Here is an 87,291-nt window from a genome sequence, read left to right as displayed (position 1 = left end):
TGCCGGGGGGTCGGCCCAGCGCCCCCCCCCCCCCGGTTCCCGCGGCCCCCCCGCCGCCCCCGGGGGCCCCGCGGGGCGCGCGGCGCTGACCCGAGCGGGGGACACGGCATGCCGCCGGGTGCCCGCGGGACCGCCGGGATGCGTCCGCCGACGGGATGTGCTGCGCTGGGAAAGGGCGTGGACGCGGCGCGCGGCGCGGCGTTCCGCGGACCCACCCGCCGCGCCGGGGGACGGGACTCCCGCCCGGGACCGAGGCCGGTACGGCGACGACGTTCCCGACCGCGTCCGGACGGCGGAGATGGTGCCGATGAGCAGGCAGGCGACGACACCGCGCGGGGGCCGCGGCCCACGGCCGCACCCGTCGCCGGCCCCGTCCCCGCTCGGCGTCCCCCCGTGCTGAGGGTCGGGACCTTCCTGCCGCCCGCCCTCTGCCACGGCGGGGTCCCGCCCGGTGCGTCTCCGCAGGCCGGCAGGATCCCCGCCGCCGATCACGCGCTGCTGATGGACCTCCTGTCGGGTCTGCCGGACGTCGAGTTCCTGCACGGTCTGGACATCCGCCGCTCCCGCATCCGCGACGGCAGGGTCCACTGCGGCGAGGTCTGCCTGCACGACCTCGACCTCTACCTATGGCACGCCCAGATCGCCCGGGACCCCGGCGGCTACACCCACGAGGCCCTGCGCACCCTCGGTCTGGACGTCCCCGTCGAGCCCGACCCGGAGCGCTTCGCCACGGGCCTCGACAAGTACCGGGCGCACCTGGCACTGTCCCGGGCCGGCCTCCCGGTGCCCGACACGGTCCTGGTCGGCCACCACAACACCGAGGCCGCCGCCCCGGTCCTCGCGGAGTGGGGGCGCGCCCTGCTGAAGCCCCGGCGTGGTTCGTACGGCCAGGGGGTCCTGCTGGTGGAGGACTTCGCGACGCTGCGTGACCTCGTGGGCTTCCTGGACCAGACGGTCGCGGCCCGTACGGACGGCACCCTGCTGCTGGAGCGGATCTGCCCCAGCGGCGGCCCGGCGGACTGGCTCGGCACCACCCTGCTCGACGGCTCGCTGATGTACGGCTACCGCAAGCGCGGCCATCGCTTCACCCGCCTGTCCGCCGACGTCTGGAAGGTCTACGACCCGCGGGGGGCGGGGGGCGACGTCGACGGGTGCGAGGTCCCCGCGGCGCAGGCCCGGCTCGTCCGGCTGGCGCAGCGGGTCCTGGGGCTGCCCCTGGTCGGCTTCGACCTGATCGTGAGCGAGGGCCGGCCGGTCATCGTGGACGAGAACACCTTCCCGGGTCTCTATCCCGACCTGTTCGCCGCCGCGGGACGCTCGCTCGCCCGTGAGCTCTTCGCCTGGGTCGAGGGCCTGGTCGGCGAGGTCCGCGGGAGCCGCCCGGGGCGTCCGCGGACGCGGCGCGACCCGGGGGTGCCGGCGCTCGCCCCCGCCGCGGGCCGGGCCGTCCGGGCGGGCTCCGGCCGCCGCTGCACGCCGTAGGCCGCTACACGCCGTAGTAGGAGATCGAGATGGTCGTGCCGGACCCCGTCGGGCTGACCTGGATCGTCAGGCCGTCGCCGCCCTTGCGGGCCAGCAGGTGCACGCTGGTCTCGCCCTCGTACTTGGACTGGATGTCCCAGTCCTCTTCCTCCAGCAGGCCGACGTAGAAGTCGCCGGCCTCCTCCACCGAGTCGTCGGTCCGCAGCATGGTGAACCCCTTGGACTCGGTGACGACCTCGGCGTCCGGATACCTGCGGACCGGCCCCGTGCTCTCGTCCTCGCCGGGGCTGCTCGTCGTCGCGCCCGGGCTCGTGGGCCGCTCCCCGGGAGCCGTGGTCGTGGCGGTGACCGTCCGGGCCGGCTCCGGCTCCCCGTCGGAGTCGCCACAGCCCGTGGCGAGCAGGGGCAGGACCACCAGACCGGCCGCGGCGGCGAGGACGGACCGTCCGTGCGTAGCTGTCATCCGGTCAGTCTGTGAGGGGGGTGCGGCCCCGGCAAGCCGAACGTGCACGCACGGTGACCGGCGCCCGCGCGCCGGGGAGACGAAGGCCACACGGCGCGGCCGGCGAAGGGCTCCCGCCGTACGGCGCCGAGCCGCGGCGGACGGGCCTGCGTACGAGGTCACAGCGGTGGGGCCGGAAAAATTTGGCGGTAACACCGCACCCCGGGGAAGCAATATCTGTCACGGCGGCAGGAGAAATCGGAGCAGCGCGCTGCGAATATTCCTGCCACCCCAGAGGCGACGCAATTAACTTACCGCACACGGCCGAAGCCGACGTGCTACTGTCTTCTTCAGTTGTTGCAGGTGTGGTTGCCAGAAGATTTTTCCGACGGCTGATCATCGCGGCGACAAGGAATACGCACAGGGCGTATTCCTGATTCCGCCTCCGAAGGAGAAACAAAATGGCTACCGGTACCGTCAAGTGGTTCAACGCGGAAAAGGGCTTCGGCTTCATCGAGCAGGACGGCGGCGGCGCCGACGTCTTCGCCCACTACTCGAACATCGCCTCCCAGGGCTTCCGCGAGCTGCTCGAAGGCCAGAAGGTGTCGTTCGACATCGCGCAGGGCCAGAAGGGCCTGACGGCCGAGAACATCGTTCCCGCCTGACGCGCCAGCACTGACGCACACTTCGCAGCTGGGGCCCGCACTCTGGGGTGCGGGCCCCAGCTCGCTTTTTTCTCAGGGCAATCCGACCCTGTCATTTCCGGCTCGTTCTCGCGATTCCCTGCGCCGCTCATTCTGCTGCGGAAATTCCTTGATACGTGCCCGCATCGAGGAAGGTTCCGAATGAACCGCACACGTTCCACCCGCGCACGCAGCAATCGCCCGTACGACCGCTCCGGAGGCACCGCCGCCGGCCGCTCCAACGGCGCGCGCCGGTCCGGCGGATACGGCGGAAACCGCCGGCCCGCCGCCGTCGGCGGCGAGTTCGCCCTCCCGGAGACCGTCACGCCCGCGCTGCCCGCGGCCGACGCGTTCGCCGACCTGGAGATGCCGGCCCCGCTGCTGGCCACCCTCGGCCGCGAAGGCGTGACCGTGCCGTTCCCGATCCAGGCGGCGACCCTGCCGAACTCCCTGGCCGGGCGCGACGTCCTCGGCCGCGGCCGCACCGGCTCGGGCAAGACCCTCGCCTTCGGCCTCGCGGTCCTGGCCCGTACGGCGGGCGTGCGCGCCGAGCCGCGCCGCCCCCTGGCCCTGATCCTCGTCCCGACCCGCGAGCTGGCCCAGCAGGTCACCGACGCGCTCGCCCCCTACGCCCGCTCCGTCAGGCTGCGGCTCGCCACGGTCGTCGGCGGCACGTCGCTCGGCAGGCAGGCCCACGCGCTGCGGGCCGGCGCGGAGGTGGTCGTCGCGACGCCCGGGCGGCTGAAGGACCTCATCGACCGGGGCGACTGCCGCCTCGACGACGTCGGCATCACGGTGCTCGACGAGGCCGACCAGATGGCCGACATGGGCTTCATGCCGCAGGTCACCGCCCTGCTCGACCAGGTGCGCCCCGCGGGCCAGCGGCTGCTGTTCTCGGCCACCCTGGACCGCAACGTCGACCTGCTGGTCCGCCGCTACCTCAGCGACCCGGTGGTCCACTCCGTCGACCCGTCGGCCGGTGCCGTCGACACCATGGAGCACCACGTGCTCCACGTGCACGACGCCGACAAGCACCGCACGACCACCGAGATCGCGGCCCGGGACGGCCGGGTCATCATGTTCCTGGACACCAAGCACGCGGTGGACCGGCTGACCAAGCACCTGCTGAGCAGCGGCGTCCGCGCCGCCGCCCTGCACGGCGGCCGCTCGCAGCCGCAGCGCACCCGGACCCTGGCGCAGTTCAAGGACGGTCACGTCACCGTCCTGGTGGCCACCAACGTCGCGGCCCGCGGCATCCACGTCGACAGCCTCGACCTGGTCGTCAACGTGGATCCGCCCAGCGACCACAAGGACTACCTGCACCGCGGCGGCCGTACGGCCCGCGCCGGGGAGTCCGGCAGCGTGGTCACCCTGGTGACCCCCGCCCAGCGCCGCGGCATGACCCGGCTGATGGCCGCGGCCGGCATCACGCCGTCCGTCACCCCGGTCCGCTCGGGCGAGGCGGAGCTGAGCCGCATCACGGGCGCCCAGGCGCCCTCCGGCGTCCCGGTGGTCCTCACCGAGCCCGCCGCGGAGCGGCCCCGCCGCTCCTCGTCGCCGTCCCGGGGAAGCCGGGGCCGCTCGGGCCACGGCCGGCCCGCCGGCTCGGGCGCGCGCCGCACGGGACAGCGGCGGCCCGGGACCGACTCCGCCGCCTGAGCGGCCGCCCAGCCCGATCATCCCCTCGCGAAGGAGACACCCTTGACGCCAGCGCGGACGCAGTACCGCACGCCGGGCCCGGCACCCGTGCCCGTGGCCGACGACCACGGGCCCCGGGTGGGCGACGACATGACCGTCGAGGTGGCCCTGGCCGTCATGGCGAGCGCCCGGGTCGAGCACCTGACCGTGTGCGACGAGGACGACCAGCGCACGGGTCTGGTGACCCTGGTGCGGCTGAACGGTCTGCGTGACAGCTCGGCGTACACGGACCGGATCCGGCTGCGGGACGTCCTCGACGGCTCGCTGTGTGCCGGCGCCCGCCCCGGCGGGGCGAGGGCGTCACACGCCGTGGACCGGTCGCTGACCGTGTCCTTGTGAGATCGGGCGGGCAACCGCCCTGACAAGCCCGATGGGGGCCCTGCCGACGCGCGTCGGCAGGGCCCCCATCGTCGTGCTCACCGGTCCGAGTAACTGATGTCGCCCACGGTCCACGCGCTGACGTCCTTGATCGCGACGCGGTACATGCCGCCCGTCTCCGGGATGCCGAGGCTTCCCTGCAGGATGCGGGCGAGGTGGAAGTGCAGATGTGTGGGCGCCTCACCGCGACCGGACCGGTCCCTGCCCGGGCCGCGGGCGAAGACGTCCGCGAAGGGGCCGAGCCGGTCCGAGTCCTTGAGGACCTCAGCCACCCGCTCCCTCCACACGGCCTCCGGAGCCAGCCGGCCGGTGATGACGGCACCGCCGACGACCACGGTCAGCGACATCTGATTGCTCCGCTCGGACTCCACAGCGGCGGAGATGGCGACGAGCAGCTCATCAGGGTTCGACATGCCTCAGAGCTTATTCGGCCCGGGGCCCCGTGATCCCCCGCGGGGCGGAACCTGACCGCACCGGACCGGAGGCGGCAGGATGCCTCCCGCTCCGGGACCGTGAAATCTACTCTCGCGACAGTAGACTTTTGCTTCCTCCAGGGGTACGGTTCTTCTTGTAGACGAAGTCGGACCAAGCCCGCCAACGACGAACGGGCAGGTAGCTGAAGAGCAGTAGGTCAGTGATTGGTTCGGAAAGGAACGGAGGAGCAGACGCCATCAGGATCGCCCGGGTCCGAGCGACATACGACCCGGGTACCGCAAGACCCCGGAATGGATGGTGGTCCCCGGTCACGCAGCTGCGATCCCCCGCTCCGCCCTGCCGGGCCGGGTAGCGGAAACAGAAGGTCGGCACAGCAGTAGGGCCGACAGATGGTGTTCAATTTCCTTCGGGGCCCTGGTGCCGTACGGCACCAGGGCCCCTCGACGCGTTGCACAGCGAGGTGACATGACATCGGACAACCCCCTGAATGATCGTCTGGACGACGACGACTACCCCGCGTACACCATGGGCCGGGCCGCCGAGATGCTCGGCACCACTCCGGCCTTCCTGCGCGCCATCGGCGAAGCCCGCCTGATCACTCCGCTCCGCTCGGAGGGAGGGCACCGCCGGTACTCGCGCTACCAGTTGCGCATCGCCGCCCGCGCCCGGGAGCTGGTCGACCAGGGGACGCCGATCGAGGCCGCGTGCCGCATCGTCATCCTCGAGGACCAGCTCGAGGAGGCGCAGCGCATCAACGCCGAGTACCGCCGTGCCGCCGAGGCGGCGGGCCGGGCGCCCTCCGGCGCCGGCTGAGCCGCCGGGGGCGGCAGGAAGCGGGGCCGGTTCGCGCGCGTCCGGCCCGTCCAGGCCGGTCCCACCCGGCCCGTCCCGCCGGTTCGGCCCTCCCAGGGCCCCCGAACGGGCACCGAGCCGCATCGACTTTCTCCGGATCCGTTCCCGAAAGCCCAGGTCAGCGGCGTGGCATGGAAGCGGGGGTCCGGATCTGTGCCGAGAGCCACATCACGCGGGTCCAACATGGGCGCATACTGAGTCATGACAAAACCCGCGGCACAGAAGCGTCATCTGCCCACCAGCCCCTTCAAGGCCCCTGTCGCACCGGCCCCCAAGCACTTCGCCATGGGCGATCAGGTCACGCATGACGTGTACGGCCTGGGCCGGGTCATCGGCATCGAGGACGGCATCGCCGCGCTGGTGGACTTCGGATCGTCCCGGATGCGGATCCTGAGCCCGTACGCCAAGATGACCAAGCTGTAGGACCCCGCCGTGCCCGGTCTTGGCACACCAGGCCCCTCGGGGGGCCTGCTACGAAAGAGAGACCTCTCATCGACCTGACGCCGTCGTTCTCCGCTCCGGAGGCGCACCTTCGCTGCCCGCGCAGCGCCTCGCCCCCTCCGGCGACCAACCCCTTCCAGGCCCCCGACTTCGGGCCGGACGAGTCCCTGCCGTTCGACGGCGCACCCGGGTTCGCCCCGGGCGGGCGTCCGGGGCGCTCCGAGGCGGCCTAGCCTCGCGCGTGGCGGGCGCCGCCGCCCCCGCGCCGCCCGGTGCTCACCGGGCCGTGGCCGGGGACGGACGCGTTCCTTCCGTGGGGGCCGGCCCGTCCAGGGTCCGGCCGCGCGGTCCGGCCGTGCGTACGTAGCCGTAGATCACCGAGCCCATCAGCAGGATGAGAAGCGGCCCGGACAGCTCCGGATGCGCGGCCATCTCCATCGGCAGGTAGCGGTACGACACCAGGAGCGCGGCGAACACCGCGGTGCCGTAGGCGACCAGCCACACTCCCGGCCGGTCCCAGCCGCGATCGTGTACGCGCAGGGCCGCCTCGACGGTGAGCGCGAACACCACGCCGGCGACGAGGTCCACGCCGTAGTGGTAGCCGAAGCCCAGCGTCGCGGCGAGGGTGGCGACCAGCCAGAACGTCCCGGCGTACCGCAGCAGGCGCGGGGCGCCGCGGGTGTGGACGAAGATCGCGACCGCCCACGCCGTGTGCAGGCTTGGCATGCAGTTGCGGGGCGTGATCCCGTCGTACGTCATCGGGAGCGGGGTGCTCACCGGCAGCGGCGTGTGCGGCCACAGGTTGGCCGCCGCCCACTCCGGGCCGCCGGTGCCGGAGGCGCCCGGTCCGTAGGCGAAGACCGGCCCGACCACCGGGAAGATCATGTAGATGCCCGGTCCGAGAAGGCCTATCAGCAGGAAGGTGCGCACCAGGTGGTGCCGCGGGAAGCGGCCCTCGACCGCGACGTTGCGCAGCTGGTGGAAGGCGACCACGACCGCGGCCACCGCGAGCTGGGCGTAGACGAGTTGCAGGATCAGGGTGCTGAACGGGTCGGTGGCCTCGACGATCCGGCCCGCCAGCCAGGACGGGTTGCCCAGCGCGTGGTCGGCGGTGGCCACGTACTGGTCGAGCACCGTCGGGTGGGTCTTCGCCGTGATGAGCAGCCAGGTGTCGCCCGTCTTGCGGGCGGCCACCAGCAACAGCCCGAGCCCGACGCCCTTGAGCAGCAGGGCCCGTTCACCGCCGGTGCGGCGCGTGACGGCGATGACCGCCGTGCCCAGCATCACCCACAGCGCGCCGGTGCCGAAGGGATGGCCCTCGGTCATCCGGGCGTCCACCGCCCAGCGCACCGGCAGCAGGACGGCGTCGATACCGAGCGCGACACCGGCCGCGAGGAACCGCTGCCGCCAGGTGAGCACCACCATCATCAGCGCCAGACCGCCGTACAGCGGACCGGCTTTGGGGGCGAAGACCAGAGCCTTCACCTGGTTGGTGATCGGCCCCGGCTCACCGTAGCGGCGGGCGGCGATCTCCAGCGCGACGAGGAATCCGCACGCCACGACGACCGCCGTGCCCCACAGCGCCGCGTGCCGGTGACGCCACGCGGCGGACGAAGTGACGCCGCCTATTCGGGAAAACACCCGCGATGCTCCAGCTGTCAATCTGTAGGCCGATCATCCGAATGGCCAGGTGAACGCAAAGCGATGGCGGACCATCGCGAGTTCGAACATGTTATCGGAGTGTCGCGGATCGGCGGGTGTGTCGATCGGCACCTTTCCCGGAGAAGGCCGAAAACCCCGCGATACGAGCGCCACCGTGCCCGGTTTTCAGACGCGGCCCGTGACCGTCACCGTCAGGCGCGGGGCGGGGCGTTCGGGCAGGAGGGCGGCCAGGCGGTTCCCGACGGCGGCGCGCACCGCGCGGGCCACGTCCACGGCCCGCGTCCGGCGGTCCACGACGACATGGGTCTCGACGTGCCGGCGACCGCCGTCGTCCGGCCAGGCCCGGCTTCAGGAAGGCGACGCCTGCCACGGCCTCCACGGTCCTGGCGACCTCGTCGGCGAGCGCCGAGGCCGCGGTGTTCGTGCGGGGGACGGTCATGGCGTACGGCCTTCCTGCTCATCGCCGGCCGGGGCGGGGACGACGTCGGTGACACGGATGTCCACGACCGCCACGGCCATGCCCAGCTCCCGGTCCACGGCCCGCCGGACCCGGTCACGCACGCGCGGCCAGGTCCGGCAGCGGGGGTCCGGCCGGGGCGTGGATGTCCAGACGGATCCCGAGGGCACCGCCGGCCCGGTCGTCCCCGGCGGACAGCAGACGGCAGGAGCCCGCCCGCACCCCGGGGACGGTCCCGGCCGCCGCGCGCACCGCTCGGGCCGCGACCGCCTCCATGATCCACAGGTCCTCGGCGGGATCGCCGAGGGGCAGCGGGCGGCCGGGGCGCAGCTCCAGGCGCACCACGTCCATGACGCGCCGGGTCAGCGACTCGGCGTCCCGGCCGGAGGGACCGGCCGTCTCGCGGCGCAGGCCGCGCACCGCGGACTCCAGTTCGTCGAGCCCGCTCACGGCCTGCCGGCAGGACGGGCAGGACCGGGCGTGGGCGTCGTCGGCGCGCTGCTCCCAGGCGTCCCGGGGCTGCGAGAGCAGCCGTCCGCACGGCAGGAGTTCGTCGTCGTCGCCGGGGTCGTGGGCGCTGTTCGGCGGGTCGGTGTGGGCGTTCATCGCCGGCCCCCCGGTGCTCGTGTCAGACAACGGCGTGCGCGGGACACGCGGGCGCGGGCGGCCTCCTGGCCGATGCCGACCGCGTCCGCGACGACGTCGTAGGAGCGGCCGTCCAGTTCCCGCAGCACCCAGCATGCCCGCTGCTCGGGCGACAGCAGGTCCAGGGCCTCCCGCAGCGCGCGGACGGCGTCCCGGCTCTCGGTGACACGGGCCGGGGAGGTGCTGTGCTCGGCCGCGGCCACGTCGCCCGCCGCCTCCAGCGGGGCCACCGGCCTGCGCGCCCGCAGCACGTTCAGGCAGCGGCTGGTGACGATCCGGTACATCCAGGTGCCGAAGGAGGAGCGCCCCTGAACTCCGGCAGCCGCCGCCAGGCACTGAGGTGCGTCCGGTGGTGCGTGCGGTGTGCGGGGCCCCGCCACTGGGCGGCTCCTCTCGTCCGGTCTCCTGGGGGTTGGACACCGCCGGACCGCCGTCGTGGAGCGGTCGCCGGAAAGGCGCCGCGCCCGCGTCCGGCGACGGGGACCAAGGGCCGCTCGGGCCTTCGGAGTTCGGCGTTCGGCGTTCGGCGTTCGGCGTTCGGCGTTCGGCGGTTTTTCCTGTGATCCGTAGCCGACGGGGGGTGCGGATGGGTCCGCGGCGAGAATTCATCCGATCGTGGGAACGACCAATCCGCCCGGGCTCCGGGGCCGGATTCCCCACGTGACCGAGAACGAGGAAGAACACCGAATTCCCCAGCTCGGAGTTCTCGGGGCTCACGGAATGCGCGGTGCCGCCGGGCGACGAACCGGAACACCCGCGTAAGCCATTGCCACTGAAGCTGTTCCCGTCAACAGGAGCCAGATCATGAACACCCGTATCCGCCGTACCGCTGTCACCGTGGCCGCCGCCGTGGTCCTGCCGCTGGCCCTGAGCGCCTGTTCCGACAGCGGCAGCGACTCCGCCGGGTCCGACTCCTCCTCGAAGGCCTCGGCGTCGGCGCCGGCGTCCGCCTCGGAGGACGGCATGGCCGGGTCGGGCAGCGGCGCCTCCACGGGCGAGGAGCCCTTCGGCACCGCCTGCTCGGCGGTGCCCAAGACCGGTGCCGGCTCCTTCGACGGCATGGCCCAGGACCCGGTCGCCACCGCCGCCTCCAACAACCCGGCGCTGTCCACGCTGGTGTCCGCGGTGAAGAAGGCCGGCCTGGTCGACACCCTCAACAACGCCGAGAACATCACCGTGTTCGCCCCGACCAACGACGCCTTCGCCAAGATCCCGAAGGACACGCTGGACAAGGTGCTCAACGACAAGGAGCAGCTGACGAACATCCTGACCTACCACGTCGTCGGCCAGAAGCTCGCGCCGAAGGACCTGGAGAACGGCTCCTTCGAGACCCTGCAGAAGTCGAAGCTCACCACCGCCGGCTCCGGCGAGTCCTACACCGTCAACGACTCCGCCAAGGTCGTCTGCGGCAACGTCAAGACCGCCAACGCCAACGTCTACATCATCGACAGCGTGCTGATGCCCAGCAGCTGACGCGGACCACGACTGCCGGGCACCCCACGAGGGTGCCCGGCAGTCGTGCCTCCCCGAGGCAAGGATCCCCAGAACCATGCCGGCCCTCATCCGCATACGAGTCCTCGCCGTCTGCGGCACCCGGCTGTGGTGTGCGGGGGCGGGGCCGCTGACCGCCGGTGTCAGCCGTGCCGTGCGCGACGACCTGACCGGGCTGTGCGCCGGGATGTCCGTGGTCGGGCTCGATCTGCGGGAACTGCGCCTGCCCGCGGACGACTTCCTGCCCGGCGCGCCGTGGCCCGACGGTCCCGGGGCGATCCATCTGCTGGCGCCCGACGCGTTGCGGTCGCGCACCGCCCACGACGAGCGCGTGCGCTGGCACACCGACCTGCGCACCGCCTGGGAGGCGTGGTCCGGCCCGCCCGGCTGACCCGGCCTCCCCGGCTGGCCGGTGACCATGTCCTCGTAGAACCCGGCGGCGGATCCGTGGATTCGCCCGGATGTCCGCGTCACGGATCCTGCGGGCACCACCGCACGCCCCTCGCACGGCCGGAGCCCGCCTCGGTCGCGCCCGCGTCCCGCCGCTGTCGGGGCGCCGGTTGGAGATCCGGCCGCGGGTCTGGCCCGAAGCGCACACCCCGCCAGACGCCCTCCCTGCCCGGGCCGCGCGCCCCGACGGCGGGGGCCCCAGCAGGCCGTGGCACGGCCGGAGCCCGCCCCCGCCGCGCCTCGCCTTCCCCCGTGCCCGTCAGTCCCCCGGCAGGGGTCCTCCCCCGGCTGCCCATGACAGGAGGGCCTGAGGGGTGCTCGCGGTGGATCGTTCCAGGAGGGTGTCGTACTCCGTCGGTCCCAGCAGGTCCAGGAGGCGGTCCTGGCAGTGGTCGCGCAGGGGGGCCATCTCCGGTGTGCCGCGCTGGGGGTGGCCGACCGTCTCCCAGTAGCGCTGCGCCGCGCCGAAGGCGTGGACGGCGGCGCGCGGCTCGCCCGCGTCGGCCAGCGCGATGGCCAGGAGGTCCAGCGCCAGCGCGATGCCGAAGGCGTCGCCGATGTGCCGCTTGGCCTCCAGCGTCGCCCGGGCGTGCCGGACGGCGTCCCGTTCGCGGCCCTCCATCACGGCGATGAGCGCGAGCTGGTGGTCGAGGTAGGAACGCGTCCAGTACTCGTCCGCCGCCACGCAGTCGTCCCGCAGTCCGAGGGCCTCCCCGCGGGCCTGCTCCAGGCGTCCCGAGCCGGTGAGGGCGAAGACGCGGACGAGGCGGCACATCGCGCTCGCGGCGGTCGGCAGCTCCCCGTGGCCGGCGGCCGTACGGGCGTGCACCGTCAGCGGCTCGACGACCGCCGCGGCGGCCAGCGGGCGGCCCTCCAGCAGGTGCAGCAGCCCGTCCAGGTAGGCGGCGCGTCCCCGGGCCTCGGGGCCGAGGGGCTGGGCCACGTGCCAGGCGTCGGCGGCGGTCAGGCGGGCGGCCTCGTACTCGCCCTGCAGCGTCAGGGAGACCCCCAGGGCCCACAGCCCCTGCGCCCAGGTCCCGCCCCGGCGCTCCCCCGGCACGAGCCGGGTCGCCCGCTCCAGGTACTGGCGCGCCTCGTAAAGGTAGCCGGAGCAGACCCAGTAGAAGGCGACGTGGCCGGCCATCTCCAGGGCGGCGGCCGGGTCGGTGGCCAGGAGGTGGTCGAGGGCCAGCCGGATGTGCGGGTGGAGAGAATCGATCCGCCGGTACCAGTCGCGCTGGGCCGGGCCGAACCACTCGTGGTGGGCCTGCCGGGTCACACCGAGCACGTGCTCGGCGTGACGGTCCGCCACCGCCTGCTCCTCGCCCAGCTCCGCCAGCCACATACGGCCGTACTCCCGGACCGAGTCGAGCATCCGGTACGTGCCGCCCCCGCGCATGACCACCGACTTGCCGCACAGCGCGGCCAGGGCCGGACCCACCCCGGAGGGCGTCAAAGGACCGCGGCCCGCGACCTGCTCGGCGGTGGTGCCGTCGAACGCGCCCGGCAGGTAGGACAGCCGCGCCCACAGCAGCCGCTCCAGCGGCGTGCACAGCTCGTGGCTCCAGCCGATCGTGGTGCGCAGCGCGTCGTGCCGCCGCGGCGCCCGGCCCGGCTGCCGCGGGGGCAGGTCCACCAGGGCGCGCGGGCCCACGCAGAGGTCGGCCAGCGGCATGCTCCGCAGCAGCGCGGCGGCCAGTTCCAGGGCCAGCGGCAGCCGCTCCAGGTGCTCGCACACCGTGGCGGCCAGCTGCGCGTCGGCGTCCTCCTTCAGCGGGCTTCCGGCCGCCGCGGCCCGGTCGGCGAACAGCGCGACCGCCTCGTCCGGCGACGCCAGCGGCTCGATCCCGACGACCGTCTCGCCCCGGATCCCCAGCGGCTCCCGGCTGGTGGCCAGGACCCGCAGACCGGGGCAGGCCGTCAGCAGGTCGCCCACCAGCGCGCGGCACGCGCCCGGCAGATGCTCGCAGGAGTCCAGCACCAGCAGGACCCCGCGCTCGCCGATCCAGGTGCAGATCGCGTCCACGGGCAGCCGCGGGGTGTGGTCGGACAGGCCGAGCGCGTCCGCCACCGTGGCGGCGAGGTGCTCCGCGTTGCGCAGCGGGGACAGGTCCGCCCAGGCCACGCCGCCCCCGGCGGTCACCAGCCCGAGGGACACGGCGTGCCGGGCGAGACGGGTCTTGCCGACCCCTCCCACACCGGTCAGCGTGACCAGCCGGGAACCGAGCAGGGCCGCACCGACCAGCTCGAGCTCCTCCGCCCGGCCCACGAAAGAGCCTTCTTCCTCCGGACTCGTCCACACCACGACCCCATTGTCACCCACGCCCTGACGGTCGGTCAGCGCGAGGGCACAACGCGTGAGACGCCCCGGCGGCCGCTCAGTCGCCGCCCTCCAGGTCGCCCTCCGTCTCCAGGTACACCTGCCGCAGCGCCTGCAGCACCGCCGGGTCCGGCTTCTCCCACATCCCGCGCGACTCCGCCTCCAGCAGCCGCTCGGCGATGCCGTGCAGCGCCCAGGGGTTGGCCTGCTGGAGGAACTCCCGGTTGGCCGGGTCCAGCACGTACGCCTCGGTGAGCTTGTCGTACATCCAGTCGGCGACCACACCGGTCGTGGCGTCGTAGCCGAACAGGTAGTCCACCGTCGCGGCGAGTTCGAAGGCGCCCTTGTAGCCGTGGCGGCGCATCGCCTCGATCCACTTGGGGTTGACGACCCGGGCACGGAAGACCCGGGATGTCTCCTCGACGAGGGTGCGGGTGCGGACCGTCTCGGGGCGGGTGGAGTCGCCGATGTACGCCTCGGGGGCGGTGCCGCGCAGGGCGCGGACGGTGGCGACCATGCCGCCGTGGTACTGGAAGTAGTCGTCCGAGTCGGCGATGTCGTGCTCGCGGGTGTCGGTGTTCTTCGCCGCGACCGCGATCCGCCTGTACGCCGTCTCCATCTCGTCCCGGGCCGGGCGGCCGTCGAGTTCGCGGCCGTAGGCGTAGCCGCCCCACACCGTGTAGACCTCGGCGAGGTCGGCGTCGGTGCGCCAGTCGCGGGAGTCGATGAGCTGCAGCAGGCCGGCGCCGTAGGTGCCGGGGCGGGAGCCGAAGATGCGGGTGGTGGCGCGGCGTTCGTCGCCGTGGTCGGCCAGGTCCGCCTGCACGTGCGCCCGGACGTGGTTGGCCTCCGCGGGCTCCTCCAGCGAGGCCGCGAGGCGGACCGCGTCGTCGAGCAGGCCGATCACGTGCGGGAAGGCGTCCCGGAAGAAGCCCGAGATGCGCAGGGTCACGTCGATGCGCGGACGGCCCAGCTCCGCGTACGGGATCGGCTCCAGGCCCGTCACACGGCGGGAGGCGTCGTCCCAGACGGGGCGGACGCCGAGCAGGGCGAGCGCCTCGGCCACGTCGTCGCCGGCCGTGCGCATCGCGCTGGTGCCCCACAGCGACAGGCCGACAGAGGTGGGCCACTCGCCGTTGTCGGTGCGGTAGCGCTCCAGCAGGGACTCGGCGAGGGCCTGGCCGGTCTCCCAGGCCAGCCGGGACGGCACGGCCTTGGGGTCGACGGAGTAGAAGTTGCGGCCGGTCGGCAGGACGTTGACCAGGCCGCGCAGCGGGGAGCCGGACGGGCCGGCGGGGACGAAGCCGCCGTTCAGGGCGTGCACCGCGTGGTCGAGTTCGCCGGTGGTCCCCGACAGGCGCGGGACGACCTCGCGGGCCGCGAACTCCAGGATGGCCGCCACCTGTTCGGCGCGCTCGGCGGGGACACCCGCCGCCACGGCGGGGACGGCGGCCGGGTCCCAGTCCGCGTCCTCCATCGCCTGCACCAGCGCACGGGCCTTCTCCTCCGCCTCGTCGGCGGTGGTGCGGGTCGCGGCGGACTCGTCCAGGCCGAGCGCCTCGCGCAGCCCGGGCAGGGCCGTCGTACCGCCCCAGATCTGGCGGGCGCGCAGGATCGCGAGCACCAGGTTGACGCGGTCGGCGCCGGCGGGCGGGTTGCCCAGGACGTGCAGGCCGTCGCGGATCTGGGCGTCCTTGACCTCGCAGAGCCAGCCGTCGACGTGCAGCAGGAAGTCGTCGAAGCCGTCGTCGTCGGGGCGGTCCTCCAGGCCCAGGTCGTGATCGAGCCGCGCCGCCTGGATCAGGGTCCAGATCTGGGCGCGGATCGCCGGGAGCTTGGCCGGGTCCATGGCGGAGATCTGCGCGTACTCGTCGAGGAGTTGCTCCAGGCGCGCGATGTCGCCGTAGGAGTCGGCGCGGGCCATGGGCGGCACGAGGTGGTCGACGAGGGTGGCGTGCACGCGGCGCTTGGCCTGGGTGCCCTCGCCCGGGTCGTTCACCAGGAACGGGTAGATCAGCGGCAGGTCGCCCAGGGCGGCGTCGGGGCCGCAGGCGGCGGACAGGCCGGCGTTCTTGCCCGGCAGCCACTCCAGGTTGCCGTGCTTGCCGAGGTGGATCATCGCGTCGGCGCCGAACCCGCCGTCCTCGGCGCGGGCCGCGATCCAGCGGTAGGCGGCCAGGTAGTGGTGGGACGGCGGCAGGTCCGGGTCGTGGTAGATCGCGATCGGGTTCTCGCCGAAGCCGCGCGGCGGCTGGATCAAAACGAGCAGGTTGCCGAAGCGCAGGGCGGCGAGGACGATGTCGCCCTCCGCGTTGCGGCTGCGGTCGACGAACATCTCGCCGGGCGCCGGGCCCCAGTGCTCCTCGACCGCCGTGCGCAGCTCCTTCGGGAGCGTGGCGAACCAGCGGCGGTAGTCGGCCGCCGGGATGCGGACCGGGTTGCGGGCGAGCTGCTCCTCGGTCAGCCACTCCTGGTCGTGGCCGCCGGCCTCGATGAGGGCGCGGATCAGCTCGTCGCCGTCGCCGGAGGCCATCCCCGGCACGTCGTCGAAGACGTACCCCTCCTCCCTGAGCCGGCGCAGCAGGGCGATCGCGCTGGCGGGGGTGTCCAGGCCGACCGCGTTGCCGATCCGGGAGTGCTTGGTCGGGTAGGCGGACAGCACCAGGGCCACGCGCTTGCCGGCGGCCGGGATGTGCCGCAGCCGGGCGTGGCGTACGGCGATGCCGGCGACGCGGGCGGCGCGCTCCGGGTCGGGGACGTAGGCGGGCAGGCCGTCGGCGTCGATCTCCTTGAAGGAGAACGGGACGGTGATGAGGCGGCCGTCGAACTCGGGGACGGCGATCTGCGTGGCCGCGTCGAGCGGGGAGACGCCCTCGTCGTTCTCCTCCCAGGCGGCGCGCGAGCCGGTCAGGCACAGGGCCTGCAGGATCGGAACGTCCAGGGCGGCGAGCGCGCCCGCGTCCCAGGACTCGTCGTCACCGCCGGCGGACGCCTGGGCCGGCTTGGTGCCGCCGGCGGCCAGGACGGTCGTGACGATGGCGTCGGCGGCCCGGAGCTCCTCGACGAGCTCCGGCTCGGGGGCCCGCAGGGACGCCACGTACAGCGGCAGCGCCCGGCCGCCCGCTTCCTCGATCGCGTCGCACAGGGCGCCCACGAACGCGGTGTTGCCGCTCATGTGGTGGGCGCGGTAGTAGAGGACGGCGACCGTCGGGCCGTCGCCGCCGCGGGAGGCGCGCTCCAGCGGTCCCCAACTCGGCGCGGGCGCCGGGGCCTCGAAGCCGTGGCCGGTCAGCAGGACCGTGTCGGACAGGAAGCGGGCGAGCTGCTCCAGGTTGGCCGGGCCGCCGTGCGCGAGGTAGGCGTGGGCCTCGGCGGCGATGCCGACCGGGACGGTGGAGGCGGCCATCAGCTGCGCGTCCGGGGCCTGTTCGCCGGTGAGCACGACCACCGGGCGGCCGTCGGCGAGGAGCAGGTCGAGACCGTCCTGCCAGGCGCGGATGCCGCCGAGGAGGCGTACGACGACCAGGTCGGCGCCGTCGAGGAGACCGGGCAGGTCCTCGAGCGGGAGGCGGGCCGGGTTGGCGAAGCGGTAGGGCACCGGGCCGTCTGCCGCACGGGCGCTCAGCAGGTCGGTGTCGGACGTCGACAGCAGGAGGATCATGCGGCGTCGGCCTTCCTCGGGGTGTCCGCGCCCCGGGTGGTGGTGTGGGGTCCCTGGCTCCTGCGGAGGGGGGAGCCGGGGGAAGGGAGTTCCTGACTTGCCCGGTCTGTGGCCGGGTTCACAGTGGCGGGACCGCGCCGGATTCTCACCGGGCTTCCTCCCCTGGTCGCCGTGGTGGCGGTGGTGACGGACCTGATGATCCGCCGACGAGCATAGTAAGGGGCAGGGGAAAAGGGCAGAGCGTACAGCCCATGTGATGGTCGGTATGCTCGCCGCCATGTCCACGGCTGCCTCTCGTCCATCGCCCCAGGCCACAGCGGCCTCACGGGTGCGCGGCGACGCCTGCCCGGGGACGCTGCGGCTGCACTCGGCGGACGACGGCGCCCTGGCCCGGGTCCGCGTCCCCGGCGGCGTGGTGACCGTCCGCCAGGCCGAGGCCCTCGCGGACGCGGCGCGGCGGCTGGGCGACGGCGACCTGCATCTGACCTCGCGCGGCAACGTGCAGCTGCGCGGGCTGCGGCAGACGTGCGGCGCGGAGCTCGCCGGGCTGCTGGACGCGGCCGGGCTGCTGCCGTCGCACGCGCACGAGCGGGTCCGCAACGTGGTCGCCTCGCCGCTGTCGGGGCTCGACGGGCGGGGCCTGCGCGACGTGCGGCCCTGGCTGACGGACCTGGACGCGGCGCTGTGCGCGAGCAGGACGGCTCCCGAGCTGTCGGGGCGGTTCCTGTTCGCGCTCGACGACGGGCGCGGGGACGTGGCCGGGCTCGGCGCCGACGTGACCGTGCGGGCGACCGCGGACGGTGCCGCGCTGCTCGGGCTGGGCTCGGGCGGCGAGGTGCTGCGCGTCTCCGCCGGTGACGCGGCGCGTGCCGCGGTGCTGGCGGCGGAGGCGTTCGCCGCACTCGTGCGGGACAGCGGGACGCGCGCCTGGCGGGTGGACGAACTGGGCGCTGCGCGGGATGAGTTGCCCGGCGCGGTCCGGCGGCGGCTGGACTCCGCGGGTGTCGGCTGCGCGAGCACGGCCGCGGTGGCCGCCGGGGGTGGTGCGGGTCCGCTCCCGGGAGCCGCGGTGGCCGCCGGAGGTGGTGCGGGTCCGCTCCCGGGAGCCGTGGGGTCCGCCCTGTCGGTGCATGTCCCGCTGGGCCGGCTCACCCCGCCGCAGTGGCGGGAGCTGACGCGGGCGGCCGCCGGCGAACTGCGGCTGACGCCGTGGCGCGGGGTGGTCGTACCCGTGTCGCCGGACGACGACACCGCGCGGCTCCTGGCCCGCATCGCCGCCACCGGTCTCGTCACCGACCCCGCCTCGCCCTGGCTGCGGGTCGGGGCCTGCATCGGCCGTCCCGGATGCGCCAAGTCCCGTGCGGACGTACGGGCGGACGCGGAACGCGCGCTCGCCGCGGCCGGCCGGTCCCCCCTCCCCCTGTACTGGTCGGGCTGCGAACGCCGCTGCGGACACCCCCCGGGTGACCGGGTCGACGTGGTGGCCGCGCCCGGCGGCGGCTACGAGCTCTCCGCCGTCACCGCGCGGCGGCAGCCGCGCACCGCACCGCTGGACGACCCGTCCCACCTCGCCACCGCCCTGGCGGCGATCACCCCATGAGCCGTAAGACGACCGAGAGCAGCGAGAACACCACCGTGACCACGTACGACTACGAGAAGGACGGCGCGGCCATCTACCGCCAGTCCTTCGCCACCATCCGCGCGGAGTCGGACCTCGCGGGCCTGCCCGCCGACGTCAGCCAGGTCGCGGTCCGGATGATCCACGCCTGCGGCATGGTCGACCTCGTACGGGACCTGGCCTACACGCCCGCGGTCGTGGCCCGGGCCCGTGAGGCCCTGCGCGCGGGCGCGCCCATCTTCTGCGACGTGCAGATGGTGGCCAGCGGCGTGACGCGCAGGCGGCTGCCCGCCGGCAACGACGTGCTGTGCACCCTGTCCGACCCGTCCGTCCCGGAGCTGGCGGCGAAGCTCGGCACCACGCGCAGCGCCGCCGCGCTGGAGCTGTGGCGGGACCGGCTGGAGGGCTCCGTCGTCGCCGTGGGCAACGCGCCCACCGCCCTCTTCCGGCTCCTGGAGATGATCGAGGAGGGGGCGCCCCGGCCCGCCGCCGTCATCGGCGTCCCGGTCGGTTTCATCGGGGCCGCCGAGTCCAAGGACGCCCTGGCCGCGCATCCGTCCGGCCTGGAGCACCTGGTCGTCCGCGGCCGTCGCGGGGGCAGCGCCATCGCCGCCGCCGCGCTCAACGCGATCGCGAGTGAGGAAGAGTGAGCGGCAAGCTGTACGGGGTGGGGCTCGGCCCCGGTGACCCGTCCCTGATGACCGTACGGGCCGTCGAGGTCATCGCCGGGGCGGACGTGATCGCGTATCACAGCGCCCGGCACGGGCGGTCCATCGCCCGCTCGATCGCGGCGCGGCACATCCGTGCCGACCACATCGAGGAGAAGCTGGTCTACCCGGTCACCACCGAGACCACCGACCATCCCGGCGGCTACCAGGGCGCCATGGACGACTTCTACGCCGAGGCGTCCGCGCGGCTCGCGGCCCATCTCGACGCCGGGCGGACGGTCGCGGTCCTCGCGGAGGGCGACCCGCTGTTCTACGGCTCGTACATGCACATGCACAAGCGGCTCGTGGACCGCTACGACACCGAGGTGATCCCCGGGGTCACGTCGGTGTCCGCCGCCGCGGCCCGGCTGGGCACGCCGCTCGCCGAGGGCGAGGAGGTGCTGACGATCCTGCCGGGCACGCTGCCCGAGGAGGAGCTGACGGCCCGGCTCGCCGCGACGGACGTGGCGGTGGTGATGAAGCTGGGCCGCACCTTCCCCAAGGTGCGGCGCGCGCTGGAGAGTTCGGGCCGGCTGGAGCGGACGCGGTACGTCGAGCGGGCCACCATGGGCGGGGAGCGCCTGGCCGAACTGGCCGACGTGGACCCGGAGTCGGTGCCGTACTTCTCGGTCGCGGTGCTGCCGAGCCAGGTCGACGCGGGGCCCGCCGTGCGGGAGCGAGGCGAGGTCGTGGTGGTCGGCACCGGGCCCGCCGGGCCGCTGTGGCTGACGCCGGAGTCGCGGGGCGCCCTCGCCGCCGCCGACGACCTCGTCGGCTACACCACCTACCTGGACCGGGTGCCGGTGCGTCCCGGGCAGCTCCGGCACGGCTCGGACAACCGGGTCGAGTCCGAGCGCGCCGAGTTCGCGCTGCAGCTCGCGCGCCGGGGTCGGCGGGTGGCCGTCGTCTCCGGGGGCGACCCGGGCGTCTTCGCGATGGCCACGGCCGTGCTGGAGGTCGCCTCGGAGAAGGAGTACGCGGACATTCCGGTGCGGGTGCTGCCCGGCGTGACCGCCGCGAACGCCGCGGCGGCCCGGGCCGGTGCCCCGCTCGGGCACGACTACGCCACGATCTCGCTGTCCGACCGGCTCAAGCCCTGGGAGGTCATCGCCGAACGGCTGCGCGCGGCGGCCTCGGCGGACCTGGTGCTGGCCCTGTACAACCCCGGCTCGCGCAGCCGCACGTGGCAGGTGGGCAAGGCCCGGGACCTGCTGTTGGAGTACCGGGACCCGGACACCCCGGTCGTGGTCGCCCGGGACGTCGGCGGCCCCGGCGAGCGGGTGCGGATCGTGCGCCTCGGCGCCCTCGATCCGGCCGAGGTCGACATGCGCACGATCCTGCTGGTCGGCTCCTCCCAGACGCGCGCGGTGCAGCGCGCCGACGGCGAGGAGATCGTCTGGACGCCGCGGCGGTATCCGGAGGAGTGAGGCACGCAGCGGTCACGGCGAGACCTCGGCCGTGACCGCACCGGTGGGGTGAGGACCCTTGCGGGTCGGGGGGTGCGTGGGCCCGCCCTGTGCCGGTGGGTCGGGGCGAGGGCGTCGCATGGCGGCGAGGTGAGTGCGCTCCATGGCGGCGAGGCGAGTGCGCTCCATGATGGCGAGGTGAGGGACCCGCGCCACGGCCGGGGGGCAGCCCTGCGGGCGGCAAGGTGGGGCCCCACATGCCGGTGAGGTGATGGCCCCGCATCGCGACGAGGTCAGGGACCCCGCGCCAGGGCCGGGGGACAGCCCCACGGGCGGCACGGTGGGCCCCACATGCCGGTCAGGTGGCGGCCCCGCATACCGACGAGGTGAGGGGCCCGCGCCCCGGCCGCGGGACAGCCCACGGGCGGTTGAGGTGAGTGCGCTCCATGTCCGCGCGGTGAGGGCCCCGCGCCACGGCCGGGCGCCCAGCCCGCGGACGGCGAGTCAACTGCCCCGGCCCTCCACCGGCCCCCGCCAGCGACGCGGGCAGCGCCCCGCGAGTCGGGCCGGGGCCTGCTCCTCGTGGACGCGGGGCCACCGACGTATGCTCCCCGCCCGTCGGTCGGGGGCAACGGGGTCAGGAGGGGCGGGAGATGCCGGCGTCCGCTGCCCCGCGCGGGCCCGCCCCGCCCAGCCCCGTCAGCCCCGTCAGCCCCGTCAGCCCTGTCAGCCCTGTCAGCCCTGTCAGCCACGTCACGGCCTCCCCGGCGGTGGCCACCGACGCTACGTCCGCCGGTGGCGGCGGGCGGCGGACCACGACCACCGGGAGGCCCGCCTCGCGTGCCGCGGTCAGTTTCGGGGCGGTGGCCGTGCCGCCGCTGTCCTTCGTCACCACGACGTCGATGCGGTGCCCGCGCAGCAGCGCGCGCTCGCCGTCGAGGGTGAAGGGGCCGCGGTCGAGCAGGACCTCCATGCGGGGCGGCCCCGGGGGCTCCGGCGGGTCGACGGAGCGGACGAGGAACCACAGGTCGTGCAGGTCCGCGAAGGCGGCGAGGCCCATCCGGCCGGTGGTGAGGAACACCCGGCGGCCGAGGGCGGGCAGCAGGCCCGCGGCCTCCCGCAGGGACCCGGCCTCGTGCCAGCGGTCGCCCGGTTCCGGGACCCAGCCGGGCCGGCGCAGCGCGAGCAGGGGAACATGGGCGGTGGCGGCGGCCCGCGCCGCGTTGAAACTGATCGTCCCGGCGAAAGGGTGCGTGGCGTCGATGAGCGCGTCCACCTCATGCTCGCGCAGCCAGGCCGCGAGCCCCTCCGCCCCGCCGAAGCCGCCCACCCGTACCTCGCCGGGCGGCAGCCGGGGCGCGGCGACCCGCCCGGCCAGGGAGTTCGTCACCCGCGCTCCGGGCAGCGGCCCGGCCGCCAGGAGTTCGGCGAGGCGACGGGCCTCCGTGGTCCCGCCGAGGATCAGCACGTGCACGACAGTCCGGTCCCTTCCGAAGAGTGAGCCATGACCAGCGAGGCCAGGGGCGGTCGCAGCGCCCAACTCAAGCACACCGGTCTGCGGCCGGGCTGGACGACCGGCGCCTGCGCGACCGCGGCGACGACCGCCGCGTACACCGCGCTGCTCACCGGGGAGTTCCCCGACCCGGTGACGATCACGCTGCCGAAGGGGGAGACACCCGCCTTCGCGCTGGCGGCCGAGGAGCTGACGGACGCGTGGGCGATGGCCGGGATCGTCAAGGACGCCGGTGACGACCCGGACGTGACGCACGGCGCGCTGGTGCGGGCGACCGTGCGGCGGCTGCCCGCCGGGTCCGGGGTCGTCTTCCGGGCGGGCCCCGGTGTGGGCACGGTCACCCGCCCGGGCCTGCCCCTGCCCGTCGGCGAACCGGCCGTGAACCCCGTGCCCCGCCAGATGATGCGCGACCACGTCGCCGCGGTCGCCGGGCGGTACGGCGGCAGCGGCGACGTGGAGATCACCGTCTCCGTCGACCACGGCGAGGAGATCGCCCGTTCCACCTGGAACCCCCGCCTCGGCATCCTGGGCGGGCTGTCGATCCTGGGCACGACCGGCATCGTCGTCCCCTACTCGTGCTCGGCGTGGATCGACTCCATCCGGCGCGGGGTGGACGTGGCGCGGGCGGCGGGCCGTACGCACGTCGCCGGCTGCACCGGTTCCACCTCGGAGAGGACGGTCGTCGCCGAGTACGGGCTGCCCGAGGACGCCCTGCTGGACATGGGCGACTTCGCGGGCGCGGTCCTGAAGTACGTGCGCCGCCACCCGGTGGACCGTCTCACCGTCTGCGGCGGTTTCGCCAAGCTCTCGAAGCTGGCCGCGGGCCATCTGGACCTGCACTCGGCCCGCTCCCAGGTCGACAAGGCCTTCCTCGCCCGGCTGGCCAGGGCGGGCGGCGCGGACGAGGCACTGGCCGCCGAGGTGGCCGGCGCCAACACCGGCCTCGCCGCGCTGCGGTTGTGCGAGGCGGCCGGCGTCCCGCTCGGCGACCTGGTCGCGGCGACGGCCCGCGGCGAGGCGCTGGCCGTGCTGCGCGGGGCGCCGGTCGCGGTCGACGTCATCTGCGTCGACCGGGCGGGGACGGTGGTGGGGCGCAGCGGGGTGGCGGGACCGCGCGGCGGAGGGGACTGAGCCCCCGGCTCCGGGCCTCCCGGCTCTGGCTCCCGGCCCCGGGCTCTCGGCCCCCGGCCCCCCTCCCGGCTCCCGGGTCCGCCCCCGCCTCCGCTCCCGCCCTCGCCGTCACCTCGCCCTCGCCCTCGCCCCCGCCTCAGCAGACGTGCCGCTCCCGCTCCGGCGAGTACAGGTGGCTGTCGCGGAACTGCTCCGCGCCGAGGGTCCGGCCGACCATGATGACGGCCGTGCGCAGCACCCCGGCGGCCTTCACCTGCCCGGCGATGTCGTCGAGCGTGCCGCGCAGGACCACCTCGTCGGGGCGGGAGGCGTAGGCGACGACGGCCGCGGGGCAGTCCGCGCCGTAGTGCGGGAGCAGTTCCTCGACGACGCGGTCCACGTACCGGGCGGCCAGGTGCAGCACGAGGAGCGCGCCGCTGCGGCCGAGGGTGGCCAGGTCCTCGCCCTCGGGCATGGGGGTGGCGCGCTGGGCGATCCGGGTGAGGATCACGGTCTGGCCGACGGTCGGCACCGTCAGCTCCCGCTTCAGCGCGGCCGCGGCGGCGGCGAAGGCGGGCACGCCCGGCACCACCTCGTAGGGCACCCCGGCCGCGTCGAGGCGCCGCATCTGCTCGGCGACCGCGCTGAACACTGACGGGTCGCCGGAGTGCAGCCGGGCCACGTCGTGGCCCTCCTCGTGGGCGCGGACCAGCTCGGCGGTGATCCGGTCCAGGTCGAGCTGCGCGGTGTCCACCAGCCGGGCGTCCGGCGGGCACTCGGCGAGCAGCTCGCGCGGCACCAGGCTGCCCGCGTACAGGCAGACCCGGCACGCGGCGAGCGTCCGGGCGCCGCGCAGCGTGATCAGGTCGGCGGCACCGGGCCCGGCACCGATGAAGTACACGGTCATCTGCTTGCTCCTGGAGAAGGGTGAGGGTTCGTCAGGCGTCTACGCGTCTACGCGTCCTTCTGGACGGCCCACTGCGTCACCGGCATCGCCTGCCGCCACCCGGTGAAGCCGCCCACGGGCACCGCGTGCGAGACGGCGAGCCGCACCAGCTCGCCGCCGCGGCGCCGGCAGGCGTCGGCGAGCACCGCCTCCGACTCCAGCGTCACGGTGTTGGCGACCAGGCGCCCGCCGGGGGGCAGCGCGGCCCAGCAGGTGTCGAGGAGGCCGGGCGCGGTGAGGCCGCCGCCGATGAACACCGCGTCGGGCGGCGGCAGTTCGGCCAGGGCGCCGGGTGCCGAGCCGGTGACGACCCGCAGTCCCGGCACGCCCAGGCGTGCGGCGTTGCGCCCGATCCGCTCGGCCCGCACGGGGTCGCGTTCCACGCTCACCGCGCGGCAGGAGGGGTGCGTCCGCATCCACTCGACGGCGATCGAGCCCGACCCGCCGCCGACGTCCCACAGCAGTTCGCCGGGCGCGGGCGCGAGCACGCCCAGCGTGACGGCCCGGACGTGCCGTTTGGTCAGCTGCCCGTCGTGCTCGTACGCGGTGTCCGGCAGCCCGGGCACGGCGCCGAGGCGTTCGGTGCCCGGGGCGCGGCGGCACTCGACGGCGACGAGGTTGAGGGGGTCGCCGGGCGGGTGCGCCCAGTCGTCGGCGGTGGCCGCGGCGGTGGTGTGCTCGCCGGGGCCGCCGAGCTGCTCCAGGACCCGCATCCGGCTGGGGCCGAAGCCGCGGTCGCGCAGCAGGGCGGCGACCTCGGCGGGGGTGGCGGCGTCGGCGCTGAGCACGAGCAGGCGCCGGCCGTCGTGCAGGGCGGCGGCGAGCCGGGCCGCCGGGCGGCCGACCAGGGTGACGACCTCGGTGTCCTCGACGGGCCAGCCGAGCCGGGCGCAGGCGTGGGAGACCGAGGAGGGGTGAGGCAGGACGCGCACGGGGCCGAGCACCTCGGTCAGGGTGCGGCCGATGCCGTAGAACATGGGGTCGCCGCTGGCCAGCACGGCGATGCGGCGGCCGGTGTGCGCGGCGATGAGTCCGGGGACGGCGGGGCGCAGCGGCGAGGGCCAGCCGACCCGTTCCCCGGCGCACTCCGGGGGCAGCAGGTCCAGCTGGCGCGGGCCGCCGATCAGGACCTCGGCGTCCCGCAGCACGGCACGCGAACCGCCGGGCATCCCCGCCCAGCCGTCGGCGCCGATCCCGACGACGGTCACGTCGGCCGGCGCGGCGGGGTCGGCGGGGCGTACGCGGGTCACGGCTCGGTACCTCGGGGCTCGGGGGACGACACCGACGCACTTTACGGGCGGCGGGCGGCGTTACCCCGTGCGGGGTGGGCCCGGGCGGCGGCCCCCGGAACGGGCGGAACGCACTCCCCGGGGAATTCATGGACATGGCAAGGCGACGAGGGGGCATCCGCACAGGCAAGTCGAAAGTGAGCGATGTGCGGCGGTTCGTTCCGCACTGTCCGACCCTCAGGAGGCCCTCAATGGCGAGTTTCGGCAGCTCCTCTGCTGCGTCCCGATCGCGTACCAACGGCCTGGCGATCGCCAGCCTGTGCTGCGGCATCGTCGGGTTGTTCTTCCTGAACATCGTGCTGGGCCCGCTGGCCATCGTCTTCGGTGCCGTGGCCCGCCGTCAGGGCGGCGCCGGGAACGGCATGGCGAAGGCCGGCATCATCCTCGGCGTCGTCGACGTGGTGCTGTGGCTCGTGCTGCTGCTCGTCGCCGCCAACAACGGCGGTTTCAGCTGGTACGTGGGCGGCTGACGGGCGCCCGGAACGACCGCGGGGACGGACTCCCGCTGCCGGCGGCGCGGTGGGCCGCCGGCAGCGGGAGTCCGTCGCTGGTGGGCCCGGTGGGCCCGGTGGGCCTGGCAGGCCCGGTGCGCCCGGTGGGCCCGGCCGGTCAGGCCGCCTGGCGGACCGCCGTCTCGGTCCCCTCGGTCCCGGTGCGGGCGGGCTCCCGTACGACGCGCCGGCGGCGGGCCGGCAGCAGGACCGGGTGGGCGACGGCCCAGGCCGCGCCCTTGCAGATCACTTCCTTGTAGACCGCGGCGAGGCGTCCGGTCAGGGCCGCCCGGACGGCGCGGTCGTCGGCGGTGACGTACTGGATCAGGCCTTCCCGGCGGCCCAGCGAGACGCACTGGTTGAAGTAGCGCAGCGGGACGTCCGGCAGCCTGCCCCCGGTCAGGCGGGCCGCGAGGGCGTCGGCGGCCTGCCAGGCCATCGGGGTGCCGGTGGCGCACGACATCCGCAGCGGCTTGCCGCCGGGGCCCATCGCCATGGCCGCGTCGCCGACGGCGTACACGTCCGGGTGCGAGACCGAGCGCATGGTCCGGTCGACCACGATCTGGCCCCGGTCCGTGACCTCCAGGGTGGTGGCCGCGGCGATCGGGTGCACGGCGAAGCCGGCCGTCCACACGGTGACCGCGGCGGGGATCGCCGCCCCGTCGGCGGTGGTGACGCGGTCGGCCTCCACGGCCGTGACGGCGGTGTGTTCGTGGACGGTGACGCCGAGCCGGCCGAAGACCCGGCGCAGATGGGCGCGGCCCTTGTCCGAGAGCCAGTCCCCCAGCCCGCCGCGGGCGGCGAGGGCGACGTCCAGGTCGGGACGGGCCTCGGCGATCTCGGTCGCGGCCTCCACACCGGTCAGCCCGCCGCCGACCACGACCACGCTCTCCCCGGCTCCCAGCCGTGCCAGGCGCTCACGCAGCCGCAGGGCTCCGGGACGGCCGGCGATCTCGTGGGCGTGCTCGGCGCTGCCGGGGACGCCCTGGTCGTCCCAGCCGCTGCCGAGGGCGTAGACGAGGCTGTCGTAGGGCAGTTCCTCGACGCCGTTCGCGTCGCTGACGGTCACGGTCCTGGCGTCGGCGTCGACGGCGGTGACCTCGGCGAGCCTCAGGTCGACGCCGGTGCCCGCGAACATCTCGCGCAGCGGCCGGGGCCTGAGGTCCTGGCCGGTGGCGAGCTGGTGCATCCGGACGCGTTCGACGAAGTCGGGTTCGGCGTTGACGAGCGTGATGGCCACGTCCTCGCGGTGCAGTCGCCGGGCGAGGCGTCCGGCGGCGACGGCTCCGGTGTATCCGGCTCCGAGGACGACGATGCGGTGCTGCATGTCCCTGCTCCTGTCTTCAGCGGATTCGCCTCTTGAACCGGGCGGCCCGCCGTTTCCTGACAGAAGGGCGATGTGAAGCAGGTCACACAGGGGTCAGAACGCCGTGACCAGGGGTTCGCCGTGGTCGGTGGCGGCCCAGTGCCGGGTCGCGCGTTCCAGCTTGTCGGGGTTGACCTGGTTGCGGAGCGCGGCGATGCCCTCCGGGGTGATCTCCAGGCTCATGACGCCGAAGACCCGGCCGTCGACGACCGCCACGAGCCCCGGGCCGCCGTTGACGGTCGCGCGGTACATCGCGACCGGGCCGCCGACCAGGGCGCGCTGGGCCTTGCCCGGCTTGAACAGGCCCCGCAGGAACTTCGCGACCGCGAGGGCCCCCTCGAACGCCTTGGCGCGGGCCGGGACCTTTCCGCCGCCGTCGCCGATCGCCACGGCGTCCTCGGTGAGCAGCCGGACGAGCGGTTCGGTCCTGCCGCTGGTGGCGGCGGCGAGGAACTCGTCGATGACCCGCCGCGCGGTGGCCTCGTCGACCTCGGCACGGGCCCTGCCCTCGGCGACGTGCTTCCTGGCCCGGTGGAAGATCTGCTGGCTGGCGGCCTCGGTGATGTCGAGGATCGCGGCGATCTCGCGGTGCGGGTAGTCGAAGGCCTCGCGCAGCACGTACACCGCCCGCTCGTTGGGCGTCAGCCGCTCCAGCAGCGTGAGGACCGCGTACGAGACCGACTCGCGCTGCTCGGCGGTGTCGGCGGGGCCGAGCATCGGGTCCCCGGCGAGCAGCGGCTCGGGCAGCCACTGCCCGACGTAGGTCTCACGCCGGGCGCGGGCGGAGGTGAGCTGGTTCAGGCACAGGTTGGTGAGCACCTTGGTCAGCCATGCCTCGGGGACCTCGATGCGGGTCACGTCGGCGCCCTGCCACCGCAGGAACGTCTCCTGCACCACGTCCTCGGCCTCGCTCGCCGAGCCCAGCAGCCGGTAGGCCAGGGCCTCCAGGCGGGGCCGGAACGCTTCGAACCGGTCGACGTCGTCCGCGGTCAGGGGCATGGTCCGGATCCTAACTCCAGGACCCCGCGCGGCGGGTGCCGCGTTCCGCGCGTGCCGTGCTCCGGCGGACGCGGACCCCCGGGGCGTTACAGGTCTCTCCACCCGTCGCCGTGGCGTCCCTTCCCGGGCGCGAGGCGGCGGTAGGCGGCGCGGGCGTGCACGACCCGGGCGAGGGCGGTGCCGGCGAGGGTGGCGGTGAGCAGGCAGGCGAGCCAGGTGGTGTCACGGTGGTTGGCCCAGGAGAGGGTGCCCATGGGCGGGATGCCGAAGGCGTTGAGGAACAGCCAGCAGAGCACGGCCGTGCCCGGCGCCGCCGTGAACCGGGCGCGCAGCCCGAGCAGGCCGGCGAGCAACGACAGGCCGGCCAGGACCAGTCCGGTCCGGTAGGGCCCGACCACGCTGTTGAGCAGCGCCACCAGCAGCAGTGCGCCGCCGACGGCCCCGGCCCAGACCAGCGGGGTCGCCACGGGCTGGGGGACGGGCCTGGCCCCGGTCCCCAGGGGCTTCCACTCGATCACGCCGGCGCTTCCTTCCGGTCCTCCTGGACGGCGATTGTCCCCCGCGTCCGTCCCGTCGGACTGTGTCGGGGGGACCGGGTGCCTGTCAGGACGTCATCAAGCCGTTCTGAGCGGGGGCCCACCGTGCGCGGCCCTCAACTGCCCGCGGTGTCGGCCTCGTAGCGGATGAGGGCGCCGTCGTCCACGCCCCGTCCGGCGCACCAGGACGGGTCGCGGCCGGGGTGCGCGGGTGCCGCCTCGGCGGTGGCCGGTGCCGTGCCGGCCGGCAGCGCGGTGAGCGCGAGCGCGGCCGTGAGCGTGGCCCGGCGCGGGGGGTCGGGCCGGGGGAAGGGGCGCGTGCCGTCGCTGTTCATGAGGCCTCTCGGGAGGGGAGCGGGTGGGCGAACGGCCGTGCGCGCTACGGGATCAGCACGACCTTCCCGGCGACCGTGCCCGACTCGGCCAGCCGCAGGGCGTCGGCCGCGCGGGTGAGGGGAAGCCGGGCCGCGATCCGGGCCGTGACCTCCCCGCGCTGGAGGGCCGCGAAGACCTGCGTGAGGTCGCCGCGCAGCCGGGACCGGAAGCGGTCGCGGGACAGGGCCCGCCCGGCCCAGACGTTGTAGAAGTACGCCCGGCGGCGGTTGGGCAGCGCGTTCCACAGCCACACCCGGAAGAGCAGCTTCAGCACGGGCCACTGCTTGGAGCCCTCGGCGTCGCGCGTGGCGGCGCTGCCGTAGGAGACGAGCGTGCCGCCGGGGGCGAGCAGGCGCCAGGAGCCGGTGATGCCGCTGCCGCCGACGTGGTCGAAGACGGCGTCCACCCCGCCGGGGGCGAGCGCGCGGATCCGTGCGGCGAGGTCACCGGCGCGGTAGTCGACGGGCACGACTCCCTGGGCGCGCAGGGCGTCGTGGTGGCGGGCGGACGCGGTGCCGATGACGTGCGCGCCCGCGGCCCGGGCGAGCTGGACCAGGACCGAGCCGACGCCGCCGTTGGCGCCGTGCACCACCACGGTGTGGCCCGCCCGGACGCGGGCCTTGCGGTGCAGCATCTGCCAGGCGGTGACGCCGTTGACCACGAGGGTCTCCGCCTCCGCCGGGGCGACCCCCTCGGGCACCGGCACCACGTCCGCCGCCTCGACGCGCACATGGCTGGCCCAGCCGCCGACCTTGACCAGCGCCGCGACCCGGGCGCCGGCCAGCCCGGGCTCCACTCCCTCGCCGGTCGCCAGCACCGTGCCGACGAGGTCGTAGCCGGGGACGAAGGGGAACGGCGGCTGGTCGTAGTAGCGGCCGCGGCGCATCTGCTGCTCGGCGAAGGAGACGCCGGTCGCCTCCGTCCGGATCACGACCTCGCCCGGGCCGGGGCGGGGGACGGCCCCGAGCCTGATCCGCAGCCCTTCGGGCTCGACCTTGCCCGGCAGCACGACCTCGACGAGTCCTTCGGCGTTCATGACGGCCTCCACAGTGATGACGAGTGGCTGAGTGACTCTCTCTTTCGTTAGAAGTTGTAACTCACAGCGTCGGCGAGTGTCAATAACTTCAGTGATAGCCTCTAACCATGACGGAGGCAGAGGGCACGAAGAGCCCGCGCGAGCGCTACCGCGCCCAGGTGCGGGCGGAGATCAAGGAGCACGCGTGGGAGCAGATCGCGACGGCGGGCGCGTCCGCGCTGTCGCTGAACGCGATCGCCAAGCGGATGGGCATGAGCGGACCGGCCCTGTACCGGTACTTCGGCAGCCGCGACGAACTGATCACCGAGCTGATCAGGGACGCCTACCGCAGCCTCGCCGACACGTTCCGCGCGACGGCGTCCCGGCACGGCGCGGACGTACGCGCACTGGCCCACGCCCTGCGCGCGTGGGCCCTGGCGGATCCGCAGCGGTACCTGCTCCTCTACGGCACCCCGGTCCCCGGCTACCACGCGCCCGCCGACATCACGGCGATCTCGGCCGAGACGATGGCGACGATCCTGGACGCCTGGGCGGCGCAGCCCCCGGACGCCCCGGAAGCCCAGGACGCCCCGGAGACCCCGGAAGCCCAGGAAGCCCAGGAGACCCCGGAAGCCCCGGACGCCCAGGAGACCCGGGAAGCCCTGGAAGCCACGGACACCCGGGGAGCACCGTTCGCCGCGCACCTCGCGTCCCACCGGGACTGGGCCGGCGACCACCCCGCCCCGCCCGCGGCCCTGCACCGGGCCCTGACCTTCTGGACCCGGCTGCACGGCGTCCTCTCCCTGGAACTCGCCGGTCACTTCACGGGGATGGGCTTCGACCCGGCGCGGCTCTTCGCCGCCGAGCTGGACGCCCTGACGGGCCGCCCCGAAGCCGGCTGACCCGGGCCCGGTCAGCGGCGCCGCAGCGCCGGGTCGAGCAGGGCCGGCGGGGTGTCGTGCTTCTCGTGCGGGGCCAGGTCGGTGCCGGGCGCCACGATCGCGTCGACCGCGTCGAGCACGTCGGCCGGCAGGACGGTGCCGGCGGCGGCGAGCTGCGCCCGCAGGTGATCCAGGGTGCGGGGGCCGATGAGCGCGCTGGTCACGGCCGGATGGGCGGTGACGAACCCGAGCGCCAGCTGGATCAGGCTCAGACCGGCCTCGTCGGCGACGGCGGCGAGCCGCTCCACGGCGTCGAGCCGGGCCCGGTTGGCGGGCAGGGCGGTGTCGAAGCGCTCCGGCATGAACGCCGACCGGTTCGTGGTGACGTCCCGGCCCGCGCGGACCGCCCCCGACAGCCAGCCCGAGGCCAGCGGGCTCCACACCAGCACGCCGAGGCCGTACTCCTCGGCGACCGGCAGGACGTGCGCCTCGGCACCGCGCTGCAGGACCGAGTAGCCGGGCTGTTCGGTGACGTAGCGGCCGAGGCCGTGCTCGCGGGCGGCCCACTGGGCCTGCACGACGCGGTAGGCGGGGAAGGTCGAGGAGCCGAAGTAGCGGATCTTCCCGGCGCGTTGCAGGTCGGTCAGGACCGACAGCGTCTCCTCGTCGCCGGTGCGCGGGTCCCACCGGTGGATCTGGTACAGGTCGACGTGGTCGACCCCGAGGCGGCGCAGGCTGTCCTCCAGCGCGGTGACCAGCCAGCGGCGTGAGGCGCCCCGGCGGTTGGGCTCCTCCCCCATCGGCATGCCCGCCTTCGTGGCCAGCACGACGTCGTCGCGGCGGCCGGCGAGGGCCTTGCCGACCATCTCCTCGGACACGCCGCCGCCGTACGCGTCGGCGGTGTCGACGAGGTTGATCCCCGCCTCCAGGGCCGCGTCGACCAGGGCGGTGACCTCGTCCTGCGTGGTGCGGCCGATGGGGCCGAAGTTCATCGCGCCGAGCGCGAGGGAGCTGACCTGCACACCGGTGCGGCCCAAGGTGCGGTACTGCATGACCGGGTCTCCTCTGCCATCATGGAACAAGCGGAACGCCGTTCCGGTACGACTCAGACGATACGGAACCTTGTTCCGCTTCTGCAAGCGGCAGTGGCGGCACGGCACGGAAGGACGGCGCGATGAACGACGGCGACGGCGGGCAGGGCGGGCGCGCGGCCCCGCCCCGGCGCAAGGACGCGCGGCGCAACAAGGCGACACTGCTCGACGCGGCCGCCGCCGTCTTCGTCACCTCGGGCGTGGACGCGCCGGTGCGGGACATCGCGGCCAGGGCCGGCGTCGGGGTGGGCACGATCTACCGCCACTTCCCCACCCGGGCGGAGCTGATCATCGCCGTCTACCAGCACCAGGTGGACGCCTGCGCCGAGGCGGGCCCGGCCCTGCTCGCCGACGACGCGAGCCCGTACGCCGCGCTGCGGCGGTGGATCGACCTCTTCGTCGACTTCCTGGTGACCAAGCACGGTCTCGCCGCCGTCCTGCACTCCGACGACGCCGGCTTCGAGGCGCTGCACGCCTACTTCCTCGACCGCCTGGTGCCGGCCTGCGCCGCGCTCCTGCGGGCGGCGGCCGACGCCGGGGAGATCCGCGCCGACATCGAGGCGTACGAGCTGATGCGCGGCGTCGGCAACCTGTGCATCGGCGCGGACGCCGACCCCCGCTACGACGCCCGCCGCCTCGTGGCGCTCCTCGTCGAGGGGCTGCGGCGAACGGACTGACGGGCGGCGGGCGTTGCCGCCCGTTCCGTCAGGCGGCGGACGGCCGCGGCGCCGATACGGTGGGACCGGCCGGCACGGGGACGGGGGTCAGGGGGTGACGGGCATGCGCGGGGACCTGCTCGGACGGTGGGAACGGGTGCGGGCCCTCGCCACCGCCCGTCCGATGCTGCTCGACCTGGGCATCGCGCTGCTGGTGCAGGGCGCCATGACCATGCCGTTCCTGGTGCCCAGGGCACCCGGGCTGCCCCCGGCGACCTGGGGGGCGTACGGGCTGAGCACCCTCACCGTGGTGCCCCTGGTCTGGCGGCGGCGCGCGCCCCTCACCGTGCTGCTGGCCGTCCTGGCCGCCAACGCGCTGTACCGGTTCACCCTGGACGGCCCCGGACAGCCCCTGCCGTACACCGGGCTGGTGGCCGTCTACACCATCGCCGCGCTGTCGCCCGCGGCCGAGCGGCTCGTCACCGGCCTGGTGCTGCTCGTGGCCGTGCCCGCCGGGGTGTGGCTCAACACCCGGTCGGCGCGTGAACTGACCTTCTCCTGCTTCGTGTTCGCCGCCGCCTACGTCTTCGGACGGCTGACCGACGCCCGGCAGCGGGCGCAGCGCGTCGAGGCGGAACGGGCCGCCGCCCGGGAACGGGCCCGGATAGCCCGCGAGATGCACGACATCCTCTCCCACGCGGTGAGCCTGATGATCGTGCAGGCGGAGGCCGGGCCCGTGGCGGTACGGGCCGCTCCCGAACGGGCCGAGGCCGCCTTCGACGCCATCTCGGCGACCGGCCGCGACGCCATGGCGCAGCTGCGCCGCATGCTCGGGGTGCTGCGGGACCAGGACGCCGCCGGCGGCTCCCCCCGCGCGCCGCAGCCCGGGCTCGCCGATCTGCCGGACCTGCTCGACCGGGTGCGGGAGAGCGGGCCGGTCGTCCGGTACCGGGTGACGGGGGCCGGCCGGCCCGTGCCGGAGGACGTGGGCGCCACCGTGTACCGGGTCGTCCAGGAGGCCCTGACCAACACCGTCCGGCACGCCAACGCCCGTGGTGTCTCGGTTCGACTGAACTTCACCGGGCAGGCGTTGGAGGTCGCCGTGTCGGACGACGGGCGCGGTCCCGGTCCGCGCCCGGGCACCGGGCACGGCCTCGCCGGGATCCGGGAGCGGGCGGCGGCGCACGGCGGGACCGCCGTGACCGGGGCGGGCCCGGGCGGCCGGGGCTTCGAGGTGCGCGTCCGCATCCCCGTACCGGCGGCGGCGGAGGCGGCGCGATGACCCTGCGCGTGGTCGTGGCCGACGACCAGGAGCTGGTGCGCAGCGGTTTCGCGCTGATCCTCGACGTCCAGCCGGACATCGAGGTCGTCGCGGAGGCAGGCGACGGGGCCGCGGCCGTCGAGGCGGTGCGGCGGCACGCGCCCGACGTGGCGCTGCTCGACATCCGGATGCCGCGCATGGACGGCATCGCCGCCTGCCGGGCCATCAGCGCGGCGGGCGGCTGCCGGACGGTGATGCTGACGACCTTCGACTCCGACGAGTACGTCTACGAGGCGCTGCACGCGGGGGCGAGCGGCTTCCTGCTCAAGGACGTCCGGCGGGACGACCTCGTGCACGCCGTCCGGGTCGTCGCCCGGGGCGAGGCGCTGCTCGCCCCCTCCGTGGCCCGCCGCCTGGTCGAGCAGTACACACGGCCCGCCGCCCTGCGCCGGCGGCCCGACCCCCGTCTGGACGTGCTGACCGCACGGGAACGCGAGACGCTGCTGCTGCTCGCGCGCGGACTGTCGAACGCCGAGATCGCCGCCGAGCTGGTGATCAGCGACCACACCGTGAAGACGCACGTCGGCAACGTGCTGACGAAGCTGGGGCTGCGGGACCGGATCCAGGCGGTGATCTGCGCCTACGAGACCGGGCTGGTGACGGCCGGGGAACCCCCCGCCGGAGGGAGCGCCCCCGCCCGGTCCCTCCCCCTCACCGGCGAGGCGCTGACCGGGCGGGACCGCCCGCGCGGGTGATCCGCCCGCCGCCCGCGGTCCCGAGGATGGAAGCCGTCCACAACGCCGCTTCCCCACAACGGAGTCGACCGTGAAGATCCGTACCAGTCTGCTCGCCGCCGTGCTCCTCGCGGGCGTGACGGCGGGGCCGTCCGCGCTGCCTGCCGCCGCCTCCACCCCGGCCGGGTCCTCCGCCGCGCAGGCCCCGCACACCCCCCTGGCGTCCGCCATCGCCGGGCTGCCCTCCGCCGACACGACCGCCGCACTGGTCCGCGTCGGCGGCAAGGAAGGCGTCTGGCGGGGCAGTTCGGGTGTGCACGACCTGCGCACCCACCGGCCGGCCGATCCGGCCGCCCGGTTCCGCGCCGGGTCCGTCACCAAGGTGTTCACGGCGGCCGTCGTCCTGCAACTGGCCTCCGAGGGACGGCTGGACCTGGACCGCAGCGCCCGCTCCTACCTGCCGGACCTCCTCCCGGCGGCGTACCGGGGCGTCACCGTGCGCCACCTGCTGGACCACACGCACGGCATCCCGGCCCCCGACCTGCCCGGCAGCACCGTCGAGGAGTGGTACGCCGACCGCTTCCGGGTGCACCACCCCGAGGACCTGGTCCGCTCCGCGACCTCGAAGAAGCCGGAGTTCGCGCCCGGCGAGCGGCAGCACTACCTCAACATCGGCTACACCGTCGCCGGGCTGGTCGTCGAGCGCGTCACCGGCGACACGTACGAGCACCAGGTCGCGCGCCGGGTGCTGCGGCCGCTGGGGCTGCGGGACACGTACTTCCCCGGGACCGACCCGCGCATCGACGGACCGCACAACCACGGCTACCAGCGGATGCGGCTGGACGACGGGACGACCGGCCTGCGCGACGTGACCGTGTGGGGCACGACGGACACCTGGGCCGCGGGGGACATCGTCTCCACCACCGCGGACCTCGAACGGTTCACCCGGGCCCTGTTCCGCGGGCACGTCGTGCGCGGCCCGCTGCTTCAGGAGATGTTCACCCTGCCGAAGGTGACCGACCACCGCACGGGTGAGCCCGCCGCGTACTCCGCCGGACTGTCCATGAAGGTGCTGGGCGGGCGCGAGGTGTGGGGCAAGACGGGCGGGCGCTGGGGGTACAACGCGGCGATCGCCTCCACCCGCGACGGGGCGCGCACCCTCGTCTACAGCGTCAACTCCACCGACGCCAAGGGCCGGGACATGAACGGCACGGCGGAGAAGATCATGGTGGCGGTGTACGGCAGGCCCTGACGGCGCCCTCCCCTCACGCCGGGGGCGTCGCCCGGACCAGGCCCGACTGGTAGGCGATGACGACCAGTTGGGCCCGGTCGCGGGCGCCGAGCTTGGTCATGGCGCGGTGCACGTGGGTGCGGACCGTCAGAGGGCTGAGGGTGAGGTCCTCGGCGATCTCGGTGTTGGAGCGGCCCTCGGCGGCCAGGGCCATCACCTCGCGTTCGCGGACCGTGAGGTCGGCCAGGCGTTCCGGGGGCGCGAGATGGGGGCCGTTCGCCGGGGTCGTGAGGAACCGGGCGATCAGGGAGCGGGTGGCGACGGGCGACAGCAGGGACTCGCCCGAGGCCACCGTGCGCAGGCCGGTGAGCAGGGTGTCGGCGGTGACGTCCTTGCCGAGGAAGCCGCTCGCGCCGGCGCGCAGGGCCTGGGCGACGTAGTCCTCGGTCTCGAAGGTGGTCAGGATGAGCACGCGGGTGGCCGACAGCTCCGGGTCGGCGCACAGGGCGGACGTGGCGGTGAGGCCGTCGGTGCCGGGCATGCGGATGTCCATCAGGACGATGTCGGGGCGGTGGATCCGGGTCAGCTCCACCGCCTCCGCGCCGTCGGACGCCTCGGCGACGACCTCCATGTCCGCGCAGGAGTCGATGAGGATCCGGAACGTGGCCCGCAGCAGGGCCTGGTCGTCGGCGAGCAGCACCCTGACGGTCATGCGGGGGATCCTTCGGCGCTCGGGAGGTGGGCGGAGGGTTGCAGCGGCAGCGCGGTGGTCACCTCGAAGCCGCCCTGGGGGCGCGGGCCCGCGCACAGCTCGCCGCCGATGGACAGGGCGCGTTCGCGCATGCCCACCACGCCGAAGCCCCGGCCGGGACCGGCCTCCGGCTTGCCGGGTCCGTCGTTGACGACCGTGATCAGCAGGCGGGCGCCGGTGTACGCCAGGCGCACCCGGGCCGACTCCGCGGCGGCGTGCTTGGTGACGTTGGTGAGGGCCTCCTGCACGATCCGGTACGCCGTCAGGTCCACGCCGGGTGACAGCGGCTGCGGCTCCCCCTCCGTCGTGACGGTGACCGCCAGGCCCGCCGACGCGCACGCCGCGACCAGCTCGGGCAGGCGGGCCAGGCCGGGGGACGGGTCCAGCGGCGCCGAGCCGGGGGTGTCGTCGTCCCGCAGCAGGCCGAGCGCGGCCTTCAGCTCCCGCAGCGCGGCCGAGGTGGTGCCGGCCAGCTCGGAGAGGATCCGCTGCGACTGCTCGGGGTGGGTGCGCACGAGGTGGGCGGCCGTGCCGGCCTGGGCGTTGGCGAGGGCCATGTGGTGGGCCACCACGTCGTGCAGCTCCCGGGCGATGCGCACGCGCTCCTCGGTGACGCGCAGCCGGGCCTCCTCCTCGCGGGTGCGCTCGGCGTGCTCGGCCCGGGCCTGCACGGCCTTGAGGTAGGCGCGCCGCGCCCGGGTCCCGCGGCCGGCGGCGAGGGGCAGCAGCAGCCAGAAGAACGGGCCGATCGTCCGCAGCAGCAGCGACAGGTGGTCCATGGAGTGGCCGAACACGGCGGCCGCCGACACGGCCACCATCGTGGTGAGGCCGTAGGCGCGGGTGGTGCGGCGGTCGGTGGCCGTGGCCAGCCAGTACAGCGCCCCCATGACCGGTGCCAGCAGCAGGGGCGTGACCAGGTAGCCGAAGCCGACGGCGGCCACGGTGCACAGGGTGGTGACGACGACGCCGGTGCGCGGGTGGGTGCGGTGCTTGAGCAGGACGAGGCAGGACACGCCCAGCAGGGCGGTGGCCGTCCCGTCCCGGGCCGGCGGTGCCACGCCCGGCAGGGTGAGCGAGCTCCCGAACGTCGCGCAGCCCATCAGCGCCAGCACCGTCGTCAGGTCGACGAGGAAGGCGTGGCGGTCGGTGAACTCCTCGAGGCGATCCGCGTACCGCCGCTCCGGGATGGTGGTCATGGGGTCTCCGGTCGGTGGGCTGTGACCATCGTGGTCGACTCCGGGCCGGGACGCCCGGGGCACCGCCCGTGTCCTTCGCCACGGGCGGTGCCCCGGGAGCGTCCCGCCGGGAGGGCCGCGGTCCCGCCGGCGGGGACCGCGGGGTCCCCGGCCGCTGCCGGGTGCGGCCGCTGCCGGGTGCGGCCGCTGCCGGGTCCGGCCGCTGCCGGGTGCGGCTGCTGCCGGGGCTGGTCGCGCCGGGGCTGGTCGCGCGGTTCCCCGCGTCCCCGGGGACGTCGCCCTCAGGGGCGGGTGCCTCCGGACGGCCCGCCGGTGGCAGGAGGTCCCCCACCGGCGGGCCCGCCCTCGGGCGAGGTGGTCCCTCAGGTGCGCGCGGGCTCCGGGTCGGGTGCCGGGTGCGGGGCCGGCCCGGTCCGCGGCCGGCGGAGCGCCTCCCCCTCCACGTCGACGCGGGGCAGCGCCCGGTCCAGCCACCCCGGCAGCCACCACGCCCGGGCGCCCAGCAGGGCGAGGACGGCCGGCACGAGCGCCATCCGTACGACGAAGGCGTCGAAGAGGACGGCCGTGGCCAGCCCGAACCCGATCATCTTGATCATGGAGTCGCTCTCGCCGACGAACCCGGCGAACACCGCGATCATGATCAGGGCGGCGGCGACGACCACGCGGGCGCTGTGCCGGAAGCCCGAGGCGACGGCCTGCGCGGGGGACTCGCCGTGGACGTGGGCCTCCCGCATCCGTGACACGAGGAACACCTCGTAGTCCATCGCCAGGCCGAAGACGATGCCCACCAGGAAGATCGGCATCAGGCTCATGATCGGGCCGGTCTGCTCGACGCCGAGCAGTTCCGCGCCGTGGCCCTGCTGGAAGACGACGACGACCGCGCCGAGGGAGGCCAGCACCGACAGCAGGAACCCGAGGGCCGCCTTCAGCGGGACGAGCAGGGACCGGAAGACCACCAGCAGCAGCACGATCGCCAGGCCCACGACCACGACCAGGTACGGCACCAGCGCGGCCTGCACCTTCTGCGCGATGTCGATGTTCATCGCGGTGGTGCCGGTGACCGTGTAGCGCGCGCCGGTGCCGGACTCGACGCCGGGCCGCTCGTCCCGGATGGCCGTCACCAGCTCCTCGGTCCGCTCGTCGGTCGGCGCGGTGGACGGCACGGCCGAGAAGACGGCCGTGTCACCGGCCTCGTCGAACCGGGCCGGGGAGACGGACACGACACCCTCGGTGCCGCCGATCTCCTCGGCGACGGTCGCGGTCGCGGCCTTCGGGTCGGCGGCGCCCCGGGCGTCCACGACGATGGTCAGCGGCCCGTTGAAGCCCGGCCCGAAGCCCTCGGCGAGCGCGTCGTAGGCCCGGCGTTCGGTGGTGGAGACCGGCTTGGCCTCGTCGCCGGGCATGCCGAGCTGCAGTCCGGCGGCGGGCAGCGCGAGGGCGCCGAGGCCGACGACGCCGAGGACCAGCACGGGCAGCGGCCGGCGCAGCACGAACCGGGCCCAGCGGGTGCCGCCGTTGTCCCCGGGGCTCCCCTCGATCCGGCCGCTCCTGCGGGCCCGCCGGGTGAGCACCGCGTTCGGCCAGAAGCCGAGGAACGCCGGGACGAGGGTCAGCGCGATCAGCACGGCGACGACGACCGCGCCCGCCGCAGCCAGCCCCATCTTGGTGAGCATCGGGATGCCGACGACGGCGAGCCCGGCCAGCGCGATGACGACGGTGAGCCCGGCGAACACCACCGCGGACCCGGCGGTGCCCACGGCCAGCCCGGCCGCCTCCCGCGGTGCGCGGCCCCCGGCGCGTTCCTCGCGGTAGCGCGAGACGACGAACAGGGCGTAGTCGATGCCGACGGCCAGACCCAGCATCATCGCCAGGGTGCCGGTGGTGGTGGACAGGCCGAGGGCGCTGGACAGGGCGAGGATCGCGGCCATGCTGACGCCGACGCCGATGACGGCGGTCAGCAGCGGCAGCCCGGCGGCGGCCAGGGAGCCGAAGGTGACGAGCAGCACCACGGCGGCGATGGCGACGCCGATCACCTCGGCCGTGCCGCCCGGCCCGGCCTCGTCGGCGAACGCGGTGCCGCCGGCCTCGACGGTCAGCCCGGACTCCCGGGCCCGGTCGATGGCGCGCTGCAGGTCGGTGCGGCTGGCGTCGGTGAGGTCGGCCGTGCCGACCTCGTAGGTGACGGTCGCGAAGGCGGTCGTGCCGTCCCGGCTGACGGTCTTGGCCCGGAACGGGTCGACGGCGCTCGCGACCTGCGTCCCGTCGCCCAGCCCGGCGACGGCCTTCTGTATCGCCGCCTTGTTCGCGGCGGCGGTCACCTTCTCGCCGCCCGGTGCGATGAACACCACCCGGGCGGTCGCGCTGTCGGCCGCGGCTCCCGGGAACCGCTCCTCCACCAGGTCGAACGCCTTCTGGGACTCGATGCCGGGCATCGAGAACTCCTCCTCGACGGCCCCCGGCGCCCTCAGGGCGCCCAGGCCCACGGCGGCCAGGACGGCCGCCCAGACCAGGGCGACGTACCAGCGTCTCCGGAAGGCGAGACGGCCCACTCGATACAGGAAGGTAGCCACGGCAGGGGATCTCCACATCTGCTGTCGATCGTCCGCCCAGCGTCCCGGCCGGAGGGCCGTCCCGTCGTCCTGCGGCTGCCGACAATCTCCCGTACGGAGAACGCAGTACGGACGGCCCCCCGGCTCCACCTCGGGTACGAGATTTTCCGAGCCTTGTTCTCCGGCCTGTGCTACCTTCGCTGGTGTTGCAGTTTTGGTTCCCAGAGACTTCGAGTGCTCTTTCGGCCCTAGTCGACGAGCACTCTTTTTGTTGCCGAGGATTTTCGAATCTCTCCGCGGGGTGATCATTTCGGCGACTCCGGGTCCGTAAGGTGCGGATCCCGGGTACTGCCAGTAAAGGGAGATTCACCATGGCCAACGGCACCGTGAAGTGGTTCAACTCGGAAAAGGGCTTCGGCTTCATCGAGCAGGAGGGTGGCGGCCCGGACGTGTTCGCCCACTACTCGAACATCGCCACCCAGGGCTTCCGTGAGCTCCAGGAAGGCCAGAAGGTCACCTTCGACGTCACGCAGGGCCAGAAGGGCCCGCAGGCCGAGAACATCCTTCCCGCCTGACGCCACGCGTCCGGCGTGACCGGGGCCCGCACCCTCGTGGTGCGGGCCCCGGTCCGTTTTTCTTCACCGCGCCGACGTCGTGTGCGGAGCTGCGGGGCCTAGTCCGCTGGTCACCTCGGTGATCCTCCAGCGCTGGTTCGCGCCGGAGTTGGGTGTCCAGACGCCGACCCGGGCGTTCTCGGCGGTGGACTGGCCCGCCACGTCCGGGAGCCGGCCGGTCGCCGCGTTGACCAGGGTCCAGGTGCCGTCGCCGGTCGTGGACATGATCCACTCGGTGGCCCGGTCACGGCGGCCCGTGTCGGGTTCCGCGACCAGGGCGCCGTCGCGGACCGCCAGGCGCTTGCCCGAAGCGGCCTCCGTGAAGACGTGGCGCTTGCGGTTGTCCGTGCCGCGGATCTGCTCCGGCTTCCACCGCTGACCGCTCGGGTCGGACGCGTCCGCGCTGCGGATGACCAGGCCCGTGCCGTCACCGGCGACGGTGAGGTCCTTGCCGCTCTGGACGCCCGTCAGCCGGTACGTGTGGCCCTTGCGCAGTTCCGCCGCGTCCTTCGCGGCACCCGAGACGCCCTCGACGAGGAACGACGTCACCGACTGGGCGGGCACGGTGAGGGTCGCCTGCCGGCCGGTGACACGGACCGGCCGCCGCTCCTCCAGCTTGCCGTCGGCGCTGGTCACCACCGGTGTGACCGTGGCGCGGGAGGAGACCCGGGCGAACTTCGACAGGTCGAGCGTGACCTCGCGCGCCGCCGTGGTGCCGTTGACGTGCACGACGGTCGCGGCGTCGCCCCCGCGGGAGAGCGCGGCCGTGCTGGAGGTGTCGTTCGTCTTGATCAGCCGGTCGCCGGGCCGGATGTAGTGCGTGAAGTTGCGGGCCGTGTCGAACTTGGTGTTGGTGTGGATCGGGCAGGACTCCAGGGTGTCCCGCGCGGTGCAGCTGAAGGGGAGCTGGATCTCCCCCCAGTTGCCGCCCTTCGCGGACTCGCCGCCCGGCTTCATGTTGTCCAGGTCCTCGACGGGCTGCCAGAACACCCAGGCGCGCGGCTCCAGTTCGCGCAGGTCGTCGACGATCCGCTGGGCGAGGCCCAGGCCCGGCCGCATGTCGGTGAAGCTCTGGCCGTCGCCCCAGTCGCCCTCGACCTCGCTCATCCACAGCGGCTTGCCCGCGGCCTTGGCGAGGTCGCGGACGGTGGTGCGCTGACCGGTGCCGTAGGTGTGGACGTTCATCTGCCCGACCAGGTCGCGCACGTCCTGGGGGTAGGAGTTCCAGTTGGTGGCGAAGATGCCGGGGTTGGTCTCGTCCATCGCGGAGATCTCCGCGCGCGACCCGGACCTCTCCAGCACCGGCGCCACGGCGCGGATCACCTTCTGCTGCAGCTCCGGGCCGATGTGCGCGCCCTCCTGGCGGCCGCCGACCGGCTCACCGTCGGGGCCCAGCCTGGTGCCCCAGTAGTCCGTGTTCGGCTCGTTGAACGGGTCGAGGGTGTCGACCTTGATGCCGTGCGCCTTCTCCAGCCGCTCCGTCGCACCCACCAGGTACTTCGCGAAGTCCTCGACCGACTCCGGCTTCAGCTGGTCCTCGCCCGCGTCGAAGTTCCCGGAGACGTAGCCGCTCTCGGTCATGAACCACGGCGGGGAGTTGCTGAAGGTCTCCCAGTGGGTGATGTCCTTCTTGATGCGGTCGACCCACCAGCGCTGCGTCCGGTCGGCGTTCTCGTTCCAGTCGGCCGGGTCGTCCGCGTCCCACCAGTCGACGTCCTCGCGGGTGGTGCCCGCCGGGGCCTTCCACCAGCCCTCGACCGCGCCGCCCGCGCGCAGGTAGTCCTCGACGTCCGGGGCGTTGCCGCCGCCGATGTTGTAGCGGGCGATGTTCAGGGCGAGGCCCTCGTCGCCGAAGAGGAGCCGGTAGAGCTTCTCGCGTATCGCGGGCGGGTAGTCGCCGGTGGCGTTCGCGAACCAGACCAGGCTGGTGCCCCAGCCCTCGAACCGCTCCTGCCGGTAGGAGGGGTCCGGCCGGACGGTGACCTCCGCGGCGGCCCCGGCGGCGGCCGTCCCGGCGTGCGCGGCGGGCAGGGTCGTCGTGGCCAGGAGGGTTCCGGTCGCCACGGCGGTGACGCCGACGGCCCCGAGGAACCTTCTCTTGCGGGTGCGGTGTGCCATCTCGAGTACTCCAGCTCTTCTGCGTGCCGCGCGTCCCGGCGGACACAGAGATCGGGGCCCAGGTGGTGCGACCGGTGCGGGTATGACGCCTTTTCGTACGCTTTCGACCCAGCGATGTTTACGTAAACATCCGCTGGCGGGATGTCTACACTGTGCGAATCTCAGGGGTCAAGGAGTCGTTCCGGACCGGTGTCGCGCCGACGGCGCCGGGGACCGGGGGCAGTGGACGGGGGACGGGGACAGGTGGGCACGGTGAACGGCGAGAGCGAGCGGGAGGCCACGAGCCGTCCGAAAAGGCGTCCGGCCCGTCCCCGGCAGGGCGCGTCCATGGCCGACGTCGCCCGGCTCGCCGGGGTCTCCTCCCAGACGGTCTCCCGGGTGTCCAACGGCTTCCCCGGGGTCACCGAGGAGACCCGCCGTGAGGTCCTGGCCGCGATGCGGGAGCTGGGCTACCGCCCCAACAGCGCGGCCCGGGCCCTGCGCCGCGGCGAGTTCCGCACGCTCGGCGTGATCACGTTCTCCCTCTCCACGATGGGCAACATCCGCACCCTGGAGGCCATCGCCACCTCCGCCGCCGGGCACGGGTACGCCGTCACCCTGCTGCCCGTGGCCGTCCCCACCCAGGACGAGGTCAACGGCGCCTTCTCCCGCCTCGGCGAACTCGCCGTCGACGCCGTCATCGTCATCATGGAGATCCACCTGCTCGACGCGGCGACGGTCTCGCTGCCGCCCGGCGTCCAGGTCGTCGTCGCCGACTCGGACGCGGGCGACCGCTACACCGTCGTCGACACCGACCAGGCGGGCGGCGCCCGGGACGCCGTACGGCACCTGCTCGGCCTGGGGCACGACACGGTGTGGCACCTGGCCGGCCCGGAGGACTCCTTCGCCGCCCAGCGCCGCGCGAACGCCTGGCGGACGACGCTCACCGAGGCGGGCCGTACGCCGCCGCCCCCGGTGCGCGGCGACTGGTCGGCGGAGTCGGGCTACCGCGCGGGCCTGCGGCTCGCCGACGAGCCCGACTGCACGGCGGTCTTCGCGGCCAACGACCAGATGGCCCTGGGCCTGCTGCGGGCCCTGCACGAACGCGGCCGCCGCGTCCCCGAGGACGTCAGCGTCGTCGGCTTCGACGACATCCCCGAGTCGGCGTCCTTCCTCCCGCCCCTCACCACCATCCACCAGGACTTCGCCGAGGTGGGGCGGCTGTGCGTGGAAGGGGTGCTGACGAAGATGCGCGCGGGTGCGGGTGACGGGGGCGGGGGCGGGGCCGGGGCGTGCGGGACGACGCTGGTGCCCACGCGGCTGGTCCGGCGGCAGAGCACGGCGCCGCCGCGCAGGGGGCGTTGAGGCGATCCAGGCGGTGAGGGGACCTGGTTGCCAGCCGACCCGGCAGCGCGGGGACCCGGCGGCGAAGCCACCCGGCGGTGAGGCCACCCGGCAGCGCGGCGACACGGCAGCGCGACCACCCGGCAGCGAGCCGACCCGGCAGCGAGGCCACCCGGCTGCGAGCCGAACCAGAAGTGCGGCCACCCGGCAGCGCGGCGACACGGCAGCGCGGCCACCCGGCTGTGCAGGGACCCGGCAGCGCGCCGACCCGGCAGCGTGGGGACCAGCGGCGAGGCCACCCCACTGCGAGCCGACCCGGCACGGGGGACCCGGCAGCGCGGGGACCCAGCGGCGAGGCCACCCGGCGGCGAGCCGACCCCGCAGCGCGGGGACCCGGCGGCGCGGCGACGGCCCCGAGCGGGCCCGGCGGCCCTGCCGCCCCGGGAGCAGCCGGTCCGCCGACGCGGGCGCGGGCCCGGCCCTGCCACCCCGGGAGCAACCGATCCGCCGACGCGGGCGCGGGCCCGGCCCTGCCACCCCGGGAGCAGCCGGTCCGCCGACGCAGGCGCGGGCGCGGGCCCGCGGTGCCCCGTGTCTCAGCGGCCGGGGGTGACGAACTCCGGCTGGTCCAGGACGCGCAGCCAGCTTCCGTCGGGCTGGCGGCGGGCCACCTGGGCGCGGGCACCGGCGCCGTCCCTCGGCGGGGTGGCGGTGAGGGCGAGGTCCCCGCTGACCAGGGTCGGCAGGGACGGCTCGGGCTCGAAGCGGGGGCGGCCGGAGAGGACCTTCTCCCACAGGGCGCGGATCGCCTCCCGGCCCACCGTCCGCCCCCCGGGCGGGTAGGCCAGCACCGCGTCCTCCTCGTAGAGCGCGGCGACCCCGGCCGCGTCACCGGCGTTGGAGCGCTCGACGAACAGACGGGTGAGGTCCTCGGGACGCATGGCCTTCTCGTACACGGTTCCTCCAGCGGAAGAGGCGGATGAGGGACGGGCTGCCCGGGTGCTTCCAGCGTCGTCGGCGACCGATCAGAAGTCCAACAGATGGATCTGCTGGAAACTAGAATCTCCGGTCATGGAGCTGAGGCAGCTGGAGTACTTCGTCGCGGTCGCCGAGGAGCGGAACTTCACGCGGGCCGCCGAGCGGGTGCACATCAGCCAGTCCGGGGTCAGCGCGCAGATCCGCCGGCTGGAGCGGGAGCTGGGCGCCGAGCTGTTCGACCGGTCGGCGCGCACCGCCACCCTCACCCCGGCGGGACGCGCCGCGCTGGACCACGCCCGTGCCGCGCTCGCGGCGGCCGGGGCGGTCGGGCAGGCGGTGGGCGAGGTGAGCGACCTCATCCGGGGGCGGCTCGTGGCCGGAATGGTCATCGGCTGCACGCTGACGCCGCTGTTCGAGGCGCTCGCCGCGTTCCACCGCGCCCACCCCGGGGTGGAGCTCTCCCTGCTGGAGGACAGCTCCGACCGGCTCGTGGAGGCGGTGCGCGCCGGCACGGTCGACGTGGCGGTCGTGGGGACCGCGGAGGCCGCCCCGGAAGGGCTCGACGCGCTGACGATCGTCAGCGAGCGGCTCGTCGCGGCGGTCCCGGACGGCCATCCCCTCGCGTCGCGGCGGCGGGTCGGTCTGCGGGACGTGGTCGCCCATCGCGTCGTGTGCATGCCCCCGGGCACGGGCCTGCGCACCGTCTTCGACCGCGCCTGCGCCGCGCAGGACCTGCGGCCGTCCCTCGCGTTGCAGGCCAGCGCCCCGGACGCGCTCGCGGACCTCGCGGTCCGGGGGCTCGGCGTGGCGGTCCTCAGCGCCTCGATGGCCGAGGAGTACCGGGACCGGCTGGTGTCCCGCACGATCGACGACGTCGAGGCCCCGGCCCTGCTCGCCCTGGTGTGGAGGAACGGACGGAGCCCGGCGGTGCGGGAGCTGGTGGGACAGTGCCGGGAGGCGTTCGGACGGTGACGCGCCGCCCCGCCCGACCGGCTCGCCGCACTGTCCAACTCCCGTACTAGCCTGGCCGTTTGACGCCGATCGCAAAGGGACGCCTCCATGTCCGACCTCTATCCAGCCGGTATCGAGCCCCACGATCACGGCATGCTCGACGTCGGGGACGGCAACCTCGTGTACTGGGAGGTCTGCGGCAACCCGGCCGGGAAGCCCGCCGTCGTGCTGCACGGCGGGCCGGGATCGGGGGCGGGGCCGACCTGGCGGCGGATGTTCGACCCGGAGGCGTACCGGATCGTGCTGTTCGACCAGCGCGGGTGCGGGCGGAGCACGCCCGACGCCGCCGATCCGCGCACCTCCCTCGCCGCCAACACCACCCGGCATCTGATCGCCGACATCGAACTGCTGCGGCAGCACCTCGGCAGCGACGCGTGGCTGGTCCTCGGCGGCTCCTGGGGCGTCACCCTCGCCCTGGCGTACGCCCAGCGGCATCCCGGGAGCGTGTCCGGGCTGGTGCTGTTCAGCGTCACCAGCACCACGCGGCGGGAGGTGGAGTGGGTGACCCGGGACATGGGGCGCGTCTTCCCCGAGGAGTGGGCGCGGTTCCGCGACACCGTGCCGGAGGGCGAGCGGGACGGCAGCCTCGTGGACGCCTACGCCCGGATGCTCGAGGACCCCGACCCGGCCGTGCGGGAGCGGGCCGCGCGGGAGTGGTGCCGGTGGGAGGACGTGCACGTCTCCACCGACCCGGGGCACCGGCCCGACCCCCGCTTCGAGGACCCGGTCTTCCGGTTCCGCTTCGCCCGCCTGGTCACGCACTACTGGCGGCACGCCGCCTTCCTGGAGGACGGGGCGCTCCTGCGCGGCGCCGGGCGGCTCGCCGGCATCCCCGGCGTGCTGATCCACGGCCGGCTCGACATCAGCGGCCCACCGGACATCGCGTGGAAGCTGGCCCGGGTGTGGCCGGACGCCGAGCTCGTGCTGATCGGCGGCGAGGGGCACGGGCTGTCGGGGAGCACCACGGCACAGGCCCTGCTGGCGGCGACGGACCGGTTCCGGGACACGCCCGGCCCGTGAGGAACGCGCCCCGGGCTCCACGGCTGTTCCTCCACGACCCGAGTTCCGGGGTCCGGCCGCCGGTGAGGGCGGCGACGACGTCGGGCGCGCCACGCCCCCCGGGCCCACACCACCCGGGCTGACGATGGTTCACCCCTCCCCCCGGCGCCACACTTTGCCATCTCTTTACAACCCGCCGTCCACCCGCCTCGTCTCTCCGCACGACCCGTCACCCAGCCCGCCTCCCCCGGCGGGCCGACGAAGGAGTGCGATTCCATGCGCCGTACCGTCCTCAGTTCCCTGGCCCTCGCGGGCTTCGCCGTACTGGTCGGCACCGGGCCCGCGTTCGCGAGCGGCGCGACGGCCCCGAGCCCGGTCCCGTCGCAGGCCACGCCCACCACACAGCCCGAGTCCGGTGCCGAGCCGACCCGCGCGCCGTCCGAGGCCGCCCCGGCCGCGAGCGCCGCACCGAGCCGGGAACCGGCCCGGGACCAGGTCACCGTCGTACCGAGCGGCGCTCCCGACACCGGTGTGACGACGGCGTCCCCGGCCTCGGGAGGCGACGGCGCGGCGATCGGCGCGGGCGCCGCCGCGGTGCTCGCGGTGGGCGGCGGCTCGATCCTCGTCGTACGGCGCCGCCGGGCGAGCGGGGCATGAGGTCCGGGGCATGAGGCCGTTCTCCAGGCGCGCGTTCACGACGGCGGCGCTGACCTCCCTGCTGACGGGCTGCGGCGGGCCGGCACCGGGACCGGGCGCTTCCGCCCGCACGTCCCCGGCGCCGCCGCCGCGCCCCCTGGCCCGTTCCGCGCCGGTCCGGCTGCTCGTGCCGGGCATCGGGGTGGACACCCCGGTCATCCGGCTGGGCCTGGCCCCGGACGGCACCGTGGAGGTGCCGCCGGTCACGGCCCACGACCGGGCGGGCTGGTACGAGCACTCGCCGACGCCGGGCCGGACCGGGCCGTCGGTGATCCTCGGTCACGTCACGGTCGGCGCGCACGGCGACGGCGTCTTCCGCCGTCTGGCCCGGCTGCGCCGCGGCGACCCGATCGTGGCGCGCCTGGAGAACGGCGCGGCGGCGCACTTCGCCGTCACGGCCGTGCGGACCGTCCCCAAGGACGACTTCCCCGTGGACGACGTCTACGGGGACGTGGACCGCCCGGAACTGCGGCTGATCACATGCGGCGGAGCGCGTACCGGTGACGGTTACGCGGACAACGTGATCGTGTTCGCCGCGCTGAGCGGCACCGAGTCCCCCACCCCTGGAGAGCGTTGAAACGGTCCCGCGAGAAGGCCGCGTCCGAGTTGTTCGCCGCCCTCTACCCGCGTCTCGCCGGCTGGTGCCGCCGTCTCGTCGACGACGACGGGACGGCCCACGAGATCGCCTCGGAGGCGTTCACCCGGCTGTGGGCCCGCTGGACGTCCGTGGAGGAGCCGCGCGGGTTCCTGTACGTCACCGCGGCCAACCTCGTCCGGGACCACTGGCGCAAACTGGAGCGGGAGCGCCGGGCCCTGCACCGCGTCACCTCGGAGGCCGCCGTACGGCCCCACCCCGAGCAGGCCGACCCCTCGGTGCGGTTGCTCGTACAGGCGCTGCCGGAACGGCTCCGCGTGCCGATCCTGCTCCACTACTACGCTGACATGCCGATCCGGGAGGTGTCCGTCCTGACCGGACGCAAGGAAGGAACCGTCAAGGCCGACCTGCACGCGGCCCGGGAACTGCTCCGCGTCCATCTGAGGAGAAGCCTTGACCACACGCCTTGACGACGACCCGGACGACGGCGTGTCCGGGCCCGACGATCCGCTCGCGGTGATCCTGCGCCCCTCCTCCCCGGTCCATCTCTCCGCCGCCCCGGGCCAGTACGAGGCGATCCGCCGCAGGGCGTCCCGCCGCCGCATGCTGCGCACCGCGGCCGGGGCGGGCGTGTGCTGCGCGGTGGCGGCGCTCGTCGTCCTGCCCCTGCGCCTCGCGGCGCCGGAACGCCCCGCCTCCCCGAGCATCCCGATGGCCCCCGCCCCGGCTCCCGCTCCCGCGACCACGGCGCCTGACCGCCCGGCCCCCACCCCCTCCGCGTCCCCGACCCGCGCCCCGTCCACCCCCGGGCCGCCTGCCGCGACCTCCCGCCCGGCCGGCGCCCGTGACAGCGCCCGCGACAGCGCCACACCGGAGGAGGCGGCCACCCCGACGGCGACCCGGTCCCGCGCCTCCTCGCCCTCCTCGCCCTCCTCGCCCACCTCGGCCCCGGTCCGCCCGGTCCCGGCGGAGGACCGCCCGAGCACGGATCAGGGGCCGGCCGCCGCGGACGGCCGCTGACCCGGCGGGCCCGCCCGGACCCCCGTCCACCCGGACCGGGGGTTTTGCGGAACCTTTGCCCGGGGCCCGGGCGTTGGGAGGGGTGAGCACGCCGGAGCGGGTGCGCCAGGAATGCTGACGAAATTCGAGGTGACGTCGATGGCAGTGTGGGACCGGCTCAAGGACCAGGCCAAGGCTCTGCAGCAGAATCAGGCGGGTCGCGGCGCGACCGGCGGCCACAGCGGTGGGGCGAGGTCGGGCGGCGGGAGCAAGGCCCAGCTGGTCGGCCTGCTGAAGACGCAGCTCGGGTCGCTGAAGAGCGAGTTGAAGAGCGGTGCCTACCGGGACGCGAGCATGGCGATGTGCGCCCTGGTCGCGGCGGCCGACGGGCATGTGGACCCCGCCGAGCGGCAGCACGTCGAGTCGATGATCCTCGGCAACGACGTCCTGCAGAACTTCCCGCCGGAGCAGCTGCGCCAGCGGTTCAACAAGCACGTGGACCAGCTGATGGCCAACGCCCAGCTCGGCAAGGCCGAGGCCCTGCAGGAGATCGCCAAGGCCGCCAAGAAGCCCACCGAGGCCAGGGCCGTCATCCAGACCGGCATCGTCATCGCGGGTGCCGACGGCGACTTCTCGCAGGCCGAGCAGATGGTGCTGCGCGAGGCGTGCGCGGCGCTGGGGGTGCCGCCCGCCGAGTTCCAGCTCTGAGCCCGGGCGTCCGCTAGGGGGCGCGCAGGGCGTCCACCGCCAGGCGGGCCGTCGTGCCGATGACGGCGTCGGCGGCGGGCAGCAGCGCGGAGGTGCGGGCCGTGCGGGTGAAGACGGCGACGGCGTAGCGTCCCCCGTCCGGGTACTCGACGACGCCGACCTCGTTGCGCACGGTCGGCAGGCTGCCCGTCTTCCCCGCGACGTGCACGTCGTCGAAGGGGAAGCCGGAGGCCAGCCGGTGTGGCCACACCTGCAGGCCGAGGAGGCGCCGGATGGCCGCGCCGTGCTCCGGTGTGCACGCCTCGTCGCGCCAGACGGCGGCGAGCAGGCGCGTCATGTCGCGCGGGGTGCTGCGGTTGGTGCGGGCCGGGTCGAGCGCGCGGAGCCGGGCGACGGTGTGCGGGTCGGCCAGCGCCCCGGCGCCGCCCGGCCCGGCGTCCTCCTTGATGGTGGCGAGGAGGTCGCCGAAGGAGTGCACCGCGTGGGTGCGGGTGAGCCCGAGGCGGGTGCTGGTGCGGTTGACGGCGTCGAGACCGACCCGCGCCAGCAGCAGGTCGGCGGCGGCGTTGTCGCTGACGGACATCATCAGATAGGCGAGGTCCCGCAGGGACAGCCGGGCCCCGTCGAGCATCGCGGCGAGCCCCGTCGGTCCGGCGGTGCGGCCCCGCGGCGGGCACTCGACCTGCTCGGTGAGGTCCAGCTCCCCCCGCGCGGCCTGCTCGTGGAGGGTGACGAGCACACACAGCTTGTGGACGCTGGCGGTGCACACCGGCTGGTCCGCACCGGCGTCGAGCTGCGCCCCGGAGTCGATGTCGACGGCGTGCAGCCGGCCGGTGACCCCGGCGTCGGCGAAGGCCGCGTGGATGCGGGCGAGGGTGTCGGTCACAGCCAGTACTCCGAGGCCGGGCGCAGATGGAGCGGTCGGGAGGGCAGGTCGGGCGTGGCCCCGGCGGTGCGCAGGGCGTGCGTGGCGGCCTCGGCGAACGCGGCGACGGCGGCGTCCCCCCGCCCGTCGGGCCAGGCGACGGAGTGCCGCAGCGCGAGCGGAGCACCGGTGAGGGGACGCCAGACGACGTCGCCGCCGGGGCCCGGCCCGGGAGCCGGCTGGGGACGCCCGGGCGGCTGCGCGTCCCGCGGCCCGAACGCCACCGCCTCCGCCGACAGCACCAGTCCCCGGACGAAGCTCGCCCCCTGGGCGTGGCGGACCGCGGGCGGGGTGTAGCCGTTGCGGGCGCAGGTCGTCAGCAGGTCGTCGTAGACCGCGGGGGCGGCCGAGCGGGGGAAGAGGATCAGGTCGTAGCCGGTGAGGGAGGCGAGCGGGACCTCGTCGAGTCCGGCCGCCGCCGCGCCGTCCGGCAGCAGCACGCCCAGCTCGCGCCGGAGCACCGGGCCGAGCTCCAGCCCCGACACGTCGCAGGGGTGGTGGATGAGCCCGACGTCCAGCTCGTGCGCGGCGAACCGCTCCAGTTGCTGCGCCGTGGACAGCTCGTGCAGGTCCAGGTCCACCCCGGCGGGGACGGTGCCGGAGAAGCCCGCGAGGAGCGCGGCGACCGTCTCGCCGGAGACGTCCGGGGGCAGGGCGGCCCGCAGCCGCCCGGTCCCGCCGTCCCGGACCCGGCGCGCGGTGGCCATCAGCGCCTCGGACCGGGCGAGCACCTCCCGCGCCTCGGTCAGCAGCAGCGCACCCGCCTCCGTGATGGTCACCTGCCGGCTGGTGCGTGCGAAGAGCCGGACACCCAGATGCCTCTCCAGGCGCTGGATGCGCTGCGAGAGCGGCGGCTGGGCCATGCCCAGCCGCTCCGCGGCTCGGCCGAAGTGTGACTCTTCTGCAACAGCCACGAAGCACTCCAAGTGCCGCAACAGGTCCACGAGCAGGAACCATATCGGGAATTGATCGATGCGAGATCGATAAAGGACTTGGACAGGCCGCCGCCGGCGCTGCTGTCCTCGGCGCATGGACAACCTCGCCGACTCCTCGGGCGCCGCGTACTCCGGCGCCTCCACCGGCGGCCGCGGGCCGCGCCGCAGGGCCCTGCGGGCCGTCGTCGCGGGGGCGGTCGCGCTGGCCGTCGCCGCGGGCGGGGCGTACGCGGCCGGTCTCGGTCCCTTCGCGCGCGACACCGGGCCCGACCCCGCCGCCACCAGACAGGCCCGCGCGTTCCTCGCCGACTGGGAGGCCGGCCGCATGCCCGGCGCGGCGGACCGTACGACCAGTCCCGCCGCGGCCGAAAAGGTCCTGCGGAGCTTCACCGCCGGACTCGACATCGGCAAGCCGGAACTGACGGCCGAGACCGCGGCCGAGGGCGAGGACGGCACGGTCACCGTCCGCTTCACCGCCCGGATGCCCGTGACCGGTCTGGGCACCTGGACCTACGCGTCGACGCTTCCGCTGCGCGAACAGGACGACGGCTCCTGGAAGGTGGAGTGGACGCTGTCCCTCGTCCACCCCCGGCTGAGCGACACGGAGAAGTTCCGTCTCGAACGGGAGGAGACCGAACCGCCCGAGGTCACCGACCGCGACGGCGAGAAGATGACCGGCACGCGGTTCCCCTCCCTGGCCCCCCTGATGACCCGCCTCGCCGGGGACGGCGGCGGCGGGGCGTCCGGCGCCCGGGGCGCGATCCACCTGGTCGACCGGGTCACCGGCGCAGTGGAGCGCACGGAGGCCCGGTTCGGCGCGAAGACGGTCCGGGCGGACGACGGCCCGGTCCGCACCACCCTCGACGCCGACTGGCAGTCCGCCGCCGAGAAGGCCCTCGCCACCCACGCCGACGGCAAGAACGCCGCGCTGGTCGCGCTGCGCATCGACGACGGCGAGGTGCTGGCCGTGGCGAACTCCCCGTCCTCCGGCTTCAACCGCGCGCTGTCCGGCACCTACGCGCCGGGCTCCACCTGGAAGATCGTCACCAGCAGCGCGCTGCTGCTCAAGGGCGCCGTCGCGCCGGACGACGTGGTGGACTGCCCCCGGTACCTGACGGTGGGGAAGCGGTTCCAGAACGTGGAGCTGTCGGAGCACCCGGGCGCGACCTTCCGCAAGGACTTCACCGAGTCGTGCAACACGGCGTTCATCAGCCTGCGCGACCGGCTCGACGAGGGGGAGCTGGGCGCCGTCGCCCGCGAGTACTTCGGCGTCGGCCAGGAGTGGCACGTGGGGGCTCCCACGTACGACGGCTCGGTGCCGGTGCCCCGGGACGAGACGGAGAAGGCCGCGTCGATGATCGGGCAGGGCCGGGTGCAGGCCAACCCGCTGATCATGGCGTCGGTCACCGCGACGGCCGTGTCGGGCACCTTCCACCAGCCGTCGCTGACCGCCGGCACCGAGGACACGACCGACACGACCCCGCTGCCGCGCGGCGTGGTCACGCAGCTGCGCGAGATGCTGCGTGCCACCGTGACGGACGGCACCGCGAAGATCCTCTCCGGGCTGCCCGGCGAGATCGGCGCGAAGACCGGCACCGCCGAGGTCTCCGAGGACCAGGACAACAACGGCTGGCTCGTCGCCCACCGCGGCAACGTCGCCATCGCCTGTGTCGTCGAGGAGGGGGTGACGGGTGGCGGTTCGGCCGGGCCGGTCGTCCGCGGACTGCTGACCGCCGTGCCGGGCGACTCCGGCTGAGCCCCGGCCGGACCGGCGGCACCCGGCTGAGCCGACCGCCGCGGAAGCCGGCCCCGCAGCAGCCCGCCCCCGCAGAAGCAGAGCCCCGCAGCAGCCGGCCCCCGCAGAAGCAGAGCCCGTGAACCGAGAAGAACCGCTGGTGAGAGGAGCACTCCGCGTGCCCACCGACCGTCACGCCCCGCCGCGCCGCGCCGTCCTGGCCGCCGCGGCCCTCACCCCCCTGGCCCCGCTGGCCGGCTGCGCCACGGACGACCGTCCCGCCGGCAGCGCCTCCCGGTCCCCCTCGGCCGGCCCGTCCGCCTCCCCGCCGCGCGGCCGCCCCCCGGCCCACCGCCCCCGGCTGGCGGACCTGGAACGCGAGTACCGCGCCCGCATCGGCGTCTACGCCCTCGCGACCGGCACCGGCGCCACGGTGCTGCACCGCGCCGACGAACGGTTCGCGTTCTGCTCGGTCTTCAAGGCCCTGGCCGCGGCGGCGGTCCTGCACCGCGTCTCCCCCGACGGCCTGGACCGCCGCGTCACCTACACCCGGGCCGACCTGAAGTCCACGGCTCCCGTCACCGGCAAGCACGTCGACACCGGCATGACCCTGCGCCAACTCTGCGACGCCGCCGTCCGGTTCAGCGACGGCACGGCCGGCAACCTCCTCATGCGCGACCTCGGCGGCCCCGCCGCGCTCACCGCCTACCTGCGCGGACTCGGCGACTCCGTCAGCCGCATGGACCACTACGAGCCCGAACTGCACGACGTACCGCCGGACGACCCCGCCGACACCACCTCCCCCCGGGCGGTCGCCACCGACTTCCGCACGCTGCTCCTCGGCACCGCCCTGTCCGCCCGCGCACGGGCCCTGCTCCTGGACTGGCTCTCGCGCAACGCCACCGCGGTCGGCGCCCGCCGCATCCGGGCCGGGCTGCCCGAGGGCTGGCGCGTGGCCGACAAGACCGGAACGGGCGACTACGGCCGCGCCAACGACATCGCCGTCCTCCACCCGCCCGGCGGCGAACCGCTCGTCCTGGCGGTCATGACCGACCGCCGGGGCCGCGACGCCGAGCCCTCGGACGCCCTGATCGCCGAGGCGACCAGGCGGACCGTGGCCGCCCTCGGACTCTGACGGGCGGACGCTGACGGGGCCGTGGACGGGGCTATAAACGACGCCATGATCTATCACGTCGTACCGCGCACCGCCTGGACCGCGGAGTCCGGCCGGGCGTACGCCCCCGCCTCCCTCGCCGAGGAGGGCTTCGTGCACTGCTCCCCGGACGAGGCGACCACGCTGGCCGTGGTCAACGCCTTCTACCGGGACGCGGCCGGGCCGCTGCTGGTGCTCGCCCTGGACGAGACGCGTCTGACGGCCCGGGTGGAGTGGGAGGCGGCGGCACCCGCCCCGCCGCCCGGGGTCTCCGGGGACACCCTGTTCCCGCACGTCTTCGGCCCCCTCGACCGGGACGCCGTCGACCACGTCCTGGAGGTGCGGTGGGACGAGGAGGGCCGGGCCTCGGACCTGCGCGGGACCGGCTGACGGGAAGGCCGGGACGGGCTCCCGAGCGGCACACGCGGGGACGCGACGGCCCGTCCCGGCCTCCCTCTGGCCGCAATCTGCCACCCGGCACCCCGCGCCGCCTCCCGGGAGGGCCCGATCGAGGAAGGGCCGGACGAGGAGGAGCGGGGCGAGGAGGAGCGGGGCGAAGAGGAGCAGGGCGAAGAGGGACGGGGCGAAGAGGGACGAGCGGGCTGTGATGATGAGGGCATGACGATCCTCGCCACGGTCGCGGTCCTCGCCCTCGCCGCGCTCCACGCCTACATCCTGGTGCTGGAGATGTTCCTGTGGACCACGCCCCGGGCCCGCTCCGCCTTCGGCACGACCCCGGAGTTCGCCGAGAGCACCAGGGCCCTGGCCGCCAACCAGGGGCTCTACAACGGCTTCCTCGCCGCCGGGCTGCTCTGGGGCGCGGTGGCGCCCGAACCGGTCGGGTTCCAGGTCTCGGTGTTCTTCCTGGTGTGCGTGGCGGTGGCGGGCGTGTACGGCGCCGCCACCGCGAGCCGGAGGATCCTGTTCGTCCAGACCCTCCCGGCCCTGACCGCTCTGGCACTGGTGCTCCTCGCGCACTACCGGTAGCCGAGCCGTACCGGACATTCCGGGCGCTTTATCCCAGAACCTCGGCGATAATCGGAGCATGGAGACGGCAACGTACGCAGTGCTCGCGGCCTCGTCGGACCACGCGGTCGCCGTGGCGATCGCCTTCGTCAGCGGACTCGTCGTGGCCTGTGCGCTGATCTGGGCCGTGCGTGTCGGGATGCGGGTCATGGACAAGGACATCCGCCACCCCGGCCCGGAGGAACAGCCCCACGTGCCGGAGGGCGGGCCGGTCCGCGAGACGCGGGAGATGCGGGAGCCCGACGACGTGCCGGTGGTGACCCTCGACGGGGACCGGCTGCTGCCCCACGAGCTCCACCACGCGAGCACCAGGACAGGCAAGGACCAGAGCCGGCGCCGCTGGTCGCCCGGATCCAGCGGATCCTTCGGCGGCGGCGGCCTCGGACGCACCTGACGCCGCGGCGCTCAGCTCCAGGGAGGCGACATGGCTGCCCGCCACCGGACGCGCTGGGCCACCGGAGGGGCGGCCCTGGCGCTGTCCCTGACCGCCGTGCTCGCGGGCTGCGGCGACGGCGACTCCCCCGCGGAGACCGCCCGCAAGGCGGAGTCGGCGGTCGGGTCGATCGCCTCGCAGGCCACCGAGGCGGTGGAGTCCGCGGCGGCGGAGGCCGAGAGCCGGCTCGACGACATCCAGGACGGCGTCGACGTCGCGGGCGACGTCGAGACGGGCGCGCCCGCCACCGGCTCCGACGGCCGGGTCCGGACCGAGGTCACCGTCCGCAACACCGACGACTCGGTCCGCTCCTTCGCCGTCCAGGTCGACTTCAGGGACGCCGGCGACCAGCTCGTCGACACGGTCATCGTCACCGTGGACCACGTGCAGCCCGGCCAGTCCGCCACGGCCACCGCCCGCAGCACCCACGACCTGTCCGGCGACATCCGCACCGAGGTGGCCCGGGCGGTCCGCTACTGATCCGCGCCGGCCTCCGCCACCGCGATGTCGATCTGCTCGCTCGCCGCGCTCACCCCGTTCAGGGTGGCGACCGCCTGGAGACGGTTGGCACCGGCCGGCAGCGCCGGGCCCGGCGTGCACGTCCAGGTGCCGTCGGGTGCCGCCGTGGTCGCGCAGACCTCCCGCTCGTCCTTGTCACGGACGGTGACCTGGGCGCCCGGATGCGCCGTGCCGGAGGTCTCCGGCCGGGCGTCCAGCGGGACACCCGACAGCGGCCGGGTCAGCGTCGGCCCGGGGAGCCCCACGGTCACCGTGCAGCGGCCCGTGGCCTGCCGCACGCCCCGCGCGTCGGTGATCCGCAGACCGCAGTCGCGCAGCCGGGTGCCGGGTACGGCGTCCGCGGGGACCGCGAGCACGAAGGGGAACGTACGCCCCTCGCGGGGCTGCCCTCCCCCGTGGGCCGTGACCGTGTAGGTCCCCGTGCGCCCGTCGGCGGCGATCCACCCGCGGTAGCCGGGCGCGTCCAGCGGCGCGCCGGTCACCCGCGTCCCGCGGGGCGCGGTCAGCGTCAGCGCGTCCCCGGGCCCGGCACCCTGGACGCCCGCGACCTCGACGATGCCCTCCCGTCCGGGCGCGATGACGGCCGCCCCCCACAGCGTCTCGCCGTCCCGGGCCGCCGCCGGCGGGCCGCAGACCGCGAGCGCTCCCACGACGACGGCCCCCACCACGGCTGATGTCTTCCTCGACCTGTTCATCGCGGGCGGAGCCCCCTGTCCGGGTACGGGCTTGTCAAAGACACTCCGCCGACGATTCTCCCGACCGTTCCCCCAGCCGGCACGCCCACTGACCCACAAGAGTGGCTCTCCCCGCCCCCGACAGGGGCGCGGGGCACGGCGCGACCAACCCCCGTAGGGGCGCGGGGAACTGCGCGACCGGCCACAACCAAGCCGCACCCGACCGACAACCCCCCGCGCCCCACACCCCCGCACCCCCGCCCTCCGGCGGAGCCGTCAGCGTCCCAGCCACACCGTCGTGTCCGGCCCCACCCACCCCCCGTCCTCCAACGGCGCGCTGCTCAGCAGCACCTCACCCGCCGGCAGCGGAACCACCGCCCCGGACAGGTTCGTGACACACCGCCACCCCTCGCCGCGGTCGAACTGCAGCACTCCCTCGGGCACATCGGCGGCCCAGCTCAGTTCCTCCCCCTCCAGCAGCTTCCGGCGCAGCCGCAGGGCCCTGCGGTACAGCTCCAGGGTGGAGCCCTCCACCCCGTCCTGCGCCTCGACGGCGTACGCGGCGAAGCCGGGCGGCTGCGGCAGCCACGCCCCGCCCGGCCCGAAGCCGTACGACGGCCCGGTCGTGGTCCACGGCAGCGGCACCCGGCAGCCGTCCCGGCCCTTGCGGACGCGGCCGGTCTGCTCCCAGATGGGGTCCTGGAGCACCTCCGTCGGCAGGTCGGCGACCTCCGGCAGTCCGAGCTCCTCGCCCTGGTAGACGTACGCCGAGCCGGGCAGCGCCAGCATCAGCAGCGTGGCGGCCCTCGCCCGGCGCTGCCCGGCCGCCTCGTCGACCGCGGGGGCGCGACCGCCGGCGAGCAGCCAGGCGTTGAGGTCGGTGTCCGGCGGGAGCATCAGGCGCGAGGCGTGGCGGATCACGTCGTGGTTGGAGAGCACCCAGGTGGCCGACGCCCCGGCGGCCCGGGCGGTGGCGAGCGAGCCGGTGATCACCTGCCGCAGCTCCTCGGCGTCCCAACGCGCCTGCAGATACTCGAAGTTGAACGCCTGGCCCAGTTCGTCGGGGCGGGCGTACAGCGCGCGCCGGGCGCCGGGCACCCACGCCTCCGCGACGGCCATGCGGGGCGGGCGGTACGCGTCGAGGATCTTGCGCCAGTCGCGGTAGATCTCGTGCACGTCGTCACGGTCGTAGAAGGGGTGCGTGCCCGGCGGCAGCGCGGTGAGGGCCTCCTCGCGGCTCAGCTCGGGCCGGCCCAGGTCGCGCAGCGGTTCGCTCAAGTCCTTGACGAGGGCGTGGGCGACGTCGACGCGGAAGCCGTCGACGCCGCGGTCGGACCAGAAGCGCAGGGTGGTGCGGTGGTCGGCGCGGACCTCCTGGTTCTCCCAGTTGAAGTCGGGCTGCTCGGGGGCGAACAGGTGCAGGTACCACTGCCCGTCGGGCACCCGCTTCCAGGCGCTGCCGCCGAAGACGGACTGCCAGTCGGTGGGCGGGAGTTCGCCGTGCTCGCCGCGCCCGTCACGGAAGACGTACCGGTCGCGGGCGGCCGAGCCGGGGCCGGAGCGCAGGGCCTCCTGGAACCAGACGTGCCGGTGCGAGGAGTGGTTGGGCACGATGTCGACGATGACCTTCAGTCCGAGCCGGTGGGCCTCGGCGACCAGGGCGTCGAAGTCCTCCAGGGTCCCCAGGCGCGGGTCGACGTCCCGCGGGTCGGCGACGTCGTAGCCGCCGTCGGCGAGTTCGGACGGGTAGAACGGGCTCAGCCACAGGGCGTCCACGCCCAGCGCGGCGAGGTGGGTGAGGCGGCGGGTGATGCCGCGCAGGTCGCCGAGTCCGTCACCGTCGGCGTCGGCGAAGCTGCGGGGGTAGACCTGGTAGACGACGGCCTGCCGCCACCAGTCGGGGTCACGGGACGACAGGTCGAGCACGGGGCGTTCGGTCACGCGGTCTCCTTCGCGAGGCATACGGGCGACACCTCTGAATCTGTCCCGAATGCCGGGAAAAGGAACCACCGCGGTGCCGTGCGCACGGCGACGGCTCAGCCGGGCGTCTTCTCCACCGTCGTCAGGTACAGGTCCACGTACCGCTCCACGTCCACGTCCAGCCCGACGTCCACCAGCGCCTGTTCGCGTGTGCCGTGGTGGAGTTCCAACTCGCCGGGGCGGGGCCGCCGGTCGACGATCGTCATGCCGCGCGTGGGCCCGGGCGCGAGGGAGACGTCCACGGGGAGGCGGTGGGTGGTCAGGCCCTCCGGGTCGGCGACCGCGCACACCGCGCCCGCGTCCCCGAGCCCGCCGGCCGTCTCGGCGGGGTCGTCGGGACGGCTGTCCGGATGCGCCGGGCGGTGGGCGAGCAACTCCCCGGCCAGCCGCGCCCCCGGCTCGCCGCTCGCCCGCAGTCTGCGCACGTCCGCCGCCGGGACGACGACCCGGGTGAACACGTCCAGCCCGTACATCGTGATCGGCACGCCCGCCGTGAGCAGGATCGCCGCCGCCTCCGGGTCGTGCCAGACGTTGAACTCCGCGACGGGTGTGGCGTTGCCCGCCCCCGCCGCGCCGCCCATGAAGACGATCCGCTCGATGTTGCCGACCACCTCCGGGTGGGTGCGCAGCAGCAGCGCGATGTTGGTGAGGGGCGCCGTCGGCACGAGCGTCACCGGGCGCGGCGAGGCGAGGATCTCGCGCCTGAGCAGCGTGACGGCGTCGACGTCGGCCGGGCGCCGGGACGGCTCGGGCAGGCCCAGGTCGCCCATGCCGTCGTGTCCGTGCACGTGCCGCGCCGACCGGGGTGCCTCGATCAGCGGCCGTTCGGCGCCCCGGGCGACCGGGATGCGGGCGGCGCCCGCCTGCTCCAGCACGGTCAGGGTGTTGCGGACGACGCCGTCGACGTCGGTGTTCCCGGCCACGCAGGTGATCGCGCGGACGTCGAGCGCCGGGTGGCGTACGGCGAACAGCAGGGCGAGGGCGTCGTCGACCCCCGTGTCGCAGTCGATGATCACCGGAACGCGCTGCCCGTCCGTCACGGCGAGGGCTCCTTCCCCTGGTCCCGCCCGGTCTCCGTACCGCGACCCTACGACCTCGCCCGCCCGCCGCCACCCCGGCCGGCGGGCCCGGTGGCGACGGGTGTGGCCGGGGTGGCCGCGGCGGTGTCTCCTGGAAGGGGATGCCGCCCGCGGAAAGGAGTGCCGTCATGCCGGCCCACGGATCAGTGAAACGTCCCGTCACCGAGCTCGACGCCCGCTACAGCTCCGCCCTGAACCCCCGCCCCGGCGCCTCGGACGTCACCGCCACCGAGTGGGCCGAGGCGCAGCGGCGGCTGGCCGTCGCCGAGATCTTCTGGGTCTCCACGGTGCGGCCCGACGGCCGGCTGCACGTCACGCCCTGCGTCGCCGCCTGGCACGACGGGGTGCTGTACTTCTCCACCGGCCGCCAGGAGCAGAAGGCCAGGAACCTCGCCCACGACGCGCACTGCGCGCTGACCACCGGGTCGAACTCCCTGACCGAGGGTCTCGACCTGGTGGTCGAGGGCAGGGCGGAACCGGTCACCGACCGGGCGCTGCTGGAGGAGGTGATCACGGCGTACGAGACCAAGTACGGGCCGCACGTCACCTCCCCCGAGGGCACCTTCTTCGGCATCGGCGACGCGTTCCGCAGGGGGGACGCGGTGGTGTTCGCCGTGGCGCCGGACACCGCGTACGGCTTCGGCCGCAAGGACGGGGTCTACAGCCACACGCGCTGGGCGTTCTGACCCCGCCCTACGGCCGCCCCTCCCACAGGGCGGTCCCGCGGGCGGCCACCCGGTCGCCGATGCGGCGCAGCAGTTCCTCGGCGGGCAGGGGCCCGGGCCGGTGCCCGTCGCGCAGGCGCGGCGCGACCAGCCCGGCGGCGGCCTCCCGCGCCCCGATCACGGCCTGGTAGGGCACCAGCCGGGCCTCGCGGACGCGGGCGGCGAGGGTGCCCCGGCCGGGTTCGACGACCTCGGCGCGCAGACCCCGCTCGACCGCCCGGGCGGCCAGGGCGTGGGCGGCTCCGGCCTGCTCCCGCGCCACCGGCAGGACGGCGAGCTGCACCGGCGCCAGCCAGGCCGGGAAGGCGCCGCCGTGGGTCTCGACGAGGTGCGCGACCGCGCGCTCCAGGCTGCCGATGACGCTGCGGTGCACCATGACCGGGCGGTGCCTCGCCCCGTCGGGGCCGATGTAGTGCAGGTCGAAGCGCTCGGGCTGGTGGAAGTCGATCTGGACGGTGGACAGGGTGGCCTCCCGGCCGGCCGGGTCGGTGATCTGCACGTCGATCTTCGGGCCGTAGAACGCCGCCTCGCCCTCGGCCGCCTCGTACGGCAGGCCGGAGCCGTCCAGGACCTCCCGCAGCAGCGCGGTGGCCCGCCGCCACAGCTCCGGGTCGGCCACGTACTTGCCGCCCGCGCCGGGCAGCGACAGACGGTGGCGGGAGGCCCTGATGCCCAGGTCCTGGTAGGCCCGGCGGATCAGCTCCAGCGCGGCCCGCGCCTCCCCCACCGCCTGCTCCGGGGTGCAGAAGACGTGCGCGTCGTTGAGGGTGATGGACCGCACCCGGGTCAGCCCGCCGAGCACGCCCGACGGCTCCGAGCGGTACATGCCGCCCACCTCGGCCAGGCGCAGGGGCAGTTCGCGGTGGCTGCGGGAGCGGGAGCGGTAGATCAGGGCGTGGTGGGGGCAGAGGCTGGGGCGCAGCAGGACCTGTTCGGCGCCGAGGGCCATCGGCGGGAACATGTCCTCGCCGTAGTGGTCCCGGTGGCCGGAGATCTCGTACAGCTCGCGTTTGCCGAGGACCGGCGAGTACACGTGCCGATAGCCGGCGCGGCGTTCCGCCTCCCGGACGTACTCCTCCAGGGTGTGCCGCACGGTCGCGCCGTCGGGCAGCCAGTACGGCAGCCCGGCGCCCATCAGCGGGTCGGTGTCGAACAACTCCAGTTCACGGCCGAGTCGGCGGTGGTCGTGCATGGCGGGCTCCTCCGGATTCGGGAGCGAGCACCGCGCGACGAAGCCCCGGGGCACTCGCCCCGGGGCTTCGGACACTCGGATCAGCTGTCAGCGCGCCGGGACACTCTCCGGCGTCGTCGTGGAGGACGGGAAGGTCGGGTGGGACCGCACGCGCTGCATGGGCGTGACCGTAGCAGCGCGGCGCGGTCGGGACGACCGCATTTCCGGGCGGGGCCGCACGGGCGCGGAAGCCGGCGGGGGCAGCCCGTCCCGCTCGGGCGGGACGGGCGCGGAAGCCGGCGAAGGCCGCCCGCCCCGCACGGGCACGGGAGCCGTGGAGGCCGCCCGTCCCGCACCGGCACGGAAGCCGTGGAGGCCGCCCGTCCCGCACCGGCACGGAAGCCGTGAAGGCCGCCCGCCCCACACCGGCACGGAAGCCGTGGAGGTCGCCCGTTCCGCTCGCGCGCGTCCTACGGCAGGCCGGCCCCGCTCCCGGGGACGACGCTCCCGCGCGCCGTCCCCGCTCACCCGGACGGCCCTTCTCGCTGGTGGCGGGGCCGCCCCGGTGGTGCCGTATGAGCACCGAACCGATCTTGGACAGCCGTTCCCACCGGCCCGCCCACCAGGAGGCACCCCGATGACCCACCCCCCGGCCGCCCGTGCCCTCCTCGTCTCCGTGCTGTCGGTGACCGGTCTGCTGGCCACGGCCGGCTGTTCCCTCGACGACGAGCCGCGGCCGCGCTGGTTCTCCGCCTCCGCCTCCGCGACCGCCTCAGCCGCCTCGCCCGCCGCCGAGCAGCCCTCCGGTTCCGGGTCCGCCCTCACCGAGGCGCAGGCCCGGGCGGCGCTGCTCACCGAGGCCGACCTGGGAGAGCCGTGGCGCCCGACGCGGGGGGCGCGGACCTGGCGGGACGGCCTGCTCAAGGCGACGACCGAGGACCCCGAGTGCCAGCGGCTGCTCGACGTCCTCTACACGGAGGAGCTCTTCGGCGCACCCGAGGGCCCGCACGCCACGATCGGGCTCGACGCCGTCGGGACCGACGCCCAGCTGCGCCAGCAGGTCGCCGCCCACCCCCCGGCGGACGTCGACCGCAGGCTCGACTGGCTGAAGTCGCTGCCGGAAAGGTGCGGCCGGTTCACCGCCGCGACGCCACGCGGCGGCATCCAGGAGGTGGAGGTGGGCGAGATGCCGCTGCCGCCCGTCGGCGACGCCCGGCAGGCGCTGCGGGTCACGCTGGCCGGTGAGACGGAGGACGGGGAGCTGACGTACCTGACCATGGACATCGCCGGGGTGCGGGTCGCGGAGGAGGCGATCACCGTCACCCACGCCGGTCTGGACGAGCCGTACGCCGAGGTCACGCAGCAGGCCGTCGGCATGGGGGCCGAGCGCCTGGCGGAGATCAGGAACCAGGGCAGGAAGCAGGTCTGAAGCGCCCGCGCGGCCCGGCGGGTCAGTCCTGGTCGAAGCGTCTGCGGTGCGCGATCACGTCGCGTGCCACGTCCATGGCGGTGCGGCCGCGCGCGAAGGCGTCGCCCCGCAGCCGTGCGAGCGCGTCCTCGGAACCGATGCCGAGCTGCGCCATGATCATGCCGACGGCCTGGAAGATCTCGTCGTGGTCCGCCGCGAGCCCGCTCAGCCAGGGCTCCCCGTCCCGCGTCCCCGGTTCGTCGCCGCGGGGCAGGGCCATCAGGGCCATCGTCATGACCCGGGCCACCAGCCGGGCCACGTCCAGCTGGCCCTCGGTGAGCCCGCCCGGGGTGTCGCGGTACAGGTCGAGCGTGCCGACGCACACCGAGTCGTTGCCGAGCGGCACCGCGTACACCGCCCGGATCCCGGCCGCCGTCGCCTGCTGAGCGAAGACGGGCCAGCGCACCGCGTCCCGGCCCGCCGTCAGGTCGCTGGCGAGCACGGGCGCCCCGGCCTCCAGCGCCTGCTGGCAGGGGCCGTCGCCCAGCGTCGCCTGGAGGTGCGCCAGCCGCGCGGCCTCCGCGCTGCTCGCGCTGAGCTGCACGGGCATGCCCTCGCTGCGCAGGGACACGCTCGCGCCGGTCACCGGCAGCAGTGCGACCGCCACCTCGCACAGGCGTCCCGGCACCTCGTCGGGCTCGGCGCCGCGCACGCCCTCGGCGATCACATCGGCGGCCCGGGCGCGGGACCGCTCCGGCTCACCGCCCCCGGCGCGGCCGGGGCCGGGGTCGTCACCGAAAGCCCCGCCGGGATCGTCCCTGGGCCGCACGGCAACCGCCTCCTTCGAACACAGCGGCCCGCAGCGTCGACGGAACCCCGGACCGGGCCACCACCCGCCCGGCATCACGCCGGACACCTGCCGGCAGCACACGTGGGAACAACGCCCGGCGCTCGCATCGCGCCACGGGCTCACCCGGAACGTGGCCCGACTACCCGGTGCCGGTGCGGCAAAACCCCCGCACGGGCGTCGCCGCCGGGACCGTCGCCGGGGCCGTCGCCGGGGCCGGTGTCAGCGCGTCTCGTACGGGCTGTCCGGCTGCGCCACGCGCCGCACGGAGGACGCGTCGAGGACCGGCGGCCAGGCGGCGTCCGAGCCCGGCTCGCCCGTGGGGCGCCAGGTGCCGGTGACCGTCACCCACGTGTCGACGGCCGGGGCGTCGGCGCCGCGCACCTCGGCCTTGGCGGTCGTGGCGTCGGCGGCGCAGCAGGAGACCAGGAGGCGGGTGACGTACCAGGCGCCGTCGCCGTCCCGGGTGACGAAGCCGGTGAGCCGGACGGTACGGCCCCGCAGGGAGCGGCTGCTGTCGTAGACGGCCCGGGAGCCGAACTCCCCGAGGGTGAGGTCGACGGGGTCCCCGGCAGGCAGGGCCGGGAAGCTGCCGACGCCCTGCGCCGCCCGCCGGGCCGCCTCGCGCTCGGCACTGTAGGAGCCGAGCGCGGGCGGCGGGAAGAGCAGCAGAGCCAGGGCGGGAAGCGCGAGCAGCCAGGCGACACGGGGTCCGCCGGGGCCGTGACCGTGCCCGCCGTGCCCGCCGTGCCCGTCGGGTGCACCGGGCTCACCGGGCTCACCGGGCCCACCGGGCCCACCGGGCCCACCGTCGCCGGGCGGCTCGGACCGGTCGGACGGGTCGGACCGGTCGGACGGGTCGGACAGGTCGGACGGGTCGGACCGGTCGGACGGGTCGGACCGGTCGGACGGGTCGGACCGGTCCTGCGGCCGACGGCCGTCCGCCCCGCGGGCCAGCACCCCCGCGGCCGCCGCCAGGGCCAGCAGCCCGGCGCCCGACACCACCAGGTACGGCCGCAGGCCCTGCTGCACGTACCGCAGGTACAGCTCGCTGAACAGCGACACCCTCAGCACCGCCGCCCCCACCAGGGCGAGCAGCACCGCCGGTCCGTAGCGCCTCACAGCAGCCACCACCCGACCAGCACGCTGCTGCCCACCGCGACCACCCAGGTCGCCGCCGAGAACCGCCACGCGAAGGACCGCCCGAAGGTGCCCGCCTGCAGGGCGATCAGCTTCAGGTCGACCATCGGCCCGACCACCATGAAGGCCAGCCGCGCGGTCGGCGGGAAGCCGCTCAGCGACGCCGCCACGAACGCGTCGGCCTCGCTGCACACGCACAGCACGACCGCCAGCAGCGCCAGCAGCAGCACCGACAGCCAGACCGACCCGGTGAACACCTCCAGCAGGGACCGCGGCACGACGACGGCGAACGTGGCGGCGGCCGCGGCCCCGACCACCAGGAACCCGCCGGCGTGCAGGAAGTCATGCTGCAGCCCGGCGACGAAGGCACGCGGACCACGCGGGGCGCCGGACGCGGCGGGCCGGGGGAGCCGCAGCCACTCCTCCCGCCCGAACCGCGCCCACAGCCAGCCCATCACCACGGCCGTGCCGAGGGAGGCGGCCAGCCGGCCGAGGACCATCTCCGGCTGCCCGGGGAACGCGATCGAGGTCGCCACCAGCACCACGGGGTTGATCGCGGGCGCCGACAGCAGGAACGCCAGCGCGGCGGCCGGGACCACGCCCCGCCGGATCAGGCTCCCGGCCACCGGCACGGACGCGCACTCGCAGCCCGGCAGCACCACGCCGGCCGCCCCCGCGACCGGCACGGCGAGCGCCGTGCGCCGGGGCAGCAGCCGCCGGAACACCCGCTCCGGCACGAACGCCCCGATCGCCGCGGACACCACCGTGCCCAGCAGCAGGAACGGCACGCCCTGCACGGCGATCGCGGTGAACACCGTCCACCAGGCGGCGACCGGCGGGGTGTACAGGTCGAGCGCGACAGCCGGTCCCAGCACCGACACCACCGTCGCGACGACGATCAGCGCGGCGCCGCCCAGGACGGCGTACACGAGGGCCCGCAGGCCCACCCGTATGCCGTCGGCCACCGTCCGTTGGTTCTCCACGCGCCCCGCCCCGGTCGTTCACATCCCGGCAGGAGGCTAACCCGTGCGGCTGTGCGAGGGCCGTGCTTCCTCACAGGGGCGGCTGTGCGGGCGCCGGTCCCAGGGTCGTCGTCCCGGGGGCCGTACGGTGCCCGAGGCCCGTGCGGTAGGCGTCCAGGGCGGCCTCCACCCGTCCGGTCCGCCGCAGCAGGTCGCCCAGCAGGCGGCACAGGTCGGCCAGGTCGCCGGCCGCGCCCGCCCGCTCCAGCAGGCTCAGGGCGCGGACGTAGTGCTCCTCGGCCTCCTCGGTGCGGCGGGCGTCCTCGGCGATGATGCCGAGCAGCCGGTGCGCGGCGGCGGAGTGGACGGCGCCGCGCTCGGAGGACAGGTGCCCGAGCACGTCGCGCAGCAGGGCCGCCGCCTCGCCGGACCTGCCGCGCCGGTGCAGCACGTCGGCCAGTTCCACGGTGACCTGGCTGGTGTAGAGGGCGGCGCGCTTGGCCGACAGCATGCCCAGGGCCTGGCGCAGCTCGGCCTCGGCCTGCTCGAGACGGCCGTCCTGGGCGTAGACGTAGCCGCGCATCCAGTGGCAGTTGGCCAGTTCGGTGCGGATCTGCAGGCCCCGGTACAGCTCGGCGGCCTTGGCCAGCGAGGCGTCGGCCTCGGCGAGGCGGCCCTCGGCGACCAGGGTGCGGGCGACGGACCGGTGCATCCGGGCGACCAGGGCCGGGTCGCCGGACTGCGGGGCGAGCGCCAGGGCGAGTTCGGCGGCCTGCGCGGCGCGGGCGTGGGCGCCCATGTCCATGTACGGGCCGATGGCGCTGGCGTAGAGCAGCAGGAGGGCGTCGGGGTCGTGCAGGCCGCCGCGGTTCAGTTCGTCGAGGGTGGACTCCAGCAGGTAGACGGCGTAGCGCAGTTCACCGGCGAGGTAGTGCGCGACGGCGCGGCCGCGCAGCGCGGGGACGCGGGCGGTCAGGGGCGCCTCGCCGAGGCAGGCCTCGGCCCGCTCGAAGTACCGCCGGCCGGTGACCAGCTCGCCCGTCTCCAGGGCGCACTCGCCGAGCCCCAGCAGCGCCGCGGACTGCTCCGCGGCCAGCCCGTGCGCCTCGGCCTCGGCGAGCAGCCCGGCGTACTGCTCCGCGGCCGCCTCGCTCTCACCGACCGCGAGGGTCCGCTGCGCCTCGGTCAGCCGCAGCCGCACCTCGGTGACCAGGCGCGCCGAGTGCCCGGTCGCCAGCTCCTCGAAGGCGACGCCGAGCCGCTCCGCGAGATGCCGCAGGGCGTCGTCGGAGGGCCGCACCCGGCCCGACTCCAGGGTGGAGATGTACGCCGGGGTGTACACGGGTTCGGCCAGCTGCCGCTGGGTCAGCCCGCGTTCGGCCCGCAGCCGCTGCACCCGGCGGCCGATGGTCCCCGGATCATCACGCTCCCCCACGCCAACTCCCCCTGGCCCTCTTGCCGTTCGGCAGGATCAGCCCCTAGGTTAAACGGAGTGTTAAGCAGATGTGCCGTGGTCGCTTAACACGCCGCCGTCACCGTCACCGCCCCTGTTGCGAGGTCGCCGTGCTGGAACGCACACGCACCGCCGAGCGGTACGCCCGAGGTCTCACCGCCGCCCTCGTCGCCGTGGCGACCCTGCTGCTGGCGGCGAACGCGGGACCGGCGCGGGCGGAGAGCGCGCAGCAGCCCCCGCACACCGTCGCCGGGACGCGCTGACCGCGCCCCGGCTCGCTCCGCTCAGTCGGGCAGCAGTCTGCGCAGCGCCTCGTCGAGGCGCCGCGCCACTTCCCCGTCGCCCGGCCTGCTCCCGCCCGCTCCCCGGGGCGGTCCGTACAGGGCGTCGAGTTCGCTGGTGAGGGTGTGGGTCACCGCGCCGTACAGCGGGGTGCGGGGACGGTGCACGGCCGCGCGCAGGGCCGGCAGCAGGATGCCGCGGGAGTAGCTGGTGCCGTCGGCCAGGCGGTCGGGGGCCATGCGGGCGGTGCTCTCACCGCCGGGCGACGCCGAAGGGCCCTCTGCGTACGCGGGTGCGTTCTCGCACCTGGGGGCGGTGCCTTCCTCCTGGTAGGCGGAGACGCGGGTGGCGGCGAAACCGGCGCGCAGCAGGCAGCGTTCGCTGTCCCGGCCGGTCAGGAACGCGATCAGCTCGGCCGCCTTCGCGGCCCGCTGCCCGGACGTGGACGAGGTGACGGCCAGGTTCTGCCCGCCCAGCACCGCCTTGCCGGGCAGCCGGGCCACCCCCAGGTCGTCCCCGAAGGTCTCGTGCAGGGTCGGGTAGACGTACGGCCAGTGCCGCAGGAAGGTGGTGCGGCCCTCCGCGAAGGCGCTGAGCGACTCGGCCTCGCGGGACTCGGCGGCCCCCTCCAGCAGGTACGGCGACGCGGTGCGCTCGCGCAGTTCGCTCACGCCCGCCGTCAGCTCCTCCCGGGTCGCGACGTACGCGCCGTCGCCGTCGGTCAGCCGGAAGCCCGGCACGGCCGAGGCGAAGGCCTCGACGGCGTTGACGGTCCGGCCCTCGTAGGCGGCGAGCTGGGTGGTCCAGAGCGCCTCGCGGTCGGGGATCCCGGCCCGGTCGAGGGCGCCGAGCAGCTCCCGCAGCCCGTCCCAGGTGACGTCCGTGCCGAGGTCGGTCCGGGAGGCGCCCGCCTTCACCAGGTGGTCCTTGCGGTAGTACAGCAGGCCGGTGTCGCTGTTGAAGGGGACCGCGTACCGCTTGCCCCGCCACTTCGAGGTGCTGTCCACGGACGGGACGATGTCCCCGGGGTCCTCGACCGCCGCGTCGCCCAGGGGGCTGATCAGGCCCGACGCGGCGAACTCCGGGATCCACGTCACGTCCAGGTTCACCACGTCGTACCGGGCGCTGCCGGACTGGAGGGCGCCGAGCAGCTGGCTGCGCTGCTGGTCGGCGGAGCCGGGCAGCTCCACCAGGCGGGCGCGGTAGCCGTGTTCGCCCTCCTTGGCGTTCCAGGCGTCGATGAGCTGCTGCCGGATGCCGTTCTTGCCGGTGACGTCCTGGCCGCTGGCCACCACGATCCGCGAGGAGGCGTCGGCGCCGGCCGGCTGCTGCCGCACCTCACCGCCGGTGCAGGCCGTGGACGTCAGCAGCGCCAGCAGCGCCAGCGCGGCGGCCGCCGGGCGTCGGGTCATCGGTCCTCCCCCGTTCCGGTGCGGGCGACCTCGTCGCGCAGGGCGGGCACGAGGTCGTCCCCGGCGTCCAGGCAGCGGCCGCGCCCCGCCTCCGCGACGAGAGTGCCGGGGCGGTCCCGGTCGCAGGCGCCGCTGTTCAGCGTCACCATCGCCACGGGCACGCCCGAGGTCCTGGCCCGCTCGACCACCTCGTCGCGGGCGGCGCCGGCGAGGCGGTTGTCGTCCTCGCCGTCGGTGAGGTACACGATCAGCTGCGGCCGCTCGTCGTCGGCGGCGCGCTCCCGCATGAAGTCCAGGGCGTCCAGCAGGGCGGCGGACGGATCGGCCTCCGCGTCCCGCACCCGGGCGGCGTCCAGGGCGCGTTCGGCCTCGCGGCGGGCGTGCGTGCCGAAGTCCAGCAGGCCGGTGTGGGTGCGGCCGCCGAGACCGTGCACCGCCCACACCCCGTACTCGTCCTCCCCGCCGAGCCCGGGCAGGGTCTGCTTGAGGATGCCGGGGCCGCCGCTGGGCCCGTCCCACAGCCCGGCCATCGAGCCGGAGCTGTCGAGGAGGAACAGGACCCGGCCGGGCCCGTGCGCGTTGCCGTAGCGCTCCAGCGCCGTTTCCATCTCCGACGGGTCGGCGGCGTCCGCCGGCGGGACGTCGTCGAGCAGCCCCCGGGGGGCCGCCTCCGCGTCGAGCAGGCGCCGCTCGCCGCCCGCGGACCTGAAGCCCTGCTCGCCGAGCACACCGCGGCCCTCGTCGCCGGTCAGCCACGAGCGGAAGCGCTCCACCTCCTCGTCCCGGGCGCCGGCGTCCCGGTCGCCGTCCTCCCAGCGCACCCGCACGAACGTCGGCTCCAGACCGGGGACGTCCTCGGGGTAGACCGCGGTGCGCGGGGCGCGCGTGGCCGGGTGGCAGCCGACGCCGCTGCGCAGCAGGAACTCCGGCACCAGGGCGGCGCTGCGGTCGTCCACGGCGTCGGTGTCGGGCAGGGAGCACAGCAGCCCGACGGCGGAGGGCTCGGGCCGGCCGGGGCGCGCGATGAGCCGCTCCGCGGCGGCCGCGTCGGCGCCGTCGCCGTACAGGCCCACCGTCGCGAGCAGCGCCGCGTCGGCGGACTCCGGGTCGGGACGGCGCACCTCCGCCTCACCGGGTGCCTTCACCAGGCCGGTGACCAGCTGCGACAGGGTCCGCCCGGTGCGTTCGACGACGCCGTCCAGGCCCTCCGGGACGGCCAGCACGACCGGCGAGTACGCGAACGGCCCGGTGTCCGGCTCCAGCCGGGCGAAGGCCCGGTCCTCCTCGGCCGCGGTGACCCGCCGGACGTCGGCGCGGCTGCCGGGGATCCACACGTCCGGCTGCGGGCCGACGTCCCGCTGCGGGTTGTCGTCCTCGCGCGGCTGCTGCCAGGCGTCGGTCCGCTTGCCCAGCGCCGTCACCACGCCGGAGGCGCCGGCGCTGTAGACGGTGACGCCGCCGTGCCGGCAGCCGTCGCCGGTGGTGTTGGCGTCCGAGCCGAGGTAGGCGTCCGCGGCCGCCCGCATCGCCGGCTCCAGGTCGGGGTCGGTGAGGACCCGCAGTTCCAGGGGCGGCCGGCAGGGGGCGGGGTCGTCGATCAGGACCATCAGCCCGTAGCCGGCGGCGCCGGTGGCGAGAAGCACCAGCACGGCCGCCGGGCCGGTACGGCCGAGCCGTCCGAGGGCCTTGCGGGCGGCGCCGAGCGCACGCCGGAGCCGGGCGGACCAGCGGGACGGACCCGGGCCGTCCACCGGCACGGGCGGGTCCACCGGCCCCGCCGCCAGCAGGACGTCGTCCGAGTCCCAGGGCGGGGCCAGCGCCTGCGGCCGTTGCGGGTCGTTGTCCTCCGCCTTGTACTTCGCCTCGGCCATCCGCTTCTTCACCGCGCCGTACAGCCCGGACAGCCACACCTCGCCGCCCGCGCCGAGGACGTGGGCGACCTCGCGGGTGAACGGCGTCGGGGCGTCGGCGTCACCGCCGAGGATGCAGCGGTTGGGCTGCACGCTCATCAGCAGCAGGATCTTGTGCTTCTTGCGCTTCGGGTCGTCGAAGCGGTGCCAGATCCCGGCGGCGTTGCCCGCGTAGCAGCAGTCGAGCATCACCACCACCTGCTCGGCGCGGCTCTCGGCGAGTTCGCCCAGCACCTGGCTGAAGCTCACCGAGCCGGGCAGGCCGTGGCCGGTGAGGACCCGCGCGGTGCGCATCTGCAGGTGCAGCTCGTTGCCGGAGGTCGAGGTGACGGCGTGCCCCGCGAAGTACAGCAGCAGCAGTCCCCTGGCCTCACGGCAGGCGCGGCGCAGCGCCCCGGTGAAGTCGTCCGGGGTCGGCGAGGCCAGGACCCGCACCTCGCCCGCCCCGAACACGGCACCCCGGTGCAGCGCGTCCTCGAGCCCGGTCCGGTTGTGCCGCACGGCGGGCAGCTGGCCCGTCACACCCTGGGGATCCGGCGCCGTGTGGTCGTACTCGGACACACCGACCACCAGCGCGCGGTTCACACGGCCGCGCGGGTCGAAGCGGCTCACCGGCCTACTCCTCGTCGGAGTCCAGCGGGCCGATCTGTGGATCGGGATCGCCGCGCTCCAGCCTGCGGCGGTTGTTCGACCAGGTCTTCACCGCGCGTGCGGTGTACTCGGTCAGTGCCACGACGGTGACGACGTCACCGAGCACCTTCAGCACCAGCTCCAGGTCGGGCCCCAGCCGCCCCTTGGTGCCGTCCGTGCTGGTCCGCGCCTCGATGCTGAGCTCGTTCTGCGCGCGCAGTTCGGCGAGCGGCTGTTCCCGCTCCAGCCACGTCTTGAGCGCTCTGACATCGTCCACCGTCGCGCCGGCGCCCAGCCGCACGCGCACGCCTAAGACAGCCACTTGGTCCCCCTCTGTCGTGAATGACATCATGACACCCGGTCAGGTCCCGGCGGCAGACCCGTGACGTGACCGGCACCGGCGAATACACGCCCCCTTCACGCCGTGCCCACACGGCGCACGCGTGCTCAGCCCTGCGTCTGCAACTGCCGCAGCTGGCGCTGCACATGGTCGAGCGCCCCTTCGCGCCGCCCCGGCACATGCCCCCGCAACGCGGCCAGCGCGGCGCCCAGTTCGCGGGCCCGGGAGGGGTCGCGGACCTGGCTCCACTGGTGGTGGGCGCGGTCCACCGCGGCCTCGACGGCGGGGGAGTCCGGTGCCTGCCCGGCGCCCAGGCGGGCGGTGGCCACCGTCAGCCAGGTGTGGCAGCTGCGCGCCGCGTCCCCGGCGAACATCGCCAGGTCGGCCCGTACCTCGGCCCAGTGCAGGGCCTCCTCGGAGGCGGGCCCGTGCGCGGCGACGGCGGCCTGCTCGTGCCGGGCGGCGAGCGCCTCGGCGTCGGCGTGCCGGCCGGACTGGACGGCGGCGGCGAGGGCGGCGTGCGGGTCCCCGGCCGACGGCGCCGGCGTGCTCAGCACGAGGTCCCTGCCCGCGCTCTCGGGCGCGATCCGGGCCAGCGCCTGCTGGTGCAACTGGTCGGCGGGCGGCCGGAACCCGCTGCGCAGGATGGTCGCGACGGCCTTCATGTACGCGGGTACCGCGATGGTGCGGCGGGACGGCGGAGGCGCGATGCGGCCGTGGACGGCGTTGCCGCGCCCGGCGTCCAGCGGGGTGCCGCGCAGCAGTTCCCAGGTCTCGGCGTCGGCGTGCAGGTCGAGCAGGAGGGTGGTGGCCCCGGCCGGTCTGAGCCGCAGCTCCTCCCGGAACCAGTGCCAGGGGAACGCCGTGTAGCGGGCGGTGGAGGGGGTGGTGCGGGCCAGCGCCAGGTGCGGCAGCCGTTGCCTGCGGTCCAGTTGGAGCTGCCCGGTGACGTACACGGTGAGCGGGCCGGGGGCGGCCGCGGCGGCGCGCAGCCGGGTGAGGACGGCCTGCGGCTCCAGCGGGTCGGCGAGTTCGACGACGTTCGCGGTGTCCGTGCCGGCCAGCACGGCGGGCGGTACGGCCGCCAGGACGGGGAGCACGGAGGCGGCGTCCACGAGGCGCCCCCTGCCCACCGGCGAGGCCGCCAGCAGCAGCACGGTCCCGGGCATCGTCCCTCCCCCTGTGGCGATCACGTACGGCAGCACCGTAACCGCTGCGGCTGCAAAGGGAGGCCTCAGGACCGCAAACGTCCGCCTTCGGGTGCTTCGCCCGCCGGGCCGGGGGCGGCCCGGCGCCGGACGGCGAACACCGTGGTGTCGTCGCCGAGATGCCCGCCGGAGTGCCGCAGGGTGCCGTCCCGTACGAACGCGGCGAGGCGGGCCGGTTCGGCCGTGCCCGGGTCGGCGGCGACGGCCCGGGCCACCTCCTCGGCGAGCCGGTAGAACGCCCCGCGGCCGTCCCGCGCCTCGGTCACCCCGTCGCTCACCATCAGCAGCGTCTCGTCGGCGGCGACCCGCAGCCGCCGGACGCCGGGCGGGGCGGGCGCGAGGGCGCGGAGGCCGAGCGGCAGCCCGCCGTCGACCGGCAGGGTGCGGACCCCGCCCGGCCCGACCGCGAGCGGCGGCTCGTGCCCGAACACCAGGACGTCCACCGCCTCGAGCTCGTCGTCGGGGAAACCGAGCAGGACGGCCGTGGCGAACCGGTCGTCGTCCGGGCTGCCCAGGGCGACCGTGTGCCGGCGGTGCCGCAGCATCCGCGTCTCCAGCCGCTCGGCCACCGTCGCGAGACCGGGCTCGTGGTACCCGGCCTCCCGGAAGGTGCCCAGCAGCGCGGCCGCCGCCGCCACCGCGCCCAGGCCCTTGCCCTGCACGTCCCCGACCAGGACGCGGGTGCCGTGCGGGCCGGGCTGGATGTCGTAGAAGTCGCCGCCGACGCGGGCGAGGGCGTCGGCGGGGAGGTAGACGCCGGCGTGGTCGAGGCCGCCCCAGCCCGGCGGCAGGGGGCGCAGCACGGTGCGGCGGACGGTGTCGGTGACGTCGCTCATGTGGAGCATGCGGCGCTCGTCGCGCACCCGGACCGCGCAGGCCAGGGTGGCGAGGACGCCGCCGATGGCGACCAGCACGAAGTCGGCGAGCCCGGACTGGTACTCGTGCGGCCAGGAACTGTCCAGGATGAAGTAGCTGACGAGCGACAGGCCCGCGAACGCGGCCGTGACCCCCACCCCGCACAGCGCCGCGGCGATACCGGGCACCAGCACCACCCAGGAGAGCATCCGGAACTCCCCGGTGGTGTGGTAGTCGGCCACCGCGATGGTGACGAGCAGCAGCAGCGGCGGCACCCAGGACACACTGCGGCCCGCCAGCCGCAGCGACTCCTGCCGCCGCACGACGTCCCGGCCGCCGTACCCGTCGTACCGGCCGGGCGGCCCGGGACCAGCGCGGTGGCGTCTCACGGCCCCAGCGAAGCACGGGCCCGCACGGGCCGCATCCGGTTCGGTCCGCGCCGCCGCCGACTTGCCCGCGGCCGTCCCCCGGTGTGCCCTGGAGACCAGGGGCAGGGACAGAGAGGAGAGCTCTCATGGCTCACGCGGCACCCGCCTCACGCAAGATGATCACGCAGCGCCGGCGGCCCGACGTCTTCAGCGCGCGCACCCACGCGGTCATGAAGGTCGCCCTACCCGTCGGCCTCGGGCTGATCTACGGCTACTGGGCCGCGGCCAACCAGCGCTACGGCGGTCCCATCACCGGCTGGAACGTGCTGTTCGGCCTCGTGACGGCCCTGGTGTTCGCCGTGCTGTTCGCCGCCGTCTGGCAACTGGGCCCCCGCCTGGGCCGCGAACTGCACGCGGCGGCCTGGTTCGCCTTCACGGGCTGCGCGATCGGGTTCCTCTTCAGCCAGACCGGCGCGTCCGTGTACAGCTCCGCCGGCCTGGGGCTGGTGGTGGGGGCGGGCGTGCTGCTGATGACGTTCTACCGCTACTACACCCACGAGGACGCGAAGGGCCGCCCCGCGGGCTGACGCGCGGAGCGCCGGGGCGGACCCGGTCCGGGACCCGCACGGCACCTGCGGGTGCCCGGCAGGCCGCCCGCCCTACTGCGCCCCACCGCCCGGGCAGTCGGGCGCCCGACGAGCGCCCGACGAGCGCCCAACTGCCGCGCCCAACGCGGCCAAGCCGCGCACCACCGAACCGCCCCGGCCGGGGCGGTTCCCTGCTGTCACCCGCCCCGCCACGGCTCCACGCACGACCCGGAGCCCACCCGCCGCACCGCGCCCCTTGGCCCGCCACGCCCGATCCCCGCCGCACACCCCACCGCCGAACCGCCCCGGCCGCGCCCTCTGCTGCGGCCCGCCCCACCCACGGCTCCACGCGCGCACCGGAGCCCTCCCCCGCCGCGCCGCGCCCTCCTGGCCCGCGCCGCGCGATCCACCGCCGCGCACCCCACCACCGAACCGCCCCGGCCGCGCCCCCTACTGCCCTACGGCCACACCGACTCCATGCCGCGAAACGGCCCGGCCATCACGCCCGCCCCACCGAGCCCCCCACGGAACCCCGCCCCGGGCACCGCCGCCTACCCCACCGCCGAACCGCCCCGGCCGCCCCCCTGCTGCGGCCGCCCCACCCACGGCTCCACACACGACCCGGAGCCCACCCGCCGCACCGCGCCCCCTTGACCCGCCACGCCCGATCCACCGCCACACGCCCTACCGCCGAAACCGCCCCGGCCGCCCCCCTGCTGCGCCCGCCCCACCCACAGCCCGCCCCACCCACGGCCCTGAGCCCACCCCGCCACCGCACGCCTCCGCCACGGCACGCCTCCCCCCACACCCGTTCGGCCGAGTCCTCCGGCGAAGGGCGCGGCGTCCGGCTCCGGGGCGTTCCCGCAGGTGAGGGGTCGCACGCCTGCGGCGGCGGGGCGGGTCTCAGGCCCTCGTCGCGCTCGCGCGCCGGTGCCGGGGGGCCTTGGCTGGAAGGGTGCCCGAGCGCGAACCGGCGCCGGTCTTCCGGAAGGCGCCCTCACGAGCGCGGAACGCCCTGTCGGCCGTTCTGCTGGTTCTCGCGTGCCTGCTCCTGCCGCTCGGGGTGCTGGCGTCCTGGGCGGTGCACGGTCCGGCCGACACCGGGCGCTACGTCCGCACGATGGCACCGCTCGCCTCCGACCCGGATGTGCGCGACGCGGTCGCGGACGCCCTCGGGGACGGGGTCCTGCGCGAGGCCGGACCGGAGCTCGGGACGGGCGCGCTGCACGGTGCCACCGGGGACTTCGTCCAGGACGCGGCCCGCTCCTTCACCCGGACCGAGGCGTTCCGCACGGCCTGGGACGCGGCGAACGGGGCCGCCCACGCCGCCGTGCTGCGCGCCCTGCGCGAAGACGGCCCCCGCGCGGTACCGGCCACCGTCGACCTCGCTCCCGTCATCGACCGCGTCAAACGCCGACTCGCCCACGACCACGTGCCGTTCGCCCACCGCATCCCGGTCACGCACACCCGCGTCCAGGTGCTCCCGGCCGAGGACGTGGACCGACTGCGCAAGGGGTACCTCGTGCTGGACACCGCCGCCTTCTGGCTGCCGCTCGCCGCGGCCGTCCTCGCCGCCGCCGGGATCGCCGTCGCGGCCTGCCGCCGCCGTGCGGTCACCGCCCTCGGCCTCGGCACGGCCCTGGGCGGCGGGCTGCTCGTCCTGGCCGTGGCCGCCGGACGCCACCTCACCCTCGCCGGCCTGCCCGACCCCCTCCACCGCCCGGCCGCCGGGGCGGTCTACGACGCCCTGACGGCGACCCTGCGCACGGTGTCCTGGCTGCTGCTCGCGCTCGGTCTGGCGGTGGCGCTCGGCGCGTGGCTCACCGGCCGCTGCGGTCCCCGGCTCGCCGCTCGGCGACGTGCGCGAGGGTCCGCAGGGCCCGTCGCAGATCCGGCTCCGGAGCCGACGCGAGTCCCAGCCTGACCGCGTCCGGCGTGTGCCCGGGCGCCACGGCGAAGGCGGGGCCGGGCGTGACGGCGATGCCGTGCGCCGCCGCGGCCGCCGTGAAGGTGTCCGCGCGCCACGGGGCGGGCAGCTCCCACCAGGCGAAGTAGGCGCGCGGATCGGACCGTACGGCGAAGCCGGCGAGCTCCTCGCCCAGGATCCGCTGCCGGCGGGCCGCGTCGGCCCGCTTGTCCGCCACCAGCCGTGCCACGGTGCCCTCAGCGGCCCACCGCACGGCCGCCTCCAGCGCGAACCGCCCGGCGTTCCACCCGCCCGAGCGCACGGCAGCGGCCACCGCCGCCGTCCGGTGCGGCGGCACGACGAGGAAGCCCACGGTCAGCCCCGGTGCGACCCGCTTGGACAGCCCGTCCACGACATGCGTCTGGGCCGGGGCGTGCGCGGCGAGCGGGTCGCCGGGCGGGTGCAGGAACGACCAGACGCGGTCCTCCACCACCGGCAGGTCCGTCTCGCGCACCAGGTGCGCCAGGTGCAGCAGGCGCGGCCCGCTCGTCGTCAGGGACGTCGGGTTGTGCAGCGTCGGCTGTAAGTAGAGGGCGGACAGGGGCGCCGTCCGGTGCGCGGCGGCGACGGCCTCGGGCAGCAGCCCCGCCGCGTCCCCGGCGAGCGGCACCAGCGTGATGCCCAGCCGGGCCGCGATCTCCTTGACCAGCGGATACGTCAGCTGCTCCACCCCGACCCGGCCGCCGGGCCGGACCAGGGAGGCCAGGACGGCGGCGATGGCCTGCCGGGCGTTGCCGGTGAACAGCAGCCGGTCCGGGCCGGGCCGCCAGCCCGGCGTGGACAGGAGGCCGGCCGCGGCCTCCCGGGCCTCGGGGGTGCCGGCGGCGGCCGCCGGCCGCAGCGCCTCGGCCAGCACGTCCGGGCGCAGCAGGGGCCCGAGCACGGGGGCGAGGAGCTCCGGCTGCCCGGGCGCGCTGGGGTAGTTGAGCTCCAGGTTGACGGGCGCGTCGGCCGGGCCCGCCTCGGCGAGCGCCCGGCCCGGCTGCCCCGCCGGAGCGGCCCGTACGAAGGTGCCGCGCCCGACCTCGCCGACGACCAGCCCGCGCCGTACCAGCTCGCTGTAGACCCGGCCCGCCGTGGACGGGGCGATGCCCCGCCGCCGCGCGAACGCCCGTTGCGGCGGCAGGCGCTGGCCGGGCTTGAGGCGTCCGGTGGCGATGTCGTCGGCGATCCGGTCGGCGATACGCCGGTAGTCACCCATCGATGCGGCCTCTCCTTGGTCTGCCGTGTCCGCGTCCCCCGGGGATTGCACCGAGAGCAAAGATCTTATTGCTCCACGTAGTTGGGCGGCCTAGGGTCGACCCATGGCACCCTTCCTCGCATACGAGGACAAAGGCGCCGATACCTCTCGGCTCCCTCTCGTCCTCGTGCACGGCCACCCCTTCGACCGCACCATGTGGGCCCCGCAACTGGCGACGTTCGCGGCGACCCGCCGCGTCGTCGCCCCCGACCTGCGCGGCTACGGCTCCTCCCCGACGACCCCGGCCGTCACGGACTTCTCCGGCTTCGCCCGGGACGTCGAGGCCCTGCTGGACGAGCTGAAGGTGGACTCCTTCGTCCTGGCCGGCCTGTCCATGGGCGGCCAGATCGCCCTGGACTGCTACCGGCTGTTCCCCGGGCGCGTCCGGGGCCTGGTCCTCGCCGACACCTTCCCGGCGGCCGAGACCCCGGAGGGCGTGCGCGCCCGCGACGCCATGGCCGACCGCCTCCTCGCGGAGGGCCTGCGCGGCTACGCCGACGAGGTCCTGGAACGGATGGTCGCCCCGTACGCCTCCGCCGAGGTGAAGGCCCACGTCCACCGCATGATGACGGCGACCTCCCCGCAGGGCGCCGCGGCGGCCCTGCGCGCCCGCGCCCGGCGCCCGGACTACCGGGCCCTGCTGGCGCAGGTCCGCGTCCCGGCGCTGGTCGTCGTGGGCGCCGACGACACCTACACGCCCGTCTCCGACGCCCGGGCGATGCACGAGGCCCTGCCCGACTCCACGCTCCACGTCGTCGAGGGCGCGGCCCACCTGCCGAACCTGGAGCGCCCCGGGGACTTCGACCGGGCCCTGGCCACGTTCCTGACCCGGGTCGACGGACGGCAACCTCCTGTCACACCGCCTCGTCCTTGAGGGAGGATCCAGGCATCCCACCCGTGAACGGAAAGGCCGGGACGTGGACACCGCCGCTGCCGAACGGACCGTCGCCGACGACGCTCCCGCTCCCCGCCCGGGACGGCGCGCCGCCGCCCGGTGCGCCGCCCTGCTGTACGCCGCGGTCAGCGCGGTCGCCGGCTTCCGGATCGCCGACAGCGACGGCGTCACCCCGGTTCCGCAGATCCTGGCGTTCCTGCCCTGGCTGCTCGCGCCCACGGCCCTGGCCCTGCTCCTCACGCTCCGGTCCCGCTGGTGGCCGGGGGCCGTGTGGGGCGTCGTCCTGCTCGGCCTGCTGGCCTGGTACATCGAGCCGTACGGCAAGACCGGCGACCCCCCGGGCCGCCCGGTGGCCGACCTGCGCGTCCTGACCTCCAACGTGGAGTTCGGCCGGGCGACCGGCCCTCTGGTCGCCGCCGTCCGCCGTGAGGAACCGGACGTGGTCTTCGTGCAGGAGTGCGACCCCGCGTGCGACGCGCGGCTGCGGCGGGACCTCGCCGGCGCGCTTCCGCACCGCCGGGCCGTCGAGGGCGGCGGATCCGAGGGCTCAGTCCTCCTCAGCCGCTTCCCGCTGCGCCCCACGGCGGGCGTCGCCGGCACGATGGGCATGCCCGGGGCGGTCGCCGACGTCGGCGGGCACCCGGTGCGCCTGCAACTCGCCCACCCCATGCCCCCGCTGCCCGGCCAGGTGGACCTCTGGAAACGCGAGCTGGGCGCCGTGCGCGACGCGGCCCGCGCCGACCGCGGCACGCCCCTCGTCCTGGCCGGGGACTTCAACGCCTCCCAGGACCACGCCGCCTTCCGCCGCATCCTCGACACGGGCCTGCACGACGCCTCCCGCGTGGACGGCGCCGACCGTACGGCGACCTGGCCGGCCCTGACCGCCCGGGTGTTCGGCGCGCAGATCGACCACGTCCTGGTGTCGAAGGACTTCGCCGCGCACCGCACCCGCGTCCTGGACCTGGCCGACACCGACCACCGGGCGGTGGTCACGGACCTGACGCTGCACGAGGGCCGGTGAGCCGGGCGGACCCGCCGCACACCGGTGCGGCCGCCCTGCGAGGGGCGGCCGCACCAGTGTGGGGGATCCATGGGGGACCGGAGGGAGGGTGGGCGAATCAGCAGGATCGGCCTACCGGCGCCCGGACTTCTCCAGGGCCTTGTCCATCGCCGCCGCGAAGCCGCCCGCCCACAGCCGCTCGACGCGGGCCCGCTCGTTGGCGTCCGGGGTGGCGTTGGTGCAGGACGGGCCGGGCCCGCCGCCGGACATCAGCTCGCTGCACGGACCCGTGTAGTGGTCGGGCAGGCCGAGGACGTGACCTGTCTCGTGGGCGGTGACCCGCGTGGAGTCGTACTGCTGGTTCTGCGCGTAGTCGAGGAAGATGTAGCCGTTGCCGCGCCCGTCGGTCGAGGCGTACGAGCCGCGGGAGTCGTTGCCCTCCCGGTAGCTGAAGTCGGCCGAGGAGCCGGAGCCCGACTGGAGCTTCACGTTCGACACCGAGCTGTTCCATATCTGGGTGCTGCGCGCTATCTGGGTGCTGAACGAGGGGGCGCGGGAGGCGTCGTAGACGACGGTGACGGCGGCGGTGGACTTCGGGTTCGCGGCGCGCTTCTCGGCGACGGACTTCAGGACGGCCCGGAAGAAGGCCTCGCTCGCGCCGGAGTCGGCCTGCTGGGAGGAGGGGGCGGTGAACCCGGCGTGCGGGACCGCGGCCGGGGACGCCGCGGCGGGAACCGCCGTACCGAGACCGGCCGTCGTCAGACCGAGACCGAGAACCGCCAGGGTGGACAGGGGCTTTCGCATCGAGGACTCCTTGGTGGGGGGTGAGTCGTCACCGGTGAGTCTCGATGCCCGTGCGGCGCCTGTGATGATGGCAACCGGGGATAGGACAAGGCTATCGTCGGCCTGATTCATGACCTTCGGCGGCGTTTTGTGTGGCTGGTTAAAGCCGCGCTCCCGCCTTAGCCTCACGGAGCATGGAGCTCGAGGTGAGGCACCTCCGCGCGCTGTGCGCCATAGCCGACACCGGCAGTCTGCACCGCGCCGCCCGGCAACTGGGCGTCGCCCAGCCCTCGTTGAGCACGCAGCTGCGCCGCATCGAGCAGGAGCTCGGCGGCCCGCTGTTCCTGCGCACCCGCACCGGCTGCCGCCCCACCCCGCTGGGCCGCCTGGTCCTGCACCGCGCCCGTCCGCTGCTGGCCGACATGCACGTGCTGGTGGTCGAGGCCCGGGCGGCGGCCGGCGGCACCGGACTGCGCATCGGCTCCACGGCGAGCAAGGCCCTGGCGGGCTGGCTGCGCCGGCTGCGCGCCGACGGCCGGGAGCCCACCCTCCACATGAACGTCTCCGCCAACGCCCTGCTCGGCATGGTCGTCGACGGCCAGCTCGACGTCGCCTTCGTGCACGAGGTCGAGGGCTGCCCGCTCCGCATCCCCGCGGACCTCCGGCTGCGGGTCCTGGTCGCACGCGAGCCGCAGTTCGTGTCCCTGCCCGCCGACCATCCGGCGGCCGGGGAACCCGAGGTGGACGTGCGCGACCTGGCCGGCGACCGCTGGATGATCGACCCCACGGTCGACGGCGAATGGGACGCCGTGCAGCGGATGTTCCACGCCGCCGGCGTCAGCCCCCAGGTGCTGCACGGCGACTACCACACCGCCGACGCCCTGGTCGCGACCGGCGAGGTGGTCACCGTCTGCCAGCCGACCCGCACCCCCCGCCCCGACATGGCGGTCCGCCGTCTGAAGGGTGACCCGCTCGGCGTCCGGCTGCTCGTCGCGGCGCGCACGGAGACCGAACTGGACGGCGTCTACCCGGCGCTGGAGGAGGCGTACCGGGAAGCGGCCCGCCAGGCACCGGCGTACCGGGAGTGGCTGGACCGGCAGCGGCCGGCCCCCGGCGGCCGCCACCGGCCGCCGAGCCCGGCCCTGCCCTGACCCGCCCGCGGGTCACGCCGGCGTTTCCCCCGGTACGGCTCAGACGCCGATGTCCCGCCCGTCGGCACGCCACACGGCCACGACCGCCGGCCGGACGTAGCTGCCCGGCCCGTCGGGCCAGGTGCTGGCCGGCTGCTCCACGGACGCCCCGTCGACCTCACCCGGGTGCTGCACCGCGACGAGCACACGCCGGTCCTGGATGATCGGGCCGCAGGTCTCGGCGCCCGTCGGCACGGTCAGGAACTGCTTCAGCTCACCGCGCCGCTCGCCCCGGGTCGCCACACCGAACAGGCCGTCGTGCGAGCCGAGCTGGGCGCCGTCGGTGGAGATCCACAGGTTGCCGTAAGGGTCGAAGGCGACGTTGTCCGGGCACGAGATGGGGCTGACGCCGTCCTTCGGGAACCCGGCGAAGTACGTCGCGGGGTCCTCCGGGTCACCGGCGACCAGGAACAGCGACCAGGCGAACCTCGTGCTCTCCGGCCGGTTCCAGCGCTCGGTGAGCTCCAGGACGTGCCCGTGCTTGTTGGCGTGGCGCGGGTTGGCCTCGTCCGCCTTGGGGTGGGAGCCGACGCCGCGGTTGGAGTTGTTGGTCAGGGCCACGTACACCTTGCCGGTGACCGGGTTGGGCTCGATGTCCTCGGGGCGGTCCATCTTCGTCGCGCCGACCTTGTCACCGGCGAGCCGCGTGAAGACGAACACCTCCTCGGCGCTCATCCCCTCGACGTGCGAGACGGCACCCTTCGCGGTGGCGGTGGCCAGCGGGATCCACTGACCGCTGCCGTCGAACTCCCCGTCGCCGGGCAGCTTGCCCGTGCCGTCGATCTCGATGGCCGGGGAGTCACCGGTCAGCTTGGCGACGTACAGCGTGCCCTCGTCGAGCAGCGAGAGGTTGTGCTCGCGCACGGACCGCGAGGTGCCGTGCCGCATCCGCTTGCTGCCGACGAACTTGTAGAAGTAGTCGAACCGCTCGTCGTCACCGGAGTACACGACGGGCCGCCCGTCGTGCGTCAGCCGCACGGTCGCCGCCTCGTGCTTGAAGCGCCCGAGCGCGGTGTGCTTGCGGGGCGTGGAGTCGGGGTCGTACGGGTCGAACTCGACGACGTACCCGAACCGGTGCACCTCGTTCGGCTCCTGCGCGACGTCGAAACGCCGGTCGAACCGCTCCCACTTGCGCTCGGTCGCCCCGGTCCCGATGCCGTACCGCTTGTCCGTCGCGCGGCTGCCGTTGGCGAAGTACTGGTTGAAGTTCTCCTCGCCGTGCAGGGTCGTGCCCCACGGGGTGACGCCGCCCGAGCAGTTGTTGAGGGTGCCGAGCACCTTGGTGCCGGTCGGGTCGGCGGAGGTCTTCACGAGGGCGGAGCCGGCGACGGGCCCGGTGAGCCGGAACCCGGTGGTGGCGGTGACCCGCCGGTTCAGCCGGTGCCGCGGCACGGCGGCGAGGCTGCCGGTCCTCCGGTCCTCCTCCACCACGACGGCGGACAGCCCGTGCGCGGCCCAGGCGATCTCGACCTGCTCGCGGGTCGGGGCGGCGGCGTCGTACCCGCGGAACATCAGTATCTCGTCGGTGTACTCGTGGTTCGCGACGAGCAGCTGCCGGCCCCGCTCACCGGGCAGCGGAAGCAGGGCCAGGAAGTCGCAGTTGTACCCGAACTGCCCGGCCTGCGCCTTGGCGCTCTGCCGCTCCGGGTCGAAGGCGGGGGCACCCCGCAGGATCGGCTCGCCCCACCGGATGACGACGTTCTGCCGGTACCCCTCCGGCACGGTCACGGCGTCGGCGGTGTTGGGGGCGACGGGGGTGAAGCGCAGCCCGCGGGCACCCTTCGCCTTGCCGCGCCCGGCCTCACGGGCGGCGTCGGCCGGAACCGCACCGGCCGGCACGGCACCGGCCTGCGGGGCCTGCGCCACACCCACGGCGCCCGCACCCGCGGCGGCCACGGTCACGACGGCCGCGGCCCGCATCATCGACCGGCGGCTGAGCGCACCGGCGATCACGTCGCCGACGTACTCGTTGGAGCTGGTGTTGGGCACCTCGTGGAAGCAGGCGTCCCCACACCGGAATCGACAGGTCATGGCGGACCGGCCACCAGGGTGCGAACCGGACGGCGTTCCGATCAACGGCAGCAGCTTGCGCACTTTGCTCTCTCCTTGGAAGCCCGGGGTGTCAGCGTGACCGTAGGGGCACATACGTGCGGGAGCCGGGCGCCCTGATGAACAACGAGTGAACCCCGGGCTGCCGTACGGAGGTTGCGCCGGTTCAGCACGCGGACACCTGCGCAGGCCGGATGTCCCCCTTGACAGACCGGATCTCGCATACCCGACCCTGCCGAAGATCACCCAGGAGGGCCGCTAACCTTACGTGTCCGTCCTGGCCAGGGATTGACGGGCTTCAACTCACGCGAAGGGTTGCGCGCACATGGGCATTCTCACTCGGTTGCGGAACGCGTTCGGACGGTCCCGCAAGTCACGAACCGCCGAGGCGGAGGGTGCGGCGCGGACGACGACGCCCGAGGCCCCGACGACGGCGGAGACGTCGGCGGAGTCATCGGCGGACGCGAAGACGCCGGCGGACGCGTCGGCGGAGTCATCGGCGAACGCGAGGACGTCGGCGGACTCGTCGGCGGACGCGAGGACGTCGGACGGGGCGACGTCGGCCGGCACGACCACCGGGACGGTTTCCGGCAGGGAGACGGCGGTCGGTGGGATGACGGCTGCGGGCGGATCGGCGTCCAGCAGCGCGGACGCCCCTGCCCAGCGGACGTCGACGGCCCCCGCGGCGGACCCGAAGGTCCCCTCCCCCTCCCCGGAGCCGAACCCCGCCCCGGTGGCCGGCGTCCCGGAACAGCGCGACGAGCACGACCTCGTGTCGGCGGCGTTCGACAACGTGACGGTTCCCCGCCCTGCGCGGTCGACGGAGACGACGGAGCCGGAAACGACGGAGCCGGTGGCTGCTGAGGCACCGGTGGTTGCGGAGGAGCCGGAGCCGGTGGCTGCGGAGCCGAAGCCGGTGGTTGCGGAGGAGCCGAAGCCGGTGGTTGCCGAGGAGCCTGAGCCAGCTGTTGCCGAGGAGCCTGAGCCTGCCGTGGCGGAGGAGCCGACGGCCGTCGAGGAGCCGGTGAAGGAGGAGCCTGCGGCGGCCGAGGAGCCGACCGCCGACGAGAAGGCGTCGCCGGAGGCGGCCGAGGAGCAGGCGGAGGCTGCAGAGCCGGAGGCAACGGAAGAGGCCGACGAGGCCGACGAGGCCGACGAGCCCAAGGTGAAGGCGGCGGAAGCCGAGCCCGAGCCGCAGCCCGAGCCCGCCGCGGAGCCGACAGCCGAAGCGGAACCGGAGCCGAAGGCCGGCGAGCCGGAGCCGGAGCCGGAGGTCAAGAAGGACACGACCCCCGAACCGACCCCCGAACCGGCCTCCGAACCCACCCCCGAGCCCGCAGCCGCCGACGACGCTCCGGCCCCACAGGGGCCACCCGCACCCGACGACGAGAGCAGCACGGGTGGTGCGGGTGGGAACGACCCGGCCGAAGGCGAAGCCGAGGCCGAGGCCGGCCCCCCCCCCCCCCCCCCCCCCCCCCCCCCCCCCCCCCCCCAACCCCCCCCCCCCCCCCCCCCCCCCCCCCCCAACCCCCCCCCCCCCCCCCCCCCACCC

82 protein-coding genes, 1 pseudogene and 1 riboswitch are annotated in these 87,291 nt (G+C 75.1%); of the genes and pseudogenes, 41 read left to right on the top strand and 42 right to left on the bottom strand.

The window, feature by feature from the left end; genetic code table 11:
* The first annotated feature begins 393 nt into the window (after positions 1-393).
* Positions 394-1,482 carry a hypothetical protein gene (locus ABZY20_RS33155; protein ID WP_356446546.1) on the top strand — a complete coding sequence of 363 codons (1,089 nt, stop codon included), beginning with the start codon at positions 394-396 and terminating at the stop codon, positions 1,480-1,482.
* Between the two features lie 4 nt (positions 1,483-1,486).
* Here ABZY20_RS33155 and ABZY20_RS33150 read toward each other — a convergent pair whose 3' ends face one another.
* Positions 1,487-1,945 (bottom strand): hypothetical protein, encoded by a 459-nt coding sequence (locus ABZY20_RS33150; protein WP_356446544.1) that lies wholly within the window; start codon positions 1,943-1,945, stop codon positions 1,487-1,489.
* Between the two features lie 440 nt (positions 1,946-2,385).
* On the opposite strand from ABZY20_RS33150, the gene ABZY20_RS33145 reads away from it, so the two are divergent.
* From ABZY20_RS33145 to ABZY20_RS33135, 3 genes are all read left to right on the top strand, one after another.
* Positions 2,386-2,589, top strand: coding sequence for a cold-shock protein (locus tag ABZY20_RS33145; protein WP_073941483.1), 204 nt, complete (start codon positions 2,386-2,388; stop codon positions 2,587-2,589).
* A 180-nt stretch (positions 2,590-2,769) separates the two neighbouring features.
* Positions 2,770-4,266, top strand: coding sequence for a DEAD/DEAH box helicase (locus tag ABZY20_RS33140; protein ID WP_356446542.1), 1,497 nt, complete (start codon positions 2,770-2,772; stop codon positions 4,264-4,266).
* Between the two features lie 129 nt (positions 4,267-4,395).
* Positions 4,396-4,644 (top strand): hypothetical protein, encoded by a 249-nt coding sequence (locus ABZY20_RS33135; protein WP_356446558.1) that lies wholly within the window; start codon positions 4,396-4,398, stop codon positions 4,642-4,644.
* A gap of 77 nt (positions 4,645-4,721) precedes the next feature.
* Here ABZY20_RS33135 and ABZY20_RS33130 read toward each other — a convergent pair whose 3' ends face one another.
* Positions 4,722-5,096, bottom strand: coding sequence for a hypothetical protein (locus ABZY20_RS33130; RefSeq protein ID WP_356446541.1), 375 nt, complete (start codon positions 5,094-5,096; stop codon positions 4,722-4,724).
* A gap of 487 nt (positions 5,097-5,583) precedes the next feature.
* Between ABZY20_RS33130 and ABZY20_RS33125 the strand changes: the two genes are divergently transcribed.
* Both ABZY20_RS33125 and ABZY20_RS33120 read left to right on the top strand, forming a co-directional pair.
* Positions 5,584-5,931, top strand: a complete 348-nt coding sequence (locus tag ABZY20_RS33125; protein ID WP_356446539.1) for a MerR family transcriptional regulator — start codon at positions 5,584-5,586, stop codon at positions 5,929-5,931.
* Positions 5,932-6,171: 240 nt separating this feature from the next.
* The gene (locus ABZY20_RS33120; protein WP_356446537.1) at positions 6,172-6,393 is read left to right on the top strand and encodes a hypothetical protein; all 222 of its coding nucleotides are present in this window, start codon (positions 6,172-6,174) and stop codon (positions 6,391-6,393) included.
* A gap of 294 nt (positions 6,394-6,687) precedes the next feature.
* Here the strand turns inward: ABZY20_RS33120 and ABZY20_RS33115 are convergent, their stop codons facing one another.
* From ABZY20_RS33115 to ABZY20_RS33095, 5 genes and pseudogenes are all read right to left on the bottom strand, one after another.
* Positions 6,688-7,992: a phosphatase PAP2 family protein gene (locus tag ABZY20_RS33115; RefSeq protein WP_356446557.1), complete on the bottom strand. Its 1,305-nt coding sequence runs from the start codon at positions 7,990-7,992 to the stop codon at positions 6,688-6,690.
* A gap of 246 nt (positions 7,993-8,238) precedes the next feature.
* Complete coding sequence (locus tag ABZY20_RS33110; protein ID WP_356446535.1) at positions 8,239-8,367, bottom strand: hypothetical protein; 129 nt, start codon at positions 8,365-8,367, stop codon at positions 8,239-8,241.
* A gap of 141 nt (positions 8,368-8,508) precedes the next feature.
* Complete coding sequence (locus ABZY20_RS33105) at positions 8,509-8,634, bottom strand: hypothetical protein (RefSeq protein ID WP_356446534.1); 126 nt, start codon at positions 8,632-8,634, stop codon at positions 8,509-8,511.
* The gene (locus ABZY20_RS33100) at positions 8,627-9,136 is read right to left on the bottom strand and encodes an Asp23/Gls24 family envelope stress response protein (protein ID WP_356446532.1); all 510 of its coding nucleotides are present in this window, start codon (positions 9,134-9,136) and stop codon (positions 8,627-8,629) included. Before ABZY20_RS33100 ends, ABZY20_RS33105 begins: the two co-directional genes overlap by 8 nt.
* Positions 9,133-9,515, bottom strand: a pseudogene (locus ABZY20_RS33095) (RNA polymerase sigma factor); the annotation flags it as partial. The gene ABZY20_RS33100 and the pseudogene ABZY20_RS33095, both read right to left, overlap by 4 nt.
* Before the next feature lie 464 nt (positions 9,516-9,979).
* Here ABZY20_RS33095 and ABZY20_RS33090 point away from each other — a divergent pair.
* Positions 9,980-10,648, top strand: coding sequence for a fasciclin domain-containing protein (locus ABZY20_RS33090; protein ID WP_356446531.1), 669 nt, complete (start codon positions 9,980-9,982; stop codon positions 10,646-10,648).
* Between the two features lie 76 nt (positions 10,649-10,724).
* Complete coding sequence (locus ABZY20_RS33085) at positions 10,725-11,057, top strand: hypothetical protein (protein WP_356446529.1); 333 nt, start codon at positions 10,725-10,727, stop codon at positions 11,055-11,057.
* A 318-nt stretch (positions 11,058-11,375) separates the two neighbouring features.
* On the opposite strand, the gene ABZY20_RS33080 is transcribed toward ABZY20_RS33085, so the two are convergent.
* Positions 11,376-13,439, bottom strand: a complete 2,064-nt coding sequence (locus ABZY20_RS33080; protein ID WP_356446528.1) for a regulator — start codon at positions 13,437-13,439, stop codon at positions 11,376-11,378.
* Between the two features lie 55 nt (positions 13,440-13,494).
* On the bottom strand, positions 13,495-17,097 hold the full coding sequence (gene cobN, locus ABZY20_RS33075; RefSeq protein ID WP_356446526.1) for a cobaltochelatase subunit CobN: 3,603 nt from the start codon (positions 17,095-17,097) through the stop codon (positions 13,495-13,497).
* An 86-nt stretch (positions 17,098-17,183) separates the two neighbouring features.
* Positions 17,184-17,257, bottom strand: a riboswitch (cobalamin riboswitch).
* Positions 17,258-17,362: 105 nt separating this feature from the next.
* Here cobN and cobG point away from each other — a divergent pair.
* From cobG to ABZY20_RS33060, 3 genes are read left to right on the top strand one after another with little or no spacing between them, the layout of a single operon-like run.
* A complete protein-coding gene (gene cobG, locus ABZY20_RS33070; protein ID WP_356446555.1) occupies positions 17,363-18,697 on the top strand; it encodes a precorrin-3B synthase in 1,335 nt (444 codons plus the stop codon).
* Complete coding sequence (locus tag ABZY20_RS33065; RefSeq protein WP_356446524.1) at positions 18,694-19,365, top strand: precorrin-8X methylmutase; 672 nt, start codon at positions 18,694-18,696, stop codon at positions 19,363-19,365. The genes cobG and ABZY20_RS33065 overlap by 4 nt, the downstream gene beginning before the upstream one ends.
* Positions 19,362-20,849, top strand: a complete 1,488-nt coding sequence (locus ABZY20_RS33060) for a precorrin-2 C(20)-methyltransferase (protein WP_356446523.1) — start codon at positions 19,362-19,364, stop codon at positions 20,847-20,849. The genes ABZY20_RS33065 and ABZY20_RS33060 overlap by 4 nt, the downstream gene beginning before the upstream one ends.
* Positions 20,850-21,465: 616 nt before the next feature.
* Here ABZY20_RS33060 and ABZY20_RS33055 read toward each other — a convergent pair.
* A complete protein-coding gene (locus ABZY20_RS33055) occupies positions 21,466-22,302 on the bottom strand; it encodes a cobalt-precorrin-6A reductase (protein ID WP_356446521.1) in 837 nt (278 codons plus the stop codon).
* Between the two features lie 30 nt (positions 22,303-22,332).
* On the opposite strand from ABZY20_RS33055, the gene ABZY20_RS33050 reads away from it, so the two are divergent.
* Entirely contained in the window at positions 22,333-23,472 is a 1,140-nt protein-coding gene (locus ABZY20_RS33050; protein ID WP_356446519.1) for a cobalt-precorrin-5B (C(1))-methyltransferase, read from the top strand.
* A 136-nt stretch (positions 23,473-23,608) separates the two neighbouring features.
* On the opposite strand, the gene cobM is transcribed toward ABZY20_RS33050, so the two are convergent.
* Positions 23,609-24,358 (bottom strand): precorrin-4 C(11)-methyltransferase, encoded by a 750-nt coding sequence (cobM, locus tag ABZY20_RS33045; protein ID WP_356446517.1) that lies wholly within the window; start codon positions 24,356-24,358, stop codon positions 23,609-23,611.
* A gap of 47 nt (positions 24,359-24,405) precedes the next feature.
* Positions 24,406-25,605, bottom strand: coding sequence for a precorrin-6y C5,15-methyltransferase (decarboxylating) subunit CbiE (cbiE, locus tag ABZY20_RS33040; RefSeq protein ID WP_356446553.1), 1,200 nt, complete (start codon positions 25,603-25,605; stop codon positions 24,406-24,408).
* Positions 25,606-25,877: 272 nt separating this feature from the next.
* On the opposite strand from cbiE, the gene ABZY20_RS33035 reads away from it, so the two are divergent.
* Complete coding sequence (locus ABZY20_RS33035) at positions 25,878-26,156, top strand: DUF4190 domain-containing protein (RefSeq protein WP_356446515.1); 279 nt, start codon at positions 25,878-25,880, stop codon at positions 26,154-26,156.
* 139 nt (positions 26,157-26,295) lie between these two features.
* Here ABZY20_RS33035 and ABZY20_RS33030 read toward each other — a convergent pair whose 3' ends face one another.
* From ABZY20_RS33030 to ABZY20_RS33010, 5 genes are all read right to left on the bottom strand, one after another.
* Positions 26,296-27,504: an FAD-dependent oxidoreductase gene (locus ABZY20_RS33030; protein ID WP_356446513.1), complete on the bottom strand. Its 1,209-nt coding sequence runs from the start codon at positions 27,502-27,504 to the stop codon at positions 26,296-26,298.
* 93 nt (positions 27,505-27,597) lie between these two features.
* Positions 27,598-28,542, bottom strand: coding sequence for an RNA polymerase sigma-70 factor (locus ABZY20_RS33025; RefSeq protein WP_356446511.1), 945 nt, complete (start codon positions 28,540-28,542; stop codon positions 27,598-27,600).
* Between the two features lie 86 nt (positions 28,543-28,628).
* Positions 28,629-29,060: a hypothetical protein gene (locus ABZY20_RS33020; RefSeq protein ID WP_356446509.1), complete on the bottom strand. Its 432-nt coding sequence runs from the start codon at positions 29,058-29,060 to the stop codon at positions 28,629-28,631.
* A gap of 134 nt (positions 29,061-29,194) precedes the next feature.
* Positions 29,195-29,413, bottom strand: a complete 219-nt coding sequence (locus tag ABZY20_RS33015; protein ID WP_356446507.1) for a hypothetical protein — start codon at positions 29,411-29,413, stop codon at positions 29,195-29,197.
* A 44-nt stretch (positions 29,414-29,457) separates the two neighbouring features.
* Positions 29,458-30,489 (bottom strand): medium chain dehydrogenase/reductase family protein, encoded by a 1,032-nt coding sequence (locus tag ABZY20_RS33010; protein WP_356446506.1) that lies wholly within the window; start codon positions 30,487-30,489, stop codon positions 29,458-29,460.
* A 107-nt stretch (positions 30,490-30,596) separates the two neighbouring features.
* On the opposite strand from ABZY20_RS33010, the gene ABZY20_RS33005 reads away from it, so the two are divergent.
* Positions 30,597-31,370: a TetR/AcrR family transcriptional regulator gene (locus ABZY20_RS33005; RefSeq protein ID WP_356446504.1), complete on the top strand. Its 774-nt coding sequence runs from the start codon at positions 30,597-30,599 to the stop codon at positions 31,368-31,370.
* 11 nt (positions 31,371-31,381) lie between these two features.
* Here the strand turns inward: ABZY20_RS33005 and ABZY20_RS33000 are convergent, their stop codons facing one another.
* The gene (locus tag ABZY20_RS33000) at positions 31,382-32,401 is read right to left on the bottom strand and encodes an aldo/keto reductase (RefSeq protein ID WP_356446502.1); all 1,020 of its coding nucleotides are present in this window, start codon (positions 32,399-32,401) and stop codon (positions 31,382-31,384) included.
* A gap of 122 nt (positions 32,402-32,523) precedes the next feature.
* Here ABZY20_RS33000 and ABZY20_RS32995 point away from each other — a divergent pair, with 122 nt between their 5' ends.
* From ABZY20_RS32995 to ABZY20_RS32980, 4 genes are all read left to right on the top strand, one after another.
* The gene (locus tag ABZY20_RS32995; protein ID WP_356446499.1) at positions 32,524-33,117 is read left to right on the top strand and encodes a helix-turn-helix domain-containing protein; all 594 of its coding nucleotides are present in this window, start codon (positions 32,524-32,526) and stop codon (positions 33,115-33,117) included.
* Positions 33,118-33,220: 103 nt separating this feature from the next.
* Complete coding sequence (locus tag ABZY20_RS32990) at positions 33,221-34,378, top strand: histidine kinase (RefSeq protein WP_356446498.1); 1,158 nt, start codon at positions 33,221-33,223, stop codon at positions 34,376-34,378.
* The gene (locus ABZY20_RS32985) at positions 34,375-35,112 is read left to right on the top strand and encodes a response regulator transcription factor (RefSeq protein WP_356446496.1); all 738 of its coding nucleotides are present in this window, start codon (positions 34,375-34,377) and stop codon (positions 35,110-35,112) included. Before ABZY20_RS32990 ends, ABZY20_RS32985 begins: the two co-directional genes overlap by 4 nt.
* 70 nt (positions 35,113-35,182) lie before the next feature.
* Entirely contained in the window at positions 35,183-36,343 is a 1,161-nt protein-coding gene (locus ABZY20_RS32980; protein ID WP_356446494.1) for a serine hydrolase domain-containing protein, read from the top strand.
* A gap of 13 nt (positions 36,344-36,356) precedes the next feature.
* On the opposite strand, the gene ABZY20_RS32975 is transcribed toward ABZY20_RS32980, so the two are convergent.
* The 3 genes from ABZY20_RS32975 to ABZY20_RS32965 form a co-directional block, all read right to left on the bottom strand.
* Positions 36,357-37,034 carry a response regulator transcription factor gene (locus ABZY20_RS32975; RefSeq protein WP_356446492.1) on the bottom strand — a complete coding sequence of 226 codons (678 nt, stop codon included), beginning with the start codon at positions 37,032-37,034 and terminating at the stop codon, positions 36,357-36,359.
* Positions 37,031-38,269, bottom strand: coding sequence for a sensor histidine kinase (locus ABZY20_RS32970; protein ID WP_356446491.1), 1,239 nt, complete (start codon positions 38,267-38,269; stop codon positions 37,031-37,033). The genes ABZY20_RS32975 and ABZY20_RS32970 overlap by 4 nt, the downstream gene beginning before the upstream one ends.
* Positions 38,270-38,631: 362 nt before the next feature.
* Entirely contained in the window at positions 38,632-40,839 is a 2,208-nt protein-coding gene (locus ABZY20_RS32965; protein ID WP_356446489.1) for an MMPL family transporter, read from the bottom strand.
* Positions 40,840-41,189: 350 nt separating this feature from the next.
* On the opposite strand from ABZY20_RS32965, the gene ABZY20_RS32960 reads away from it, so the two are divergent.
* Positions 41,190-41,393 (top strand): cold-shock protein, encoded by a 204-nt coding sequence (locus tag ABZY20_RS32960; protein ID WP_150210372.1) that lies wholly within the window; start codon positions 41,190-41,192, stop codon positions 41,391-41,393.
* A gap of 63 nt (positions 41,394-41,456) precedes the next feature.
* Here ABZY20_RS32960 and ABZY20_RS32955 read toward each other — a convergent pair whose 3' ends face one another.
* A complete protein-coding gene (locus tag ABZY20_RS32955) occupies positions 41,457-43,550 on the bottom strand; it encodes an RICIN domain-containing protein (protein WP_356446488.1) in 2,094 nt (697 codons plus the stop codon).
* Between the two features lie 327 nt (positions 43,551-43,877).
* Here ABZY20_RS32955 and ABZY20_RS32950 point away from each other — a divergent pair, with 327 nt between their 5' ends.
* Positions 43,878-44,894 (top strand): LacI family DNA-binding transcriptional regulator, encoded by a 1,017-nt coding sequence (locus ABZY20_RS32950; RefSeq protein WP_356446486.1) that lies wholly within the window; start codon positions 43,878-43,880, stop codon positions 44,892-44,894.
* Between the two features lie 575 nt (positions 44,895-45,469).
* On the opposite strand, the gene ABZY20_RS32945 is transcribed toward ABZY20_RS32950, so the two are convergent.
* Complete coding sequence (locus ABZY20_RS32945) at positions 45,470-45,814, bottom strand: nuclear transport factor 2 family protein (RefSeq protein WP_356446551.1); 345 nt, start codon at positions 45,812-45,814, stop codon at positions 45,470-45,472.
* Between the two features lie 130 nt (positions 45,815-45,944).
* Here ABZY20_RS32945 and ABZY20_RS32940 point away from each other — a divergent pair, with 130 nt between their 5' ends.
* The 7 genes from ABZY20_RS32940 (at position 45,945) to ABZY20_RS32910 (ending at position 50,859) form a co-directional block, all read left to right on the top strand.
* Positions 45,945-46,823, top strand: coding sequence for a LysR substrate-binding domain-containing protein (locus ABZY20_RS32940; RefSeq protein ID WP_356446484.1), 879 nt, complete (start codon positions 45,945-45,947; stop codon positions 46,821-46,823).
* A gap of 87 nt (positions 46,824-46,910) precedes the next feature.
* Positions 46,911-47,882, top strand: coding sequence for a prolyl aminopeptidase (gene pip / locus ABZY20_RS32935; RefSeq protein ID WP_356446482.1), 972 nt, complete (start codon positions 46,911-46,913; stop codon positions 47,880-47,882).
* A gap of 255 nt (positions 47,883-48,137) precedes the next feature.
* Positions 48,138-48,518: a sortase-dependent protein gene (locus tag ABZY20_RS32930; protein WP_356446480.1), complete on the top strand. Its 381-nt coding sequence runs from the start codon at positions 48,138-48,140 to the stop codon at positions 48,516-48,518.
* 10 nt (positions 48,519-48,528) lie between these two features.
* A complete protein-coding gene (locus tag ABZY20_RS32925; protein ID WP_356446479.1) occupies positions 48,529-49,134 on the top strand; it encodes a class F sortase in 606 nt (201 codons plus the stop codon).
* A complete protein-coding gene (locus ABZY20_RS32920) occupies positions 49,131-49,622 on the top strand; it encodes an RNA polymerase sigma factor (protein WP_356446477.1) in 492 nt (163 codons plus the stop codon). Before ABZY20_RS32925 ends, ABZY20_RS32920 begins: the two co-directional genes overlap by 4 nt.
* Positions 49,606-50,172: a hypothetical protein gene (locus ABZY20_RS32915; RefSeq protein WP_356446475.1), complete on the top strand. Its 567-nt coding sequence runs from the start codon at positions 49,606-49,608 to the stop codon at positions 50,170-50,172. The genes ABZY20_RS32920 and ABZY20_RS32915 overlap by 17 nt, the downstream gene beginning before the upstream one ends.
* Positions 50,173-50,310: 138 nt before the next feature.
* Entirely contained in the window at positions 50,311-50,859 is a 549-nt protein-coding gene (locus ABZY20_RS32910; RefSeq protein WP_356446473.1) for a TerB family tellurite resistance protein, read from the top strand.
* A gap of 13 nt (positions 50,860-50,872) precedes the next feature.
* On the opposite strand, the gene ABZY20_RS32905 is transcribed toward ABZY20_RS32910, so the two are convergent.
* Positions 50,873-51,751 (bottom strand): serine hydrolase, encoded by an 879-nt coding sequence (locus tag ABZY20_RS32905; protein WP_356446549.1) that lies wholly within the window; start codon positions 51,749-51,751, stop codon positions 50,873-50,875.
* On the bottom strand, positions 51,742-52,728 hold the full coding sequence (locus tag ABZY20_RS32900; RefSeq protein WP_356446471.1) for a LysR substrate-binding domain-containing protein: 987 nt from the start codon (positions 52,726-52,728) through the stop codon (positions 51,742-51,744). Before ABZY20_RS32900 ends, ABZY20_RS32905 begins: the two co-directional genes overlap by 10 nt.
* An 85-nt stretch (positions 52,729-52,813) precedes the next feature.
* On the opposite strand from ABZY20_RS32900, the gene ABZY20_RS32895 reads away from it, so the two are divergent.
* The 6 genes from ABZY20_RS32895 to ABZY20_RS32870 all read left to right on the top strand — a co-directional run bounded on the left by ABZY20_RS32895 (position 52,814) and on the right by ABZY20_RS32870 (position 57,546).
* Positions 52,814-54,475 (top strand): penicillin-binding transpeptidase domain-containing protein, encoded by a 1,662-nt coding sequence (locus ABZY20_RS32895; RefSeq protein ID WP_356446469.1) that lies wholly within the window; start codon positions 52,814-52,816, stop codon positions 54,473-54,475.
* 157 nt (positions 54,476-54,632) lie between these two features.
* Positions 54,633-55,589, top strand: coding sequence for a class A beta-lactamase (bla, locus tag ABZY20_RS32890; RefSeq protein ID WP_356446467.1), 957 nt, complete (start codon positions 54,633-54,635; stop codon positions 55,587-55,589).
* Between the two features lie 45 nt (positions 55,590-55,634).
* On the top strand, positions 55,635-55,997 hold the full coding sequence (locus ABZY20_RS32885; RefSeq protein WP_356446465.1) for a DUF952 domain-containing protein: 363 nt from the start codon (positions 55,635-55,637) through the stop codon (positions 55,995-55,997).
* A gap of 228 nt (positions 55,998-56,225) precedes the next feature.
* On the top strand, positions 56,226-56,594 hold the full coding sequence (locus tag ABZY20_RS32880) for a DUF1304 domain-containing protein (RefSeq protein WP_356446463.1): 369 nt from the start codon (positions 56,226-56,228) through the stop codon (positions 56,592-56,594).
* 58 nt (positions 56,595-56,652) lie between these two features.
* Positions 56,653-57,027: a DUF6479 family protein gene (locus tag ABZY20_RS32875; RefSeq protein WP_356446461.1), complete on the top strand. Its 375-nt coding sequence runs from the start codon at positions 56,653-56,655 to the stop codon at positions 57,025-57,027.
* 30 nt (positions 57,028-57,057) lie between these two features.
* Positions 57,058-57,546, top strand: coding sequence for a hypothetical protein (locus tag ABZY20_RS32870; protein ID WP_356446459.1), 489 nt, complete (start codon positions 57,058-57,060; stop codon positions 57,544-57,546).
* Here ABZY20_RS32870 and ABZY20_RS32865 read toward each other — a convergent pair.
* The 3 genes from ABZY20_RS32865 to ABZY20_RS32855 form a co-directional block, all read right to left on the bottom strand.
* Positions 57,540-58,280, bottom strand: a complete 741-nt coding sequence (locus ABZY20_RS32865; protein WP_356446457.1) for a carboxypeptidase regulatory-like domain-containing protein — start codon at positions 58,278-58,280, stop codon at positions 57,540-57,542. The two genes, ABZY20_RS32870 and ABZY20_RS32865, sit on opposite strands and share 7 nt — an antisense overlap.
* Before the next feature lie 255 nt (positions 58,281-58,535).
* Positions 58,536-60,221, bottom strand: coding sequence for a glycoside hydrolase family 13 protein (locus tag ABZY20_RS32860; protein ID WP_356446455.1), 1,686 nt, complete (start codon positions 60,219-60,221; stop codon positions 58,536-58,538).
* Positions 60,222-60,295: 74 nt separating this feature from the next.
* The gene (locus tag ABZY20_RS32855) at positions 60,296-61,279 is read right to left on the bottom strand and encodes a nucleoside hydrolase (RefSeq protein ID WP_356446453.1); all 984 of its coding nucleotides are present in this window, start codon (positions 61,277-61,279) and stop codon (positions 60,296-60,298) included.
* A 167-nt stretch (positions 61,280-61,446) separates the two neighbouring features.
* Between ABZY20_RS32855 and ABZY20_RS32850 the strand changes: the two genes are divergently transcribed.
* Positions 61,447-62,004, top strand: a complete 558-nt coding sequence (locus ABZY20_RS32850) for a pyridoxamine 5'-phosphate oxidase family protein (protein ID WP_356446451.1) — start codon at positions 61,447-61,449, stop codon at positions 62,002-62,004.
* A gap of 7 nt (positions 62,005-62,011) precedes the next feature.
* Here the strand turns inward: ABZY20_RS32850 and thrS are convergent, their stop codons facing one another.
* Positions 62,012-63,235 (bottom strand): threonine--tRNA ligase, encoded by a 1,224-nt coding sequence (gene thrS, locus ABZY20_RS32845; RefSeq protein WP_356446449.1) that lies wholly within the window; start codon positions 63,233-63,235, stop codon positions 62,012-62,014.
* A 616-nt stretch (positions 63,236-63,851) separates the two neighbouring features.
* On the opposite strand from thrS, the gene ABZY20_RS32840 reads away from it, so the two are divergent.
* Positions 63,852-64,643, top strand: coding sequence for a hypothetical protein (locus ABZY20_RS32840; protein WP_356446447.1), 792 nt, complete (start codon positions 63,852-63,854; stop codon positions 64,641-64,643).
* A gap of 22 nt (positions 64,644-64,665) precedes the next feature.
* Here ABZY20_RS32840 and ABZY20_RS32835 read toward each other — a convergent pair whose 3' ends face one another.
* The 4 genes from ABZY20_RS32835 to ABZY20_RS32820 all read right to left on the bottom strand — a co-directional run bounded on the left by ABZY20_RS32835 (position 64,666) and on the right by ABZY20_RS32820 (position 69,006).
* Positions 64,666-65,451 carry a GAF and ANTAR domain-containing protein gene (locus ABZY20_RS32835; RefSeq protein ID WP_356446445.1) on the bottom strand — a complete coding sequence of 262 codons (786 nt, stop codon included), beginning with the start codon at positions 65,449-65,451 and terminating at the stop codon, positions 64,666-64,668.
* A 240-nt stretch (positions 65,452-65,691) separates the two neighbouring features.
* Positions 65,692-66,591 carry a TIGR03943 family protein gene (locus tag ABZY20_RS32830; protein WP_356446443.1) on the bottom strand — a complete coding sequence of 300 codons (900 nt, stop codon included), beginning with the start codon at positions 66,589-66,591 and terminating at the stop codon, positions 65,692-65,694.
* Positions 66,588-67,592 carry a permease gene (locus ABZY20_RS32825; RefSeq protein ID WP_356446441.1) on the bottom strand — a complete coding sequence of 335 codons (1,005 nt, stop codon included), beginning with the start codon at positions 67,590-67,592 and terminating at the stop codon, positions 66,588-66,590. Before ABZY20_RS32825 ends, ABZY20_RS32830 begins: the two co-directional genes overlap by 4 nt.
* A 70-nt stretch (positions 67,593-67,662) precedes the next feature.
* Positions 67,663-69,006 (bottom strand): tetratricopeptide repeat protein, encoded by a 1,344-nt coding sequence (locus ABZY20_RS32820; RefSeq protein WP_356446439.1) that lies wholly within the window; start codon positions 69,004-69,006, stop codon positions 67,663-67,665.
* Positions 69,007-69,134: 128 nt separating this feature from the next.
* On the opposite strand from ABZY20_RS32820, the gene ABZY20_RS32815 reads away from it, so the two are divergent.
* Entirely contained in the window at positions 69,135-69,287 is a 153-nt protein-coding gene (locus ABZY20_RS32815; protein WP_356446438.1) for a hypothetical protein, read from the top strand.
* 21 nt (positions 69,288-69,308) lie between these two features.
* Here ABZY20_RS32815 and ABZY20_RS32810 read toward each other — a convergent pair whose 3' ends face one another.
* From ABZY20_RS32810 to ABZY20_RS32790, 5 genes are all read right to left on the bottom strand, one after another.
* On the bottom strand, positions 69,309-70,718 hold the full coding sequence (locus ABZY20_RS32810) for an extracellular solute-binding protein (protein ID WP_356446436.1): 1,410 nt from the start codon (positions 70,716-70,718) through the stop codon (positions 69,309-69,311).
* A complete protein-coding gene (locus ABZY20_RS32805; protein ID WP_356446434.1) occupies positions 70,715-73,240 on the bottom strand; it encodes a VWA domain-containing protein in 2,526 nt (841 codons plus the stop codon). The genes ABZY20_RS32810 and ABZY20_RS32805 overlap by 4 nt, the downstream gene beginning before the upstream one ends.
* A 4-nt stretch (positions 73,241-73,244) precedes the next feature.
* Entirely contained in the window at positions 73,245-73,580 is a 336-nt protein-coding gene (locus ABZY20_RS32800; protein WP_356446432.1) for a hypothetical protein, read from the bottom strand.
* Positions 73,581-73,705: 125 nt separating this feature from the next.
* Positions 73,706-74,767, bottom strand: coding sequence for a hypothetical protein (locus tag ABZY20_RS32795; protein ID WP_356446430.1), 1,062 nt, complete (start codon positions 74,765-74,767; stop codon positions 73,706-73,708).
* 65 nt (positions 74,768-74,832) lie between these two features.
* Entirely contained in the window at positions 74,833-75,984 is a 1,152-nt protein-coding gene (locus ABZY20_RS32790) for a PP2C family protein-serine/threonine phosphatase (RefSeq protein ID WP_356446548.1), read from the bottom strand.
* 191 nt (positions 75,985-76,175) lie between these two features.
* Here ABZY20_RS32790 and ABZY20_RS32785 point away from each other — a divergent pair, with 191 nt between their 5' ends.
* Positions 76,176-76,616 (top strand): hypothetical protein, encoded by a 441-nt coding sequence (locus tag ABZY20_RS32785; protein ID WP_356446429.1) that lies wholly within the window; start codon positions 76,176-76,178, stop codon positions 76,614-76,616.
* 955 nt (positions 76,617-77,571) lie between these two features.
* Complete coding sequence (locus tag ABZY20_RS32780) at positions 77,572-78,540, top strand: hypothetical protein (protein ID WP_356446427.1); 969 nt, start codon at positions 77,572-77,574, stop codon at positions 78,538-78,540.
* Here the strand turns inward: ABZY20_RS32780 and ABZY20_RS32775 are convergent.
* The gene (locus ABZY20_RS32775) at positions 78,437-79,783 is read right to left on the bottom strand and encodes a PLP-dependent aminotransferase family protein (RefSeq protein ID WP_356446425.1); all 1,347 of its coding nucleotides are present in this window, start codon (positions 79,781-79,783) and stop codon (positions 78,437-78,439) included. The two genes, ABZY20_RS32780 and ABZY20_RS32775, sit on opposite strands and share 104 nt — an antisense overlap.
* A gap of 103 nt (positions 79,784-79,886) precedes the next feature.
* On the opposite strand from ABZY20_RS32775, the gene ABZY20_RS32770 reads away from it, so the two are divergent.
* Together ABZY20_RS32770 and ABZY20_RS32765 are read left to right on the top strand one after the other, a co-directional pair.
* Entirely contained in the window at positions 79,887-80,696 is an 810-nt protein-coding gene (locus ABZY20_RS32770) for an alpha/beta hydrolase (protein WP_356446423.1), read from the top strand.
* A 43-nt stretch (positions 80,697-80,739) separates the two neighbouring features.
* Positions 80,740-81,738 (top strand): endonuclease/exonuclease/phosphatase family protein, encoded by a 999-nt coding sequence (locus ABZY20_RS32765; RefSeq protein ID WP_356446421.1) that lies wholly within the window; start codon positions 80,740-80,742, stop codon positions 81,736-81,738.
* Between the two features lie 111 nt (positions 81,739-81,849).
* Here ABZY20_RS32765 and snpA read toward each other — a convergent pair whose 3' ends face one another.
* Entirely contained in the window at positions 81,850-82,521 is a 672-nt protein-coding gene (snpA, locus tag ABZY20_RS32760; protein WP_356446419.1) for a snapalysin, read from the bottom strand.
* Positions 82,522-82,694: 173 nt separating this feature from the next.
* On the opposite strand from snpA, the gene ABZY20_RS32755 reads away from it, so the two are divergent.
* A complete protein-coding gene (locus ABZY20_RS32755; protein WP_356446418.1) occupies positions 82,695-83,651 on the top strand; it encodes a LysR family transcriptional regulator in 957 nt (318 codons plus the stop codon).
* A 39-nt stretch (positions 83,652-83,690) separates the two neighbouring features.
* Here ABZY20_RS32755 and ABZY20_RS32750 read toward each other — a convergent pair whose 3' ends face one another.
* Positions 83,691-85,784: a PhoX family protein gene (locus ABZY20_RS32750; RefSeq protein ID WP_356446416.1), complete on the bottom strand. Its 2,094-nt coding sequence runs from the start codon at positions 85,782-85,784 to the stop codon at positions 83,691-83,693.
* Between the two features lie 258 nt (positions 85,785-86,042).
* Positions 86,043-86,531, bottom strand: a complete 489-nt coding sequence (locus ABZY20_RS32745; protein WP_356446415.1) for a hypothetical protein — start codon at positions 86,529-86,531, stop codon at positions 86,043-86,045.
* Positions 86,532-87,291: the final 760 nt, after the last annotated feature.

Source organism: Streptomyces sp. NPDC006624 (genome assembly GCF_040611555.1).
GTDB lineage: Bacteria > Actinomycetota > Actinomycetes > Streptomycetales > Streptomycetaceae > Streptomyces.
Note: the sequence above shows the minus strand (reverse complement) of the source record. Positions and strands in the feature narration are given on the sequence as shown.

Coding starts and splice junctions, on each gene's coding strand:
- ABZY20_RS32955 (WP_356446488.1), bottom strand. CDS start 43,550: ATGGCACACCGCACCCGCAAGAGAAGGTTCCTCGGGGCCGTCGGCGTC.
- ABZY20_RS33035 (WP_356446515.1), top strand. CDS start 25,878: ATGGCGAGTTTCGGCAGCTCCTCTGCTGCGTCCCGATCGCGTACCAAC.
- ABZY20_RS33050 (WP_356446519.1), top strand. CDS start 22,333: ATGACCAGCGAGGCCAGGGGCGGTCGCAGCGCCCAACTCAAGCACACC.
- ABZY20_RS32940 (WP_356446484.1), top strand. CDS start 45,945: ATGGAGCTGAGGCAGCTGGAGTACTTCGTCGCGGTCGCCGAGGAGCGG.
- ABZY20_RS32910 (WP_356446473.1), top strand. CDS start 50,311: ATGGCAGTGTGGGACCGGCTCAAGGACCAGGCCAAGGCTCTGCAGCAG.
- ABZY20_RS32950 (WP_356446486.1), top strand. CDS start 43,878: ATGGCCGACGTCGCCCGGCTCGCCGGGGTCTCCTCCCAGACGGTCTCC.
- ABZY20_RS32970 (WP_356446491.1), bottom strand. CDS start 38,269: ATGACCACCATCCCGGAGCGGCGGTACGCGGATCGCCTCGAGGAGTTC.
- ABZY20_RS33125 (WP_356446539.1), top strand. CDS start 5,584: ATGACATCGGACAACCCCCTGAATGATCGTCTGGACGACGACGACTAC.
- ABZY20_RS33100 (WP_356446532.1), bottom strand. CDS start 9,136: ATGAACGCCCACACCGACCCGCCGAACAGCGCCCACGACCCCGGCGAC.
- ABZY20_RS33030 (WP_356446513.1), bottom strand. CDS start 27,504: ATGCAGCACCGCATCGTCGTCCTCGGAGCCGGATACACCGGAGCCGTC.
- ABZY20_RS33090 (WP_356446531.1), top strand. CDS start 9,980: ATGAACACCCGTATCCGCCGTACCGCTGTCACCGTGGCCGCCGCCGTG.
- ABZY20_RS33135 (WP_356446558.1), top strand. CDS start 4,396: ATGACCGTCGAGGTGGCCCTGGCCGTCATGGCGAGCGCCCGGGTCGAG.
- ABZY20_RS33120 (WP_356446537.1), top strand. CDS start 6,172: ATGACAAAACCCGCGGCACAGAAGCGTCATCTGCCCACCAGCCCCTTC.
- ABZY20_RS32840 (WP_356446447.1), top strand. CDS start 63,852: ATGACCCACCCCCCGGCCGCCCGTGCCCTCCTCGTCTCCGTGCTGTCG.
- ABZY20_RS32795 (WP_356446430.1), bottom strand. CDS start 74,767: ATGCCCGGGACCGTGCTGCTGCTGGCGGCCTCGCCGGTGGGCAGGGGG.
- ABZY20_RS32860 (WP_356446455.1), bottom strand. CDS start 60,221: ATGCCTCGCGAAGGAGACCGCGTGACCGAACGCCCCGTGCTCGACCTG.
- ABZY20_RS32995 (WP_356446499.1), top strand. CDS start 32,524: ATGAACGACGGCGACGGCGGGCAGGGCGGGCGCGCGGCCCCGCCCCGG.
- ABZY20_RS32850 (WP_356446451.1), top strand. CDS start 61,447: ATGCCGGCCCACGGATCAGTGAAACGTCCCGTCACCGAGCTCGACGCC.
- ABZY20_RS33150 (WP_356446544.1), bottom strand. CDS start 1,945: ATGACAGCTACGCACGGACGGTCCGTCCTCGCCGCCGCGGCCGGTCTG.
- ABZY20_RS32945 (WP_356446551.1), bottom strand. CDS start 45,814: ATGCGTCCCGAGGACCTCACCCGTCTGTTCGTCGAGCGCTCCAACGCC.
- ABZY20_RS33140 (WP_356446542.1), top strand. CDS start 2,770: ATGAACCGCACACGTTCCACCCGCGCACGCAGCAATCGCCCGTACGAC.
- thrS (WP_356446449.1), bottom strand. CDS start 63,235: ATGCACGACCACCGCCGACTCGGCCGTGAACTGGAGTTGTTCGACACC.
- ABZY20_RS32895 (WP_356446469.1), top strand. CDS start 52,814: ATGGACAACCTCGCCGACTCCTCGGGCGCCGCGTACTCCGGCGCCTCC.
- pip (WP_356446482.1), top strand. CDS start 46,911: ATGTCCGACCTCTATCCAGCCGGTATCGAGCCCCACGATCACGGCATG.
- ABZY20_RS33025 (WP_356446511.1), bottom strand. CDS start 28,542: ATGCCCCTGACCGCGGACGACGTCGACCGGTTCGAAGCGTTCCGGCCC.
- snpA (WP_356446419.1), bottom strand. CDS start 82,521: ATGCGAAAGCCCCTGTCCACCCTGGCGGTTCTCGGTCTCGGTCTGACG.
- cobN (WP_356446526.1), bottom strand. CDS start 17,097: ATGATCCTCCTGCTGTCGACGTCCGACACCGACCTGCTGAGCGCCCGT.
- ABZY20_RS32990 (WP_356446498.1), top strand. CDS start 33,221: ATGCGCGGGGACCTGCTCGGACGGTGGGAACGGGTGCGGGCCCTCGCC.
- ABZY20_RS32865 (WP_356446457.1), bottom strand. CDS start 58,280: ATGAACAGGTCGAGGAAGACATCAGCCGTGGTGGGGGCCGTCGTCGTG.
- ABZY20_RS32925 (WP_356446479.1), top strand. CDS start 48,529: ATGAGGCCGTTCTCCAGGCGCGCGTTCACGACGGCGGCGCTGACCTCC.
- ABZY20_RS32770 (WP_356446423.1), top strand. CDS start 79,887: ATGGCACCCTTCCTCGCATACGAGGACAAAGGCGCCGATACCTCTCGG.
- ABZY20_RS32975 (WP_356446492.1), bottom strand. CDS start 37,034: ATGACCGTCAGGGTGCTGCTCGCCGACGACCAGGCCCTGCTGCGGGCC.
- ABZY20_RS32775 (WP_356446425.1), bottom strand. CDS start 79,783: ATGGGTGACTACCGGCGTATCGCCGACCGGATCGCCGACGACATCGCC.
- ABZY20_RS32960 (WP_150210372.1), top strand. CDS start 41,190: ATGGCCAACGGCACCGTGAAGTGGTTCAACTCGGAAAAGGGCTTCGGC.
- ABZY20_RS32785 (WP_356446429.1), top strand. CDS start 76,176: ATGGCTCACGCGGCACCCGCCTCACGCAAGATGATCACGCAGCGCCGG.
- ABZY20_RS32870 (WP_356446459.1), top strand. CDS start 57,058: ATGGCTGCCCGCCACCGGACGCGCTGGGCCACCGGAGGGGCGGCCCTG.
- ABZY20_RS32810 (WP_356446436.1), bottom strand. CDS start 70,718: ATGACCCGACGCCCGGCGGCCGCCGCGCTGGCGCTGCTGGCGCTGCTG.
- ABZY20_RS33065 (WP_356446524.1), top strand. CDS start 18,694: ATGAGCCGTAAGACGACCGAGAGCAGCGAGAACACCACCGTGACCACG.
- ABZY20_RS32875 (WP_356446461.1), top strand. CDS start 56,653: ATGGAGACGGCAACGTACGCAGTGCTCGCGGCCTCGTCGGACCACGCG.
- ABZY20_RS33085 (WP_356446529.1), top strand. CDS start 10,725: ATGCCGGCCCTCATCCGCATACGAGTCCTCGCCGTCTGCGGCACCCGG.
- ABZY20_RS32985 (WP_356446496.1), top strand. CDS start 34,375: ATGACCCTGCGCGTGGTCGTGGCCGACGACCAGGAGCTGGTGCGCAGC.
- ABZY20_RS33000 (WP_356446502.1), bottom strand. CDS start 32,401: ATGCAGTACCGCACCTTGGGCCGCACCGGTGTGCAGGTCAGCTCCCTC.
- ABZY20_RS33005 (WP_356446504.1), top strand. CDS start 30,597: ATGACGGAGGCAGAGGGCACGAAGAGCCCGCGCGAGCGCTACCGCGCC.
- ABZY20_RS33145 (WP_073941483.1), top strand. CDS start 2,386: ATGGCTACCGGTACCGTCAAGTGGTTCAACGCGGAAAAGGGCTTCGGC.
- ABZY20_RS33015 (WP_356446507.1), bottom strand. CDS start 29,413: ATGAACAGCGACGGCACGCGCCCCTTCCCCCGGCCCGACCCCCCGCGC.
- ABZY20_RS32885 (WP_356446465.1), top strand. CDS start 55,635: ATGATCTATCACGTCGTACCGCGCACCGCCTGGACCGCGGAGTCCGGC.
- ABZY20_RS32755 (WP_356446418.1), top strand. CDS start 82,695: ATGGAGCTCGAGGTGAGGCACCTCCGCGCGCTGTGCGCCATAGCCGAC.
- cobG (WP_356446555.1), top strand. CDS start 17,363: ATGCTCGCCGCCATGTCCACGGCTGCCTCTCGTCCATCGCCCCAGGCC.
- ABZY20_RS32880 (WP_356446463.1), top strand. CDS start 56,226: ATGACGATCCTCGCCACGGTCGCGGTCCTCGCCCTCGCCGCGCTCCAC.
- ABZY20_RS32930 (WP_356446480.1), top strand. CDS start 48,138: ATGCGCCGTACCGTCCTCAGTTCCCTGGCCCTCGCGGGCTTCGCCGTA.
- ABZY20_RS33130 (WP_356446541.1), bottom strand. CDS start 5,096: ATGTCGAACCCTGATGAGCTGCTCGTCGCCATCTCCGCCGCTGTGGAG.
- ABZY20_RS33010 (WP_356446506.1), bottom strand. CDS start 30,489: ATGAACGCCGAAGGACTCGTCGAGGTCGTGCTGCCGGGCAAGGTCGAG.
- cobM (WP_356446517.1), bottom strand. CDS start 24,358: ATGACCGTGTACTTCATCGGTGCCGGGCCCGGTGCCGCCGACCTGATC.